General features: G+C 31.5%; 88 protein-coding genes and 1 other annotated feature (1 of these 89 running past the window's edge). Of the genes, 64 read left to right on the top strand and 24 right to left on the bottom strand.

Translation table 11 applies throughout. The features are described 5' to 3' along the window. Nucleotides 1–1,114: the 5' portion of a cation-translocating P-type ATPase gene (locus LGK97_RS06205; RefSeq protein ID WP_226258883.1), read on the bottom strand. Its footprint begins 1,496 nt before the window's first position; only the first 1,114 of its 2,610 coding nucleotides appear in the window; it begins with the start codon at nucleotides 1,112–1,114; its stop codon lies beyond the left edge, outside the window. 390 nt (nucleotides 1,115–1,504) lie between these two features. Further along, nucleotides 1,505–3,169, bottom strand: coding sequence for a glutamate--tRNA ligase (gene gltX, locus LGK97_RS06200; RefSeq protein ID WP_226258882.1), 1,665 nt, complete (start codon nucleotides 3,167–3,169; stop codon nucleotides 1,505–1,507). Nucleotides 3,170–3,264: 95 nt separating this feature from the next. Then, nucleotides 3,265–3,517: a binding site (T-box leader), on the bottom strand. Between the two features lie 458 nt (nucleotides 3,518–3,975). On the opposite strand from gltX, the gene LGK97_RS06195 reads away from it, so the two are divergent. Both LGK97_RS06195 and LGK97_RS06190 read left to right on the top strand, forming a co-directional pair. Further along, on the top strand, nucleotides 3,976–4,479 hold the full coding sequence (locus LGK97_RS06195; RefSeq protein ID WP_226258881.1) for a GNAT family N-acetyltransferase: 504 nt from the start codon (nucleotides 3,976–3,978) through the stop codon (nucleotides 4,477–4,479). A gap of 19 nt (nucleotides 4,480–4,498) precedes the next feature. Further along, on the top strand, nucleotides 4,499–5,029 hold the full coding sequence (locus LGK97_RS06190) for a GNAT family N-acetyltransferase (protein ID WP_226258880.1): 531 nt from the start codon (nucleotides 4,499–4,501) through the stop codon (nucleotides 5,027–5,029). Between the two features lie 89 nt (nucleotides 5,030–5,118). Here the strand turns inward: LGK97_RS06190 and LGK97_RS06185 are convergent, their stop codons facing one another. From LGK97_RS06185 to LGK97_RS06165, 5 genes are all read right to left on the bottom strand, one after another. Continuing rightward, nucleotides 5,119–6,537 carry an MATE family efflux transporter gene (locus tag LGK97_RS06185; RefSeq protein ID WP_226258879.1) on the bottom strand — a complete coding sequence of 473 codons (1,419 nt, stop codon included), beginning with the start codon at nucleotides 6,535–6,537 and terminating at the stop codon, nucleotides 5,119–5,121. 173 nt (nucleotides 6,538–6,710) lie between these two features. Next, on the bottom strand, nucleotides 6,711–8,807 hold the full coding sequence (locus LGK97_RS06180) for a helix-turn-helix domain-containing protein (RefSeq protein WP_226258878.1): 2,097 nt from the start codon (nucleotides 8,805–8,807) through the stop codon (nucleotides 6,711–6,713). A gap of 69 nt (nucleotides 8,808–8,876) precedes the next feature. Continuing rightward, complete coding sequence (locus tag LGK97_RS06175) at nucleotides 8,877–9,584, bottom strand: HAD family hydrolase (protein ID WP_226258877.1); 708 nt, start codon at nucleotides 9,582–9,584, stop codon at nucleotides 8,877–8,879. Between the two features lie 162 nt (nucleotides 9,585–9,746). Beyond that, entirely contained in the window at nucleotides 9,747–10,910 is a 1,164-nt protein-coding gene (locus tag LGK97_RS06170; protein ID WP_226258876.1) for an RNA-guided endonuclease InsQ/TnpB family protein, read from the bottom strand. After that, a complete protein-coding gene (locus LGK97_RS06165; RefSeq protein WP_226258875.1) occupies nucleotides 10,882–11,502 on the bottom strand; it encodes an IS607 family transposase in 621 nt (206 codons plus the stop codon). The genes LGK97_RS06170 and LGK97_RS06165 overlap by 29 nt, the downstream gene beginning before the upstream one ends. 301 nt (nucleotides 11,503–11,803) lie before the next feature. Here LGK97_RS06165 and namA point away from each other — a divergent pair, with 301 nt between their 5' ends. The 9 genes from namA (at nucleotide 11,804) to LGK97_RS06120 (ending at nucleotide 19,814) form a co-directional block, all read left to right on the top strand. Further along, nucleotides 11,804–12,826: an NADPH dehydrogenase NamA gene (gene namA / locus LGK97_RS06160; protein WP_226258874.1), complete on the top strand. Its 1,023-nt coding sequence runs from the start codon at nucleotides 11,804–11,806 to the stop codon at nucleotides 12,824–12,826. A gap of 41 nt (nucleotides 12,827–12,867) precedes the next feature. Next, complete coding sequence (locus tag LGK97_RS06155) at nucleotides 12,868–14,031, top strand: iron-containing alcohol dehydrogenase (RefSeq protein WP_226258873.1); 1,164 nt, start codon at nucleotides 12,868–12,870, stop codon at nucleotides 14,029–14,031. A gap of 452 nt (nucleotides 14,032–14,483) precedes the next feature. Continuing rightward, complete coding sequence (locus LGK97_RS06150) at nucleotides 14,484–15,146, top strand: hypothetical protein (protein WP_226258872.1); 663 nt, start codon at nucleotides 14,484–14,486, stop codon at nucleotides 15,144–15,146. Between the two features lie 72 nt (nucleotides 15,147–15,218). Beyond that, on the top strand, nucleotides 15,219–16,433 hold the full coding sequence (locus LGK97_RS06145; protein WP_226258871.1) for a hypothetical protein: 1,215 nt from the start codon (nucleotides 15,219–15,221) through the stop codon (nucleotides 16,431–16,433). A gap of 56 nt (nucleotides 16,434–16,489) precedes the next feature. Continuing rightward, nucleotides 16,490–17,392 (top strand): GNAT family N-acetyltransferase, encoded by a 903-nt coding sequence (locus LGK97_RS06140; RefSeq protein ID WP_226258870.1) that lies wholly within the window; start codon nucleotides 16,490–16,492, stop codon nucleotides 17,390–17,392. Then, a complete protein-coding gene (locus LGK97_RS06135; RefSeq protein WP_226258869.1) occupies nucleotides 17,389–18,018 on the top strand; it encodes a hypothetical protein in 630 nt (209 codons plus the stop codon). Before LGK97_RS06140 ends, LGK97_RS06135 begins: the two co-directional genes overlap by 4 nt. A gap of 81 nt (nucleotides 18,019–18,099) precedes the next feature. Continuing rightward, nucleotides 18,100–18,636 (top strand): signal peptidase I, encoded by a 537-nt coding sequence (gene lepB, locus LGK97_RS06130; protein WP_226258868.1) that lies wholly within the window; start codon nucleotides 18,100–18,102, stop codon nucleotides 18,634–18,636. Between the two features lie 57 nt (nucleotides 18,637–18,693). Further along, nucleotides 18,694–19,404 carry an HAD-IA family hydrolase gene (locus LGK97_RS06125; RefSeq protein WP_226258867.1) on the top strand — a complete coding sequence of 237 codons (711 nt, stop codon included), beginning with the start codon at nucleotides 18,694–18,696 and terminating at the stop codon, nucleotides 19,402–19,404. Between the two features lie 86 nt (nucleotides 19,405–19,490). Further along, entirely contained in the window at nucleotides 19,491–19,814 is a 324-nt protein-coding gene (locus LGK97_RS06120; protein ID WP_226258866.1) for a thioredoxin family protein, read from the top strand. 157 nt (nucleotides 19,815–19,971) lie between these two features. On the opposite strand, the gene folE is transcribed toward LGK97_RS06120, so the two are convergent. After that, entirely contained in the window at nucleotides 19,972–20,562 is a 591-nt protein-coding gene (gene folE, locus LGK97_RS06115) for a GTP cyclohydrolase I FolE (RefSeq protein WP_226258865.1), read from the bottom strand. 370 nt (nucleotides 20,563–20,932) lie between these two features. Here folE and LGK97_RS06110 point away from each other — a divergent pair, with 370 nt between their 5' ends. Then, nucleotides 20,933–22,435, top strand: a complete 1,503-nt coding sequence (locus LGK97_RS06110) for a DUF1846 domain-containing protein (protein WP_226258864.1) — start codon at nucleotides 20,933–20,935, stop codon at nucleotides 22,433–22,435. Between the two features lie 243 nt (nucleotides 22,436–22,678). Here the strand turns inward: LGK97_RS06110 and LGK97_RS06105 are convergent, their stop codons facing one another. After that, nucleotides 22,679–23,659, bottom strand: coding sequence for a 3D domain-containing protein (locus tag LGK97_RS06105; RefSeq protein WP_226258863.1), 981 nt, complete (start codon nucleotides 23,657–23,659; stop codon nucleotides 22,679–22,681). 326 nt (nucleotides 23,660–23,985) lie between these two features. Here LGK97_RS06105 and LGK97_RS06100 point away from each other — a divergent pair, with 326 nt between their 5' ends. From LGK97_RS06100 to LGK97_RS06085, 4 genes are all read left to right on the top strand, one after another. Then, complete coding sequence (locus tag LGK97_RS06100) at nucleotides 23,986–24,939, top strand: hypothetical protein (RefSeq protein ID WP_226258862.1); 954 nt, start codon at nucleotides 23,986–23,988, stop codon at nucleotides 24,937–24,939. 90 nt (nucleotides 24,940–25,029) lie between these two features. Further along, a complete protein-coding gene (locus tag LGK97_RS06095) occupies nucleotides 25,030–27,978 on the top strand; it encodes a DEAD/DEAH box helicase (protein WP_413228422.1) in 2,949 nt (982 codons plus the stop codon). 107 nt (nucleotides 27,979–28,085) lie between these two features. After that, nucleotides 28,086–28,499: a hypothetical protein gene (locus LGK97_RS06090; protein ID WP_226258860.1), complete on the top strand. Its 414-nt coding sequence runs from the start codon at nucleotides 28,086–28,088 to the stop codon at nucleotides 28,497–28,499. 191 nt (nucleotides 28,500–28,690) lie between these two features. Next, complete coding sequence (locus tag LGK97_RS06085; protein ID WP_226258859.1) at nucleotides 28,691–29,224, top strand: hypothetical protein; 534 nt, start codon at nucleotides 28,691–28,693, stop codon at nucleotides 29,222–29,224. A gap of 68 nt (nucleotides 29,225–29,292) precedes the next feature. On the opposite strand, the gene LGK97_RS06080 is transcribed toward LGK97_RS06085, so the two are convergent. Further along, nucleotides 29,293–29,799: a GNAT family N-acetyltransferase gene (locus LGK97_RS06080; protein ID WP_226258858.1), complete on the bottom strand. Its 507-nt coding sequence runs from the start codon at nucleotides 29,797–29,799 to the stop codon at nucleotides 29,293–29,295. 270 nt (nucleotides 29,800–30,069) lie between these two features. On the opposite strand from LGK97_RS06080, the gene LGK97_RS06075 reads away from it, so the two are divergent. Then, entirely contained in the window at nucleotides 30,070–30,456 is a 387-nt protein-coding gene (locus tag LGK97_RS06075) for a BlaI/MecI/CopY family transcriptional regulator (protein WP_226258857.1), read from the top strand. After that, nucleotides 30,446–32,380 carry a M56 family metallopeptidase gene (locus tag LGK97_RS06070; protein WP_226258856.1) on the top strand — a complete coding sequence of 645 codons (1,935 nt, stop codon included), beginning with the start codon at nucleotides 30,446–30,448 and terminating at the stop codon, nucleotides 32,378–32,380. Before LGK97_RS06075 ends, LGK97_RS06070 begins: the two co-directional genes overlap by 11 nt. Nucleotides 32,381–32,507: 127 nt before the next feature. On the opposite strand, the gene LGK97_RS06065 is transcribed toward LGK97_RS06070, so the two are convergent. Further along, nucleotides 32,508–33,830: an SH3 domain-containing protein gene (locus LGK97_RS06065; protein WP_226258855.1), complete on the bottom strand. Its 1,323-nt coding sequence runs from the start codon at nucleotides 33,828–33,830 to the stop codon at nucleotides 32,508–32,510. A 257-nt stretch (nucleotides 33,831–34,087) separates the two neighbouring features. Here LGK97_RS06065 and LGK97_RS06060 point away from each other — a divergent pair, with 257 nt between their 5' ends. The 13 genes from LGK97_RS06060 (at nucleotide 34,088) to LGK97_RS06000 (ending at nucleotide 49,711) form a co-directional block, all read left to right on the top strand. Continuing rightward, nucleotides 34,088–34,660, top strand: coding sequence for a M15 family metallopeptidase (locus LGK97_RS06060; RefSeq protein WP_226258854.1), 573 nt, complete (start codon nucleotides 34,088–34,090; stop codon nucleotides 34,658–34,660). A gap of 22 nt (nucleotides 34,661–34,682) precedes the next feature. Beyond that, nucleotides 34,683–35,486 carry a serine hydrolase gene (locus LGK97_RS06055; RefSeq protein ID WP_226258853.1) on the top strand — a complete coding sequence of 268 codons (804 nt, stop codon included), beginning with the start codon at nucleotides 34,683–34,685 and terminating at the stop codon, nucleotides 35,484–35,486. Then, nucleotides 35,483–36,568: a dipeptide epimerase gene (locus LGK97_RS06050; RefSeq protein ID WP_226258852.1), complete on the top strand. Its 1,086-nt coding sequence runs from the start codon at nucleotides 35,483–35,485 to the stop codon at nucleotides 36,566–36,568. Before LGK97_RS06055 ends, LGK97_RS06050 begins: the two co-directional genes overlap by 4 nt. A gap of 119 nt (nucleotides 36,569–36,687) precedes the next feature. Then, nucleotides 36,688–38,559: a sigma-54 interaction domain-containing protein gene (locus tag LGK97_RS19925; RefSeq protein ID WP_226258851.1), complete on the top strand. Its 1,872-nt coding sequence runs from the start codon at nucleotides 36,688–36,690 to the stop codon at nucleotides 38,557–38,559. 120 nt (nucleotides 38,560–38,679) lie between these two features. Then, complete coding sequence (gene lysA / locus LGK97_RS06040) at nucleotides 38,680–39,999, top strand: diaminopimelate decarboxylase (RefSeq protein WP_226258850.1); 1,320 nt, start codon at nucleotides 38,680–38,682, stop codon at nucleotides 39,997–39,999. A gap of 18 nt (nucleotides 40,000–40,017) precedes the next feature. Then, the gene (locus tag LGK97_RS06035) at nucleotides 40,018–40,956 is read left to right on the top strand and encodes a S66 peptidase family protein (protein ID WP_226258849.1); all 939 of its coding nucleotides are present in this window, start codon (nucleotides 40,018–40,020) and stop codon (nucleotides 40,954–40,956) included. A gap of 114 nt (nucleotides 40,957–41,070) precedes the next feature. Next, nucleotides 41,071–42,918, top strand: coding sequence for a peptide ABC transporter substrate-binding protein (locus tag LGK97_RS06030; RefSeq protein ID WP_226258848.1), 1,848 nt, complete (start codon nucleotides 41,071–41,073; stop codon nucleotides 42,916–42,918). 97 nt (nucleotides 42,919–43,015) lie between these two features. Then, nucleotides 43,016–43,960 (top strand): ABC transporter permease, encoded by a 945-nt coding sequence (locus LGK97_RS06025; RefSeq protein WP_226258847.1) that lies wholly within the window; start codon nucleotides 43,016–43,018, stop codon nucleotides 43,958–43,960. Then, nucleotides 43,957–44,925, top strand: coding sequence for an ABC transporter permease (locus LGK97_RS06020; protein WP_226258846.1), 969 nt, complete (start codon nucleotides 43,957–43,959; stop codon nucleotides 44,923–44,925). The genes LGK97_RS06025 and LGK97_RS06020 overlap by 4 nt, the downstream gene beginning before the upstream one ends. Before the next feature lie 12 nt (nucleotides 44,926–44,937). Next, nucleotides 44,938–45,996 (top strand): ABC transporter ATP-binding protein, encoded by a 1,059-nt coding sequence (locus LGK97_RS06015; RefSeq protein WP_226258845.1) that lies wholly within the window; start codon nucleotides 44,938–44,940, stop codon nucleotides 45,994–45,996. Next, nucleotides 45,989–46,927 carry an ATP-binding cassette domain-containing protein gene (locus LGK97_RS06010; RefSeq protein ID WP_226258844.1) on the top strand — a complete coding sequence of 313 codons (939 nt, stop codon included), beginning with the start codon at nucleotides 45,989–45,991 and terminating at the stop codon, nucleotides 46,925–46,927. The genes LGK97_RS06015 and LGK97_RS06010 overlap by 8 nt, the downstream gene beginning before the upstream one ends. Before the next feature lie 208 nt (nucleotides 46,928–47,135). After that, nucleotides 47,136–48,623 carry an MBOAT family O-acyltransferase gene (locus LGK97_RS06005; protein WP_226258843.1) on the top strand — a complete coding sequence of 496 codons (1,488 nt, stop codon included), beginning with the start codon at nucleotides 47,136–47,138 and terminating at the stop codon, nucleotides 48,621–48,623. A gap of 56 nt (nucleotides 48,624–48,679) precedes the next feature. After that, entirely contained in the window at nucleotides 48,680–49,711 is a 1,032-nt protein-coding gene (locus tag LGK97_RS06000) for a hypothetical protein (RefSeq protein WP_226258842.1), read from the top strand. Nucleotides 49,712–49,822: 111 nt separating this feature from the next. Here LGK97_RS06000 and rbr read toward each other — a convergent pair whose 3' ends face one another. Further along, nucleotides 49,823–50,407: a rubrerythrin gene (gene rbr, locus LGK97_RS05995; protein WP_226258841.1), complete on the bottom strand. Its 585-nt coding sequence runs from the start codon at nucleotides 50,405–50,407 to the stop codon at nucleotides 49,823–49,825. A 167-nt stretch (nucleotides 50,408–50,574) separates the two neighbouring features. Further along, nucleotides 50,575–51,348 carry an epoxyqueuosine reductase gene (locus LGK97_RS05990; RefSeq protein ID WP_226258840.1) on the bottom strand — a complete coding sequence of 258 codons (774 nt, stop codon included), beginning with the start codon at nucleotides 51,346–51,348 and terminating at the stop codon, nucleotides 50,575–50,577. A 193-nt stretch (nucleotides 51,349–51,541) separates the two neighbouring features. Here LGK97_RS05990 and LGK97_RS05985 point away from each other — a divergent pair, with 193 nt between their 5' ends. Then, a complete protein-coding gene (locus tag LGK97_RS05985; RefSeq protein WP_226258839.1) occupies nucleotides 51,542–53,314 on the top strand; it encodes an aminopeptidase P family protein in 1,773 nt (590 codons plus the stop codon). A 258-nt stretch (nucleotides 53,315–53,572) separates the two neighbouring features. Beyond that, nucleotides 53,573–56,323 (top strand): DUF5050 domain-containing protein, encoded by a 2,751-nt coding sequence (locus LGK97_RS05980; protein ID WP_226258838.1) that lies wholly within the window; start codon nucleotides 53,573–53,575, stop codon nucleotides 56,321–56,323. 54 nt (nucleotides 56,324–56,377) lie between these two features. Here LGK97_RS05980 and LGK97_RS05975 read toward each other — a convergent pair whose 3' ends face one another. Continuing rightward, entirely contained in the window at nucleotides 56,378–58,777 is a 2,400-nt protein-coding gene (locus tag LGK97_RS05975; protein ID WP_226258837.1) for a YcdB/YcdC domain-containing protein, read from the bottom strand. Between the two features lie 177 nt (nucleotides 58,778–58,954). On the opposite strand from LGK97_RS05975, the gene LGK97_RS05970 reads away from it, so the two are divergent. Then, the gene (locus LGK97_RS05970) at nucleotides 58,955–60,649 is read left to right on the top strand and encodes a M3 family oligoendopeptidase (RefSeq protein WP_226258836.1); all 1,695 of its coding nucleotides are present in this window, start codon (nucleotides 58,955–58,957) and stop codon (nucleotides 60,647–60,649) included. A gap of 75 nt (nucleotides 60,650–60,724) precedes the next feature. Here LGK97_RS05970 and LGK97_RS05965 read toward each other — a convergent pair whose 3' ends face one another. Then, the gene (locus LGK97_RS05965) at nucleotides 60,725–62,350 is read right to left on the bottom strand and encodes a methyltransferase domain-containing protein (protein ID WP_226258835.1); all 1,626 of its coding nucleotides are present in this window, start codon (nucleotides 62,348–62,350) and stop codon (nucleotides 60,725–60,727) included. A gap of 402 nt (nucleotides 62,351–62,752) precedes the next feature. Between LGK97_RS05965 and LGK97_RS05960 the strand changes: the two genes are divergently transcribed. The 14 genes from LGK97_RS05960 (at nucleotide 62,753) to LGK97_RS05895 (ending at nucleotide 80,382) form a co-directional block, all read left to right on the top strand. Then, nucleotides 62,753–64,492 carry a peptide ABC transporter substrate-binding protein gene (locus tag LGK97_RS05960; protein ID WP_226258834.1) on the top strand — a complete coding sequence of 580 codons (1,740 nt, stop codon included), beginning with the start codon at nucleotides 62,753–62,755 and terminating at the stop codon, nucleotides 64,490–64,492. 72 nt (nucleotides 64,493–64,564) lie between these two features. Next, nucleotides 64,565–65,521 (top strand): ABC transporter permease, encoded by a 957-nt coding sequence (locus LGK97_RS05955; RefSeq protein ID WP_226258833.1) that lies wholly within the window; start codon nucleotides 64,565–64,567, stop codon nucleotides 65,519–65,521. Nucleotides 65,522–65,536: 15 nt separating this feature from the next. Continuing rightward, nucleotides 65,537–66,454, top strand: a complete 918-nt coding sequence (locus LGK97_RS05950) for an ABC transporter permease (protein ID WP_226258832.1) — start codon at nucleotides 65,537–65,539, stop codon at nucleotides 66,452–66,454. A gap of 13 nt (nucleotides 66,455–66,467) precedes the next feature. Further along, on the top strand, nucleotides 66,468–67,490 hold the full coding sequence (locus LGK97_RS05945; RefSeq protein ID WP_226258831.1) for an ABC transporter ATP-binding protein: 1,023 nt from the start codon (nucleotides 66,468–66,470) through the stop codon (nucleotides 67,488–67,490). Further along, nucleotides 67,490–68,458 carry an ABC transporter ATP-binding protein gene (locus LGK97_RS05940; RefSeq protein WP_226258830.1) on the top strand — a complete coding sequence of 323 codons (969 nt, stop codon included), beginning with the start codon at nucleotides 67,490–67,492 and terminating at the stop codon, nucleotides 68,456–68,458. The genes LGK97_RS05945 and LGK97_RS05940 overlap by 1 nt, the downstream gene beginning before the upstream one ends. Before the next feature lie 82 nt (nucleotides 68,459–68,540). Next, nucleotides 68,541–68,903 carry a hypothetical protein gene (locus LGK97_RS05935; protein ID WP_226258829.1) on the top strand — a complete coding sequence of 121 codons (363 nt, stop codon included), beginning with the start codon at nucleotides 68,541–68,543 and terminating at the stop codon, nucleotides 68,901–68,903. Between the two features lie 267 nt (nucleotides 68,904–69,170). Continuing rightward, entirely contained in the window at nucleotides 69,171–69,731 is a 561-nt protein-coding gene (locus tag LGK97_RS05930) for a nitroreductase family protein (protein ID WP_226258828.1), read from the top strand. Nucleotides 69,732–70,098: 367 nt separating this feature from the next. Beyond that, nucleotides 70,099–70,749 carry an Ig-like domain-containing protein gene (locus LGK97_RS05925; RefSeq protein WP_226258827.1) on the top strand — a complete coding sequence of 217 codons (651 nt, stop codon included), beginning with the start codon at nucleotides 70,099–70,101 and terminating at the stop codon, nucleotides 70,747–70,749. Nucleotides 70,750–70,778: 29 nt separating this feature from the next. After that, nucleotides 70,779–73,277, top strand: a complete 2,499-nt coding sequence (locus tag LGK97_RS05920; protein ID WP_226258826.1) for a hypothetical protein — start codon at nucleotides 70,779–70,781, stop codon at nucleotides 73,275–73,277. Between the two features lie 187 nt (nucleotides 73,278–73,464). Then, complete coding sequence (locus LGK97_RS05915; RefSeq protein ID WP_226258825.1) at nucleotides 73,465–75,684, top strand: SPFH domain-containing protein; 2,220 nt, start codon at nucleotides 73,465–73,467, stop codon at nucleotides 75,682–75,684. 398 nt (nucleotides 75,685–76,082) lie between these two features. Continuing rightward, complete coding sequence (locus LGK97_RS05910; RefSeq protein ID WP_226258824.1) at nucleotides 76,083–76,559, top strand: complex I 24 kDa subunit family protein; 477 nt, start codon at nucleotides 76,083–76,085, stop codon at nucleotides 76,557–76,559. Between the two features lies 1 nt (nucleotide 76,560). Beyond that, nucleotides 76,561–78,435: an NADH-quinone oxidoreductase subunit NuoF gene (gene nuoF / locus LGK97_RS05905; RefSeq protein WP_226258823.1), complete on the top strand. Its 1,875-nt coding sequence runs from the start codon at nucleotides 76,561–76,563 to the stop codon at nucleotides 78,433–78,435. A gap of 4 nt (nucleotides 78,436–78,439) precedes the next feature. Further along, a complete protein-coding gene (locus tag LGK97_RS05900; RefSeq protein WP_226258822.1) occupies nucleotides 78,440–80,128 on the top strand; it encodes a [FeFe] hydrogenase, group A in 1,689 nt (562 codons plus the stop codon). 5 nt (nucleotides 80,129–80,133) lie between these two features. Then, nucleotides 80,134–80,382, top strand: a complete 249-nt coding sequence (locus tag LGK97_RS05895; protein ID WP_226258821.1) for a (2Fe-2S) ferredoxin domain-containing protein — start codon at nucleotides 80,134–80,136, stop codon at nucleotides 80,380–80,382. A gap of 49 nt (nucleotides 80,383–80,431) precedes the next feature. Here the strand turns inward: LGK97_RS05895 and LGK97_RS05890 are convergent, their stop codons facing one another. Together LGK97_RS05890 and LGK97_RS05885 are read right to left on the bottom strand one after the other, a co-directional pair. Then, nucleotides 80,432–81,028 carry an NUDIX hydrolase gene (locus tag LGK97_RS05890; protein ID WP_226258820.1) on the bottom strand — a complete coding sequence of 199 codons (597 nt, stop codon included), beginning with the start codon at nucleotides 81,026–81,028 and terminating at the stop codon, nucleotides 80,432–80,434. Next, nucleotides 81,028–81,312, bottom strand: coding sequence for a hypothetical protein (locus LGK97_RS05885; protein WP_226258819.1), 285 nt, complete (start codon nucleotides 81,310–81,312; stop codon nucleotides 81,028–81,030). Before LGK97_RS05885 ends, LGK97_RS05890 begins: the two co-directional genes overlap by 1 nt. Nucleotides 81,313–81,599: 287 nt before the next feature. Between LGK97_RS05885 and LGK97_RS05880 the strand changes: the two genes are divergently transcribed. Continuing rightward, nucleotides 81,600–81,992 (top strand): hypothetical protein, encoded by a 393-nt coding sequence (locus LGK97_RS05880; RefSeq protein ID WP_226258818.1) that lies wholly within the window; start codon nucleotides 81,600–81,602, stop codon nucleotides 81,990–81,992. A gap of 164 nt (nucleotides 81,993–82,156) precedes the next feature. On the opposite strand, the gene LGK97_RS05875 is transcribed toward LGK97_RS05880, so the two are convergent. Together LGK97_RS05875 and LGK97_RS05870 are read right to left on the bottom strand one after the other, a co-directional pair. Beyond that, nucleotides 82,157–82,333: a Spo0E family sporulation regulatory protein-aspartic acid phosphatase gene (locus LGK97_RS05875; RefSeq protein WP_226258817.1), complete on the bottom strand. Its 177-nt coding sequence runs from the start codon at nucleotides 82,331–82,333 to the stop codon at nucleotides 82,157–82,159. 166 nt (nucleotides 82,334–82,499) lie between these two features. Continuing rightward, nucleotides 82,500–82,862: a helix-turn-helix domain-containing protein gene (locus tag LGK97_RS05870; protein ID WP_226258816.1), complete on the bottom strand. Its 363-nt coding sequence runs from the start codon at nucleotides 82,860–82,862 to the stop codon at nucleotides 82,500–82,502. Nucleotides 82,863–83,190: 328 nt separating this feature from the next. On the opposite strand from LGK97_RS05870, the gene LGK97_RS05865 reads away from it, so the two are divergent. The 6 genes from LGK97_RS05865 to LGK97_RS05840 all read left to right on the top strand — a co-directional run bounded on the left by LGK97_RS05865 (nucleotide 83,191) and on the right by LGK97_RS05840 (nucleotide 97,429). Further along, nucleotides 83,191–84,135, top strand: a complete 945-nt coding sequence (locus tag LGK97_RS05865; protein ID WP_226258815.1) for a vgrg protein — start codon at nucleotides 83,191–83,193, stop codon at nucleotides 84,133–84,135. A 204-nt stretch (nucleotides 84,136–84,339) separates the two neighbouring features. Beyond that, nucleotides 84,340–87,405 carry an insulinase family protein gene (locus tag LGK97_RS05860; protein ID WP_226258814.1) on the top strand — a complete coding sequence of 1,022 codons (3,066 nt, stop codon included), beginning with the start codon at nucleotides 84,340–84,342 and terminating at the stop codon, nucleotides 87,403–87,405. A 177-nt stretch (nucleotides 87,406–87,582) separates the two neighbouring features. Next, the gene (locus LGK97_RS05855) at nucleotides 87,583–93,021 is read left to right on the top strand and encodes a diguanylate cyclase (protein WP_226258813.1); all 5,439 of its coding nucleotides are present in this window, start codon (nucleotides 87,583–87,585) and stop codon (nucleotides 93,019–93,021) included. 70 nt (nucleotides 93,022–93,091) lie between these two features. Further along, entirely contained in the window at nucleotides 93,092–96,373 is a 3,282-nt protein-coding gene (locus LGK97_RS05850) for an SNF2 helicase associated domain-containing protein (protein WP_226258931.1), read from the top strand. Between the two features lie 46 nt (nucleotides 96,374–96,419). Further along, on the top strand, nucleotides 96,420–96,866 hold the full coding sequence (locus LGK97_RS05845; protein ID WP_413228420.1) for a DUF2383 domain-containing protein: 447 nt from the start codon (nucleotides 96,420–96,422) through the stop codon (nucleotides 96,864–96,866). Nucleotides 96,867–97,033: 167 nt separating this feature from the next. Continuing rightward, on the top strand, nucleotides 97,034–97,429 hold the full coding sequence (locus LGK97_RS05840; protein ID WP_226258812.1) for a hypothetical protein: 396 nt from the start codon (nucleotides 97,034–97,036) through the stop codon (nucleotides 97,427–97,429). 68 nt (nucleotides 97,430–97,497) lie between these two features. On the opposite strand, the gene LGK97_RS05835 is transcribed toward LGK97_RS05840, so the two are convergent. Beyond that, nucleotides 97,498–99,168 carry a methyl-accepting chemotaxis protein gene (locus LGK97_RS05835; RefSeq protein ID WP_226258811.1) on the bottom strand — a complete coding sequence of 557 codons (1,671 nt, stop codon included), beginning with the start codon at nucleotides 99,166–99,168 and terminating at the stop codon, nucleotides 97,498–97,500. Nucleotides 99,169–99,359: 191 nt separating this feature from the next. On the opposite strand from LGK97_RS05835, the gene LGK97_RS05830 reads away from it, so the two are divergent. From LGK97_RS05830 to LGK97_RS05810, 5 genes are all read left to right on the top strand, one after another. Continuing rightward, nucleotides 99,360–100,175 carry a ZIP family metal transporter gene (locus LGK97_RS05830; protein ID WP_226258810.1) on the top strand — a complete coding sequence of 272 codons (816 nt, stop codon included), beginning with the start codon at nucleotides 99,360–99,362 and terminating at the stop codon, nucleotides 100,173–100,175. Between the two features lie 187 nt (nucleotides 100,176–100,362). Then, the gene (locus tag LGK97_RS05825) at nucleotides 100,363–101,019 is read left to right on the top strand and encodes a B12-binding domain-containing protein (protein WP_226258809.1); all 657 of its coding nucleotides are present in this window, start codon (nucleotides 100,363–100,365) and stop codon (nucleotides 101,017–101,019) included. Beyond that, on the top strand, nucleotides 101,016–102,182 hold the full coding sequence (locus LGK97_RS05820) for an ABC transporter permease (protein ID WP_226258808.1): 1,167 nt from the start codon (nucleotides 101,016–101,018) through the stop codon (nucleotides 102,180–102,182). The genes LGK97_RS05825 and LGK97_RS05820 overlap by 4 nt, the downstream gene beginning before the upstream one ends. Continuing rightward, a complete protein-coding gene (locus LGK97_RS05815) occupies nucleotides 102,175–102,864 on the top strand; it encodes an ABC transporter ATP-binding protein (RefSeq protein ID WP_226258807.1) in 690 nt (229 codons plus the stop codon). Before LGK97_RS05820 ends, LGK97_RS05815 begins: the two co-directional genes overlap by 8 nt. A 21-nt stretch (nucleotides 102,865–102,885) precedes the next feature. Further along, nucleotides 102,886–103,410 (top strand): hypothetical protein, encoded by a 525-nt coding sequence (locus LGK97_RS05810; RefSeq protein ID WP_226258806.1) that lies wholly within the window; start codon nucleotides 102,886–102,888, stop codon nucleotides 103,408–103,410. 47 nt (nucleotides 103,411–103,457) lie between these two features. Here LGK97_RS05810 and nhaC read toward each other — a convergent pair whose 3' ends face one another. Then, complete coding sequence (gene nhaC, locus LGK97_RS05805; RefSeq protein ID WP_226258805.1) at nucleotides 103,458–104,906, bottom strand: Na+/H+ antiporter NhaC; 1,449 nt, start codon at nucleotides 104,904–104,906, stop codon at nucleotides 103,458–103,460. Between the two features lie 431 nt (nucleotides 104,907–105,337). On the opposite strand from nhaC, the gene LGK97_RS05800 reads away from it, so the two are divergent. Continuing rightward, a complete protein-coding gene (locus tag LGK97_RS05800; protein WP_226258804.1) occupies nucleotides 105,338–106,444 on the top strand; it encodes a DEAD/DEAH box helicase in 1,107 nt (368 codons plus the stop codon). 53 nt (nucleotides 106,445–106,497) lie between these two features. Here the strand turns inward: LGK97_RS05800 and LGK97_RS05795 are convergent, their stop codons facing one another. Continuing rightward, complete coding sequence (locus tag LGK97_RS05795; RefSeq protein WP_226258803.1) at nucleotides 106,498–107,742, bottom strand: HlyC/CorC family transporter; 1,245 nt, start codon at nucleotides 107,740–107,742, stop codon at nucleotides 106,498–106,500. A 254-nt stretch (nucleotides 107,743–107,996) separates the two neighbouring features. On the opposite strand from LGK97_RS05795, the gene LGK97_RS05790 reads away from it, so the two are divergent. Further along, complete coding sequence (locus LGK97_RS05790) at nucleotides 107,997–111,416, top strand: ATP-binding protein (protein ID WP_226258802.1); 3,420 nt, start codon at nucleotides 107,997–107,999, stop codon at nucleotides 111,414–111,416. A 92-nt stretch (nucleotides 111,417–111,508) separates the two neighbouring features. On the opposite strand, the gene LGK97_RS05785 is transcribed toward LGK97_RS05790, so the two are convergent. Further along, nucleotides 111,509–112,111: a TlpA disulfide reductase family protein gene (locus tag LGK97_RS05785; RefSeq protein ID WP_226258801.1), complete on the bottom strand. Its 603-nt coding sequence runs from the start codon at nucleotides 112,109–112,111 to the stop codon at nucleotides 111,509–111,511. A 174-nt stretch (nucleotides 112,112–112,285) separates the two neighbouring features. Next, on the bottom strand, nucleotides 112,286–112,990 hold the full coding sequence (locus LGK97_RS05780) for a cytochrome c biogenesis CcdA family protein (RefSeq protein ID WP_226258800.1): 705 nt from the start codon (nucleotides 112,988–112,990) through the stop codon (nucleotides 112,286–112,288). 395 nt (nucleotides 112,991–113,385) lie between these two features. Here LGK97_RS05780 and LGK97_RS05775 point away from each other — a divergent pair, with 395 nt between their 5' ends. Beyond that, complete coding sequence (locus LGK97_RS05775) at nucleotides 113,386–114,285, top strand: DUF2156 domain-containing protein (RefSeq protein WP_226258929.1); 900 nt, start codon at nucleotides 113,386–113,388, stop codon at nucleotides 114,283–114,285. Between the two features lie 124 nt (nucleotides 114,286–114,409). Further along, nucleotides 114,410–114,964, top strand: a complete 555-nt coding sequence (locus LGK97_RS05770) for a GNAT family N-acetyltransferase (RefSeq protein WP_226258928.1) — start codon at nucleotides 114,410–114,412, stop codon at nucleotides 114,962–114,964. The last annotated feature ends 379 nt before the right edge of the window (nucleotides 114,965–115,343 follow it).

Here is a 115,343-nt window from a genome sequence, read left to right as displayed (position 1 = left end):
CATTACATAATAGTGCCATTAGCACAAGATTTTTTTCTAAAAGTTTTTCATGATCAAGTTCATCATGAGATACTACTTTTTCATCAACATATACCTTTTGAACTGTCATTTTATTCTGTGTTAGCGTTCCAGTTTTATCTGAGCATATTACTGAAATACTTCCCAAGCTTTCAACAGCATGAAGCTTTCTTACAATAGCATTTTCATGAGACATCTTTTGAGTTCCAAGGGCAAGAACTATTGTCACTATGGAACTTAATGCTTCAGGTATTGCAGCAACAGCAAGGGATACAGCAAACATGAAGGAGTCTATAATTACGTAGCCTCTAAATATATTTAGGGCAAAAATAAGAGCAGATATTGCAAGGATAACAAAGGCAAGTTTTTTACCGAAGTTGTCCAAGTTAACTTGTAATGGAGTCTTCTTTTCCTTTGCAGACTCTAAAAGATTAGCTATTTTACCTATTTCTGTTTTCATTCCAATAGATGTAACTAAGATTACAGCTCTTCCATAGGTTACAAAACTCCCAGAGAACACCATATTCTTTTTATCACCAATTGCTACATTAGCATCAGTTATTATATTTGTTGTTTTTAGAACACTTTCTGACTCACCGGTTAAGGAACTTTCATTTATTTGAAGACTATAGTTTTCAATTACTCTACCGTCGGCGCTTACATAGTCGCCTGCATCTAAATACATGATGTCTCCAATGAGCAATTCCCTTGAAGGAATTTCTATCTTCTGACCATTTCTTAAAACCTTGGCTGTAGGTGAGGAAAGAGCTTTGAGGCTTTTCAAAGATTGTTCCGCCTTAACATGTTGAACAGTTCCAAGGATAGCATTTACAACGACAACTACAAATATAACAAGTGTACTTTCAAACTTACCAAGGAAGGCAGATATAGCTGCAGCACCTATAAGTATTAGTACTAAGAAATCCTTAAACTGCTCTAAAAATATCTGTAGGTGGCTTTTTCTAGCACCTTCAGTTAACTCATTGAAGCCTTGTTCTTCCCGCCTGGTTTTTGCTTCAGGATCATTTAGCCCTTTGTCATTAACCCCAAGAGTTTTCATCACTTCTTCTGATGTTTGATTATAAAATGTGTTCATTATTACTCCCCCTTATCCAGTAGTGGTTGTTTTATTGTTACCCAAGAAATAATGACTGATACATTTACATAGAAAACCTCCTTTTCCTTATCTATTTGTATCATGAAAATCCTTATAGTATAGATGAGGATTATTGACTATAATAACAGGACAAAATAAAAAGACTCTACAACTAGTATTTATACCAGTTGTAGAGTCTCACTAAACTTTAGAAGTTATCAAAGCCGGGATTTAATCCGTGGTGACGACTTTGATTCTGTTTAAAACAGGAAGTTACTCCCTCTACTTATGCAATTTTGTAACCCGAACATAATCTCTATATTTAATATATTAATGTATTAAATAATATTTGTCAATAATATTAATAAAAATCTTTCAATATCTTCCTTGTTAAATATTTTGGAAGAAATTTTGACTTAATCTTTCAATAACACGTTTTTCACCCATAACCTGCATTACTTCATATAAATCTTGAGTTTGTATTCTATTAGTTAAGGCAACTCTAATAACTGTAGCAACATCAGAAACTATGCCTTTATATAACTCAGGATTCTTTTTATAGGTTTTTGCATTTTTTGCATATCCAAGTTTTTCGGAAAGTTCTTTAACCCTTGAAAACCAAGTGTCTGCATCATCACAATGATTATATATATCTATATAGCTAGTAAGAATTATTTTTACCTCCTCCATTGGCATATGCTCTGGAAAATTATTGCTAGCATTAATACTGTTTTTATAATAATCATCAAAGAAGTATTCAATATGTTCTCTTACATCTAACCATTTTACAAAATCTTTTCTTGGTTTTTCATTTTCTCTTTCAATATTAAATATTTGCTTAGCGTAATCTTCATTCTCAATTAATATATTCGCAATTGCAGTATCATACTCTTTAGCAAAGGCTAGGTACAAGTTATAAACAGTATCTGAGCTCATGGAAGCTATAATGTTTTTACTCATATCATTAAGTTTTAAAATATCAAATAGTGCACCACTTTTACTCATGTTCTCAAGGGCAATAATAAAGTTTGTACAAGGCTCATTTATGTTTGCAGATCTCCAATCTTGAAAATTAGAGTTAACTAAATTTATAAGATACTCAGTTACAGATATAAGAGGGTATCCCTGAGATTTATAAAAATCTACACGAATTTCAGGATCTTTTCTTTTGCTAAGCTTACGTTTTGAGGGTCCATCCATTTTCATTATTGTAGGTATATGAGCATAGTTTGGAGCACGAAAGCCTAATACTTCAAATAGTTGCAAATGTATAGGAAGAGAAGAAAGCCACTCTTCGCCACGTATTACATGGGTTGTTCTCATTAAATAATCATCTATAGCATGAGCAAAATGATAGGTTGGAAGCCCATTGGTTTTAAGGATTACGATATCTTGATCATTTTCTGGCATACTTATAGTTCCTTTAATTAAATCATTACAAATTATTCTTTTATCTGGATCACCAGGGGATTTAAGTCGTATAACAAAAGGGTTGCCCTTTGATAAATTCTCACTAATTTCATTGAAACTAGCATTTCTGTGAATAGCCCATTTTCCGTGATATCCTGTATTAATTTTAAGACCCTGCTGAATTTTTCTAGTTTCCTCTAGTGCCTCTTCCGTACAAAAGCAAGGGTAAGCCAAGCCTTTTTTAATCAAATCTTTTACGAAGGTGTGATATATCTCCATTCGATCGCTTTGCTTATATGGCCCATAAGAACCTTTTTCACTATTAGAATCCACGACCCCTTCGTCAAAATGAATTCCGAAATCCTGTAGGGTGTTAATGCTATCTTCAATGGCACCAATTATTTCTCTTTTTTTATCAGTGTCCTCTACCCTAAGATAAAATATTCCTTCACTTTGATGAGCCATTCGTTCTGATATAAGAGCAGCGAATACCCCTCCAAGATGCTGGAAACCAGTAGGGCTTGGGGCATATCTTGTAACCATAGCATTAGGTTTAAGATTTCTTTTTGGGTATAGATTTTTATAGTATTCTGGAGTTTTGAAAATGTTTGGAAGTAGTAAATCTGCTAGTTTTGTATAATCCATTTTAATCATCCTTTCTCTACATATTTAGTGTACTCCTTTGTACACTAGTTGATTTTAATTAGTTAAAAACAAAAAAACCTCTCGTCCTATAACTATAATAGGACGAAAGGTAAACTTCCGCGGTACCACCTAAATTGATGCAAAGACATATTAAAATGCCTAAATCCACTCATTAACAGTACAAATAATACTGCACTTTTTTAACGGCAAGTTCCCGGTGGACGTACTCAAATATTTCAGTCCACTGCTCCAGAGCTTCCTTTCTGTAGTTTCAAATGCCAAATTTCCATCATCATTGGCTCTCTGTAAATTGAAATTATACTTACTTTTCTCTTTCATTGCATTTATATTTAAACTTATTATTAAATTTTTTTTATACATAAATTAATTTAATTTAATAATAATTATACATCTAATATTTAGGATGTCAACATATAAAGGAAAAAATTAGTGCCACCCAGGTGGCAAGTGGCACGTGGCAAGTTGGTATTAAAATATGTCATAGCAATGGAAGTGAAGTTAAGAGGTTTAGAGTTACACAATTTTATATTGGAATATGATAATAGTAAGAATATTTCAAGTTTTTATCAATTTAGTATTGACAATATATTGATAATATCATAATATATAACACATACAGTGAGTGTACCTAACAAATTGTTAGCGGTACAGGGACTTTTCCTACACGTAGATAACTCTACGGAGTCACTTCTAAAGTGATTTCGTGGAGTTTTTTTGTTTTATATTCAAGTAGTAGCAATTAACAACGGCTATGGATTTCATAGAAAATAAGGGGGTAGTGGAGTATGAATTTTATTATTAGACCAGTGAAAATTGAAGATGCAGTATTTATAAATGGGATAAGGCGTCAAGATGGAGTAAGAGAAAATATAATGGGCATTATTAGTGAAAGAGTTGCAGGAACTGAAGGCTTCATAAATGGACTTACACTCAATGACCATATGCTAGTAGCTGAGGTAGAAGAAGAAGGAATTAAAAAAGTAGTTGGAATTGGCTCTTTATCAGTAAACAAATCAAACAGAGTAAGACATTCTGGAAGCATTGGACTAATGGTTGCAAAAGAATATCATGGAATGGGAATAGGTAGAGCTTTAATGAACAATTTAATTGACATAGGTGATAATTGGTTGATGCTTGTCAGAATTGAACTGGGAGTTTTCACAGATAATGAAAAAGCAATAAACCTATATAAATCTCTAGGTTTTGAAATAGAAGGCACAAGAAAATATGCAATCATTAGAAATGGTAAATATGACGATGATTACTTAATGGCAAGATATAATATATAGAATTAAGGGGGTAATAATTATGTATACAGGTAAAAAAATTAAATTAAGAGAATATAAAAAAGAAGATGTAAAACAAGCACAAGAGTTTATAAATGATCCTGAGGTGAAAAGACTGTTACACCCAGGAATTCCTTACCTATACACTTTTGAAGATGAATTAAAATGGTTTGAAGGCATGTCAGCAACAAAGGAAATATATAGTTTTGCCATAGAAACCTTAGAGGATAAGAAATATATAGGCGGTTGTGGAATAAATGATATAGATTGGAAAAACAGTGTTGTAGTTGTAGGCATATTCATTGGGGATAAAGATTACTGGAGCAAGGGGTATGGCACTGATGCAATGCAAGTTTTAATAAAGTTTATCTTTGAGCAGATGAATATTCACAAGATTAAATTGAACGTATATTCCTTCAATGATCGTGCGATTAAGTGTTATGAAAAATGTGGATTTAAGCAAGAAGGTAGACTAAGAAAAGAAATTTTTAGAGATGGCAAATATTATGATGAGATTGTAATGGGGATTTTAAGTGAAGAATACTTTGCATAAAAGGCAATCAAACCAAGTTAATAAGAAAATCCATGTAGTAATTTAATTTACACATGGATTCTTTTATTTTTACTAGGATATATTCAATTTTAAATATGTGCATTAGCAAGTCTAGCTTTAATATTGTTCTTTTTTAAAACTTGATGACACTCAAGTATTTCTAAAGATGTATAAGTATATTTAATGAAGATAGAAGCAGTAATGAAGGCTATCATATCTGATACAGGATAAGCAATCCATGCTCCTTGAACACCCATATCAAGTCCAACTGTAAGGGCATATACTAAAGGAATAAATACCATTATTTGCCTGTAGATAGATAACAAGAAAGAGGTTTTAACCCTATTTATAGCTTGACAGTAGTAAATTGATAAGTAGTATACTCCAAGGAATGGGAATACACATATAACTATTCTAAAGGCTTTTACTGTTTGATCTATAACAACACTATCACTTATAAATAAGCTTATAAATTGCTTTGAAAAGATCATGAATATTGCCCATAATAAAGTTGAACTTACAGACACTGAAATTAGGGCTGTTTTAACAACTTCTTTTAGCCTTTTATAATTTCCAGCGCCATAATTATATGCTGCTATAGGTTGCATAGCAGAACTTATGCCGATTACCGTCATAAACAGGAACATTGAAACCCTTGTAGTTAAGCCAAATGTTACTATTGCCAAATCTCCACCACGAGAAGCTAATAGGTTATTTAATATAACAGCTATTACAGCATCTGATATCTCTATTGTAAAGGTTGAAAATCCAACACATAGTATTGCAATTGATATTGATTTATTAAGAGTTAATTTAAGTGAAAAGTTTAATCCCTTTTTTAGTTTTAAAAACTTATAAAGTACATATATAAAAGCTATTATCTGAGATGCTACTGTTGCTATAGCAGCACCTTCCATGCCATAAGGAAATACATTTACAAGGAAGTAATCTATAATTATATTAAAAATTGCGCCAATAGAAGTACTTATTAAAACTATTTTAGTGTTTCCTAGTGCAGTCATAATATAAGAAACAATTACTGTAAAGGCCTGAAACAAAACGCCTATTAGAATTATAGTTACATATTCTTTTGCAAGAGGGAATATATTTTCTGTTGCACCTAAACCTATTAAAATTTTATCTTGAAAAGCAAAAATACCAATGCCAACCGCTGAGATTATTATAAGCATTAAAACTATAGCATTAGGTATTATACTTTTTAAACTTTCAAAATCCTTTGCTCCACAACTTCTTGCAATTGAAGTAGAGGCACCAATAGCTATAAGCATAGATATAGCTAAAAACAATCTTTGAATTGGGAATGCTATGGTTAGAGCACCTATAGCATTAGCACCTATAGCCTTTCCTACAAACATAGAATCCACCATGTTGTACATTTCTGCTACCATTAATGAAATTATTGCTGGAACTGAAAACCTTAATAATAGTTTTCCTATTTTTTCTTCACCGAACATTTTATTATTATCTGTGACGTTACTCATTGTCATGAAATCCACTTCTCCTTTGGAACTCTTCTGTTTTGTGATTCTACATTCAGTTTGTTTCCATAGTATTATTGTACGTGAAAATGAGCATATTAACATTCACAGGGTTGCGTGGTAAAAAGCACAAAATTGCTAACTTGCAAGTTTGTGCTTTCATAGAAAAACACAAAAACACCTTAAAACAGGTGTTTTTGTACTTTTTGAAGAACTATTAAGGTAGAACCATAACCTTCTATCTTTATTATGCTATTATAAACGGCAGTTTTTTTAGCATAAGATAAAGAAATATTAGGAGAAGAAATCTTATTTAGAATTTTCCATTCATCATAACTAAGTCTTTTTGGTTTGCTCATGCATAACCAAATGTCGTAAGCAGAGCCAACCTTTTCTCCAATTTCATATTTAACAACCTTATAGTCGTGAATTAAATTCTTAATTGATAAGGATATTTTTCTCTCAGTAATATTCTTACTACCTTTACCCTTAGGTAAATCTTCTAACTTAATTAGGGTATTAAGTTCATCACTATAACTATAAAGTAAAACTTGAAGGTCCTCGTCTTGTTTTGTGATAATGTATCCATCACCTTGGTCTATAACTTCGTTTCCTAGTTTAGATAATAAATAATAAGCATAGAAGGAATCCTTTTTTATACCGTTTAATGTAAGGAAACCAGGTGAGCCGAAAAATAACTCATTATTTAAAATTGAGTTTTCCTCTACTGTGTCAAAAGCCTTTAAAGTGAGCAAATTAGCACTATTAGCATTATCATTAATAAAGTTATGAATAATATATGGAAGCATATAGGAAGAATCATAAATAGTATTTATATCTTTCGGAACCTCAAAGGGTGTCTCTATTAAATTCTCCAATCCATATTTTTTTAGAATTTTCTGTGCAATATATATATATTCTGTGGATAAGTCATTTGAGGCTTGGAATTTCCAGTGCATAACTATCTCAATTCCATATAGGTCGGCAAAATATAATATAAAGCTTTCCAAAAGTTTTATGAAAGAGTCCTTATCATCAAAAGTCTGATTTAAAATTATTAATGGTTCAAGAGATATATCCATTAAAAATTCCAATAGCTTTTCAACTTCAGTCCAATTTAAAAAACTTACATTTTCATTAAAGTATATTTTCATTTCTTTTCCAAATAAGTTTTGAACTATGCCATTTTTAAAGCCTATGGACTCTTGAATGGTTTTTACATATTCCTGCTCCCTGGCTTTGGTAAGTTCCTTTGCCTCGCCTAGATTTATTTTATCTCTCCATACATGCTGCAAGGAGGTGCCAGTTAACGAAAAATCCGTTTTAAGCTTTATAATTTTGTTAGTATAATTAAATCTATCATAGTCTTCTAGGTGATGAGATAAATATTGCAGCACTTCACCTAAATCATAGGTTTGCATTTTCTTGAAGTTTTCTAAGTCTTCCTCTGGTATGTAATATTTCTTCCGAAATTGCAGAGGGGTACAATTATAATGAGCCTTAAAGCTTTTGTTATAATACCTAGAATGTGAAAACCCAACATCTTCAGAGATTTCTGATATAGTTTTATCAGTATCTAATAGTAATTTAATAGATTCATCTACCCGCACAATATTCAATAGTTCATTAAAGTTTCTTCCAGCCATATCTTTTAATTGATGAGATAGGTAATAAGAACTTAAGTATTCTTGTTCAGCTACGTCCTGTAAACTTATTTTATTCATGTAATTGTTATAGATATACTTGCTAATCCTGTGATACCTTTCAAATTGTACTTCATTTTCCTTTAATTCCTCGTCATCATAGTTAAGATAGTGAAAGTTATTTATTAAATGGAACAATAACTTTACTAAAACAGAGTCTATTTGGTCATCAAAGTTTTCATTCTTTTGTATTATTTCACAGGCTAGAATAGACAAGTATTTTCTAAGAACATCATACTTTTCTTCCCTCTGAGCACCTTCTTCACTAGAGTTTGCATGAAAATAGATATTTTCCATGTCAGCATAATATTTTTCGAAAAATGTAGGGTCTATATGGAAAATTAAAACCTTGTTTTCCTCTTTTGAATAGATACTATGAGCTTCATCACAATTTATAATCTCTAGTTCATTTGCAAGAACTTCATAATTTCCTGATTCTATAAGTACATTAACACTACCTTCTAGCACAAAGATTATTTCTAAAGAGTTATGCCAATGAATTGGGTATTCATTTATACTCACAAGAGAAATGCTTAGCGGTAAATCGTTTATATAACTTACATATTCTTTCCTCATTTTTAATACCCCCTAGGGCCACCCCCTCTAGTGCCACCCACGTGGCAAGTGGCAAGTTTGAGTTATATATTACAGGTAGGGCAAGCCTTTTACATATTCATAAAAGTTCTCGTAATTGCCTTTATAGTCAGTTACTATTTCTTCTTTCGTCCTATGAAGTAAATTATTTGTTATTAGATATGTTTTCATTCCAAGTTTTTTAGCTACTAAATCCTCTTGAACATCATTTCCTACCATTAAGCATTCAGAAGGTGTCTTTTCGATATCTGTCAGTATCTCCTCATAATACTTTAATTGAGGTTTACAATAATGATTTTTTTCAAAAGTTGAAATATATGAAAATTCCTCTGGCTCAAAGCCTGCCCAACGTATTCTATGATGAATAGCATTTTCAGGAAACAGAGGATTTGTAGCAAGTGCAACGGTATAGCCCTTTGATTTTAATAGGTTAACACTTTCTTTTATACATTTAACATCTAAAACCAGATCTTTGATTTTTAAAAAGCTTGTATCGTAAAAATTTTCGAAACGTTTTTGGAGTATTGGAAGTTCCATATTCATTCTAGTAGTAAAGTCGGCCATAAATACCTCTTCATTGGTTTTATATTCTGTATTTTCTACCATAGCTTTAGTGGAAGTCCATATGTTTTTAGCTAATTGCTCAGGGGACATTATATCAGCAAAATCCTTTGCAAGTTCCTGAAAATATATTTTTTCAAATAAAATCATATCCATAGAAAGTAATGTACCATCAAGATCAAATAATATTGTATTCATGTTATTAACACTGCTACTCAAAATATGGTCAAATATACTCATATTGAGATTTTTACTGCTTCATTGTTGCTCTGCCTTGCCTAAGCTACTACAGTTTGTATAGCACTCCACAGTCGTTAATTCCCCCAATAGCCTTGGGTACATATATAAGTGCTTGTTCAATTAAGCTATCTTATATTTTTTAGCATTAGCTAAATTTATAGAAGCATTTAAATCTCTACCAATAGAAGTATTACAATTATCACATTTATAAACTCTATCAGATAGTTTTAAATCCTTTTTAATATTTCCACAACAACTACAAGTTTTACTACTTGGATACCATCTATCAACTATTCTTATTTCAATTCTATTTTGATTAGCTTTTGAAATAAGTTTAGTTCTAAATTCATAAAACTTTTGTTGTGCTATTGCTTTAGCTAAACATCTATTCTTCATCATTCCACTTACGTTTAAATCTTCTATTGTTATAAAGCTTGGTTTTTGCTTTACTAACTCACTTACTGTTTTATTAATATAATCAGTTCTAATGTTTGTAAGTCTTTGATGAAGTTTTTGTACCTTTACTATTTGTTTTTGAATATTTTGACGAGTAGCTTCTCCTTTCTCTTTTTTATTTCTTGATTTTAAACCTTCATATTTTCTTGAAAGTTTTCTTTGCTCGCGTTTTAGTTTCTTTTCTTCTTTTTTAACTGTTTTAGTTTTATTAATGTTCTTTTTAGTTAAGCCATTACTACAAATTGCAAAATCTTTTAGTCCTAAATCCACGCCTATTCCTTTTGAATAATCCACATTATTAACTTGTATATCCTCTTCGACTAAAACTGAAACGTAATACCTATCAGCCTTTTTGCTTACTGTCCCACTTTTAACTACTGAATTAACTGGAATATATCCAAACTCTTTTAATCTTATAAAACCTAAAGTTGGTATTTTAATTCTGTGTCTTTCAATAGTCCAATCTGTTTTATTATTCTTTGGAAAATAGGCTTTAACGTCTTGATTTTTCTTTTTCTTAAACTTTGGAAAACCACCTTCACCATTAAAAAACTTTTTAAAAGCTTTCTCACCATTCATAATAGCTTGTTTAGTAGCTTTAGAAGATACTTCTTTAATCCATGCTTTATCTTGATTATTAGGAATATATTCATTATTAAGCCATTTAGAAAAATCCATTCCATTAACAAACTTCTTTTCTTTTTCATAAACTTCCTTATTATGAGCAATATAAAAGTTATATAGGAACCTGCTTACACCAATAGTTTGATGAATTTTAACTATTTGCTCTTTAGTTGGTTTAATTTCTATTTTGTATGCTTTTTTCAACTTCTTCATCTTCCTTTATCTTTTTCTTGTATTTTCTTAAACCATAAATGCTGCAACTAAAAACATGAAGTATAGAAATTATATCTTGTACTAATTCTTCTGATGGTGATAGACTTTCATTGTTTACAACAACTATTTTTACATTAAACTTTTCTAAAAATCTTTCAAACCATTCAAAACCAAATCGTATAAACCTATCTTTGTGGGTTACTATTATGGTGCTTATATTAGATGTCATACATTCATCTATAAGTTTATTCCATTTTTTACGATTGTAATTTAAACCACTCCCATAATCCTCTATAACTTCATCTACAATAATTCCTTTTGCATTAGCATATTGTCTAAGAAACTCAACTTGATTTTTTAAATCATCTTTTTGATTAGAAGTTGAAACCCTTGTATATATAACTATTTTCTTTTCAGAAGATGTTTCACCTTTAAATTCTTTGTATTGCTCATAAGTATAATATCTTCTATCTGTTGGTGTTCTAAATGCTTTCAATTTCCCTGCATTATCCCAACGCTGTAGTGTTAAAACTGATACATTTAATAATTCTGCAAATTCTTTAGGCTTATAATTTTTACTCAAATATAATCACTTCCTTTCAGTGATTATATTATATCATGTTTGATTATATTTGTATATGTTTTTACTAACTATAGTTTATCTCCTTTATTTATGATATACCCTTAACTTTATGCAAATTGTTTGAGAAATAACAAGCCAAAGATATATTATACCCAATAAAGAAATATTATGTTTAATTTTATGTTTTGTCAATAAAAAGGAAGAGTATCATTAAAGTGACTATATGTTTAAAAAGTGTGTACTTGCAATAAGTGATAATAGTAGTAAAATTAAAGTATTACATCTATTAGGAGGAATTTATATGGCAGGTTTATTTTCAACCATTAAAATAAGAGATATGGAATTAAGAAATAGAATTGTTTTACCACCCATGTGTATGTATAGCTCGGATAATAGTGGGAAAGCAAATTCTTGGCATTTTATGCATTATGCAACCAGATCCATTGGAGGCACAGGTTTGATAATAGTTGAAGCTACAGGAGTAGAAAGTGCAGGAAGAATATCTAGCAAAGATCTTGGAATATGGGAAGACAGCCAAATCGAAGGTCTTGCCACAATAGTTCAAGAGGTTAAAAAATATGGCGCTAAAGTTGGTATACAGCTAAATCACGCTGGGAGAAAGTGTGAAGCAGAAGGCGAAGAGATTGTTGCACCAAGTGCTATAGCTTTTAATGAGGAATCTAAAACTCCGAGGGAAATGACAAAAGAGGATATAAACAGTGTAATTAATAATTTTAAACAAGCGGCTATTAGGGTTCAAAAGGCTGGTTTTGATGTTATAGAAATACATGCAGCTCATGGATATTTAATTAATCAATTTTTATCACCTTTATCTAATAAGAGAAGTGATGAATATGGAGGAAGCATTGAAAATAGGGCAAGGATTCTAAAAGAAATTATAGAAGCCGTAAGGCAGGTATGGCCAGTGGAGAAACCTTTAATTGTGAGGATATCTGCGGAAGATTATGTTAAAGAGGGTAACCATGATGTTGATCTTGCAAATATTATTAATTTAGTTAAAAGTGATATGGTGGATATTATAAATGTTAGCTCAGGAGCAGTAGTATCTGCTAAAATAAATATTTATCCAGGATATCAAATAAAATATGCAGAAACTATTAAAAATAATACAGGGCTTTGCGTAATGGCTGGAGGTTTAATTACTGAGGAAGCTATGGCAGAAGAAATAATTCAAAATGATAGAGCTGATCTTGTGTATCTTGGGCGAGAACTTTTGAGAAATCCAAATTGGCCACTTATGGCAGCCAAGAAGTTAGGGTACGAAGTTAATTGGCCTTTCCAATATTCAAGAAGCAAAAAGTAAATACTATAAGTTATTATAGAAATAAAGAGGAGTGGTTATTAATGAACAATTTTAATTATTCAATTCCAACTAAAATATTCTTTGGAAAAAATAAAATAAATATACTTGGTGAAGAAATAAAGAAATATGGGTCTAGAGTATTGCTTGTTTATGGTGGCGGAAGCATAAAGAAAAGTGGAATATATGATAAGATTGCAGAAATATTCAAAGCAAATGATATTAGTTTTTGGGAGCTTTCAGGAGTTGAGCCAAATCCAAGAATAACAAGTGTAAAAAAGGGTATTCAACTTTGCCGTGAGAATAAAATAGATATTATACTTGCAGTTGGTGGGGGAAGCTCCATTGATTGTGCAAAGGTTGTAGCAGCGGGCTATTATTATGAAGGAGATGCATGGGATATAGTGATTGACCCAAGAAAGATTGAAAATGCACTTCCACTTGCTACTATATTAACACTAGCTGCAACAGGTTCTGAAATGAACTCAGGAGCTGTGATTACCAATATAGATACAAATGAAAAGTTAGGTACAGGAAACCCAGCTATGGCACCTAAGTTCTCTATATTAGATCCTACATACACATACACATTGCCTACAAAGCAAACAGCGGCAGGAACAGCAGATATAATTAGCCACATATTTGAAGTGTATTTTAGTAGTACAAATGAAGCCTATCTTCAAAATAGGATGGCTGAGGCAATGCTTAAAACATGTATAAAGTATGGTGAGATTGCTATTAAAGAGCCAGAAAATTATGAAGCAAGATCTAACTTAATGTGGACTTCAAGTCTTGCAATAAATGGTCTTTTAAGTTATGGAAAAGTAACGGAGTGGAGTACTCATGGAATGGAGCATGAATTAAGTGCGTACTATGACATTACTCATGGAGTGGGCCTTGCAATTTTAACACCACATTGGATGAAATACATTTTAAATGAAGAAACTTTAGAAAAATTTGTGGAATATGGTGTAAATGTTTGGGGTATTGACGCAAAGAAAGATAAGTATGAAATAGCTAATGAGGCAATAGATAAAACAAGAGAATATTTTAATTCTTTAGGAATTCCTTCATCATTAAAAGAAGTTGGAATAAATGAAGAAAGGTTAGAAGAAATGGCAAAACAAGCTACAAGAAGAGGCAAACTAGGAAACTTTAGAGCTTTAGATTCAGAAGATGTATTAAATATATTTAAAGCATCATTATAGTATAATCATCTGGGAAAATAGAATTGCATTGTGGCTAGTGATTTTTTAAGTTAAATATAGCATTAAGAACTCCAAAATCTTAGATATAATAAGATTTTGGAGTTCTTATTTTTAACGACATTTCAGAAGGAAAGTCGCCTACGTCCATAAGTGGGGATTGCATACTGTAACAAAGTGGAAATTTTAGCGGGTGCTTAAATATCCTTCTGAAGTGGTTAATATTGCAGCTTAGCAGAAGATGATTTAACAATGTATAAAGAATTCATCGTGAGGAAATAATATGTGATGAGTGATTCATATGTAAATGTATAGATATGGAATAAAAATAATTTAATGGAAAATAGTTCGGGTAAGAGTTATAATATAATTACTTTTATTTTTTATGAAGATAATTATCGAGTACATATGAAGGCATAATTGAATTATATTTAGAAGTTGCAAGGAGAAGTAGGATGGAAAAGTATATTTATGTTGTTATTTCAAGAACGCCAACTTCCATGGGAAAGATAATTAGAAGATTTTTAAAAGGAAAATATAATCATGCTTCAATCAGTTTAGATGAAGGGTTAAGCCAAATTTATTCCTTTTGTAGGTTGTCAATTAGCAACCCACTTGTAGGTGGAATCATTAGAGAAAGTGCATTTACACTTAGCATGGGAATTGAGGGGGATGTACCCATCAATGTATACCGAATACCTGTTACACTAAAGCAATATGAATTAATAAACAAGTTTATATATGATGTATACAATGACACCGAGATATATTACTATAATTTTCTTCAAGCCATAGGACTTATTTCTAATAAAAAGCACACAATTTACAAAACTTATATATGCTCTGAATTTGTAATGGAAGCATTAAGGCAAGCAGGAATTCAACTTACTTGCGTAGAATCTTATAAGGTAACACCAACAGATATTTCCATGATTATGAACAAGTTTATTTATTACTGCGGAAATCTCAATGATTATCCATTTAAGCAGAAGATAAAAACAAAAGAAGATAATATCTTCTTTCATAAAACAGGACTTCTTTATGAGGGGGTACATACTCTTAGACACTTCTGGAGAGTTTTGTCTAGAGATAGGCAAAGTAGAAGGAGTAAATTATAACAACATTTATGAAAATAAATAAAATATATTTAAAGTGCATGAAATATATTTACTTGGGGTAGGTTTAAAGTTATGAAGAATGTTATTGAAAATTTAAAGGTATCTTCTGTTATAACCAAAGAAGAGATTGAAAGAATAAAGTTGTATGTTAAGAAAAAATACCCTAATAATTCGTCTAAAGAGAACGCAATAATATTATCAAACACAATATATCAAATTATTGATTGCAATTTAGAAGGTATAAATGTAGAAAATAAGCAGAACATTAAAAGAAACATTCTACAAAGCACCATTTTAAGTGATAAAAAAAGTATATTGAAATGGGATGTTTTCAATGCGTGTACTACAGAATTAAAAGAAAATCCTCAAATGAAAACTTTCATTATTTCATGGATAAATAAAAATCAAAAGAATACTATATCACAGGAGAGCTTTGAAGAATATGTGGCATCTATTGATAATACAAATGATGGGATTGATTTATCATATCTAGATATTAAATTACCACCTAGATATGAAGTAGCTAAACATAGGGAGTTTAAATATAATAGGTTACTAAGTTTAAAACTTAACTTTAAAAATCAGATACTCAAATTTAAAAAAGAAGCATCATTAAACTTTCATAGTGTTTCTGATAAAATTGGTATTCTTTTAGAGGGTGTTTCAAGTAAGATTTTATCTAGAAAAGTAACTCTTTCAATATTAACCTTATTGATATTGTCTTTATATTCCTTAAATAACCTGGTTATGGATAGCAGCATGCTAAAAGGTAGGCTTAAAAACAAAAGCCTGGTAGTGCAAAATCATGCTCCCAGTATTGATATATCTGAGTTGTATGTTATAGATGCAATGAGCCATCACCCTCATCTGCCTGACTATTTCAATTATAAAGATATTGATAAAGGCAAGCTGCTAGCGTTTTTAAATACAAGAAACTCAATACTTGCGCAGGAACCATATTTCTCCGCTATAATAAGATCTTCTAAGGAGTTTAACTTAAATCCACATATATTATTTGCTATTACAGGCCAAGAGCAATCTTTCGTTCCAAAGAATCATGAGGATTCGCAAAAGATTGCAAACAATCCGTTTAATGTATTCCATAGTTGGCAGGAATATAATACTGATATTTATGATTCTAGTAGAATAGCGGCTAGAACCGTTATTAACCTAGCTAAGGACAAGCCAGCAGATATGGATATTTTCAATTGGATAAATACCAAATATGCAAGTGATAAAAGTTGGGGAAATGGAGTTAAGGAAATCTTCGAAGAGCTTGGGGAATAAAAGAAGGACTAAGGTGATATCTAAAATATAAATTTTAAAAACTAGGGGGAAAAAGAATGGATAATAATCATAGTATTTCTATGAGGTTCAACTTAAATCAAGAAGAGTATGAGGATATTAATGGTCTAGAGGATATTTGTTATAAAAAACAAGCAATAAATTTAAAGCTAGAACTTGATTTTAAAATGAATCAAAGAGGAAGTTCTGTAAAAAACAAAATTATGACAGAGTTTCTTTATTATGAAGATCATGAGTTAGTAGGATATTTAGGCTTATGTAATTTTAGTAGAGATATAGTAGAGGTTAGCGGTATGGTACATCCTGAGTTTCGAATGAAAGGAATATTCAAGAAGTTGTACTTACTTGCCAAAGCAGAATGGGAAAAAATAAGTCCTTCACAAGTGCTAATTCTATGCGATCATACATCCCTTTCAGGCTTAGCATTTATAAATTCTCTTGGAGCTGAATATTCTTCTTCAGAATATAAAATGTATTTAAATAAAAAGAATTTAAAAAGTACTTGTGCATATGGTATAAAACTTAGAGTGGCTACTAAAGAGGATGCAGCGGAGTTGTATAGACAAGATTCTATTTACTTTGGACTTATAGAAAAAGAAGCTGGTGATAAGGAAACAAGCGAGCTATCTATTCATGAAGATGATGGTTCTGTAAGCTACATTGCAGAGTTACAGGGGGAAATCATAGGGAAAATACGTATTGATTTAACTGATAATGAAGGTGGTATTTATGGATTTGGAATACTTCCAGACTTTAGGGGCAAAGGATATGGAAGAGAAGTTTTAAGTATTGCCCTTGATATATTAAGGGAAAAACAATTAGATAACATTTTTCTTGAAGTTGCTACAGAAAATAAAAATGCACTTGGACTTTATGAATCTTGCGGCTTTGAAGAAGTTTCTGTGATGGACTATTATATATATGATGGAGGCTCTATATGAATAAAAAGTTGATAATACTATGTGCTACATTTTTTTCAGTGATCATCATAACTAGTGGATGTTCTAATTCATTAAAAGATGAAAATATTAAACTTACTAAAGAGGTTAGTGTTATGAAAGAAAAAAGCAGTGATCTGGAGAAATCCATTGAGGAATTAAAAGAAGAGATTAAAAATAAAAATAGTACTTATCCAATATATTCAGCAGATATAAATACCTATGCTAAGGAGGCTCATTTTGGTACTTATATTGCTGATGATTTACCATTAAAAGATAAACTTGGTGCCCTTGCTAAAACACTATCTGAGGTTTATTTTAGTAATTTACCTATTGAAGTTTTAGAAATTACAGAAGTTGATGGGAAGAAAGTTGCAGTAATAAACCTAAAAGAAAGTGAAGAAAATCAGAAGGTTACAGATAATTTAGAATTTAAGGGACAGTCATGGTCAAGGAATTACTTTCAAGGATCAACGGGTGGAAACATAACATCGGTAGAATTAATTGAAACGTTTTTGCAAAAGGATTATAAGGGTCAATGGATTGACGGTGTGAAGTTCTTATACAATAATAAGATTATTAATTTTGACCATGTACCAGACTTAAGTGAAGTAAGTTATAGAAAATAGATTTTTGTTATAATAAAAACCCATAGGATAGGTATTAAACATTGCTTGCGATAAGCTTGCGCATCAAAGGGAGATGAGAGTTTGAACTATAAAAAGATATTAAGTGATTGGGTAATGCCTATTATTTTAGCAATAATTTTAGCGGTTTTAATAAATAAGTTTATATTTTATAAAGTTAAGGTTCCTTCTGGGTCTATGTACCCTACAATTAAGGTAGGAGATAGAATTATAGTTACAAAGATTTATGATAAAACCAAATTAAAAAGAAGTGACATAGTGGTCTTTTATTCAAATGAATTAAAAGATAGATTAATAAAAAGATTGATAGGACTACCAGGAGATGAAGTTGATATAAAAGATGATGGTCAAGTTTATATTAATGGCTTGAAAAGTGAGGAGCCATATGTAGTGTATAATGAAAATTTAGGCAAACATTTTAAGGTTCCCGAAAATAAGTATTTGTTTTTTGGAGATAATAGGGCACACTCATGGGATGCCAGAAAGTGGAATGAGCCTTATATAGACGGTAAAGATATACAAGGAAAAGCACAGTTTATTGTATCTCCATTCAAAAGACTTGGGAAATTTGTAATTGGAGAGGATGCTATTAAACATTAATAATCATGTATGCTGCATAATATGCGGTATTTTCATTATCAATGGAGGGAAATGAAAATGATAGATACTAAAAATATAAAAGCAATATTATTTGATTCAGGACGTGTACTTAATAAACCACGAACAGGTCATTGGTTTATGCCACCTAACTTTTTTAAATACGTTGATAAAAATAAATTTGACGCGTTGGATCTAGATATAATAGAAAAAGCCTTTAAAAAAGGAGATAAATATTTTCATAATCATCCTTTAATTTTAACTGAAATAGAAGAGCTAGAACATTTCATAGAGTTTTATAGTATTTTTGCAAAAGAACTACCGGACCTTGAAGTAAGTTCAGATTATATTTTGGAGATAGCCAAAGATACGGTTTATAATGATGAGAAATTCGAGTTTTTTCAGGATGTATTTGAAGTTATACCAAAGTTAAGTCAGTATTATAAATTAGGTGTGATATCTGACACCTGGCCGTCGCTAGAACGGGTATTTAAAAATGTTGGCTTAAGAGAGTATTTTTCTAGTTTTGTGATGTCCTCTGTAATAGGTGTATTAAAACCACATGAATTAATGTTTAATACAGCTCTTTCGCATCTAAACATAAAGGCAGAGGAAGCGATATTTATCGATGATAACATTGTAAATGTTGAAGCTGCCATAAAGCTTGGTATGCAGGGGATTGTTATATTAAGGGGAGATAAATTAAAAGATGATATAGATATTTTATGTATAGATAATTTGAGTGAGCTTGTGGAATTATTGATAAAGTAGTCTATTTTATGATTTTTTGTGATTTTGTAAAAGTAAAACATGTAGATATGCCACTTGTCACCTGGGTGGCACTAGGAGGAATAATAATGATAGTATTAAATACCTTAGATGAAATAGATGAGTTCATAAAAAATAATACTATGGCAATGATTTACTTTGCATCGGAAGGTTGTAGCGTATGTGGAGCATTATTACCTAAAATTGAAGAGATGATAATTAAATTTCCAAAGGTTAAAATGAGTAAAGTTCAGATTGATAAATTTACCCAGGCAGCAGGCCAGTACTCAATATTTACATTGCCTGCAATTTTGATTTATATTGAAGGCAAAGAAATTATTCGTGAAGCAAGATTTATTAGTGTTGAAATGTTAGAAGAGAGCATAAAGAGATATTATGAGCTTTTGTTTTAGTTAGATGTTTAAGAAATATAATGGAGTAAAAAAGTGTAGTTAAAGTAATGGGTAATTACTTTAACTACACTTTAAATTTAATATTGCAGCATTGCAGATGATGATTTAATTGAGAGCTTAGGATTAAATGATAATTCTCAAATATACCTTAAACTACTTACTTACCGTAAAGCATCATCAATTTATTATTTAAAATTACATCATTATTAAATCTTCCTCTTAAGGTAGTTGACATGGTTTTAGTTCCTGGTTTTTTTATTCCACGGGTAGTCATGCAGCCATGTTCACCTTCTATAATAACAGCTACATCGCTAGAATTAGTGACTATTTGTATAATTTCAGCTATGTCTGTTCCTATTCTTTCTTGAAGTTGCAATCTTCGGCCTACCATATCAGCTATTCTTGCAATTTTACTTAAACCAATAATCTTTTTAGTGGGAACATACGCAACTGAAACTTTCATGTTATACATCAACGCTAAATGATGTTCACAATGACTAAAGATTTGGATATCTTTCATTATTACCATATCACGAGAGCCTTCTTCAACAATTAAATCATCTTCAAAGGTTGTATTAAACATTTCTGCAATTTCATCATTGCTATAGCACATGCCAGCAAACACTTCTTCGTACATTTTTGCTACACGTGTAGGGGTCTCTTTAAGTCCTTCACGAGACGGATCATCACCTAAAGCTATTAGAATACCTTTTATATGTTCTTCAATTGCTTTCGTATCAATTGCCATGATTTTACACACCTCTCTTGTTTGGATCACAAATGATTTTATGGAGTAGAATGTTTAAAATTTTTACAAATAAAAAAGGGCATAAACCACCCTCGTACAAAAATCCACCTAAAACGGTAGTTACATCCTAGTTTTCTTTACAGAAAGGATGATTTAGAACTGTCTTATAATTATTAATTTTACTATAATTTGTGAGGTATGTCAAATGAACAATAGTATTTTATTTAAGTTAAAGTTGATCAAAAATATTTACTTAAAGAAAAATTTGTGCAATAATATAAAGTTGTAAAAGCATTTTTGCTAGACTTATTTAAGTGTAAATACTAGTTAGAAAATATATAAGAAGTAATTTTATTAGAGGGGTGTACAAATGAAAATAGGATTTGATCAGAAAAAATATCTAGAAGAACAGTCAAAGTATATTTTGGAAAGAGTTAATGATTATGATAAATTATATTTAGAGTTTGGTGGAAAGTTATTCAATGATCTACATGCAAAAAGGGTTTTGCCAGGATTTGATGAAAATGCGAAAATTAAGCTATTACATAAACTAAAAGAAAAAGTTGAAGTTATTATTTGCTTATATTCAGGAGATATTGAAAGAAACAAAATAAGAGGAGATTATGGAATCACTTATGACGTGGATGTTTTAAGATTAATTGACGATTTACGTGCTTGTGAACTTGATGTAAACAGCGTTGTAATTACTAGATATGACGGTCAACCAGCTACTACAATTTTTATAAATAAGCTTGAACGTAGGGGCATAAAAGTATATAAACACAGAGCAACTAAAGGATACCCTACAGATGTAGATACAATTGTAAGTGATGAGGGATATGGTAAGAATCCATATATAGAGACAACAAAATCTATTGTTGTCGTAACAGCACCAGGACCAGGCAGTGGTAAGTTAGCTACTTGTCTTAATCAGCTTTATCATGAGCATAAGCTAGGAAGAGCAGCTGGGTACTCAAAATTTGAGACCTTCCCAGTATGGAATGTTCCATTAAAGCATCCTTTAAATATAGCCTATGAAGCTGCAACAGTAGATCTTAATGATGTGAATATGTTGGATTCTTTCCATCTTGATGCTTATAATAAGATAGCTGTAAACTATAATCGTGACATTGAAACCTTCCCTGTACTTAGAAGAATTATAGAAAAGATAACAGAGGAAGATGCTGTTTTTAAATCCCCAACGGATATGGGAGTTAATAGAGTAGGCTTTGGAATTATTGATGATGAGGTTATAAAAGAAGCATCTAGGCAAGAAATAATAAGAAGATATTTTAAAACAGGCTGTGAGTATAAAAAGGGTTATGTGGATAAAGAAGCTTTTAATCGTGTAAAACTTATTATGGAAGAACTTAACCTAAAAGAGCGAGATAGAAAAGTTGTTATTCCCGCAAGAGACCGATCAGCTAGCTTAAAGCAATGTTCCAATAAAACAGAGACTTGTCCAGCTCTTGCAATAGAACTTAATGATGGAACAATATTAACTAGCAAAAGTTCAGAGATAATGGATGCAACAGCGGCTATAATTTTAAATGCTGTTAAGTATTTTGCAAATATAGCTGACGATATTCATCTTATTTCTCCAGTTATACTTGAACCAATTATAAATTTAAAATCAAAAACATTGGGTAGCAAGAATCCGGCCTTAGATAGTGAAAATATTTTAATTGCACTTAGCATATGTGCAGCAACAAATCCAACAGCTCAAGTGGCTATGGAGAAGTTAACAATGCTAAAAGGATGTCAAGCTCACTCAACTACAATTATAAGCACAAATGATGAGCAAACCCTTAGAAAACTGGGTATAGACATAACATGTGATGCTGAATATCCAACAGAAAGTCTTTACTACTAAAAGAAAAGTAGTGCCACCCAGGTGGCAAGTGGCAAGCTTAAAGATTTAAGATTTGACATTTAAGTTGAATAAATAAAAAATGAAAGCCCCCTGCATAGATTGATAGCAGAGGGCTTTGATATTGAACAAGTAACTTTTTAATTAGTTCTATATTTATTAGAAATTCCTAGAATTATTCTTATTGCAGTGTTATTTAACAACATCGCAGATGATGATTTAATAGTTTATCAAATATCATAAAAGTTAATCTAATATTTGCACTTTCAAGTACTTTACACCCCAATTATTAACTTCTCCACCTGTGTTGAAAAAAACATCAATAAAGTTGCCTTTAATTCCAGAACCAGTATCCGCAGCTACAGCATAACCGTAACCCTCAACATATAGCTTTGTTCCTAGTGGAATAACCCTAGGGTCTACGGCTATGGTACTATATCCGTTCGGGTTTCGTACTGCCTTTTTCCCAGAGGATGTATAAACATTGTTTGAACTATCAGCCCAATAAGCAGTGGCCTTTACAGTAAAAATTTTTCCGGAAGATTCAGGAGGGGTTAATTTAGATGTACTTTCAGAGGATTGACCCCTTGAAATGGTTATAGGTGATAATGTACCTTGAGCTATTATCTTACTCTTAGGTTCCTTAACCACAGTTTCTTTAATAGCTTTTCTGGTTACTTCTTTCCCATTTTCATAAGTCACACTTAAAGTAATGGCTTTTTCACCTTTTACGCCTTCTTGCAAAACCTTGCTTTTAGATTTTAATGTATTCTTATCTTCTTTAATAACTGTTTTAAAATCAATAGCCTTTTTTTCAAGTATTGTCTCTGTTTTAACCCTAGTTATGATAATATCCATTCCCTTAGTTAATTTGGTCTCTATTGTCGGTGAAACCTTATCATTAGGACTTAAGGCTACTTTTTCTGTACTTAACATTAGAGCAATATCTTTTTCAGCAGAGGTTATATTAAGTTCTTTATCGTCTACAAATACTTTAAGGTCTACAGCACGATTTATAGTAATAACATCGTTGTCAACTATTTTTGAATTTAAAGCCTTATCTGTCTTATCTTTTACGGCTACATTTATATTAGCGCTTTTTAAAGCACTATCAAAGGTTTTCTGGTAAGTTGTTAATTTAATTGGGGTACCATCTACAAGAACTGTAATATCTTTTCTCATGAAACCCATAAAAATAGTTGAAGTTGCAATTATAGCTATTAGCATAAATCCAATTATAATGTTTCTTCGTTTATTTTTTATAAATTTAACAATAATAATCATCTCCTATTATAAAATTAGCACAATTATTTATGTCAGATTTCTAAAGAATTGTATTTTTCAAATATAATATTCAAGATCAATCTAAAAAGTGTCAGAAGTGAAAGTGGTACATGTATATATATACCATATATATGTGGAAAATTAATGTAATAGTAGTATATCACATTTTTTTATAAGTGGGAATTGTTTTTTGTTTAGCTAGGGGTTATACTACCTAGAAGGGTACTGTGGTATAATTTGGATGAGGATGTATAAATGGAGGGATTATTATGTATGAAAAATTAAATGATAAGCTTATAAGAACAAAAGGTGATCTTCAAATGAAGGATAAGCTAAGTAAAATGCTAGAATGCCTTAAATTAGAGATTAAAAACAAGAAAATAGATTTAGAATTATTAGAGCAAAGTTTAATGCGAGAAGAGGGGGATATAAGAAAGCTAGAAGGTCTTAGTATAGCATCAATTTTTTACTCAGTACTAGGTAATAAGACAGAGCATATTAATAAAGAGAAGAAGGAATTCTTAGAAGCAAAATTGAAGTATGAGGACTGTAAGCATCAACTTTTACATCTAAAGGAAGAGGAAGAGAATGTAAAAGGTAAGATTAAGGCTATAGGTATGCCGGAGTATGATTACGAAATACTTCTGAAGAAAATAGAAGAAGTTATTATAAATATTGATATGGAAAAAGCATCTAAGCTATCAGAACTATCGGATACACAGGCGGACCTCAATCATAATATAAAAGAAGTGAAGGAAGCAATAAATTCAGGTAATAATGTGTTAGATGCTTTAAATGGTATGATAAGTTCATTAAAAAGTGCAGAAGGTTGGGGTACTTGGGACATGCTAGGTGGAGGTGCAATAGCTACTATGGTAAAGCACTCAAAAATAGATGAGGCAAAGGATGCTGCTAGTGAAGTTCAGTCTTGTTTAAACAGTTTTAATAGAGAACTTGCTGATGTCTCACAAATATCAAGCGTAAATCTAGGCATAGATATAAGTAGTTTCGAAACTTTTGCAGATTACTTTTTTGATGGGCTTATTAGTGATTGGATGGTGCAATCTAAAATAAAAAACTCTCTAAGCAATACCATAGAAAAGAAAAGAAGTGTAGAGAACATAATCTATAAGCTGCAGAGTGAGTTAAAAGAACTTATATGCAAACTAGAGGATAGCATAAGAATTAGAAAAGAGATAATAGAACTTTTTAGTAGGGGATAATAAAGAATCATTACAAGAAATTAGTGAACTAATTAATATTTTGTATTTGTAAAGATGCCACTTGCCACGTGGGTGGCACTAGCTATGGAGGTGATTTTTTTGAAGTTAAAAGAATTAGAAAGTATAGTATTTAAGTCATCATCTATGCTCATGAGAAGCCAAGGTGAAAAGGCATTCAATAGTGGATTAGTTACTAAGATTAAGGGCAAGAATATCGAAAATATATATCACATTTATGGTAGTGTAAGCAATGAGGCTAAATCATGTGAATTAAGCACCTATATAAAAATAGACTTATTAAAGAAAAGATTAGATGGAGTAAGATGTACTTGTGAGGATTTTAAAGAACTTTCTGCTAAGGGTAACTTATTTATGTGCAGTCATATAAATGCAACAGCATATAGGTTCTTTAGTTTTGCAGTAAAAGATAATACTTGTGGAAATGAAAATCCTAAAGAGAACAATTTAAATAAGAAGAGTGCAAATAGTATTATAAAGTTAGTTCGTAAAGTTTCAAAAGAACCAACTTATTATGAATCACAGCATGCAATAAGTAATATAAAAACAAGAATTGAGCCTAAAGATTTAAGAATGTTTTTAATGGAACTTAAAAATAAGAAAATCAAATTTAATTATGATAGTTTTGAGTTTGAGGCTGAGGTTTTGGAAAGGGATTTACCATTAACATTTACATTGAAAATTAAAAATCAACAATTTGCCCTAACTACTCATAAGCAGTTTCCAGTATCTTTAAATGATAATAATGATGTGTATTTATTTAATTGGAAGATTTACCTACCGTCAATGCATCAAGTTGGAATATATATTCTTTTATCTGAAAAATTAAAGAAAAATGGTGAAATACTATACAATATGAACATTGAAAACTATAACAAACTTACATCCTTACTAAGCCGTATTTCAGGTAATGTTAACATTAGTGAAGAGGTAAAAGCCTTTGCAGGAAATTTCATAAAGCCTGAATTTCATATATATGACATAGGTGAAAATATTTATTGTGATATAAAAATCACTTATGGTAATGAGAAAATCAACATATTAACGGATGATAAAAGCAAAGATGTTATTACTCGGGATTATAAAAAAGAAGGTAAAGTCCTTATGGAACTTGAGAAATATAGGTTTATAAGAAGAAATGAAAGGCTACTCTTTATAGGCGGAGATGAGGAACTATTTGATATCTTAAGTAGAAGTGGAAACAATCTACATTTCCTTGGAAATGTTACCTTTGGAAAAGGCCTTAAACATAGGGAAATATACGACTTTAACTCCATTGAAGCGCAACTTCAAGAAGATGATGGTTACTATAACTTTTCCTATGGAATTAAGGACATTGAAAATAGCGAATTAAATAGTATACTCGCAAGTTTTAAGGAAGATAATAGGTTCTATAAAACTAAGAATAATAACTTTCTGGACTTTGAAGATGATGGAGTTAAAGGTTTCTTTAATCTAATAGATGCATTAAGTACTAGTGAAAGGATAGAAAGTGGTTTAATGCAAATAGATAAAAATAAGGAGATCTATTTAAACGAAAAAATAAAAAGCAATAACCTTCAATTTATTAAAGGCATTGAAGTGTTAAAGGATATAGAAAACACATTAATGACTATAGACACTATGGATATAAAGGTTCCTGTAGACTTAAATGCTACACTTCGTGAATATCAAATAGAGGGATTTAAATGGTTGAAAAGCTTAAGTATTTTAGGATTTGGAGGGATACTAGCAGATGAAATGGGACTTGGTAAAACTATTGAAACCATAGCATTTCTCTTATCCGTCGCCAAGGAAAATAAAAAAACTATTATTATTAGTCCTACATCTCTTATTTATAATTGGAAGGCGGAACTTGAAAAGTTTGCACCTAGTCTAAAAATATCTATAATTCATGGAGAAAAAAGTGAGAGACTTAAACTAATAGATAATTTTAAGGATTATGATGTAATATTAACAACCTACGGAACATTAAGAATGGATATACAGCAATATGAAGATATTATTTTTGATTTTTGCATTATTGATGAAGCTCAAAATATAAAAAATTACTTAGCTCAAAACACAAAGGTTATTAAAGAAGTTAAAGCCAAAGTAAGATTTGCCTTAACAGGTACACCTATTGAAAACAATTTAACAGAGTTGTGGTCTATCTTTGATTTTATAATGCCAGATTATTTATACTCAAAAGAAATCTTTGAAACAAAATTTCCTGTTAAAAGAAAAGGAGATTTAGAAGAACTAAAATTGTTAATTAAACCTTTTCTCTTAAGAAGAACTAAAAATGAAGTAATGAAAGAATTGCCAGATAAAATAGAAAAGAAATTTATAGTTGAGATGACAATAGCTCAAAAGGCTGTATATAAAGCTTATATTAAAACTATCAGGAATAAGATGAAAAACAATAGTGAAGGCAGAATAGAGGTTTTTTCTTATCTAACAAAGCTAAGGCAAATTTGCTTAGATCCTTCTCTTATAATTGATGAATACAAAGGTGGAAGTGGAAAACTAAAAGTTGCCACGGAGTTAATTGAGAAACAAATAAACTCACGAGGCAAAGTCTTACTGTTCTCTCAATTTACTTCGGCCCTTAAGAATATAGGAGATAATTTAAAGGAAAAAGGAATTTCTTACTTTTATTTAGATGGCAAAACAAAACCTAAAGATAGAGTTAAATTGGTAGATGAATTCAACAGTAGTCGTGACACAAGAGTATTTTTAATTTCCCTAAAAGCAGGTGGAACAGGCCTTAACTTAACTTCAGCAAATCTAGTTATTCATTTTGATCCTTGGTGGAACCCCGCAGTAGAGCATCAAGCAACAGATAGAGCTCATAGAATTGGCCAAAGAAATGTAGTAGAAGTAATTAAATTAGTTGCTAAGGGAACTATAGAAGAAAAAATCATTCTGCTTCAAGAAAATAAAAAAAGTTTAATAGACAGTGTAATTACAGGAGAGCTTACTAATAGCGATGTCTTAGGAAAACTTACAAAAGAAGAGCTATTAGAGCTATTTAAGTAGCTTCGACTATAAGTAAGTTGATTTCTCGGAATAAAATAGTATAATGTAGTAGGATGTAACTTGCCACTTGCCACGTGTGTGGCACTAAGGCATAAGGAGGAATAGATATGTACGTAGAATTTAACAATGAAATTGTAGATAGCAAAGATATAAAGGAAATAATCGAGAAAAATACTGAGTTTAAAGTACTTAAAGACATGAGCAAAGGTTCAAGGAGAGATGATATTTTAGCATATAATTTGAGTGTAGATATAAATATCTTAATTGAATTGATGGAAGAGGACTGTAACATTAGTGAACTTTCAGAAGATGAATTATTTGAAGAATACCTTTCACTAGCAGAAGAAATTGCAATGGATATTGAGGAATATGTTCCTGAAGGTGCGATTCTAGATATTAAAGCGTATAAATGGGATCAATCAGATAATGGTATAAAATTAGTTATAATTATAGCTCCTGAGGATGTTTTTGAAGTGAAATTAAGAGATATTATGAAGAGACTTATAACACAAGTGGAGTAATATTAGAGACTGCAACAAGATTTGAATAAACTCAGATCATGGTGCAGTCTTTTTGAATATTAAGCTTGGAATTTTTGTCACTTGTCACGTGGGTGGCACTATCTAGGAGTTGTAAACCATTTGTAACACATTAACATTTAATTTTCAGTATAATATATATTGTAAGGGAATAAAAAATCAGGAGGAAAACAATGAATAAAAAGGTATTAGCATTATTATTAGTAAGTATAGTGGCTACAACAATATCTGCTTGTAGTAACAAAAATAGTATAGATGTACCAAAGAATAACACACAAACTAAAATTGAAGAAAAATCAGGACCTAAGACTGAGGAAAAAGTAGAAGGGAAAACAGAAATCAAGAAAGGTGATCCTAATAGGTATAGTGTTGCTGGAATAGATGATGCTGATGAATTTGATAGAGTTTTTAAGACTATTCAAGAATTAGTGGCTAAGGGTGAAAAAGAAAAGGTTGCAGAGTATATTAAGTATCCGTTAACTAGTGCTAATATTAACGTTAATTCTAAGGATGAATTTGTTAAAAATTATGACTTAATAATCACTGAAAAAGTAAAAAATGCATTGGTTAATCAAAAAAATGAAAAACTCTTTGTTAATTATAAAGGTGTTATGGTAGGAGATGGAGAGGTGTGGTTTGGCATCTTTGACAATGGTAGCTCAAGTGTCAGTAAGTATTTAATTTATGGAATAAATCAACCAAAATAGTGTCTCTGTAACTAATTTATGTGATAGGGGTTGTCACTTTTGCCATGTGCCACGTGGGTGGCACTAGCTTAAACTACAGAAAGTTCTAATGAGTCAGATTCATATTCCTTGCACAGCAGTGCTCTAATATATCCTCGATCATTAGTGGTTGATTCGATAAAGAAGCCTCTTCCATAATAAAATCTAATAAGTGAAAACATTCTAGATGCGGTATGAAGATATAAGCAGGTAATGCCTAATTCTCTCATTGAGTTGTCAACTGCATTCATTAATATTTTACCAATACCATTATTTTGATGTGAAGATGAGACGCCAAATCTGCTTAGATAAGCAGTATTATCAGACTTGATTTCAATTCGTACACTGCCAATAACTTCTTCATTGAATAGGGCAACAAAAACTTCAGTGGTTTCTATTACGTTTTTAACATCCTCATAGGTTTCTTCGAGAGGGGCAATAAGATCTGTAATTCCTGCATTTTCTGTATACATTCTAAAAGATTCGCTTGCTAGAAATCGTATTTCTTCAATGTCGCTAGTAATAGCTTTCCTAACTTCAAAGGACATTTTTTCCATTAATCTACCCCCAATATAACAGTATTTCAGTGAGTAATTATACACAGTATTTCGTCAAAAAACAACAAATATTTTACTGATAAATGGATAAAATAAGTGTGAATTTTCAAAATATAAAATATTTTTTTGTGTGTTTATGAAAGATATTTAAGTTGCTACATGCCACTTGCCACGTGGGTGGCACTAATATAAATTATTTATTGACATATGAAGGTTACAGTTGTAAACTGTACTTAAGGTTACGTATGTAACCCTAAAGGAGGAATTCGTATGAGTATATTAGTTTCAAAAATAACAGATTCCGAAGTTGAAGTTATGCGAATATTATGGGAAGCAGGCTATGAACTTCCTATGGCTGAAATTAGGAAAACACTTGAACAAAAGAGTAAGTGGGAAACCTCTACAATAAAAACATTACTTCGCAGGCTCTGTGAAAAGGGAGCTGTTTTAGCAACTAAAAAGGAAGTATTCTATTATAAGCCTTTGGTTAGTGAGGCAGAATATAGCGAATATACCACCCAAAGCTTAATTGATCGGCTATTCTCTGGAAGTGCAAAAAACCTTGTAGCATCCCTTTTAGGAAGTAAAAAACTCGATAGTGATGACATTGAGGAGTTATATACTTTATTCAAGGTGGGTGATGATAGTGACAAGTGAAACAGTTAATCTATTATTATCACTTTCACTATCTGGGAGCATCATTGCAGTATTAATATTTGCCATTAAGCCTTTTATAAAGAATAAATTATCAAAGTCACTACAATATTATATATGGATAGTAGTGTTATTAAGACTTATAATTCCTTTTTCTTTTGAAAATAGCATCATGAATGGTGTGTTTTATAGTAATAAAAATCCTCAAGAGGTAAGTGCTGACAGTACTTTCAAAACAATTGAAGGCACAAGTGATAATGTAATTAATTCATCAATATTACCTAAAGTTCAAGAAAATATAGCAAATGGGGTTTATAACGATGATACTGACCACAGTAGATATTTTAGGGATATATTTAATCAGTATGTAATCTATATATGGTTATTTGGAGCAACAACAGTACTTATAGTTAACTTAATTGGATATACAAGGTTTTTCAAATATGTGAAACAAGGAAATACATCAGCCCATGAGAAAGAAAATGAAATGTTAGCCACCCTACTTAAGAGGAAAAAGCATGTGAGACTTGTACGAAATAGATTTGTGAGCACTCCAATGTTAATTGGAATATTAAGACCATACATTATAATTCCAGATATTGACTTTAATGAAAAGCAGCTTAAAAATATTTTGCTTCATGAGATTTCACATTTAAAGCGTTTTGATATAGTAGTAAAATGGGTAACTATGATAGCTGCATCAATCCACTGGTTTAACCCATTTATGTATTTTATTAAAAAGGAAATAAACCATGCCTGTGAATTAGCTTGTGATGAGGCGGTTATTAAAAATCTTAAACCAGAAGAAAAACAGGATTATGGGGACACATTAATATCTGTTGTAGCTGAGCATAAATATTCTGCACAGGTATTACAGGCAACTATGTGCGAAGAGAAGAAAAGTTTAAAGGAAAGACTGATAGCAATTATGAATTACAGTAAAAAATCAAGAATTATTATAGTATTATCAGGGGTAATACTTGTTTTTACAATTATTGGTGCTATAGTACTTGGTGCAAGTGTTGGTACTAACAATTATAATCCACCCAAGATATATATTAGTGCAGAATATGTAAAAACGAAAGTAGCTTTAACTGGTAGCTATTCCTGGAAGAACCGTGGCGAATACATTCAATCTGATTCGGACCACCCTAGAAACTTTCAATACAAATCTGAGAATACAGTTAATGTAACGGCAAAACAACAATTAATAATAGGTACGCAGAATCTTAAAATAGATAAAAGGCGTGATTTTACAATAGATAAAATATCTGTTTATAAAAAAGGTGAATTGACAGAATTTCAAGCAGTGAAGCCAAGCTTTATGAATGGAAATTTATATTTACAGGGACCGACCGATGCAGGGGAATATATTTATTTTTTAAGTTTAAATTTTAAAGATAAAGGAACTGTTAGCTATGGATTTGTTGTAAGAGTTGATATGATATCCTACGATTTGCCTGAAATATCAAAATATAAAACCCCGTATGTGGGCGATAATAGTAAGGTTTCGGGTATTGCTGGGAATTTACCTGCCCCTAGTAGTGATTTTGGGCAGCAATACACCTCAATGGAAACTAGTAAAAAACCTTATGGTCTTACAATATATTACGAAGCAGCATCAAATGCAAAATATGAAGGGGAGTGGCCTATTATTACACCAAATTCTGTTGTTGAGATAAACTCTAGATTGAACGCCTTAGTAGCATTTTGCATGATTGATAATCTTGATGAAGTTACCTTTGCATTTCGTAATTCGCAGTCTGATGGAAAGCTAGATGAATCAAAATATGATACTACATTTACATTCCAAAGATCTTCGTTTGAAAAGATATATGGAGATCTTTCTGTGTTTCGTGATAATTTAGATGTACTTCAAGATGAATTAACAGGAAAAACAGCAAATACAAGTGAAATACAAGAATAAACAAGTGATAAGCACTTAATAAGGACAATGCATAAGTTTTAAAAAGCAACAAAGATTGGAAGTTATATTTCCAATCTTTGTTGCTTTTAAAGGCACCACCCACTTGCCACTTGCCACGTGGGTGGCACTAGGAATTCCCTTGTTCAAGTTCAAACTGCAATAAAGAAGTAAAAGTCTCAATGTATTTATTGCCTTTAGAAGCGAGTAGAAGAGTGGAGGTTACAGCAATTTCATTTACATATATTTTTTCCAAGGTGTTATCCTCGCACATTTTCCCGTAGCTGTTAAAATCATGGAGCATATAATCCTCACCATCATCTTCTCCTATATAAAGCATAACATGTCCAGCTGAGAATATGGCAGCACCTGGCTTGACTTTTTCAAAGATTCTTATTCTTTCTTCAAGGGTAGCATTTTTATCAAAGATGTAGGAAATTCCTTCACCGATTTCTTGGTCACCACCATTTCTAGGCAAAATAATCCCAACAGTTTTATAAACACACATAAGAAAGCTTGAACAATCCCTACCATTATTTTTATTTCCCCAATCATACCTATCACCAAGAAGTTTGAATGCTTGATTTAAAATAGTTGCTCTTGTGTATGGTAAATATCCAATGGTTACCTCTTCTTTATGGGATATAAGAGCATGTTTAAATTCTAAAAAACCTTTATTATCTCGTACTGGAATTTTTACAACATGTTGAAGAAAAGAGGATTGATTTCCTATGCTTGAAATTGGCTCTATTTCCAGTGGGATTTTTGTTCCCATATAAAAGTCTTTTCGTGATACTCTTTCATCATAATGATTAAATTGAGTACCTATTTTGTTTCCAATTACCATTAAAAAATGAGCTGTATCTAAATAATTAAAAATTTCCTCTTTATTTTTAGCTATAGCAATATCACAAGCTTTAACCCACCCATTATAGTTGTACATTTGTATGTAAAACCAATTTCTATCAGAGCTTTCATGTAATATTGCAACGGCATCTAAAGCGGAACATTCTGTTTCTTGAAATAAATCAAATTCAATATACCCGCTATCTTTAAAAATACCTTCTTCTGTTGGAAAACTTCTAAGTCTTGTATTTTTAACTGATATTCCAAACTTTACAGTGTTTATATCCTGAATTTCCTCCAAATTGGTGTTTTGTATTAGTGCAATATAAAAAGCCTGTTTAACTTCAAATCCTTTTATGTCATATCTGATATCCTTTGGAATTGTATAAGCCCCAAGGATATGTTGAAGCTCCTCCCTAGTTAGACATTCTTTATGCTCCCTAATATTGCACATGGTATTAACTTTTTTAAAAGTTTTTTTATTGAAATCTATAATTGCGTTCTTGTCCATGAGGAGGTCTTCGCAAGTATCTAGCTTATTAAGCCAGTAAGCGCTCTCTAACATGAATTTTTTAGTGCCAGGAATAGAAGATTGGGAATTAATCATATTATCTCTTCCTTTCTCATTTTCAATAGGGATTCCGAATATACGGACTAGGTTCCGAATATTCGGAATGAATTTTTTTAAGGTGAATAAATAAACTTAACAACTCTGTATAATTATGATAACATTATAAATATAGAATTTTCAATCTATTAAACTTAAAATATATAAAAGAAATTTTAATAATTATATAGATACTTGGCATTAAACTTGCTATATTTAATCATATTAGCATACATTGATGAGGGGGCGTGATTTCAATGTGCAAAGAAATTCAGGGGTTGGTGTTATTAACTTCTATGGATTCAAGTTTTGTTTTAGATCTTAAATATGCTACTACTGACAATTTTACAAAAAGAATAGTTTATCCTATTGATGCCTGTATACTTCAAAAAAATACAGCAAAGAAATTAATACTTGCCAATGAGGAATTTAAAAAGGAGGGATATGTGCTAAAAATATGGGATGCATATCGTCCCATATATGTGCAGCATATGTTTTGGAATATGATTCAAGATAGAAGATTTATTGCCAATCCTAATATTCGACCTTCTAGACATAACTATGGCACGGCAGTTGATGTAACATTGGTAGATGCAAATAATGTAGAGCTACAAATGCCATCTAAATTTGATGATTTTACTGAGAGAGCCTCTAGGAAAAATGAAAATATGGCTCATATTGAAAAAAAGAATTTAGATTATTTAACAGAGAAGATGCACAAGTATGGTTTTATAACCATTGATACAGAGTGGTGGCATTTTGAAGACTGTGACTATGCCAAATATTCTTTGGTGGATGTACAGTTAGAGGAGTTCCTAAGCTTGGACTAAATTGAAAGGGTAAGGTAACCATATGCTTGAAAAAATTTTAAAAGAAACACTTTATAAGGCAGATTCAGAGTATGCACTTTTTATTAAAGGTCTTTCTACTGAGGAATGTTTTTATATCAATAAAGGCACAAGAGTATCCTCGGCCTCCATTATTAAGCTATTTATTATGGGTGCTGCTTTCCAGGGTGTGCAGGAAGATAGGTTTACCTTGCATCAGCGAATTAGTATTAAAGAGGAGGACCGAATTCCCTATAGCATTATAGCTTTATTAGAACCAGAGCACAGCTATAGTATTAAAGATTTAATTACACTTATGATTATTCAAAGTGATAACACTGCTACAAATGTGCTTATTTCTCTCCTTGGTATGGAGTATATTCAGTGCTTTATTAATGCACAGGGAATGAAGAATACTATTATAGCAAGAAAGATGTTGGACTATGCAGCAAAAGAGGAGGGGCGCGATAATATCACAACGGTAGAAGATGTTAGCATGTATTTGCTTTCTCTCTATGAAAAGAAAGTAATAAATGCCTCTTATAGTGAACAAATGCTATATATTCTGTCAAAGCAGCTAGATGATTCCGTAATGAAACGAGATGTTTCAGAAGATGTACATATTGCACATAAAACAGGGGGGTTGCCATATTTAAATCATGATGCCGGCATTGTATACACCCAAGAAGAGGATTATATTTTTGTTATGTTTACTTGGAATAGCAAGGAGGATTCAGGTGGGAAAAAGATTATTGGAGATGCATCTAAATTGGTATATGAGTATTTTACAGATAAAGGCTTACAAAATAGGGGGTCAGACAAATTATGAAAATAACAGGTTTGCAGATTGGACGTATTTCAGTACCATTAAAGAAACCCTTTAAAACAGCACTTAGGACAGTAAATTCTGTAGAGGATGTGATTGTAAAAATTACAACAGATACAGGGAATGTGGGGTATGGAGAAGCACCACCTACAGGGGTAATTACAGGAGATACTAGTGGTGCAATTATTGGGGCAATACAGGATCATATAGGAAAAGCTATAATAGGCATGGAAATTGAAAACTTGGAAGGCATAATGCTTAAGTTACATGGGTGCGTAGTAAAAAACACTAGTGCAAAAGCGGCAGTGGATATAGCTATTTATGATTTATATGGACAACTATATAAGGCGCCTGTATATAAGCTTTTAGGCGGGTATAGAAAGGAGCTTACCACAGATATTACTATTAGTGTAAATGATCCTATTCAAATGGCACAAGATAGTATTGAAGCAATAAATTTAGGCTATAAAACCTTAAAAATTAAAGTTGGAATGGACGGAAATATAGATATACTAAGGATGAAGGCAATAAGAGAGGCAGTAGGTTATGATGTAGATTTAAGGATTGATGCAAATCAGGGATGGAAGCCCAAAGAAGCAGTATATGCTTTAAGGAGAATGGAGGATGAAGGGTTGAAGATTGAATTTGTCGAGCAGCCTGTAGATGCCCATGATATTGAAGGTTTAAAATTTGTAGCTGACAATGTATCCATTCCTGTTATGGCAGATGAAAGTGTATTTTCTCCTAAGGATGCATTGAAAATTATGCAACTTAGAGCAGCAGACCTTATTAATATTAAATTGATGAAAACCGGTGGAATTAATAATGCATTAAAAATATGCTCTATAGCTGAAATATATGGCGTAGAATGTATGATAGGCTGTATGCTAGAAGCAAAGGTAAGTGTTACAGCTGCAGTTCATTTAGCAGCAGCTAAAAGTATCATCACTAAAATTGATTTAGATGGTCCTGTGTTATGCAGTACTGATCCTGTAGAAGGTGGCGCTGAGTTTCAAAATAGTAAAATATCTATTTCAGAGGAGCCTGGTTTTGGGTTTAAGGAGATTCATGGAATAATTTATTAAAAAGGCTATATAGCCTTTTTTATTTTCCTTAAAAATAGTTTATAAAATTCAGAATTTTGTGATAAAATGACATCAGGACAAATAATTTTTTTATTTAACATTATGTAGAGGTGAAGTCAGTGGAAGATAAAAATTTTTTAGAATCTACTCTTGAGAACATGGAAGAAGGAATTATCGGAATAGATTGTAAAGGTGAAATTGTACTTTATAATAGAAAAGCAAAAGAGATTTTTGGTATTATCTATAATCAAGGAGTTGGACATGAAGGTGGTAAAATTGAGGAGGGAGACATCGTCGTAATTGCAGATAACTGCTTAGGTAAGGATGATGGAAAGTTAGAAGAAAAGGATTTTAAACTTATTGGAATTGATGGAAAAGACCTTAAAAAAGGCGATGCGATAGTTGCAATTGGTGTTGTTGGAAGCAAGGAAGGAGAAGGATTTTGTGCTTTTAGCAAAATAGGAAAGAAGACATTAATACTAAAGAAGAATATAAGGGGATATAAAATAAGTGCAGAAATTAATTTTGAAGATAAAGTTATTAACATTGAAATAAATGGGGAATGTTTTTCTTGTGAATATATAAATGCATTAGGACATATGGCGGTTATAGATGGACAAAAGGAAAAAGTTAAGTTTTATCAAGCTAAGGGATATACAGTGAGGAGAGAGCATATTAAAAATGTTTTATATGGTAAACCATATTCTGCAAAGGGAGATAATACAAAAATATTAGACGTAATTGGAAAGAATATTTTTGAAGCTCATCCGAAAGAAACAAATATTATTGAATTTTTAGACGCAGCACAAGGTAAGAATATATGCTATGAAAATAAGATTAAGGAGATTAACGGAAGACCCACGAGATGCTCCTTAATACAGGTTACAGAAAACAATGAAGTAATAGGGGCCTTACTTAAGGTAGAGGACATAACAGAGCTAAAACATGCAATAGAAGCAAGGGATTTTGCCATTGCTTCTTTAAATGAAGTGGAAAGTAAATGGATGCAGGAAAAAGAGAGAAAAGACTGCTTTTCAAAAATAATAGGAGAAAGTGAAAGTGTAAAAATAGTAATTAATCTTGCACAAAAGGCAGCTAGTTCTGAATCAAATATATTAATTCTTGGGGAAAGCGGTACAGGAAAAGGATTGCTAGCAGAGGAGATTCATAAGGCAAGCAAAAGGAAAAGGGGTCCATATATATATGTTAATTGTGCCGCAATTCCTGAGAGCTTACTAGAGAGTCAACTTTTTGGGTATGAATCAGGTTCCTTTACAGGGGCAAAAAAAGAAGGGAAAAAAGGATTTTTTGAAGCAGCAGAGGGTGGAACTATATTTTTAGATGAAATAGGAGAAGTGCCGCTACAATTGCAAGCAAAACTTCTAGAGGCATTGCAGAATAAAAGTTTTTGCAGGGTAGGTGGAATAAAATCTATTTCTGTAGATGTAAAAATTATCACAGCCACTAATAAGGATTTAGAAGAAGAAGTGGAAAAAGGCGGTTTCAGAAAAGATTTATACTATCGAATTAATATATTTCCAATATATATTCCGGCTTTGCGGACAAAAAAAGAAGATATATATCTTTTAGTTCACAAAATTTTACCTATGCTTAGTAAAAGAATTGGATGCGAAGAAAAGAGAATATCACAAGAAGCCATGAAGTTTTTAATGGAGTATGATTGGCCAGGAAATATAAGAGAGTTAGAAAATGTCCTAGAAAGAGCAGTAAATATAATGGATGGAGATATTATTTTTAAGGAACATATACATTTAAAGGTTAACAAAAGATCGGAAAATACAAGTGAAAATGAATTGTATAGTGTAGAAGATTGTATTTTACCTTTAAAGGTAGTATTGCAGGAAGCTGAAAAAAAATCTATTGAAACAGCTCTAAAAATCACAAAAGGCAACAAAAAGGAAGCTATGGAGAAGCTTGGCATAGGCAAAACTTGTTTTTATGAAAAGATAAAAGAATTTAATTTGAAATAAATTTAATTTAGAATAAATTACTAATAAGAACTTCTATTTAATATTGGCATATATTTTGCTATAAGAATGAGTATAGATTTAATAATTGTATTATCTCATTATTAGGAGGGGACAGAATTTATGAACAATAGCAGATATATGTCAATTCATGAAAATGGACATCTTATATTTTCAGGCTGTGATACTGTTGAACTAGCAAAAAAATATGAAACACCACTTTATGTAGTTAGCGAAGATTGCATAAGGGATAAGTGCAGAGAACTAAAAAGAGATTTTTTACAAAAGTATGATAATACAAAGGTATTATATGCAAGTAAGGCATTTCTCACTTTAGCAATGTGCAAAATTATAAAAGAAGAGGGTATAGGACTAGATGTAGTTTCTAGTGGAGAACTGTATTGTGCATTAAAAGCAGAATTTCCTCCAGAAAGGGTATATTTTCATGGCAACAATAAAACAGAGGAAGAAATTCGATTTGCAGTAAAAAACCATATAGGGTGCATGGTTATTGATAATCTTCATGAACTTGAGCTTTTGCAAAAAATCGCAAAAGAAATGGGAAAACAAGTGAATGGCATGCTTCGTATTTCACCAGGAATTTCTGCACATACCCATGAATATCTATCTACAGGGCAATTAGATTCTAAATTTGGATTTCCTATTGATGGAGGTAAAGCTCTATCAGCGGTGAGGGAAATTCTAAATTGTTCTAACTTAAAATTTAAAGGAATACACTGCCATATAGGTTCTCAAATTTTTAATGTGGAATCTTATAGGCAAGCAGCAAGTATTATGACGAATTTTATGGTTGAAATAAAAGAAAAATTAGGAATAGAGATTGAAGAATTAAATTTAGGTGGCGGTTTTGGAATTCATTATGCAGAAGGAGATGAGCCTAAAGCACCTAGAGAGTACACAGACGCTATGGTAGAAATATTAAAACGAAAATGTGAAAAAAATTATATGAAGCTTCCATGTTTATTAATTGAACCAGGAAGATGGATTGTAGGCTCTGCAGGTATTACATTATATACCATAGGAGCAATCAAGGAAATAGAGGGAATAAGAACTTATGTAAGCATAGATGGAGGTATGAACGATAACCCAAGGCCTTCCATGTATGATGCAGAGTATGAAGGCGATATTGCAAATAAAATGAAGGAAGCTAAAAATAATAAGGTCTCAATATCAGGGAAATGTTGTGAATCCGGTGATATATTAATCTGGGATATAAAGGTTCCAAACATTGAGGCAGGAGACATATTAGCGGTATATAATACGGGAGCTTATAACTATTCTATGGCCAGTAATTATAACAAATTAAGAAGACCAGCTGTGGTAATGGTGAAAGGTGGGAAATCCTCCCTTATGGTTAGAAGAGAAACTTATGAAGATTTATTAAAAAATGAGATAGTAGGTTTGGAAGAGGAATATATTTAAGAAAGAGGGTTATGCAAAGTGATAAAGTCAAAGGCCTTAAAAAAAGGATCGCGTATTGGGCTAGTGGCACCTTCTAGTCCTGTGACAGTTGATAATGGCTTAGAAAGATCTATAGAAGTACTAAAAAGGCAAGGCTTCCAAGTAGTAGTAGGAGAGAGTTGTAGCCAAAGCTATGGTTATCTTTCTGGAAGTGATGAAGTTAGGGCAGCAGATATAAATAAGATGTTTCAAGATAAAAGTATTGATGGTATATTTTGCCTTAAGGGTGGATATGGAACACCGCGGATTTTAGATTTACTAAATTATGAGGAAATAAAAAAAAATCCAAAAGTTTTTATAGGATATAGTGATATAACCGCAATTCATGTAGCCTTAAATAAAATATGTAAGCTTATAACCTTTCATGGTCCTATGGCTGCATCAGATATGATCGGTGAGTTTGATAATTTTTCAATGGAGAGCTACTTTAAGGCAATTACAATAGCAGAACCCTTAGGTGAACTTAGTAATCCACCGGGAATGGATATAAAATGTATGGTTAAAGGAAAAGCAACAGGGCAAGTTATTGGTGGAAATCTCTCCTTGCTTGCAGCTACCATTGGAACACCTTATGAAATAGATGCTAAAGGGAAGATTTTATTTATAGAGGAAATTTCAGAGGCAACTTATCGCGTAGATAGGATGCTTACCCAGCTAAAGCTTTCAGGTAAACTACAGGAATGTGAGGGTATCATTATAGGGAACTTTAGAGATTGTCTTCCAGAATCCGAAGACTTTGATCTTACTTTAGAGGAGGTTTTTCATGATATAATTCTACCACTTCAAAAACCAACTATATTTAACTTCATGGCTGGTCATTGTACTCCAAAGATAACTGTGCCAATGGGGGTAGAAGGGATTCTAGATGCAGATTGCTGCAAGTTCACCCTTATAGAATCAGCTTTAACCACATTTTAGAAGGAAAGATGTTCTCATTGTAGCGTAGCAAATGATGATTTAATCTAGTAAAAGGATTATAGCCGAAGTTCTTTGTAATTTTGGTTAAATAAAATAAAACAGGGGGGTAATTTTATGAAAAAGGTAGTGTCAATGGCAATTATCCTATGCATGGTTTTATCTGGATGTAGTTCTGGTGGAAAGAAGGCAGATGAAGCCAATGTAGCAGCAGTGCAAGAATACTCTACAGTATATTCAGGAGAAATTAGTACATTAAATTATTTAATTACCGCAAACGAAAATGAATTTGCAGTTGCGGCCAATTCAGTGGATTGCTTAGTAGAACATGACAAGTATGGAGTTGTAAAGCCTTCGCTTGCAACAGATTGGTCGGTATCCGAGGACGGTTTAGTTTGGACTTTTAATCTTCGACAAAACGTAAAATGGGTAACCAGTGAAGGAAAAGAATACGCAGAAGTTCAGGCACAAGATTTTGTAGATGCCATGCAGTATGTTTTAAATCCTAAAAATAATTCGAACACTTCAAATATAGCTTATGGTGTTTTAAAGAATGGAGAAAAATTCTATAAAGGTGAAATTACGGACTTTGCAGAGGTGGGGATCAAAGCAAAAGATAAATATGTGGTTGAATATACATTAGAAAGAAATACACCATACTTTTTATCCATGCTTACTTATGTATGTTTCTTCCCTGTTAATGGAAAATTCTTAGCTGAAGTAGGAGATAAGTTTGGTACAGATAACAATAATATTTTATACAACGGGTCATATATAATGCAAACCTTCCAACCACAGACAAATAGAATATTTGTTGCTAATGACAGCTATTGGGATAAAGATAATGTATTTATTAAAAAGTTAACTTATAGCTATAACAAAGAAGCAGATACTTTATCACCAGAACTATTTTTACGTGGAGAGATTAGTAGTACTACTATTCCAACATCTTCTATTGACAATTGGATGAATGATGCTACTAAAAAAGAAAAAGTACACCCAGCAGCTACTACCTTCTATACTTATTTCTATGCTCTTAATTTTGACCCTAAATTTGAAGCTAAATATGAACCTGAAAATTGGCGTATAGCCGTAAATAATTTAAACTTTAGAAAATCTTTATTCCATGCATTAGATAAAAAGGCGGCTATGATGACTTCAGAGCCCTTTGAACCAGAAAGAAGACTTTCTAATACTATTACTCCTAAAAACTTTGTAGATTTCAAGGGACAGGATTATACTAAACTTGGAGAATTAGGTAAGTTTGCAGCAACAGATTCTTTTGATGCAAAAGAAGCGACTAAATTCAAAGAAAAGGCTCTTAGTGAATTAAATGGAAAAGCATCCTTCCCTGTTAAAGTTGTAATGCCTTACAATACAGGAGCTTCAGATTGGACAAATCGTGCACAAGTTATAAAACAACAAATGGAAAATGTTTTAGGAAAAGAATATATTGAAGTTGTTTTATTGCCATATCCAACTACTGGTTTCTTAAAGGCAACAAGAAGAGCTGCAAATTATGGACTTATGGAATGTAACTGGGGACCAGACTATGCAGATCCAGAAACTTATACAGACCCATTCGCACCATCTGGTACCTATAATTGGCCACAATTAGCAACAGAATATAAAGAAGCAAATGGAAAAAATAAATATGAAAATATGATTAATGCAGCTAAAGCAGAGGTAAAGGATATTGAAAAAAGAGATAAGCTTTTCGCAGAAGCAGAGGCCTTCCTTATTGATCAAGCCTTTGTTATTCCATATGCTATTGGTGGAGGCGGTTTTGTAGCTTCTTACCTAGATCCATTTACTTCACTTTATTCACCTTTTGGTGTCTCTGGAAATAAGTTTAAGGCACAGAAACTTTTAAGCAAGCCTATAAATACAGAAGAATATAAAAAAGGGTTTATTGAGTGGGAAAAGGAACGTGCAGATGCATTAAAAGCGGCACAAAAAAAATAAAGGGAGTATGAATATTAGCAAGGATTATTTAATAATACTCCTTGCTAATGTATCTTATTAGGGTATTATTACATTCCATGAAAAGGAGGAAGCGCAGGTGTTAAAATACGCATTTAAAAGATTGGTGCAATCCATATTCACATTATTTGTTATAGTAACCGTTATATTTCTTCTCATGAGACTAATGCCAGAAGAAGGCTATTTTGGACAGGGCTATGAGAAGCTAGATGTAGTCCAAAAGGAAACAATTTTGAGAAATATGGGACTTAAAGATCCTGTACATATTCAACTTGGAAACTTCTATAAAAAGCTGGCGGTTGGTGACTTAGGAGAATCCATTGTGTATAGACCTAAAGTTCCAGCAACGGAAATAATTAAGTCGAAAATTAAGTATTCCTTATATTTTGGACTATCAGCTATGGCTATTTCCTTGGTGCTAGGTATTAGTTTAGGAGTATTAATGACCAGAAATAAGAGCAAGTTTTGGGACAAGATGGGCACTGGTTATATTGTGCTCATTAATGCAGTGCCAGCAGCGGTGTACTATTTATTCTTGCAATTATATGTTACGGACCTTTGCAAATTACCAATTCTCTTCAAGGTAGAGAATCCTAAAAGTTGGATTTTGCCTGTGATTTCTATGTCTCTTGGCAGTATTGCAGGATATGCTATGTGGATGCGACGCTATATGGTAGATGAGTTAAATAAAGAATATATCAAGCTTGCAAGGGCTAAAGGGCTAAGTAATAAAACAATTATGATGAAGCATGTTTTGCGTAATGCATTTGTACCTATGGCACAGTATCTTCCGGCTTCACTTTTACTAACTATATCTGGCTCTATTTATATTGAATCTTTGTACTCCATACCTGGAATGGGTGGATTACTTGTTGATGTAATACAAAGACAGGATAACAATATGGTTCAAGCTTTAGTATTAATCTATTCAGCCTTAGGTATTATGGGTCTTTTGCTTGGCGACTTATTAATGGCTGGAATTGACCCAAGAATTAAACTAGGAAGTCGAGGTGGGTCAAGATGAAGAATAAGGAATTAGATAATATTGCCAAAGGAATAAATGAATCATTGTTTAGCTTTGCCAATCAAGATGAGAGAGATGGCGAGAAGGTTGGATATTCTAATTATTCTTATTGGAAGTCTACTTGCCAAGTATTCTTAGCTAATAAGGTGGCGACATTTTTGCTAATAGTGGTAATATTACTGGTGTTATTTACTATAATACAGCCTTATTTGCCTAGTCAAAAGTCTCCATTAACTATTTACAATAATCCAGCCACGGGGTTGCAGTTTAGAAATCATGCTCCAGATAAAGAATTTTGGTTTGGAACAAACTCTATTGGGCAGGATCTATGGGCAAGAATATGGAGTGGTACTAGAACATCCCTATTTATAGGTGTAGTTGTAGGTATTTGGGAAGCTATTGCAGGTATTTTAGTGGGCGCATTGTGGGGATATGTTCGTAAGTTAGATACAATTATAACAGCAATTTATAATGTATTAGATAATATACCCACAACTATTATTTTAGTTCTTTTAGCTTATATCCTAAGACCAAGTCTTTCCACTTTAATTATTGCAATGTGTTCTATTAACTGGCTAGGCATGGCACGTTTTGTTAGGAATCAAATTGTAATAATTAGGGACAGGGAGTACAACTTAGCATCACGTTGTCTTGGAACACCTACCCATCGTATTATTACAAAAAACCTACTACCTTACTTAGTTTCTGTAATTATGCTTAGAATGGCATTGGCGATTCCTGGTGCTATCGGTTCTGAAGTTTTTTTAACTTATATAGGATTGGGGCTACCCTTAGACATACCGTCCCTTGGCAACTTAATTAATGAAGGAAGAGTAATTATGATGATTCCCACACTTCGTTACCAATTGATTTTCCCTGTAGTGGTACTATCTATTATAACCATATCCTTCTATGTTATGGGAAATGTTTTTGCCGATGCAGCAGATCCAAGAAATCATGTGTAGGAGGGGTTTAATATGAATACATTAAATAAAGATAAAGTGGTTCTATCAGCAGAAAATATTGTGATTAAATTTCGCCTTAGAGGAAGAGTGCTTACGGCAATAAGAGAAATTTCCTTAAATCTATACGAAGGAGAAAGCTTGGCTATTGTAGGGGAATCAGGCTCAGGAAAGTCTGTATTTACAAAATCATTTATTGGTTTGTTAGATGGAAATGGTTGGATAGATTCAGGAATTATAAAGTATAAAGAGCATGAAATTTCAAAATTTAAAGCTGAAAAAGATTGGTTGAAAATTCGAGGTAAAGAAATTGCAATGGTATTTCAAGACCCTATGACCTCGTTAAATCCTCTAAAAACAGTTGGAAAACAAATTCAAGAAGCTGTAGAACTTCATCAGGGGTTAAAAGGAGAAAATGCAAAAGGCGCAACTCTTGAAATATTAAGAGATGTGGGTATTTCAAATCCAGAAGTACGATACAAACAGTACCCTCATGAATTTTCAGGCGGAATGCGGCAAAGGGTCGTAATAGCTATATCTGTAGCTTGCAAACCTAAAATTCTAATTTGTGATGAGCCAACTACAGCCTTAGATGTAACAATACAGGCACAAATATTGCAACTGCTAAAAAATTTACAGGAAAAATATAAACTAACTATAATATATATAACTCACGACTTGGGAGTGGTAGCAAAAGTAGCGGATAGGGTAGCTGTAATGTATGCCGGTGATATTGTAGAGATTGGCATGACGGAGGAGATATTTTATAATCCACAACATCCCTATACTTGGGCATTACTTTCCTCCCTTCCACAATTAGGGGTTAAAGGTGAGCACCTATATTCTATTAGCGGAACGCCGCCTAATTTGTTTAATGAAGTTAAAGGCGATGCTTTTGCACCACGAAATCCAAAGGCATTAAAAATAGATTTTGTAGAAAGACCTCCCTATTTTGAGGTAAGTTCCACTCATAAAGCAAGAACATGGCTTTTAGATCCACGGGCACCAAAAGTAGAACCGCCTGAGGCCATATCAATAATGCGTAAACAATGGAGGGGTGAAGAACATGAATAATGCCCAGCGGGAAGTTGTACTAGAAGTTAAAAATCTAAAAGTAGAGTTTGGAGAGCATAAAAATAAAACCTTTACTGCGGTAGATGATGTAAGCTTTAAAATTTATAAAGGAGAAACTTTTGGTTTAGTGGGAGAATCAGGTTCTGGAAAAACTACTATTGGTAGAGCTATTATAAGAATTAACAAAGCCTCAAGTGGCGAGATACTTTTCAAAGGAGAAAAAATCAATGGTAAGATACCTGCTAAACTAGATGCAGAGGTAACAAGAAAAATTCAAATGATTTTTCAAGATCCTATGGCATCTTTAAATGAGAGAGCCAAGGTAGATTATATAGTGTCCGAGGGAATGATTAATTATAAAAATTATAGTGGCGAAGAAGAACGTAAAGCAAAGGTAGCACAGGCACTGCTAGATGTAGGCTTATTACCGGAATTCGCAAGTAGATTTCCACATGAATTTTCTGGAGGACAGCGCCAACGTATAGGTATTGCTAGAGTTTTGGTGATGGAACCAGAACTCATTATTGCAGACGAACCCATTTCTGCTTTAGATGTTTCCATACGTGCCCAAGTTTTAAATTTACTTTCTGATTTGCAAAAGAAAAATAACTTGACCTATATGTTTATAGCTCATGACCTAGCGGTAGTTCGTTTTATTACGCAGCGAATAGCAGTAATATATAAAGGAAAGATTGTGGAACTGGCAGAAACTGAAAAACTTTTTGCAAATCCACTTCATCCATACACACGTGCATTGCTTTCAGCTATTCCTTTACCTGATCCACGAGCAGAAAGGCAAAAGAAGCTAGAATTTTATGATCCAAGTTGTCATGACTACAGCAGCGATGCTCCTTCTTGGGTTGAAGTAGAGCCTGGGCACTTTGTTTTAGCAAATAAAAAAGAAGTGGAAGAATATAAGGCTAGTGTGTAAATAATCTACAATTTAATGCTTTTAAAACAGATAAAACCATAAGTATGTCCAGTGGCATATAATATTAATGGTTTATCTGTTTTTTTTTGATTTAATGTAGAATATGTTGTAGAATGATGTGGGACAAGTTGTAATTTAAATTAAATATTTTAATATATATCAATATATATTAAAAAAAATTTTAAAAGAGTTTAGAAGAGGTGATAGTTTGTTATTTAATTCTGTTAGTTTTTTAATATTTTTCCCTGTAGTTACAATTTTATATTTTTTAATACCGCATAAATTTAGGTATCTATGGCTGTTAATAGCTAGTTATTATTTCTATATGTGTTGGAATCCAAAATATGCAATACTAATTGCAATATCCACTATAATTACCTATCTTAGTGGATTATTAATACAAAGAGTAAGTGAAGTTAAGGATGTACATAAAGCCATTAGATTAAAAAAAATTATTCTTATATCTAGTTTTTCCAGCAACTTAGGAATTTTGTTTTTATTTAAGTATTTGAACTTCTTTACATTAAATCTAACTACTATATTAGCAAAATTTAATGTTTTACTAACGATACCAACTTTTAGGTTTATGTTGCCTGCAGGTATTTCTTTTTATACATTCCAAGCATTAAGTTATACTATGGATGTTTATAGAGGTGATATTAAAGCAGTAAAGAACTTAGGGAAGTATGCTTTGTTTGTATCCTTTTTCCCTCAGTTAGTAGCGGGACCTATAGAAAAATCAAAGGATTTATTATATCAATTTAATGAAAAACATTATTTTGACTATAATAGAGCCAAGCATGGTTTGCTATTAATATTATGGGGATTTATGCAAAAAGTTTTAATTGCAGACAGGCTAGCGGTACTAGTTAATACTGTATATAATAATCCAAAGGATTATAAAGGGTTTCAAATTATCATAGCTACTGTTTTTTTTGCATTTCAAATATATTGTGATTTTTCATCTTATTCTGATATAGCAAGAGGATCTGCAGAGGTTATGGGCTTTAGATTATCAAAGAATTTTGAGAATCCTTATTTTTCAAAATCCATAAAGGAGTTTTGGAGACGTTGGCATATTACTTTAAGTGGATGGTTTAAGGATTATTTGTATTTTCCTTTAGGGGGAAACAGGCGTGGTAAGCTAAGAGGTTATCTTAATGTAATGATTGTTTTTTTAGCTAGTGGATTGTGGCATGGAGCTGCACTAAATTTTGTTATTTGGGGAGCATTACATGGGACATATCAGGTGCTAGGAGACATATTTAAGCCTGTAAAAGAAAAATTAATAAGTGTTTTTAAAATTAAAACTAATATGTTTGGATATAAGTTGTTCCAAGTTTTAACAACGTTTATACTGGTGGATTTTGCATGGATATTTTTCAGAGCGGGTTCATTTACTTATGCAAAAATAATAATTAAGAATATGATGACTTTTAATCCATGGATATTTACCGATGGGTCAATATTTAAATTAGGATTAGATTCAAAAGATTTCTTCGTAGCAATACTAGGAATAGTCATTGTTATAGCTGTGAATGCTATCCAATCATTCAAGAGCTTGCCACTTGAATTATCAAAACAAAATCTAATATTTAGATGGAGTGTATATTTAACTGCTGTGGTATCAATATTGATATTCGGAATGTATGGCACAGCATTTGATGTCCAAAAATTTATATACTTTCAATTTTAACAACATTGTAACCTAAGATTAAAGGGTTGTGGTTGTATCTACAGGAGGTGCTTTACTTGATTAAAAAAGCAATTTTGAAAGCAAGTATTTTTATTGTTATAGTAATATTTATTATATCATTTTTAAATCCTCTGCTCATAATGAAATCAGGATACTATAGTAGTTATTATCAAGGATTATATGCCAATACAGGTGATAAGTATGATGTTGTGTTATTGGGTTCAAGTCATATGCATGCAGCTGTTAACCCAAATGTATTATGGAATGATTATGGAATGACTAGTTTTAATTATGCATCATCAGGTCAACCTATTGATGTTACATATTATCTATTAAAAGAAATATTAAAGAAGCAAGAAAACCCTATTGTTGTAGTTGATTTATATTACTTGGGGTTAACTAATGAATATGGGAATGGGCCATATATTAGCAATGTGCTTGATAACATGAGGTTTTCTAAAAATAAAATTGAAGCGATTATGTCTTGTACTCCAATAGGAGAATGGAAAAACTATGTGTTCCCATTTGCAAAGTATCTTAATAGATGGAAAGAATTAACGGAAGAAGATTATAAACTTGATAGGTTAAGTACTTACTTTGAAAAAGGTTTAAATGTTGGAAATGAGAAGTATGGTAAAGAAAATAATGCTAATGCTTTTATCGAAGGAGTAGAAGATCTTCCGCCTAAATCTGAAAAGTATTTAAATAAAATTATTGATTTATCTAAAGAAAAGGGATTTAAACTCGTATTTATTAATGCGCCTTATGATGAGACAAGTACTTTAGGAAACATAACTTGGCATAAAGCTCCGAGTAAAATGTTTAATAAAATTGAAGCAATATGTAAGGAAAATGATATTGAGTTCATTAATTATAATAAAAAGCTTGATGAAATTGGATTCAATTTTAAGTCTGATATGTTCAATATTGGGCACCTAAACATATGGGGATCAAATAAAGTTACAAAACATTTAGGTGAGTTTTTAGAGGGAAAGTATGATTTAAAAGATCATAGAAAAGATAAAAGCTACGAGCAATGGAATGAGGACTACTTACTTTATTTAAAAGAACAAGAAAATATTAAGTAAAAACTTGGTTAACATATTGAAATTTCATGGAATATTTTAATAAATTAAGGACTGTAACAAGATTTGAGTAGGTTACTTAAATCTTGCTACAGTCCTTTTACAGACTAATGTCTAATAGTTTTCTACAGATACTTCAAAGTGTGCTTGAGGATGTATACAAGCAGGGCAGATCATTGGAGCCTCAGCACCTTCATATATAAAACCACAGTTCAAGCATTTCCAAGTAACTGTTTGGTCCTTACTGAATACTGAGTTTGACTCTATGTTCGATAATAATTTTCTATATCTAGCTTCATGATGTTTTTCTACTGTAGCTATACTTCTAAATATAGCTGCAATGGCAGGAAAGCCTTCTTCGTCAGCAACTTTAGCAAATTCAGGATAAAGAGTTTCCCATTCTTCATTCTCTCCACAAGCTGCAGCAAGAAGATTTGATTTTGTATCGCTAAGTCCTACTGGAAATGTAGCAGTAATTTCAACTACTTCATTAAGCATTGTTTCATTTAATGCCTTAAAGAATCTTTTTGCATGTTCTTTTTCATTATCAGCAGTTTCTGTGAATATATTAGAAATTTGTACAAAACCTTCTTTTTTTGCTTGAGAAGCATAGTAAGTGTACCTATTACGTGCTTGAGACTCTCCGGCAAAAGCCTTCATAAGATTTTCCGCTGTTTTCGTTCCTTTTAAAGTATTCATTAATTAACCCTCCCACATTTTTAATATTATAACTAATAGTACTAAGACTAGTATATCACTCAATTTTTAACTTTTCAATGTTATGAATTCATAAAATAATAAAATATAAAAAGAGCTTTAAATAAGAGTGGAATTAGTTGACTAAGTCAAATAAGTTTCTTATTAAATTATAATAAATTGACATTCAAGGGATTCAATGTAGAGCAAGGTATATCAACTAAACATTTGCCACAAACATCGCAAAGGCCGATGCTAGGATACAACTTATCATTATATAAGCACATTTCGTAACATTTGTGTCTGTCAAAACCATCGACGGTTAAAGCATCATTTACACATCTATCTACACATTTCTTACATGTCCCCATATGCTTGTACAAACAATTCTCTCCATCTTTTCGTTTAGTAGGTTCAATCTTTAAATCGGTTATTAAACTACCAATCCTTCCGCAGCAGCCATTATCGGTAATTAACATATTGTTTAGCCCAAAGGTTCCGAGTCCAGCTATAAAGGCAACATGCCTATGTGACCAATCACTAATTAATTTTTCACTATCAAAGTTATGTGTTGCAGGTGTGATTTCTGATTTGTAACCTAATTTTTCTAATTCATCTTTAATAAATATGTTCAAATCTAAAATTAATTGATTAGTTTCTACATATGCTCTTGCCCAAATTTCAGAGCTTTCTTTTCCTTTTATATTACTTTCAATTACCATGTTGTCAAAAGGTATAAAATATGTGACTACAGTTTTAGCTTCTGGCAACAAGTCCTTTGGTAGTGCATGGGAAGGGCTTACAACATTTTTAAGGTTATAGAACATACTATCCATGGGGTCTGCGTAGGCTATTAAAGGTTCCCCCCATTTAGTTTCAACTCCTCTAGTTTCTGAATAATGTGTTACAAAGTCTTTTATCATTAACTGCATTTTATTATTCATTTCAACCCCCTAAAGATATATTTGATTTAAAGATTTTACATTGCAACCTTCTATAATATAGTAAAATTATATTATATTCCATAAATAGTTGCAAGAATATTTCACCATATAATCTTATGTTATTTATGGTATAATAAAGTTAGTAATATAAAATATTGTAGATGGAAATTTACAAGTTAATGAGGTGACTGTAATGAATATAAAAGAAAGAATTGAAGAATTAAGAAAGCAGATGAGCGCAAGAGATATAGCTGCGTACATTGTGCCTAGCTCAGATCCACATCAAAGTGAATATGTAGCTCAGCATTATACTGCTAGGACATTTATAACAGGATTTACAGGTTCAGCTGGTACTGCAATTATAACTTTAGATGACGCTATTTTATGGACTGATGGAAGATACTTCATACAAGCTGAAAGTGAATTAAAGGACTCGGGAGTATCATTATTTAAAATGGGAGAGCCTGGAGTTCCTACTATTGAAGAGTTTCTAAAAGGATCACTTACTACAGGAGCAAAGATTGGTTTCGATGGAAAAGTTATTTCGCAAGAATATTTTAGAACTTTACAAAAGGCATTAGAAAGCAAAGAGTTTTTATTTGAAGTTAATGAAGATCTAATAGATAAGATATGGGAAGATAGACCAGAAAGGCCATGTACCCAAGTAATATTACATGATGTTAAGTATGCTGGAGCATCAAGGGAAGAAAAACTTGCCAAAGTAGCTGCGCAAATGAAAAATATGGGAGCAGAGTACTATGTTATATCAGGACTTGATGATATAGCATGGCTATTAAACATTAGAGGAAGAGATGTAAAATGTAATCCTTTAACAATATCATATGTGTTAATTTCAGAACATAGATATTATTTATTTATTGATGAGAGAAAAGTTGATTCAGAAGTTAAAGTTGCACTTAAAAGGGCCAATGTAGAAATAATGCCTTATGACAGTATAGGGGAATTTTTGAAAGAGATTAAAGATGGAACAATATTACTTGATCCATCTAAAAACAGCACTTGGATATATAGCTGCATAAGTATTAAAACTTTAGAGGCTATGGATATAACTACTAAATTTAAAGCTATAAAAAATGATATAGAAGTTGAAAATATTAGAAAAGCAATGGTGCGTGACGGTGTGGCTATGGTTAAGTTTATAAACTGGATAAAGAAAACCATAAAGACACGTAATATTACCGAAATAGAAGCAGCAGATAAAATCTTCGAAATTAGAAGTTCAGGAGAAAATTTCTATGACCTAAGCTTTGGATCAATTTCAGCTTACAGAGGTAATGCTTCTATGCCTCATTATAGTGCTACAAAAGAAAATCAAGCTACCATAACAGCAGAGAGTCTATATTTATTAGATTCTGGTGCTCAATATTTAGATGGAACAACTGACATTACAAGAACTCTAGCAATGGGAAAATTAACGAATGAAGAAAAAACGGATTTCACTCTAGTGCTTAGAGGAATGATAGACTTAACTATGCAAAGATTCCTATATGGAACTACTGGTTCAAATTTAGATATCATAGCTAGAATTCCGCTTTGGAATGCAGGAATGGATTATAAGCATGGAACAGGGCATGGAGTGGGTTTCTTCTTAAATGTTCATGAAGGACCACATAGAATTGCTATGGTTCCAAATACTATTAAGCTTGAAAAGGGAATGGTAATGTCCAATGAGCCAGGAGTTTATAAGTCAGGAAAGCATGGTATAAGGATAGAAAACTTAGTGGTTGTTAAAGAAGATGAAAACACCGAATATGGTGGACAATTTATGAGTTTTGAAACTTTAACTGTATGCCCTATAGATTTAGATGTTATTGATGTATCTTTATTAACAGCTGAAGAAAAATTATGGTTAAATGGTTATCATAAAACTGTATTTGAGAAACTATCTCCTTATTTAGATGGAGAGGAACTAGAATACTTAAAGAAAGCAACAGTAGCAATATAAGTTAGTAAAAGTTAAAGCGGTGCAATTGTACCTGAATTTGATAAAAGACCCAGTATAATTTTTAACTATACTGGGTCTTTTATATATAATATTGCTAAAAATGCTGATATGAGTAAAATCTAGATGTATAGTTTGTGTATAAAATATAATAATGAAAATAGTGGATTTACATGAAATATATACAGTTGGACTAAGCTATAGCTGCATGTTAGAATATGTTCATATTTATATTATTATAATTATCAAGGGGGCAAGATAATGAAGAAAAAAATTAATTATAAAAGAATTTTACTAACATTTGTGGGATTTTTGATTGTAGTTGGACTTACAATTGAAAATCTTATTAATTTGCAAGTAGAAGCAGCAGTGGCGTTACCACAGGTTTCAATTGTTTCGTTAGATCATTCTCCTTTTGTTGAAGGTGACAAAAATGAATTTTATATAGCTTCTAAGGGTTATACTGGGAAGGTTCAGTATCAGTTATTTTATAATAGTGAAACAGCTATGGGGAGCAAGTGGCAAATAATTAATAACAGCAATATGTCTAATGGATGGACGAGTCCGGTGAATGCTCAAGAGCTTGTAAAAGTAGATATTAGTAAATTAAAGCTGAATGCTGATTATTATAGATTTTCAATAAGAGTTAGAAGAGTAGGGATAAAAGGAAAGTTCAGCAACTCTTATGGAGATTACGATAGTGCATATCCATTTACAATGGATGTACTAAAAACTAAAGATATTAATTTAAATGGGGACATGTTAATTAATAAAAATGATTTCACACAAAAGGAGGATTTAAAGATTCAAGGCACAAGCACTGATGCATCAAATGTACAATATAAACTTCATTTATATGATGTTAAAAATGATAAGTGGCTTACTAATTTAACAGATTATAGTGACAACATTAATTATAATTTAAGTAAACTTCCAGCAGGGACGTATATAGTTGATATCTGGGCAAAGAATAAACAATCAACTAATAAATATGATGGTTGGAAACTAAGTGTTATTAATGTTAAAAATGAAACGGTACCCAAAGTGGATATAGTGTCTTTAGAACATTATCCTTTTGTAGAAAAGGATAATAATGAGTTCTTTATAAATTCTAAGGATTATAGTGGGAAGGTACAATATCAATTATTTTATACCAATGATAAAACTATGAATGGTAAATGGGAATTAATTAATAATGAGGATATGATAAACGGATGGACAAAATCTACAGGTGCTCAGGAACCCGTTAAGGTAAATCTTAGCAAATTAAATTTAAAGCTAGAGCTTTATAGATTTGCAATTAGGGTAAGAAGAGTAGGGGTAGAGGGTAAATATAAGAATCAATATGGTGATTATGATGATGCTTATCCTTTCAATGTAACAGTTGTTAGTAATACTGATATAAAGCTATCAGGTAACCTATTGATGGACAAAACGGATTATGCTAAAAATGATCAACTTAAAATTAATGGTGTAGAAGGCGCTGCGCAAAATGCGAAGTATATGCTTCACATTTATGATACGGTAAACAACAAGTGGCTTACAAATCTAACAGAGTATAATGATAAAATAGATTATGACTTGAGTAATATTCCACAAGGAACCTACATTGTAGATCTTTGGGTAAAAAATAGTGGCGGAGCTCAAAAGTATGATGGCTGGAAATTAAAAGTTATAAAGGTTACCTCGGACTTAGTAAAAATATCTAATGTGGAGGATACTAAGGTAACTGTTAAAAGAAATACAAGGTATGTGTTGCCACAAAACATAACTGTCACATTAGAAGATGGAAGTAAGTTAAGTAAGCCTGTGGAGTGGAATACCCAAGCTGATACAAGGAAAGCAGGTGTATATGATCTTTACGGCATAATTTTAGGATCTGATAAAAAGGTAAAGCTCACCTTAGTAGTTGAAGAAACTATGGGAAATACTTCTGGTAACATAGCAAACTTAGGAATAGTAGCAGAAAAAGATGGATGGATTTTCTATTCTAATTATTCAGATGATGGAAAGTTATATAAAGCAACTAAGGATGGCAAAAATGTTACAAAGATATGTAATGATAATGCACTCTATATAAATGTAGTTGGTGAGTGGATATATTATGCTAACACTTTAGATGGGCTTAAATTGTATAAAATAAAAATTGATGGTACTAATAGAACTAAGATTTTAGAAGTTAGTGCAGAGCAAATTACAGTAGTAAATGATTGGATATATTTTATTAATGATTTAGAGGATTTTAAAATTTACAAGGTAAAAACTGATGGAACAGCATTAACAAAAATCAATAATGATGCATCTATTAATTTGAATTTTAAGGATGATTTCATATACTACTCAAATTTATCGGATGCTGGTAAAATATATAAAGTTAGAATAGATGGTGTGGGTAGAACAAAAGTAAATAATGATACCTCAGCTTTTATAAATGTGCTGGAAGAATGGATTTACTATTCAAATGCCTCTGATAATCAATACGTGTATAAGATTAAAACAAATGGTACTGAAAGAACCAGAGTAATTGATGAAGCAGCAACATTTTTAAATGTAACTAATGATTCTATATACTACTTAGATTTTCTCGACGAAGGCAGAGTGGTTAGAAGAGATTTAACTGGAAGTAGAGAGAGTAGAAAAGTGCAAACCACAGATTTTGGATTTTTTATAAATGTGACTGATAACCTAGTATTTTATCAAATGGAAGAGAATGACTCTATTTATTATACACTTAAAGATAAAGTAAATAGGGGAATGGAATTTGGAATCGACATAGCAAGTGTAACGGAGTCAAACCTAACAGTTAGAAAAGGCAATACTAGAGAGAGTTTGATGCGGTTTGTACCAAGTACAGTTATCGCTATAGGGGTAGATGGAAGAGAGAGGATACTTCCTGTATCTTGGAATATAGGTGAAATTGATACAACAAAAGAAGGAGAGTATGTTTATGAAGCTACCTTGCCAGGATATAAGGTTAAGGCACTTCTAAAAATAAAGATTATTGAAATGTAAATAATAAATCCATCAGAATATTATTCTGATGGATTATTGTTAGTTACGCTTGTACTAATAATATATAGGATAATTATTAAATCTAATTTTATTAAGTGATTTGTATATGCCTAGTGATAATTCTTCCATAGTTGAAATATTTTTAGGATTAAAATAACCGTTGTCTAGTTGTACTAAGCCAAAACCTTCAGCGAGGGCTACATAACCTAGATACCCTTTAGACAATTTATCTGCATCTCTAAAATTAGCTTTAAATATATCACCACATTCTACTACTTTATGGTAGTTTATGAATCTTACAAGGATTTTTGCCATTTCTTCTCTTGTAACCTTTGTCTCTCCTTTAAATTCCACTTCTTCATTATCTATTATTCCATAAGAAACTGCCATTTGAAGATATTTATAGTCCTCCGTGCCTTTAGTGACTCCTTGTATTTTTAATTCTTCAACTGGTGCTGAGCCATTAGCTTTAACATTTGAAGATTCGGGTAATGCTGAGTCATACATTGTTACATAAGGTCTAAAACCTTTTGCATCTACAAGAGATTTAATTAGGTCTATTTGGGTTACTTCTTTATCTAGCTTGAAATCTTTTGTGTTTAATAATCCTTTATAGGTTAATATGCTTAATTCTTTTTCATATTTGCTACTTTTTATGTCATTCATGAAGGTTTGAATATTTTCATTAACTTCTTCACCATCATAGCTTACAAACTTACCATTAAAGGCATCTACATCTAATACTTGCTTAGTTCCATAATCAATGGCATAGATAAGTTTTGGCTCGAATTTTAGTTTGTTAGGATCTTTACTTATATTTACTAAGTTATAGGTTAGTTTTGTGTTGTATTTTTGTAAAAAGTTATTTAAAGCATCCTTTTCTGAAATTTTCTTTTCTAAAGAGGGGAATTTTAATCCATCCTCCCATTTATAATTTATATTAGTTACCTCTCCTGTTTTTAAATCTACAGTTACATTTATATTATTTTCATAGTACTCTATGCCATTTTCAGTTCTTGGGAAACTAAAATAACTCTGTCTTTCTTTATACTGATTTTCATTAGGTTCATTTGACTTATTAAGATGAGTTTGCTCAGTTTTAATGTTTTTAACACGAGAAGGAAAATATTTAGCTACAGTATTAATTGCTTTATCATATGCTTCGTCCCAAGTTAATTTTTCTTTGAAATCTTTTTCTTGTTCATATAAATTATTTTTATAACAGGATATTACACTCTCTGTTAAGGCATCGATTCTTATTGAGCCACCTTCTTCAAATTTTTTATTTTCATCTTTATAAAATTGTACTGACCATGTTTTTTCACTTATATCATTTAAGTTAGAGCTTTCATCGTAGGTAAGTGGATCTAATTTATAATCCTCACCATAAAGGGTTTTAATGATTTCCTTCATTATAGCTTTGGCTCTTTCTTCACTTATTGGTTCTTTAGCCTTATTGATTTCTTTGTACTTTTTATAGAAATCAGTTTTTTCCTTTTCATTTAAATCTTTAACAATTGAATTAGAGGCATTGTTTGAATTATCATCCATGAAATTACCACTAGTAGCATCAATAGCATTTCCTTTTTTAAAGGATGGTGAATATACTACTTTAATTTCTTTTTTCTCGTGGGTGTCATCATATCTATCATAATAATTTACATATTTTAAGTCCATGTTTATATTGTTTTTTATAATAGCCTGTGCTTGTTCTTTGCTAATAATGTTCTTTCCATCTTGGAATGTGTACTTATCGTCCCAATTAATATAATAATAAGTTATTTTGCCACTAACTCCATCTACATTAACTTCAATAGTATTACCAGTAAATTCAATGCCATTAACTTTTCTGATATAAGAGAAAGAATAAGAACCTGAGCCGTTTCTGTAATATCCAGAAAAATCATTATCTACTCTAGATACTTCTTTAAATTTGTCATTATCGATAGTTTTAACAAAAGCATCTGCAATTTCTCTGGCTTCTTTTAAAGAAACAGTTGGAATGGAACTAGTGTTATCACCATTATATTCTGAATTATTAATAGACTGTACTTTTCCAGTGTTTGCAATTATAGAAACACTATAATTAATATTTTTTGAAGCATTATTTTTGCTCCATGATACATTCCAAACGTAATCTTCAAGCTCACCATTATTATAATTATCAAGGCTTAATCTAACTGAAAACTTTGAATCATCAATAGTAGTATTAAAATATTTTTTAAAGGTATCTCTTCCTATTTCTAATGCTTTTTCTTTAGAGATTTTAAGCTTTTTTTCAACTTCGGGTAATACATTAGTAACATAAGTTAAGTTTTGGTTTTGTGGATTAACTACAGTTTTATATATAGTTTTTGGAGATTCAGGTTGAATTTGCACTGCTAAAACTGATTGGAAGGATGTAAATAGAAATGTGGAACATAATAGTAATGATAATATTTTCTTTTTATTCATAATTTAATAACCCCTTTCAAATTGGAATAGCTCCCGTTATAATTTAGACGAGTCATCTTTTATAAATGTTACAATAACATTAATATTTTTTATTTTTAAAGGAAATAGTATATTATTAGGGAATATAATATAAATACTTAGAAAGTATAGCATTTTAAGTTAGGGAAGGTGAATATTATGAAGTTTACACAAATGCAGTATAAAAGGCCAGATATGAAAAAGCTTGAAGAAAACTTTATTCAGTTATTAACTAAATTTAATGATTGTGTTAGTTTTGATGAGGCAAATTCAATTATGGTAGAAATCAATGGATTAAGAGGAGATATAGAGTCAATGTCGGAGCTGGTTTCCATACGTCACACTGTTGATACAACGGATTCTTTTTATGAGAAAGAACAAGACTTCATTGATGAAAATATGCCGATATATCAAGGTTTAGTTGCAAAGTATTATGATGCTCTTATTAATTCAAAATTTAGACCGCAGCTAGAAGAAAAATGGGGAAAGCAACTTTTTAATATGGCAACTTTAAATATTAAAACTTTTTCTCCAGAAATAATTGAAGATTTGCAAATGGAAAATAAGCTATCTAGTGAATATACTAAGTTGCTTGCTTCTGCAAAGATTATGTTTGAAGGCGAAGAAAGAACTTTATCACAATTAACTCCATTTAGATTATCTACTGATAGAGATATGAGAAGAAAAGCCAACGAAGCTAAATATGCTTTTTTTGCAGACAATGAAACAAAATTAGATGAAATTTACGATGGTCTTGTTAAAGTAAGAACTAAAATAGCTAAAAAGTTAGGGTATGAAAACTTTGTTAAGCTTGGCTATGATCGTATGCTTCGTTCAGATTATAATGCTGAAATGGTTGCAAACTATAGAAAACAAGTTAAAGAAGTAATTGTTCCCATTGCTACTAAGCTTCGCGAAAGACAACGCAACCGTCTAGGTCTTGATCATTTATATCATTATGATGAAGGTATAAGCTTTAAAGGTGGAAATGCAAAACCACATGGAAATCCCCAATGGATAGTTGATAATGCTAAGAAAATGTATGAAGAATTGTCAAAGGAAACTGGAGAGTTTTTTAATTTTATGATTGATAATCAGCTTATGGACTTAGAGAGTAAGAAAGGTAAAGCTGGTGGTGGTTATTGTACATTTATAGGAAATTATAAATCACCTTTTATATTTTCAAACTTTAATGGCACTTCAGGGGATGTAGATGTGTTAACTCATGAAGCAGGGCATGCTTTTCAAGCTTATTGCAGTAGAAATTATGCAGTACCTGAGTATAACTTTCCTACTTATGAAGCAGCTGAAATTCACTCTATGAGTATGGAATTCTTAACTTGGCCATGGATGAATTTATTTTTTGAACAAGAAGAGTTAAAATATAAATTTAATCACTTAAGTGAATCACTTTTATTCTTGCCTTATGGAGTAACTGTAGATGAGTTTCAACACTTTGTTTATAATAATCCAGAAGCGTCTCCAGCGGAAAGGAAAACAGCTTGGAGAGAAATTGAGAAAAAGTATTTACCACATAGAGATTATGATGGAAATGATTACTTAGAAAGAGGTGGATATTGGTACCAACAAGGGCATATCTTTGGTTCACCTTTTTACTATATAGATTACACTTTAGCGCAGGTTTGTGCATTCCAATTCTTTAAAAAAGCTAATGAAAATAGAGAAAATGCATGGGAAGATTACATTAATCTTTGCAATGCTGGTGGAAGTGAATCGTTTTTAGGACTTGTAGAACTTGCTAACTTAAATTCACCATTTGAGGATGGTTGTATAGATTCAGTTATTGGTGATATTGAAAATTGGCTAAATGGTGTTGATGATACAAAACTATAAAAACTTTATTTAAGTAAAATTAAGAAAATGAATGGGTAACCTAATAACTAGGTTACCCATTTGTTTTTTTATGTATTATTTTACTCTCATAACAAACACATGAGGAGTAAGTCTACCACTTTCAATTTTTATCTCTTGAACTAGTTCAAGGTCCTCATTGCCTGATAAAACTTCCCTTAACAATTGCTTTTCTATGGTATAAATAAATACCATTCCACCTGTTTTTACAAGACTAGGAATCTTATTTATAAATTCATAATAAAGATCAGCGTACTTATTGTGAGTTGCTGATTTATTGTCGAAAGGCATATTTGTTATTAGCTCATCAAAAGGCTCTGAGGCATTATATTCTAATATATCTTCATCTATTAATTCTAAATTTATATTAGCTAGCTTAGAATTTATGCTTGCAGCTGATATAGCTGTCCTAAATATATCAACTCCTGTTAAAGTCTCATACTTATCCAATTTGGCTCTTTCAATAAGCATAGTTCCTGTGCCACAAAAAGAATCTATAACTTTGGCTTTAGGGTTTATATATTTTTCTATGGATTTAATTACAATAGCCGCAGTTACAGGATTTATTGAAGTAGCTATTTCATTTTTTCTATAATCAAATCTGTTATCCTTAAAAGAATACAGTTTTAGAAATACGCTGCAAAGATTATTTCTTTCAACTATTCTAACTTCAACTTCATAAGAAGAAGGACTATTCTTTAGATTTCCACAAGAAAGTTCATCCAGTTCCATGGATAAGTTTTTTACGAAATCTGACCTATCCCTATTAAAATCAGAGGTTTTAAATTCTACTCTGTACCTAAAAGGAGTATTTGAATCATTATTATGACACTGATTTAAAAAATCTACAATATTTGCATCTATAATGGCAGAGGCTATTATCTTGTAATCAAATTCTAAGTCTTTACACTCATCTAAAGGATAAAAAAGCTCATAAAAAGTTCTGCAGGAATAAACCTTATCTAAATCATTCTCGTGAATAAGAATACCATCTTCTACAAGTCTGCCTTCAATTAATTTTTCCTCGAGTTCTTTTAATGTAACCTGATATTGATAATTCATTACTGTGAGTAGCATAGGTACAGAATGTTCAAAGCCTGTAAATTCATGGCCATCAGGAGGAGATAATTTATCTATTGCTCTTGTAAGTGCAAGTTTTTCCTCGTTAATATGCTTATTATTTGTCATTAGCAAGCTATCTTCTATAGATTCATTTTCCTTTGCAAGTAAGTCCTTTAGCAGTTCCCGCAGTCTTACTGCATCAGAAGCACTACCACAGTTTCCTATTGCAAGTACATAGGAATACCTTACAAATAGTTGATCCTCAGAGCTGTATGCTCTATATAAAGATTCTAAATATGCGGCATCTCCAAGTTCACCAATAATACCACATACGTTCTTTCTTACTTTTGGATCTGAATGTTCAAGAAGTGCAGCTAATTTTTCCTTAGAATTTCCAATAGTTCGTCTAAGCATACCCCTTGGTTTTTCCTTTTTTAAAATATCTCTTATAACAGAAAGGATTAATCTTGGATTTTCCTCTGTTATTGCTTTTGACCATAATGCTGGAATTGAATTGTTATAATCTAGAGAAAGTTTATTTGTTATAGCAGTTCTTTGCTTGTCATTTGAAGTTTTTAGACTTTCTATGAGAGCTGATACTGCACTATTTATTTCTATCATTTGTTTTCCCTCCTGTAGTTCTCTGGGGTACAAAACAATTACTAATTGTTTTGCCTCTTATGTTTAATTGTATTTATATCATTATACCTTATATTATAAAGTAATGGGAAACGTTAGTGCTATATTCAATTAAATTATCTATATTTCTGAATATTTTAATTGTTGTTAAAACTTTTTTATGGAAAACTATTGATAATTAACAAATAAACCTATAATATAGAATGTATTATAATATATTATAATATATTCACTGTAATAAGGATACATAAATGTAACTAAAGAATAATTAATTTGAATATTATGTGTCATATAAGTAATTATATCCCATATAAGCAGGATATATTCTTTTACACTTAGTGTAAAGTTTATATAAAGTTATCAATATTTTAGGGGGGTTATGAAATGAAAACAAAAAAGATGCTCAGCTTGTTGCTAGTATCAACAATTATGTTAACTGTTGCAGGGGGATTTACGGGGTGCAAAAAAAATGAACCAGCAACAGCGCCAACAACTACTGACACAACAAAACCAAGTACTGAGGCTAAGAAGGACGATGATCAATACTTAAAGTTAGTATTCATTGAACCTACTACGCTAGATCCAAATGAATCACAAGACACAAGCTCAGGAACGATAGTAAATGAACTTCAAGAAGGATTAGCAAGAACAAAAACCGTGGACGGAAAAGACATTATAGTGCCAGCAGGAGCTGAAAAGTGGGAAACTTCTTCAGATGGATTAACTTGGACTTTTCATTTAAGAGATTATAAATGGAGTGATGGTGTGCAAGTAACTGCTCAGCATTACGTAGATTCATTCAGAAGATTATTAGACAAGGATAATGCTTTTCCATATGCATACTTTGCATATGAAATAAAAGGTGCTGAAGAGTTCAATGCCGGTACTGGAAAAGCAGAAGATGTTGCAGTAGTTGCAAAAGATGATAAAACATTAGTTATAACACTCGCAAGGCCTACACCATATTTTGAAAAAAAATTAGCATTTACTGCATTTCAACCTGTAAGACTTGATATTATAAAAGCAGGTGGAGAGAATTGGAAAACAGATGCTACAAAACAAGTTTATTGTGGACCTTATAAAATAAAGGAATGGGTAAGAGATAATAGCATAAGTTTTGAAAAGAATCCTACTTATTGGGATGCTGAAAACGTATTCATTAAACTAGTAGAGATGAGAGATATACCAGAATTCTCAACTCAAGCTCAATTATTTGAAACACAGCAACTAGATGTTACTGGATCTAAACAAGAGTATATTGAAAAATGGAAGGCAGATGCAAAGGCAGGTAAATTCCAATTTTCTTCAGGAGACGCGCCAGGTGCTTATTATCTAGGTTTCAATTGGGAAGGTGGACCAAGTGGATTAATGTCAAATAAAAAGATAAGACTTGCAATGTCCATGGCATTTGATAGAGAAGACTATCTAAATACACTTTTGAATAGGTACACACCAGCTTATGGATGGATTCCAAAATCAATAACAGCAGGAAACGATGTATTCAGAACAGTATCTAAAGAACCATTAAAAGAACTAGCAACTGAGTATGTAAACAATCCTGAAAAGATTCAAGCATTATTTAAAGAAGGACTTAAGGAACTTGGAAAAGATACAACTGATTTAAGCAAAATAAAGATTAAATATATTACTTACGGAGCGACTGCAGCTGCTAAACAAGCTAATGAATGGTGGCAACAACAATTTAAAAAGAATATAGGAATAGATTTAACCGTAGAAGAACTTGGAAACTATACACTTTATTCTGCAGCTAAAAAAGATATGAAGAAGTGGGATGTTTTTGTAAGTGGATGGATAGGAGATTTCGACGACCCAATAAACTTTCTAGATTTATTTGCAAGTAAAGATGACAATAACTCAATGAAGTATGGCAATCCAGAGTATACTAAAATCATAAAAGAGCTTGCAACTCAGATAGACCCTGCAACTAGACTTAAACAGTATCAAAGACTTGAAGAGCTTCTAGTAAAAGAAGACGTTGCTTTAGCTCCGATTTATTATACAGATACAAGAAGATTCGTACAAAATTATGTTAAAGATTTCATGTATCCTCAGTTTGGTATGACTTATGAGTGGAGATGGGCATACACTTCTGGTAGAAAGTAATAATCATAATAACAACAACCTGCAGGTGCTCTCTATGAGCTCTGCAGGTTATTAAAAAAAGGAGAGGATTTCATGATTCGTTACACTATTAGAAGGTTTGCAGAAATGCTACTGACACTTTTTATAATAGCCACGGCCACGTTTTTTTTATTGCAAGCAGTACCAGGTGACCCACTAGTTTCAAAAGTAGAAAAATTACCACCAAATATAAAAGCTGCCATGTATAAAAAATATGGATATGATAGACCTGTTGGTGAAAGATATATTAAAAGCATGACGGGAATGTTAAGGGGGGATTTTGGTGAATCTATAGTTTATCCTGGACAAACTATGGGAAGTATAATAAAAACCAAATTACCAGCATCAGCAAGACTAGGAATACAACAAATGGTAGTGGGAATGATTTTTGGTATTCTACTTGGAATTGTTGCAGCTATGAAAAGAGGTACATGGGCCGACTATACTGTAATAACAACTGCTGTTGTTCTTATTTCTGTACCCTCATTTGTATTTGCACTGTTACTTCAAAAGTGGTTTGGGGGGAATCTTGGGTGGTTTCCGGTAATAGGCTGGCCTACAGGTAAAGATTTGTGGTTTGGTGGATGGGAATATACTGTTCTACCTACCTTAGCAGGATGTTTCGGATATATTGCATCTTATTCAAGGCTATTAAAAACTTCTATGCTAGATGTTATTAATCAAGACTATGTACTAACTGCAAAGTCAAAGGGCTTATCAAGTAAGAGATTAATACTTAAGCATATATTAAGGAATTCAATGATACCAATAGTAACATACCTACCTATGACTATCATAATGTGTATAACAGGTTCGTTTTTTATTGAAAGAGTATTTTCAATACCAGGACTTGGGCTTTATTATGTAGGCGCAGTTTCAGGTCTAGATCTTCCAATAATTATGGGACAAACTATATTAACTACTGCTATGTATATATTGTCTATATTTATATCTGACGTAATGTATACAGTGGTTGATCCAAGAATAAGACTCACAGGTGGAAAAAGATAGAGGGGGGAGTTATCAATGATGGGGATAAATAAAGAAGAGTTTGAATTAATTAGTAGCGATGAGCAAAATGCTGATATGATAACAAGACCTAATATAACATATTGGAAGGATGCCTGGAGAAGACTTAAAAAGAATCCTATAGCGATGATATCTTTAGTGGTATTAATATTGCTAATAATATTAGTTGCTGTAGGTCCATATATAAGTGGAAAAGATTTTATGACAGTTAATGGTAAGAATAAAAATATATTACCTAATGGTGAATATTGGTTTGGAACTGATGGCTTGGGAAGAGACTTGTTTTCAAGAGTTTGGTATGGTGGGAGGGTATCCATTGCAATAGGGCTTATTGCAACAGCGGTACAAGTTGTTATTGGCTGTATATACGGTGGTATAATGGCTTACTTTGGTGGATGGGTAGATGAGATTATGATGAGAATCATAGAGGTACTAACTAGTATTCCAGGTCTACTTTTAACAATATTAATAATAGTAGTTTTGGGCAACAGTATTCCAACTTTAATTATTGCACTTACCATTACATCATGGTGTGGTACTTCAAGAATGATAAGAGGGCAACTTATGCAACTTAGGGAGCATGAATATATACTTGCAGCTGAGGCCTTGGGTGCTTCTCCAACAAGAGTTATAATAAAACATTTAATTCCCAATACAATAGGGGTGCTGATATTAACTATTGCAACTAGTATACCGGGATATATATTTGCAGAAGCAGGGCTGAGCTTTTTAGGACTAGGTCTTCAAGCTCCAAATACAAGTTGGGGTGTACTTATATCCTATGGTCAAACTGCAATGGCTTTCTTTCCATATCAATTATTTTTTCCAGCACTTGCAATTTGTTTAACAGTATTAGCATTTAACTTGTTTGGTGATGGTTTAAGAGATGCACTGGATCCAAAACTTCGTCAATAGTAGGAGGCAGAACATGGAAAAATTATTAGAGGTTAAAAACTTAAAAGTATCATATAATACCTATGCTGGCGAAGTACAGGCAGTAAGAGGTATGTCTTTTGATGTAGATAAGGGAGAATGTGTAGCAATAGTAGGTGAATCAGGATGTGGTAAAACCGTTACGTCTAAAGCAATAATGGGACTTATACAAAAACCACAAGGTGTTGTTAAAGAGGGTAGTGAGATTTTATATAAAGGTGAAGATTTATTAAAACTTACTGAAAGGCAGTGGCAGGATTTTAGGGGTGGACAATGTAGTATGATTTTTCAAGATGCTTTAACGGCATTAAATCCAACCATGAAAGTTGGAAATCAAATTGCAGAAAACTTAATAATTCATAGAGGAATGAACAAAAGAGAAGCTTTGGCAGAAGCTTTGAAAATGCTTGAACTTGTTGGAATTCCTGATGCTGACAAAAGGATTGGCCAATACCCGCATCAATTTTCAGGTGGTATGAGACAAAGGGTAATGATTGCCATTGCACTTGCCTGTAATCCAAGTATTATAATAGCTGACGAACCAACCACAGCATTAGATGTTACAATACAAGCACAAATTATTAACATAATTAAAAGCCTTCAAAAAAAGCTAGGGACATCAGTTGTACTAATTACTCACGACCTTGGAGTAGTTGCTGATCTTGCTAATAGGATATTTGTTATGTATGCTGGCAAGGTAGTTGAGGGAGGAAATTTTGAAGATATATTCTATAATCCTAAGCATCCTTATACCTGGGCGCTTCTTAAAGCGGTACCAAGATTAGACCTTGAAAATAAGGAAGATTTAGTATCCATTAAAGGTACACCACCGGATATGGTTTGTCCTCCAGTGGGCTGTGGATTTGGACAGAGATGTCCGTTTTGTATGAAGATATGTTTAACGAAGGAGCCTCCTACATATGATTTTGGAGGAGAACACAGAGCATCATGTTGGCTTCATCATGACATGGCACCAAAATTAGATGTACCTTTTGAAGTTGGCGGGGGTGTTTTATAATGCAATTAAATAAAAAAGAAGTAGTACTCGAGGTTAAGAATTTAAAGAAATATTTTGACGTAGGTAAAAATGCAGTTTTAAAAGCTGTTGATGATGTAAGCTTTATAATAAGAGAAGGTGAAACTATAGGTCTTGTTGGTGAGTCTGGGTGTGGAAAGACTACTTGTGGTAGAACTTGCATTGGAATGTATGAAAAAACTGAAGGTAGTGTTCTATATAAAGGCAAGGATGTACACAAAATACAAGGTTCCGAAAAGAAAGCATTTTACAAAGAAGTGCAAACAATTTTTCAAGATCCATATGCGTCCTTAGATCCAAGAATGACAGTTGGAGATATAATAGCAGAAGGAATTGATATTCATGGCTTAGCTGCAAACACCAGAGATAGAACAGATAGAATTCAGAACCTTCTACAACTAGTTGGGCTTAATAAAGAACATAGTAATAGATTTGTTCATGAATTTTCAGGTGGACAAAGACAAAGAATAGGAATAGCAAGAGCATTAGCTGTTGAACCTAAGTTTATAATGTGTGACGAACCCATATCAGCACTTGATGTTTCCATACAGGCACAGGTTGTAAATCTTCTTATTAAACTTCAAAGAGATATGGGACTTACTTACTTATTTATTGCCCATGATCTTTCAATGGTTAAACATATGTCTGATAGGGTAGCTGTTATGTATCTAGGAGTTGTTGCGGAGCTTACAGAAAGTGGAGAGCTTTATAAAAATCCCCTTCACCCATATACTAAAGCCCTTTTATCAGCAATTCCAATTCCGGACCCAAGACTTGAAAGAACAAGAGAGAAAATAATGCTTCAAGGTGAAGTTCCAAGTCCAATTAATCCTATGCCGGGATGTAGGTTTAGAAAAAGATGTAGTTTTGCTATGAATATATGTAGTGAGGAAATGCCACGACTTAAAGAAGTAGGCGCAAATCACTTTGTGGCGTGTCACTTATATTAAGTCATCACCTGCGGTGCTGTAATGTTGTTAAAAGATTTTATTATTATAGTATAAGTATACAAGAGAGGAAGAAGATAAGAATATGAAGATGAATAAGGACAAGATTTTTAATATTGCTAAGGATATAATTAAATCAATAATAGTGGGACTAGTAATTTCGCTTATATTAACGGTGATATCTGCATTAGTATTCACTTTAGTAAAACATGGTGGAACTAAAGCCACACTAGAGACTGTACGTAGCACATTATTTATTGTAGGAGCATTTGGATTAATTCTTTATTCAGGTTTCATATTAAAAAGAAACGCAAGAAGAGCACTTAGGAATGAGTGGAAGTGGAAAGAATGGTTTCAAGTTATGAGCTTTGTTAATGTGCTATTGATTGTAAATATAGTTATTCTAAGTTCAGGTATTGTAATTGACAATATAAGATATTACATGTAGGGATATCTAAAAGATGTTATTAAGTAGAGCGTGGCTTATGTAATTTTAAGTCACGCTCTACTTTTTTAAAAATAAAATAGCAAAGCCATTTTTATATAGTAATGATTGCAAACATTCTAAATAAATTAAGATATTTAGGATTAATAAATAAAACATGATGGTATCAATATGGTAACTATAAATTAAAAAAGTGCGTACTTGCATTAAGGTAATATAATAGTACAATTGAAATTGATCAATAGTAAAAACAAAATGGAGGGTTTTAATATGAATGAAACTTTAAAAAACATAAGAAATAGAAGAAGTACAAGGGCTTTTTTGCCAGAACAACTTAAGGAAATAGAGATACAAGCAATAATGGATGCAGGCATTTATGCGCCAAGTGCTAATAATCAACAACCATGGCACTTTACAGTAATGCAAAGCAAAGATATCATAGACAGATTAAATGTTGATTTTAAAGTAGTTGCAGGAAAGTCTGATAATGAATATATTAGAAGACTTGCTGATAATGAAAACTTTCACGTATTTTACAATGCACCGACAGTAGTATTAGTATCAGGGGATGAAAATAATAATTATGCCTCAGTGGATTGTGGCGCAGCAGTAGAAAATATGCTTATAGCAGCAGAATCATTAGAAATTGGCTCATGTTGGGTTGGTTTTATTGCATATCTATTAAATAGTGAAGAAGGCAAAGAACTTGTTAAAGAACTTGGAATACCAGAGGGCTTTAAACAAATACATTCAATAGCCCTTGGATATAAAAAGATTAATATAACTAATGCGCCAAAAAGAAAAGAAAACACAGTGAATTATATAAAATAATCACATAAAGTATGAATACACAATCCATCAGAATTAATTTATTCTGATGGATTGTGTATATTTGTGTTATTTTTTGAAAAATTCAGATTAGATTTAAATTGAAGAAATCACTATACTAATAGTACCCTTTTATTCTTTTTAGTACTTACATTATTTTGGTGATTAAGACAAAATAATGATCATATTCATGAAAACAGTAAAGAAATCCTATAAGTTGACGATATCTATAAGTAGAAGTATGGTATTATATATTAAGCTATCTTTAATTTGCTATTTTTGGATGTCTGGTGTAAATTGTCTAAACATTCATGTATTATATAAACAATTTATTTTTAAAAAGATACTTTCAATTTAAGGAGGATATTTAATGAAATGTAATAATTTTTTTAAGAAAACTGCATGCCTAGTATTAATTGTGTTTTTAGCCTTTAATATTGGTATAAATACTAATTTCATAGCGGCTACTACTTATACAAACATAAATGCAAAGGAGATCAGCAATGAATCTATTATAAAAGATGCGAAAAAGGTATGGCGCATTAAGTTTAATAAAAACATTGATGAAAGCAGTATGTTATCAAACATTTACGTAGTTGATAGCAGTAATAATAAGATTGGTACTAATTTAAAGTTGCTAAGTGACAAGAAAACTGTAGAGCTTTCAGCAATAAAAGAATACGAAGTAAATAAATCTTATAAGATTTATGTTAATGATATAAAGGGTGAAAATGGAGAAAGATTATCAAAACAAGTTATATATTCTTTTAAGCTAGAAGAATTAAATGGTAATGATATTTCTATTAAAACAAACATTAGCACATTACTCACATATATTCAAATTAACACTTCAAAAGAGGTTTTCAAAGTAACTGTAAATAATATTGAAATGAAATATGAGGGTAATAATAATTATGCATTAGGACTTTCCGATATAGGTGTAGGAAAAAAAGTAATTATTCAAATATTTGATAAGAATAACAAGTTATTAGATAAAAAAGAGCATATTATAAGTCAGTAGCATTATATGATTTAAGGAGGGCAAATAGAATGAAAATTAATTTACATAATATGAACAAGGGAAGCTTACATAAATTTATTAGTGCGGCAATTGTATTAATGCTAATATTAAATTGCTTAAGTGTTAATGCCGCTATAGATATTAATTCTAGAGAATATGATTTTAATAAATTAATAAAAGGACAAGAAAGCATTTCTTTAGATGGTCTTTTAAAAGATTATTCACCTATGAAATTAAATGTTTTTGTAAATCCTGAATATATAAATGGAGTCATAATTTATAATGCAGCAAATACTGGTAAAGGAAACATTACGAGTATAGATATAAGCAAAAATACAGCTGTATCCAAGTTTATAATTGTAATAAATTTGGAACAGTATGAAGCTAAACTTGTAAAAAAAGGTTCATCAGAAGTATATAACGTTGGAATAACGTCACTTCAAGATGGAGATGATATCCAGATAATTGCAAAAGGCAGTAGTGGAAATATACTACAAACAAAAATAATTAAATTTAATCAATCTAAAGCAACTAGTAATATACCAAATATAAAGGATTTATCTAAGAAAGGAGTACCTTACACACTACAAGAACTTATTAAAACTCCAAACTTATTATATGAAGTATTAAAAAGAGATGGAGTTAAGTTAAGGACTACAATTTATCTTGATAGTGTTGGTATTGATCATGAAAGCAATAGGCTTACTAATACTACAGTAGAAATGGAATATAGTGTAGATTCCTCAAATGGTATAAATGGAACTTGGAATGTATGCAGCGATAATGAAACAAGAAATATATCTTATGAAAAGTCGAAAAAGGTGTTTGCAAGAGAAATCTTAAATAAAAACAATTATATAGAGGTTGGAAATTCTAATGTAGTAGCACCTAAGTATACAATAGATTACATAAATGAATGTACAGTCGAAGCAATACCGAGTACAGTAGAATATGCTGAAGATAAAAATTTTACTAAGAATAAAAAAGATGGTCAAAATCAAAAAGTTAGATTTGATGGCAATTTAAGTATAGATGATGGAGTAAAGATTTTATATTTTAGAATTAAGGCTACAGATAAGGCACTTCCAGGGAATATATTTCAATTGTCAATACCGGCAAGACCTAATAAGCCCGTTTTTGATATAAACTATGTTACTGAATCAACAAAGCAAACTGTTTCAAGTTCTATTGAATATGCAGAAGATATAGCATTTACTACAAATGTAAAGCTAGGAGAGAATAAGAGTGTAAAATTAATACCAGGTAAAACGTTATACTTTAGAGTCAAAGCATCTGACAGTTCTAGGACCTTTTCAAGTAAAGAATTTAAGCTGCAGGGCAAAGAAAGAAATACAACAAAATTACCTTATCATTTTAATATTAACTATACAGATGAGAAAACTCTACAGATAGTTCCAAATAATGTTGAATATTCTGAGGATGATAAATTTATAAAAGATGTTAAAAAGGGAACAGGACAGGTTATTGATTTAAATCCAGGAGATACGGAAAAGTATTTGTATTTTAGATATGCATCAACTGAAGGTGAATTTGCAGGCGAAGATGTTTATAAGCTGAATATAAAATCCAGAACGGAGACAATAACTGGTGATCTAACTATAGATTTTAAAAATGAGAAAACTAAAAATAAATTACCAGCTGGAATACAATATGCAGAGGATATTAAATTCACATACAATGTTAAGGATTCTTTAGGTGAAGAGGTATCATTAAAACCAGGACAAACTTATTATTTTAGAAAGAGAGCTACTGAATCAGAATTTTCAAGTAGTTATAAGAAATTAGTAGTGCCACCAAGACCATCATCTACAAACTTCAGTATAGATTATGAAAATAATTCTACAGTAGAAAATGTGCCTATTACAGTAGAATGGTCAAATAATGACAACTTTTTATCAGCAAATATAGGCGGAAATGGAGGGGTAACATCGCCGCTTACAATCAGCGATGGCAGCATTTACTACTTTAGATTTAAAGCTTCCGAATCTAGTTTTGCAGGAGAAATTCAAGAATTAAGAAAAATGCCTAAGTATACAATAAACTTTGAAAAAGAGGCTACAAATGAAAAGATATCTAAAGATATCGAATGGTCGCTTAGCAGTAATTTTTCAGGTGCTACTACTGGAAATGATGAGACTATAAGATTAGAACCAGGAAAAACTTATTATTTTAGACCGAAAAAATCATCTCAATATTATGTTCAAAAATTAGAAGTGCCTAGTAGAGGTAAAATAGCTAAAATTATTTTACTTCCAGGAACAAATGAAGGTGCATTTAAGTTAATGGATTTACAAGTGGGTACTAATTATGAATATATAATGAGCACAAGTTCTTCTACACCAGGTGATTGGAGTAATGGAATTTCTCTAGGGTTCAGTGAAAGTACTTTAGATAATATATCACCAAATGGTGCTAAATATATGCACATGCGAGTAAAATCGAAGCCTGCTGAATTTGCATCGGAAATATTAATGTTAGAAATCAAAGTAAAAGAAAAAGTTAAATAACTTGAAGAGTTTATTAAGGTAGAGATGGTAATTATACATCTCTACTTTAATTTTTTTATCACACTTTCGGATGTAAAAACCGTTTAAAAAATATATAACTATGAGTTCTAGCAGAACATTATTTGTGATATAATTATCATGTTACAATATTTATAATTAGGAACAAAAACTGTAAAGGGGGAAGGGCATGGATTATACAATTTTAATTATAGTAGGTGTAGTTCTAGTATCATTATTTTTAATTGCTTATGGCATAGGGTTTACAAGCATTGGGACAGATGAAGTAGGCATTGTTGAAAAATGGTGGAGTTTGGGGGGATCTGTTCCTGCAGATGGGCTTATAGCACTTAAAGGAGAGGCAGGTTACCAACCAGAAGTGCTAAGGGCTGGTGTTCACTTCAAAACACCTTTCAAGTATAAGATTAAGAAGGTAAGGCTTGTAACCATACCACAAGGTCAAATAGCTTATGTATTTTCAAGGTCAGGAGAAAGCTTAGGAGATGGTCAAACTTTAGGTAAGGTAATACCAGAAAGTAAATCATTCCAGGATGTTGTAGCATTTTTAAGTAATGGTGGGCAAAAGGGTCCACAGAGGCAGATTCTCCGTGAGGGTACTTATGCATTTAATTTAGCACAATTTATTATAATCACAAAAGACAAGGTGCATTCAATATTTACTTCAAAGGATGAGACTGCTCAAATAGAAACAATGAGAAGTGATTTAATTAGAGTAGGAGGTTTTAGTCCTGTACTTATATCCAGCTCAAAAGCTCCTGAGCAACTAATGCAGCAGAATGATGGTAGTGAAATGTCAGTTATTTACAATAAAGCAGGTAACAATTTAGCTAGTCGTGATACTATAGGTATTGTCACTATTAATGAGGGACCAACACCAGACAATGGAGCAATTATAGCACCTATTGTTGGTGATGGTATAAATAATGAATTCTATCACAATAACTTCCAAGAGCCAGAGAAGTTCTTGGCAGCAGATGGTAGGAAAGGTAAACAGATGCAAGTACTTACAGATGGGGTTTACTTCATTAATAGAATGTTCGCAAGTGTTGATATAGTTCCTAAGAGTATAATCGAGATTGGTTATGTAGGAGTTGTTGTAAGTTATTTTGGAGATAAAGGTGAAGATGTTTCAGGTACAGGGTACTCTCATGGAGAGCTTGTTGAGCAAGGTAAAAAGGGTATTTGGAGAGATCCTATGATGCCAGGTAAATATGCGTTCAATACCTATGCTGGTAAAGTTGTGCCAGTTCCTACCACTAACGTTATATTAAAATGGATTAGTGGTCAAACTGGTGTACACAGATTAGATGATAATTTAAAAGAAATTAGTTTAATAACTAAGGATGCTTTTGAACCTAATCTACCTTTAACAGTAGTATTTAATATTGATTATAGAAAAGCATCATCAGTTATACAAAGGTTTGGAGACATTAAAATGCTTATTGAACAATCTCTTGACCCTATGGTGGCTGGGTACTTCAAGAATATTGGGCAAACCAAGACACTTATAGAATTAGTTCAAGATAGAAGTCAAATTCAACAACAAGCATCAGATGAAATGAAAGAGAAATTTAAATTATATGATTTAGAATTACAGGAAGTATTAATTGGAACACCTGCTGCTTCAGCTAGTGATACAAGGATTGAAAAGATTCTTGCACAATTAAGAGATAGACAAGTAGCTATGGAAGAGATTAAGACTAACGAAGCTAAGCAAAAGTCTGCTGAAAAGCAAAGGGAATTAAATGAGGCTCAAGCAAAGGCAACAGCCCAGTCTGCACTTACACAATCAAGTATTGACATTGAGGTTGCTGACAACAAAGGTAAATCAGAATTAAGATCGGCAGAGCAGTTAGCATTAAAAATGCAGAAACTTGCTGAAGCAGACAAATATAAGAGAACTCAAGAAGCAGATGCTGAAAGGTATACTAGAGAAGCGCAAGCAGCTGCAGGGGCTAAGACAATTGAATTAACAGCCACCGCTAATGCTAAGCAAGTAGAATTACAAGCAAGCTCAGAGGCATTCAAACTTGAAAAAGTTGGTAATGCAACAGCACTAAATATTAAAGCTGTTGCAGATGCTACCGCTGAGCAAGAAACAAAGGTAGGTATTGCAAAGGGAGCGGCAGCAAGAGCTTTAGTTGAGGCATATGGTGGTCCAGAACTTCAAGTGCAACAGAGTGTTATGATGGCATTTGCAGAGGCATTAAAGATAACCAAATCTCAACTGGTACCACAAACGGTAATAATGGGTGGAGCTGATGGAAAAACACCTAATGCAATGGAAGGTATATTGAGTATGGTACTTGCAAATATGGTAAGTGGTAAAAGTGAAACAGTGTCAAGATGTATAGAAGATATGAATGTTAAAGATGTAATGAAATCTTAAAACAACTAATATAAAAAACGCAGTGAAGAAATTTAATTACTTCGCTGCGCTTTTTTATTTATGAATATTAATACAATTTTAAAAAATATACCAACGACTAAATATGACTAAATTTATCAAAATATTATAGTTTTAATGATATATAAAGTTAATTGAGTGCCAGTAATTGTATGTTTTATAAAAATAGCTAATTTAATAATAAAAGTTGTTAAAAATATATCAACATTATATAGAGTGAGAAGTTTATATTTAATATTGCAAGTTATTATTCATAAAGTGTATAGGCGTAAACTTTATTATTCTAAAAAATAATAATTTTAACTATTGCAATATTCAAAAGACTATTATATGATGTAATTATGATAATAATTTAACAATGTTAACAAGGGGGAACTACAATGAATACGCCATTTGATTATAGTAAGTTGGATAGTATATTAGTAGATCATGAATTTAAATCTTGCAATATTATTGCAATACTGCAAGATACACAGGAGACATACAGATACCTACCTAAGGAGATATTCGAATACTTATCAGAAAAACTGGGGGTAAGTACTGCAAAGATATATAGTGTGGCAACTTTTTATGATAATTTTTCCTTGGAGCCAAAAGGCAAGTATATAATAAAAATATGTGATGGGACTGCTTGTCATGTAAGGAAGTCAATCCCTATATTGGATAAACTAAGAAAAGAATTAAAACTTTCAGAAACTAAAATTACAACAGATGATTTGATGTTTACTTTAGAAACGGTTTCTTGTCTTGGAGCTTGTGGACTTGCACCTGTTATAACTGTTAATGAGAAGGTATATGGTGCGGTGACACCAGAAAAAGCAGTGGAGATTTTAAATGAGCTTAAGGAGGAGAAATAATATGCTTCTTAATAGAAATGATCTGATTGATATTAGTAATATATATAGTAAGTCACTTGATAATCAAGGCAAGAAGATTCTTATATGTGCAGGTACTGGGTGCGTTGCAGGTGGGGCCTTAGAAATTTATGATGAACTTGTGAAATTAATGAAGGATAAAGGTATAAATTGCGAAGTAAGCCTTGAAAAGGAACCACATGATGAATCAGTTGGAATCAAAAAAAGTGGATGTCATGGATTTTGCGAAATGGGCCCTCTTGTAAGAATGGAGCCTTCTGGATATTTATATATAAAAGTAAAGCCAGAGGATTGCGCAGAAATTTTAGAAAAGACAATAGTTAATAATGAATGCGTTGAGAGACTTGCATATACTAAGGATGGAGAAATATATAAAAAACAAAGTGAAATTCCTTTTTATAAAAAGCAAACTAGGATTGCGCTAGACCATTGTGGCCACATAGATGCAACTTCTATAGATGAGTATTTTGGTGTGGGAGGATATGGCGCTCTTGAAAAGGTATTATTTGATATGAGCCCTGATGATGTTATTAAAGAAATAGAGGAATCAGGTTTAAGGGGACGTGGCGGCGGAGGATTTCCAGCTGGTCGTAAATGGTCTCAAGTAAGACGCCAAGAAGAAAAAACTAGATATATTGTCTGTAATGGTGATGAAGGAGACCCAGGTGCATTCATGGATAGAAGTATAATGGAAGGAGACCCTCATAGAGTACTTGAAGGAATGATGATAGCTGCTGTTGCTTGCGGTGCACAAGAAGGATATATCTATGTTCGTGCAGAGTATCCTCTTGCAGTAAGTAGACTTAAAAATGCTATTAGTCAGGCTAGAAGTTATGGCCTTTTAGGTGACAATATACTTGGTACAAACTTTAGTTTTGATATTAAAATTAATAGAGGAGCAGGTGCCTTTGTATGTGGTGAGGGAAGTGCGCTTACAGCTTCAATTGAAGGAAAAAGAGGTATGCCAAGAGTAAAACCTCCAAGAACAGTAGAACAAGGACTTTTTGGTAAACCAACAGTACTTAATAATGTTGAAACTTTTGCCAACGTGCCTCCAATTATTGCCAAAGGTAAAGAATGGTATAAAACAATAGGTACAGAAAAAAGTCCAGGAACAAAGGCTTTTGCTATAACAGGAAATATTGAAAATACAGGACTTATTGAAGTGCCAATGGGTACAACTTTAAGAGAAGTAATATTTGATATAGGTGGAGGAATGAGGGGTGGCAAAGCGTTTAAAGCTGTACAAATAGGAGGTCCGTCTGGTGGATGTTTAACAAAGGCAGACCTTGATTTGCCACTAGATTTTGATTCTCTTAAAAAAGCAGGAGCCATGATAGGATCAGGTGGTCTTGTAGTTATGGATGAAGATACTTGTATGGTTGAAGTTGCTAGATTCTTTATGAACTTTACACAAAATGAGTCCTGTGGGAAGTGCGTTCCTTGTCGCGAAGGTACTAAGAGAATGCTTGAAATTCTTGAAAACATTGTTGCTGGCAAGGGAAAACTTTCAGATATAGATATGCTATTAGAACTTGCAGATACTATATCCTCAACAGCACTATGTGGTCTTGGAAAGACAGCGGCATTCCCAGTTGTTAGTACTATTAAAAATTTCCGTGATGAATATGAAACACATATAATAGAAAAGAAATGTCCATCAAAGACCTGCGTAAAGCTTAAGACAATATTTATTGAAGAAGAACTTTGCAAAGGATGTTCAAAGTGTGCAAGAACTTGCCCGGTTGGAGCAATTTCAGGCAAAATTAAGCAACCTTACAAAATTGATCAAGATAAGTGTATTAAATGCGGCGCGTGTATTGATGCTTGTGCATTTAAAGCTATAAAGGAGGATTAATACAATGAATGGACAGTTTATGATTATAGATAATATACCTGTAGAGATAAATGGTGAAAAGAATATTCTTGAATTAGTTAGAAAAGCTGGTATAGATTTACCTACCTTTTGTTACTATTCAGAGCTTTCAGTTTACGGCGCTTGCCGTATGTGTATGGTAGAAAATAAATGGGGAGATATGGAAGCAGCATGTTCTACTCCTCCAAAGGCTGGTATGGAAGTACAAACAAATACTCCAAGGCTTAGAAAGTATAGAAAAATGAATATGGAATTATTACTTTCTAATCATTGTAGAGATTGTACCACTTGTGAAAAGAATGGCCATTGTAAACTCCAAGATTTGGCACAAAGATTTGGAATTAAGGAAGTAAGATTTAACAATACTTCTGAGAAAAAACTAATGGATAACTCATCTGTATGTATTGTACGTGATAAAAGTAAGTGTATACTATGCGGTGACTGTGTAAGGGTCTGTGAAGAGGTACAAAATATTGGAGCAATTGATTTTGTTAAAAGAGGTTCAAAGATGACTGTAACTACTGCATTTGATGCCCCTATAGCAGAAACTAATTGTGTTGGGTGTGGTCAGTGTGCAGCTGTATGTCCTACTGGAGCTATTGTAGTTAAGAATGATACAGCTAAGCTTTGGGAAGAGATTAGTGATAAAGATACAAAGGTCGTGGTTCAAATTGCCCCAGCAGTAAGAGTTGGAATTAGCCAAGAAATGGGACAAAAAGATGGCGAAAATGTAATGGGTAAAATAGTAAGTGTTCTTAGGAAAATGGGTTTTGATGAAATTTTTGATACCTCTACAGGAGCGGATCTTACAGTGTTAGAGGAAACAGGAGAATTTCTTTCAAGGCTTGAAAAGAATGAAAAGTTACCGCTGTTTACATCTTGTTGCCCTTCGTGGGTAAGCTATGTTGAAAACACGTATCCAAGCCTAATGGAGAATGTTTCTACTTGTCGTTCACCTATGCAAATGTTTTCTTCAGTATTAAAGGAGCATTATAAAAACTCTAATAAAAGAGTTGTGTCTGTAGCTATTATGCCTTGCACAGCAAAAAAATCTGAAGCTAAAAGAGATGAATTTACTGAAGATGGAGTTCCAAGTGTAGATTACGTAATAACTACACAAGAGCTTATCCAAATGATAAAAGAATCAGGGATTGTGTTCTCAGAGGTTGAGCCTGAGGCAGTTGATATGCCATTTGGTGTTAGCAGTGGAGCAGGTGTTATATTTGGAGTAACAGGTGGTGTTACTGAGGCTGTAATACGTAGAGTTTTAGATGATAAATCAACTACTGCGTTACGTGCCCTTGCTTTTAATGGTGTGCGTGGTATGGCAGGAGTTAAAGAAACAAGTATTACGGTAGATAACCGCGTAATAAACATAGCAGTGGTAAGTGGGCTTAAAAATGCAGATGAACTTATAAAAAGAATACAAGCTGGAGAGGCTCATTATGATTTCGTTGAAGTTATGGCGTGCCCAGGCGGATGTATTTCTGGTGCAGGGCAACCATTTACAAAAGCTGAAGGGAAATTAAAACGTGGTGCTGGATTATATGAAGCGGACAGAATGAGTAGCATAAAGCGTTCAGAGGAGAATCCAGTTATGATGTCTCTGTATTCAGGATTATTAAAGGGCAAGGTTCACAAGTTGCTACATGTAAAGTATAAAGGTAAGGAGTGATTGTTGTGGTAGAATTAAGTGTTTGTGTAGGAAGCGCATGCCATATTAAGGGTTCTTACAATATTATCAACACCTTTCAACAAGAAATTGAAGAATATAATCTGTCAGATAAAGTTGAACTAAAAGCAATTTTCTGTTTGGGACATTGTACTACTGGAGTATCTGTAAAAATAGATGACAGTGAAGTTTACAGTGTTTCAGGGACTACAGCTAAAAAGTTTTTTGAAACTGAGGTAATACCAAGACTAACTTAGTGCCACCCAAGTGGCAAGTGGCATATTGCCACTTACCACTTGGGTGGCATTAGCCTATAAAGTTTTGAATAGCAAGAAAAGCCTTAATATCTATTTTTTCATTAGAACTAATCAAAATCTTAGCTTCTTGTCTTGATAGTAGTATAACCTCGATGTCCTCATCTGGTTCTAAATAATCCTTTGATACTTGGCCGTTGCAAGTGCAATATACCAAGGCTACTGATTCATCGGTCATGCCTGTGGATATATATGCTTTGGCTTTTGTTTTATTATAATCAATATCCAGCAAATCAAGACCAGTTTCTTCTTTCAGTTCACGTCTTACAGTAGTTTCAAAATCTTCTCCACAATCTATGAGGCCAGCAGGAATTTCATAAACATAATCATTAAGGGGAACCCTAAATTGTTTTATAACTACTAGCTGATCGTCAGCTGTATGTGTAGCTTTATCTACATATGTAGCTACAATTATAACTGCATCTATTTGGTCTTCTGACCCATTAAAATAAGTATTTTTTAATGTATCCAAGTCTTTTCTAGAGGCTATAGACCAATTTCTAGATTTTCCACTTTTATTGATGTACTCTGCATTATAAAGTTTTAAATATTTTGTATCTGCAAGCGTTGTGATATTTTTAATTGACATTACTCGAAATCCTCAGGTTTTAAATTGTTAACATAAGCTAAAACAACATCTAGTGAATTAGAGGAGTACATTGCATCTACCCCACCTTTATGATAGTAAACTGCAAAACGATCATTTTTGAAATAGAAAATGTGATAGCTTCTGCTACCAACCTGCCTATGACCTAAGCAAGTTTCGTCGTCTAAAATAAGTTCATTTAATATTCTGTTTCCTACACTTACGCCTTTTATCACAGCCAAACTCATATAACGAGGTTCAAAAGCAAATTCTTTCATTGTATTCATTTTAATGCCCCCTTGTTTATTATATATTCTTTGATGATATCATTTTCTAACAGAAAAAACAAATAGAGTAATAAGAACGCTAAAAAATTTCATATAAGAAGAATCTATAACTTGCCACTTGCCACGTGGATGGCACTAGGTAGATCACTTGGAAATGTTTGTACATCTTGGCTTTAAGTGTTCGTAGAAAATGGAATGTAAATCTGTTATACTGTTTGTGATTTTCAACGGTTGGGACAAGCAGCTTCAGGGGAATATACATATATTTTTGGATGGGGAGGGACGAAATGTTTTATTTTGTGAAAGACATAGAGGAAAATGTGATGAATGTGAATTGTATCCAGGAAATTGCATTTTTAGAAGAGGCTATATATAATATGTCCTTAGGAAAGATGGTTAAAGAGTATGAAAACTTAAAAAAATGGTTCATGATTAATAAAATGGCTAACAACTTTAAGGATAAAGGTGTTGCAGGGGAAGAACTTAGTTTTTTTCTTATAGAGAATGTTCCGTGGGATGATATGGATTATACCCATGATATTTTACATAATAGAATTAAAGGAAAAATGGGACAAAAATTTGAAGAATATGAATACAATTTAAGATTGAGATTAAGCAAGACATGCTCTAGGATATTATTTGAAACTAAGATAAAATGTATTTTAAAAGAAAATATATGATTTTTAAAAGGGTATACTTAAATAAAACTTATAATACATATTAAAATACTGGCATATCTACAAAACACTTTGGGCACATAGATAAAGAGATCCCTATAAGCACACATAGGGATTTTCTAATTGATTTTGGAAAATGGAAGTTATAGCTTATATTTTATAATATTTTATTTTTTTAACAATATAAATTCAACGATGAGATCATCTAATTGACGACTTATATTTAGTGTTTCTGCATTTACATCTGAACCATTCATTGTACAACAGAGTTCATTTAAAGTAGATCTTAATGAGTTGATGCTGGATTTAAGTTCTTCTTCATTTAAAATTACTTTTTCATCCATAAACACCCTCCTAGTTTATTCTATGAAATTAACTAGAATTATAAACATTTGCTATTTTCCATGATTAAGGATATATCAAAAGGAGTATATATAAAACATGCTAGCAGCATACAAATATAATTGGCATGTTTTTATTTAAATGGAATATATGGATTATCAATACAAGTTATCTTGCAAGATGTGGTAATAACAATTTTATGAGTTCTTCAATAACATTGGCTTCTTTTTCTGAACATCTATTAATTAGGGAATACAAATTATTATTATTATTATTATTATTATTATTATTATTATTATTATTTTCAAAATTCACTTGTTCAAAAAACAAAGAATCTATGGAAATATGTAAACATTCAGAAATCTTTATTAATGTGTTAATACTCATGTTCCTTTCGCCTCTTTCGATTTGCCCTAGAAAATAGGGAGAAAGGTTTAAGATTTCAGCAAGTTTTTCTCTAGACATATCAAAGTTTTCTCGCTCAATCCTAATTTTATTTCCAACCTCTACATAGTTTACTTCGCTGTCCATATTATTCACCCTCTACAGATTACTTACCCATGTAATTTTACACAAAAGCCCTCAATATATAAATTAGCTTATTGCCTATAAATTATGTTATAAAATACTATATTGCTTGAGACTTAAGATTTAAGGGGCCTATGTTTATTTAATATGCGTATATTTGGTTTTTTTATTCAACAATTAAATTCATGTCCATATACTAAGGAGAATAAGAATACTTTCTATTTGGAAGATTTATACTAAGCTTAAAATTGTAGATGAATACTTACTAAAGGTTTTTCACTAATATACGATAATAACATATATAAAAATCTATTTAAAACGGGTGAGAAAAATGGCATTATCCACAAACACGATTAGTAATACACTATTAAAACAATATATGTCTCAAGTTAAAAATGATAATAACAATTCTGATAAAGGCATGACTAACATAGAAAATGAAAAAGCTATGCAACAATTTGCTTTTCAGGCAATGCTTGAACAAATGTCGGATAGTCAAGGGAATTCAATGATGGCAGAGCTTTTGTCCACTGCGTTATCTAAGCAGGATTCCTTTAGCTTGGATGATTCCCTGGGTGCATTAAGTAATTTTAATTCTAATATGAGAGGTGCTGCTAGGTCAGTATTCAATGATTATAGCGCGGATACAAGTGATAACTATGGTGGATTAGGCTTTGCTGCTGCTAAATATGAATCTAATAGTAATCCAGGGTCAATTAGTAATACACCGGGAGATTATGGCGGAAAGTCCTATGGTGCTTGGCAGTTTTCATCTAAAACAGGTTCTTTAGATTCTTTTATAGAATCTCTTAAAGGAAAAGAAAATGTACTTTATTCAAAGTTATCTAATGCAAAAGCTAAAGATGGCAATAAATTCGGTGAAAACTTTGATGCTGAATGGACTAGCATAGCACAGGAGAATAAAACTAAATTTTTGAACTTGCAACAAGATTGTGTAAAACAAGATTATTATGATACAGCAGCGAAAGCCTTGAAAACAAAATATGGGTTTGATATAAGTGGAAAAAGTAATGCTTTAAAAGAAAGCCTATGGTCTACGGTAGTTCAACATGGGGTAAGCGGAACTTTATCTGTGTTTTCAAAGCTTAATTTAAAAAATAGTGATGGTAATATAATAAATGATCTATATAATGAACGTCAAAATGTTGACCTTTATTTTAGAAGCAGCTCATCACAAGTAAAACAAAGCGTATATAATCGGTTTACAAGTGAAAAGCAAGATATGATTAATATGTTAAATAAAGAATTAGCTTAATAATAGGTAAATTAAAGTTGATAGAAGCCTTTCATAATTTATTAAAAACACTATGAATAATTATTCATAGTGTTTTTGTTTTTATATAGCATTCAGAAAATGTTATATAACTGACTTGTAAATGTATCGAATATTAAAAATAAAACATACTATTGATAACATAAAATATATATTTACGTAAAAAATATGGTTAGGGGGGATAAAATGAAGAGACCTAGAAAATCAATTTCTATTTTATTATCTGTAGTATTACTATTAAATATTTTTACTAGTTTTAAGCAAGGTGCTGAAGTTAAAGCAGTACAGTTAAGTAACCCTACATGTGTTATAAGTCTTAAGGAAGAACTAGAAGTAGGTAGCAAAATATCAGGATTTAAGCTAGAAACTAAAAAGTGGATTGAGGATATACAGTGTACTGCAATGATATTTAAACATGTTAAAAGTGGAGCAAAACTAATTTATCTACAAAACATGGATGAAAATAAGGTATTCTCAATAAGTTTTCGAACTCCAGTACATGACAACACAGGTGTTAATCATATTATTGAACATTCAGTTTTGTGTGGTTCAAAAGAATATCCTGTTAAAGATCCATTTTTAATTATGACAAAGCAATCCTTAAATACCTTCATTAATGCTTTTACAGGACCGGATTTTACAATGTACCCGGTAGCAAGCAAAAATGAAAAGGACTTTAATAACTTGATGAGTGTTTATTTAGATGCAGTCTTCTATCCCAATATATTTAAAGATCCTAGAATACTTAAACAAGAAGGCTGGCATTATGAAATAAATAAGAAAACAGGAGAGTTAAGTTATAATGGGATAGTATACAATGAAATGAAAGGCAGTTATTCTTCACCACAGGGAATACTCTCAAATACTATTAATAAATCACTGTTTAAAGATAACTCGTACGGTTTTGAGTCAGGAGGAAATCCGGAAAATATTCCCGAACTTACCTATGAAAAGTTTATAGAAACTTATAAAAGATATTATGTACCATCAAATAGTTCTATATATCTATATGGGAAATTGAATATTTACAGTACCTTAGAATTGATAAATGATAATTATTTAAGCAAATTACCAACAGGCGCTGTAGATAGTGAAATTAAATTACAAAAAAGCTATAAAAAAGGTGTTGAAAAAACAGATTTTTATCCAATAGCTAAAGATTCAAGCACAGCAAATATGACTTATTTATCGTCAAACTATGTGATGGATAAGGTTTCAGGAGTAGAAGAGATTTTAGGTTTTAAAACTTTAGAAGAAATTCTTTTGAATTCGGAATCATCACCTTTAAGAAAAACATTACTACATAACGGTATAGGAGTAAATCTATATGCCAGATTTAATGATTCCTTGCAACAACCAATTTTTAGTATAATTGCTGAAAATACAAACGAGAAAGAAAAGTATAGGTTTAAAAGTATTATTGATGATGGATTAAAACAGATAGTAAAGAATGGATTTGACAGCGAATTAATAGATTCTGTATTAAGTACTTTAGAATTTAATTTACATGCTCAAAACTCAGAAGCTAATAGAGGGATGAACTATATGTTTGCAGCACTAAGTTCCTGGAACTATGATTTAAATCCTATAGAATATTTAGAAGTAACTCCGGCACTTAACAAAATAAGAACTAAAATACATAGTGGATATTTTGAAAAATTAATTAAAAAATACTTATTAGGTAATAAGCATAATTCACTAGTTGTATTAAAGCCTTCTAGTGGGCTTAATGAACAAAAAGAAGAATTAGTAAAAAAGAAACTTGAAGCATACAAAACATCACTTTCAGAAATTCAATTAGCTAAAATTACAAGGGATACACAAGAACTGAAGCTATGGCAGGAAACAGAGGATTCAAAGGAAGACTTATCAAGGATACCAACACTTTCACGTAAAGATTTAAATTTAGTAGCAGAAGAAATTCCAACTATAGAAAAAGTAGAGCAAGAAATAAAGATACTAAAACATCCTTTATTTACTGATGGCATTATTTATTGTAATTTATATTTTGATAGCTCAAAGGTGCCTCAGGATAAGGTGCTGTATTTAAAGCTGCTAGCTAGTATTTTAGGAAATGTGAGCACCCAAAGATATAATCTTATGCAACTTTCAAATAAAGCAATGAGTTATACTGGAGGCATTAGTTTCACTTCAACGGCATTTAGGAATAACATTAGTGAAACTGTTGATTACTCTCCTAAGATGACAGTTTCAGTAAATTCACTAAATACCAATCTGCACAAAGCATTTGAACTTATAGATGAAACAATGAACCATAGTAATTTTAATGATAAAAAGCGTATTAAAGAGTTAATAAAGCTATTAAGAGCAAATTACGAATCTGTATTTGTTAACCAAGGAAACAATCTTGCAATAGAGCGTGCTTTGTCTTATATGTCAGGTATTGGTAAGTATAAAGACTTAGATTATATTCCTTATTATAACTTTATTTGTGATTTAGATGATAATTTTGATGTTAAATTTGATGAAGTGAAAAAGGAATTAAATAATGTTTCAGACATTGTATTTAACAAGGAGGGGCTAGTTGTAAGTTATACAGGGGATGAAAAACATTATACTGATTTTCAAAGTGCATTTAATTTTTTACAAGAAAAAATTCAAAACAAAAGGTTTCAAAAGCAGGAATATAAGTTTGATTTTTCAAAGAAGAATGAGGCTTTTGTAATTCCATCACAAGTACAATACGTAGTTAAGGCTGGAAGTTTTAAGCGTGCAGGATACAACTATAGTGGAAAGATGAAGGTTGCTCAAAACATTCTAAATAGTGACTATTTATGGAGAGAGCTTAGATTAAAAGGTGGCGCTTATGGGGGAGCTATGATAAGTACAAGTGAGGAGATATTATTTTATTCTTATAGGGACCCTAACCTAATTGAAACTATAGGTACATTTGATGGAGTTGTGAAATTTTTAAGGAGTTTTAAGGCCGATGAGAAAGAAATGACTAATTATATAATAGGAACCATTGGCGGGATGGATAGTTTAACAGGGCCTTATTACAAGGGAACAATAGCCGATAATATGTACTTTTCAGGCGCTACACAAGAGGATAATCAAAAGCTACGAGATGAAGTGTTATCTACTACTGCAGAGGATATAAGAAATCTTGCACAGGTATTTGAAGCTGTAATAAAACAAAATATACAATGCACAGTTGGTGGACAAAACAAAATAAATGAAAGTAAAGATTTATTTGATAATATTATATTCCCCATAAAAAATCCTAAATAAGTAGTGATTTTTCTATTGTTACTATGATTATTATTTGTTAAAGTATTAAGTTTCTTCAAAGAAGCTTAAAAATCAATTATTTTAGACTTAAAGTTAATTATTACACTATAGTATATTTTAACCATATGGTATAATGTAAAGAAAGAGAGAGAACTTACAAATGGGGATGTGTTATCATTGAATTTAATCAACAATAGATATAGGGTTATTAAAAGTTTAACTCAAGATAGGATTAAGTCTTCCTATCTTGTTTCCGATGTTGTAAATAATCATGAGAAAGTTCAGTTAAATATTATTAACTCTGAATTTGCAGCAGAAAATTTGATAAGCTATTTCATAGCTGAATTTATTACATTTCCAAGCATAGACCATGAAAATATAAGTAAAGTTTTTGATTTTGGCTTTATTCGCATTATTGACAATAGTAAAATAAAGAATGGTGAGTACTTTTATACCAATGATTACATAGGGAATACTGAAGAATTACAAGAAGTAATGGCAAATATATGTGAGAATAATATTCTAGATATATTTATGCAATTATGTATGGCATTAAATTACTTGCATATTAAAGGCTTTGTTTATGGAGAATTTAATACTAATAATATAATGATTGTTAATAAGGGTAATAAGAATAAAGTTATTCTCAAGGATTTACCAACTATAGAAATTCAAAAGCAAGACTATGGTCATAGTAAGCTAGGTCAAAAGAAATTTAAGGCTCCTGGTCAGATTGTGGGTAAAAATCCAACAATAGCTTCAGATATATACTCTATGGGGGTTGTTCTACTTGCATTATGTAAAATAGATATTAATGAAAGAACTAATATACAACAGGATATTCTTAAACTTGAGAATAGGGTTAAAATAGAGCACAGCAACTCTATATCAACATTAGAATTTTATAATAATATAATTAAAATAATTAAAAAGATGACTAATGAACATTTAAGTAATCGCTATGACAATATAAATGAAATAGTAAAAGATGTTAATGAGTTTTTTAATACAGAATATAAGGCTTATATAATTGATGAAATTGAGAAATTGAACTTTAACACTAAAATAGTTGGTAGAAATGTTGAAGTAACTAAAATAATTAGTGCTTATGAAGATTTAGTTAATCGTAGCACATCAAATGGAATTATATTTGTTCAGGGTGAACAAGGTATTGGAAAAACAAGACTGCTTAAAGAAATAGAGCATTTACTTTACATGAGAAAAGCTAATATTTTTTCTAGCTTTGCTATAGAGAATTTTGATAGTAGCACCAAAAGTAATAAGGCGATTATAGATATATTAAAAAAAGTAGTAGCTGTATGTGATGAGGAAATAGTAAAAAGATATCAAAATGAATTAATAAAACTAATTCCGGATCTTGGCAAAGAAAGTAATGTTGTGGCTTCAGAAAGTTTAATAGGTGAGAAAGAAAAGTACAGACTAATTAGTAGGATATACAGTTTTATTGAAGAAAGCATTAATAATAAACCTACCATTTTTATTATAGATAATGCTAATTGTTTAGATGAGTTCTCAATGGAACTCTTAGAGTATATAAATATGCAAAGTTATAATGATCAAAATATAATGATAGTTTTATCTTATACTAAAGGTAAAAATGATAGATTTGAGCAATTACTAAATAAAGGGTTAAATAATATAAGGATTTCTTTAAATAACTTTAACAATGAAGAAACATCTATTATGATTCAAGGGATACTTGGTATGCCTTGGGTTCCTAGTGAGTTTGGAGAAAAGATTTATGGCAAAACTTACGGAAACCCTTTATTTATTGAGGAAACCTTAAAGGATTTTGCGGCTAAAAAGATACTTGGTATAAATGTAAAACATGGAAAGTGGTATACTCCTTTTGAAACTTTAGATGAAATGCCAATTGCATCAACTATGGAGCAAGCACTATTAAATCAAATAAAGGAAATTGATCAAGGAAGTTATGAAGTATTAAGTACCATATCCATATTTAATACTGCTATTTCAATTGAAGTTATTGAAAAACTTTTTATTGATAACGATGTTAGAATAGAAAATTACGTTAATGAACTATGTGCTAAAGGAATACTATGTAGAAAAATTGAGGATAGAGGGTTTGTATTTGATTTTAATAATAAGGTACTTAAAAATTTAATATATGATAAGTTAAGTGAAAATCAGCGTAAAGCAAAACATGAGATTGCGTCCTCGGTACTTGAAAAGTTATTTGAAGTTGAGAAAAAAGGAAGTAAAGAAGAACTTATATATCATTTAGAAAAGGCTAAGGATGTACAAAGAACTGTAAAGTATTGCATAGAGCTTGCAGAAGAAATGAAATCACTTAGAATCATGGATGAAGCAATTTCAAAGTATAAAAAAGCTTTGTCAATGTTGGCTTCCCAAGAGGACCTTAATAAAAAGGTGGAGATTCTTCTTAAGATAGGAGATATTTACGTAAGTGTAGGGAACTTATCAGCTGCACTAGAATCTTATAAAAAACCATATGAGTATTCAATGAATTTAGTAGAAGAAAAACTTCAAGTTGATACTGCAAACAAAGTGGCATATATATGTATGAAGAAGAATGAAATGGAAGAGGCAGTTGAGTACATAGAAAAAGGTGAAACTATACTTTCAAATATTGAATACATGGAAGGCTACCTTGAAAACAGAAAGCTTCTTGCAAATCTATATATGTCAAAGAGGGAGTACCAAAAAGTAATTGGTATATGTAATTATTCTATAGATAAGTGTGGGGATAATTATCTAAAGTACAAGGGTCTTTTATATAATATCCTTGGAGTTATGTATTCAGAAACTTCCAGGAAAATTCAAGCATTGGAACACTATAGAAAGGCGCTTAAATATTTCGAGGAAATAAATAATCCGGAAGGCATGTGTATTTGTTTAAATAACCTTGGAGTAATTTATGGAGACCATTACCAAGAGCGCGAAACTGCTATTAGTTATTACAATAAAATTTTGGTAATATGTAAAGAAAATAATATTGTGGAATCAGAAATTATTGCTTTGATTAATTTAGCAGTTTGCAATATAGATAATTTTCACTATGATGCTGCATTTAAATACCTTAAAGATGTACTAGAAAAGTCAACAAATATGGGATTAGAAGGTAATGTGTTTTATACTTACAATTATCTTTCCTATGTGTGTTTAAAGATGGGAAATATCAAGGAGTCTTATGAATATAATCTTTTAGCACAAGGGGAGCTGGAACAACACCCTATTCAAGGCAAAGATATTTCTTTGTTTTATCAAATGGGGGCAGAACTTTATTATGCCATAGGCAACATTGATGAGGCTTATATTTTGGTTAAAAAGGCTATAGAGATTTGCAATAATGATGGCACAACTCAAGATAATAATAGCAAATTATTATTGTTTATTTTAGAAATACAAAGAGCAAAAAACTTAAAAGATATAAATAAAAAGATTAAGCATATGAATATAGTTATTAATAGCTTTAAGAATAATATTGATAAAGTCAATGTACTATATGAAATTTGTATTTCACTATATGAAAATGGATACATTAAGGTAGCAAGAAGTTTATTTAAAACAAATACCTTAAGTAAACAGGAAATATCATCTGAGGTAATAAAACTAAAAGGATTGTATCTAAAAGGACTTTTATATGAAGATAAAATCAAAATTAATAACTTGATGGAAGCCTTAGATTTATGTAAGAGACTAAGAAATAAGATCTTCCAATGGAGAATATGTAACGCTATTGGAGACTATTATTTTTCACAGGATGATTATTTCTATGCGGTAAACTACCACTTTGAAGCCTGTGAGATAATTAAGGATTGCACGCTCCAATTGCCAGAAGAAGTTAGGGTTAAGTACATTAATTCCTGGAATAGGATGAAGCCTTTTGATGCAATTAAGTATATGAGTAAGTCTTATCCAAATAGTAAAGGCCTTGAATCTACAGGTCCTAGAACCATTATTTTAAATCAAAAGGAACTAAAAAATCTTTTTCACTATAATACATTTGCTGAAATACTAAATAATAAAAGTTTCATTGAATCATCTAAGAAGATATATAGGACAATTTTGCCAAAAGATATTTACGACATTAATGATATTATTGTCAACATGTGTGAGGAGCCACTAGACATATTAGACACCGTTACAAAGCTTGTTTCGAGCATAGTATTATCTACTAGAAGTTTAGTTATTTCTGAGGGAAGTGAAGAAGAATATTCGATTTTAGCCTCCAGTGATGGAAATCAAGATATAACACATATAAAACCAATTCTACAAAGAGTAAGAGAAACTAAAAACTCTATATTAGTTAGTGAGGCCTTTAATAGTGGAAAAGACATAGAACTAAGATTTATGCCTAGTGGCATGAAATCTATAATGTGTATACCGATTCTAAAAAAAGAGCATTGCTCTATAGAAATGCTAAAAGTTGAAAGTAGAAGTATTAATGAACTATTTAAGACCGAAAGTATAAAGGGTTATTTATATATGGAATCTGAAAGAGTGTTAAATAACTTTAATGAAGAAAGTTTGAATAAATGCGGGGATCTAACCTCATTTATAAGTTTCGTTATGGAAAACTACTTACTTAAAATTAGCTCTTCTATTGATAAACTAACAGGTACCCTTACAAGGCGATTTTTAGAGGATGCACTATCTCAGCAGATAGAAAAGGCTAATAAAGTTCAAGGTAAGTTCTCAATAATCATGTTTGATTTGGATAATTTCAAAGGGGTTAATGATAGGTTTGGTCATCAAACGGGAGATCAAGTACTTAGAGATGTCTGCAAAGTAGTTATGGATTCAATTAGAAAGAATGATGTATGCGGTCGATATGGTGGAGAAGAATTTATTGTTATTTTACCTGAAACTGATACAACCCTTGCCTATGAAATTGCAGAAAGAATAAGACGAGATATTGAAGATAAAAAGCTATTAGGTTCAAAAAGAGAGCTAACGGTTAGCATTGGCATAGCTACATATCCAAACCATGGAAAATGGAAACAGGAGTTAGTAGAAAAAGCTGACCAAGCACTGTATGTGGCTAAGGCAAGTGGAAGAAATAGGAGTCAAATATGGGAAGAGGAGTTTGTTGGCACAGTTAAGGGTACCAATAAACTGTTAGGAATAGTTTCAGGAAATTTAGTCCAAGATTCAAGAAATATATTAGCTATGTCAGAGCTTGTGGAAATTATTAAGGGAGAAGATAACTTCGAAACTAAGGTATTTAATTCGCTTGGTAGAATAATTGAAACAACTGAGGCGCACAATGGTATGTTCTTTATGATAAACAGAAATAAGGTTACTAAAAAATTTGCAAGACAGATTTTCAAAGAGGATTGGACTGAGGCTAAAGGTTATAGTGAAGCTATAATCGAAGCTGTAATTATAGATAAGCAAGCTAAATGCATAATAGATTGGGACTCTATAGTAGACTATGATATAGTAACTGGAATGCCAAATTGGAATTCTGTTTTGGTTATTCCTATAATTAAATCTGGTATTGTATATGGAATACTGTACCTTACTGTACCTATTAAAGTTAAGGAGTTCAAGATAGAGGATTTGAATTTTACAAGTATGTTAGGTCAACTATTAATTGGGGTATTTTAGCATACAAAAGGTGGGAGAGATTTTGAGATATAATTAGAGGGCTATGAAATTCAAGAAACTAGGAGAAGATATGTTAAATGAAGATATAGTATTACAAATATTTAATGAGGGGACCACTGGTAAAAATCATGCTAGAGGACAAAGAGTCCTTAATAATGATTTAGTTTCCTCTATAAATATTACCAGTGAAGATAAATTAATATGCATAGAAGGTAATGTGATTTCGGAGAAACTTTTCAATGAATATCATACGAAAATTGAAATGGATTCATGGAGAAGAGATATTTTTTCTACTTCTTGTAGTTGTGCTGATTACGAAAAAAATGAATTTAAAACTCAAAATTATTGTTGTAAACATTTAGTGGCAACCTTTTATAAGGCTTTAGAGGAGTTAGCTAGAAATCCTCTTTTAATAGAAGAAGATGTGGGTAGTAAAGCAATATTTGAAAATAATGGAAGCGTATTATCTATACTCCTGGGAGATGAAAAACAAAAGGATGAAATAAAAATAGAAGTATACATAAATAAAAATCAGTGGACCAATGGACTTACTGCTGAGTTTAAAATAGGGTTAAGGACTATGAGTTCAAGTAATCTTTATATCATAAAGGATATTAATCATTTTTTAGTAGCATATTATAATAATTTTCCTATAAAATATAGTAAGAATTTTACCTTTAGTATAGAAACTCAAAGGTTGAGTACAAAGGATAAAAGACTTATAGATTTTATTGATATGTTAAAGACTATGGAAGTGCCTCAAAAATATGTTAATAGAAGTGAGCAGCCATATGTGGATGGGAAAAGTATAAATATTCCCAAATACCTAACAAGAGAATTTTTTGAAGTAATAACTAAGCATAGATTATACTTAAATGAAGGTTTTTTTTATAGACCCGTGGATACTGAAGTATTATATCAGGCTCCACCAATAGATTTTGATTTAAAAATAATAAAGAATAATTATGTGCTTAAATCTACCGGAGGAATGCCAGTAGCTTTAGGCTCTATTGGCTCTAAGAATGATGTATTCTTGTATGGTAGTACTATATATCTTCCGGATTATGAGTTTTGTTATAAGATAAGTCCTTATCTACAGATTTTTAATGAGGCAAGGGTTGTAACGATGACAAGTATTGAGGAGGATAAGATATTAAGGAAACTAGTTCCAGAACTTAATTATTTATCACAAAGTGTTACTTTGTCTAAGGCTATAAAAGATAAAATAATAATGGGCATCTGCCATTTTAGTTTCTACTTTAATCAAGAAGGGAAAGCTATTATTTTAACACTTAAAGTTAAGTATGAAGCCTTGGAGTTTAATATTTTTGAAGATTGCACAGAAAAAATTGTATATAGAGACCGTAAAAAGGAAGCAGAAGTTATAGACAAACTAAAAGCATTAGGTTTTGAAGAAATAAAGAGTAAGTTTCACTTTTTAAAGGGAGAAGATTATATATTTAAATTTTTTAAAAGTGAGATCGGAATACTTCAAGAAATTGGAGAAGTATATTATTCTGAAAACTTTAAAGGTATAAAATCCTTAGGTAAGTCTAGCATTAGTGGAGATATAAAAAGTGGAAAATATAACTACTTTGAAATGGATTTTAAAATAGGAGATATTGATCCTAATGAAACCGCAAATATACTAAGGGCTTTTAGAAACAGTCTTAAATATTACAAGCTTAAAAATGGAGAGTATCTTGATTTAGAAGAGTTAGAACTTAATAAGTTTTTAAAACTTTTAGATGTTATATCGTCAAAAGATATTGATAATAATCATATCGAACTATCTAAAAGTAAAGGAATTTTTTTAGATACCTATTTAGAAGAAAACAAAATTAGATATATAAAAGGGAAAAAAGAATTAAAGGAAGTAAAAGATAAGCTTAAAAATATAGATAAATTAAAATTCAAAGAACCGGTAGATTTAAAAGGAAAGTTAAGAAAATATCAAAAGGTAGGATATAATTGGTTTAAAACTCTAGAATATTTAGGTTTTGGTGGAATTTTAGCAGATGAAATGGGTCTTGGTAAAACTATTCAGGCAATTACATTTATACTGTCAAACAAGGGAAGTAAGACGTTAATTGTAGCACCTACTTCTTTAATATATAACTGGACAAATGAGTTTGAAAAGTTTGCAAGCAATTTAGTGGTTGTGGCTGCTAATGGACAAAAGGAAGAACGTGAAGAATTAATAAAAACTATAAAAGATTATGATGTGGTTATAACGACTTACAATCTGTTAAAGAGAGACATAGATATTTACAAGAAGATGGAATTTGATTATTGCATATTAGATGAAGCTCAAAATATTAAAAATGCAAGTTCTCAAAATGCAGTAGCTGTAAAAGAAATAAAAGCAAAGACAAGATTTGCATTATCTGGTACTCCCATTGAAAATTCTCTTATGGAGCTATGGTCTATATTCGATTTTATAATGCCAGGGTATCTATATGATGAGAAGAGGTTTAGTGTAAGATATCATAAAAAGCTTAAAGAAAATCCAGAGATATTAGAGGATTTAAATAGGCTTATAAAACCTTTTATTTTAAGGCGTAAAAAGAAGGATGTTTTAAAGGAATTGCCAGATAAGATTGAAAAGACATTAATGGTGAGTTTAGAAGAGGAGCAAAAGAAGATTTATAAAACCTATGCAAATCATGCCATGGAACTTATTGAAAATAAAGTTAAAAATGATGAGTTTAAAAATAGTAAAATAGAAGTACTCTCTTATATAACAAAGTTAAGACAACTGTGCCTTGACCCCACAGTACTAATGAATGATTATAGTGGTGGTAGTGCAAAAATAGAAGCTCTAGTGGAACTTCTTCATAATAGTATAGAAGGAGAGCATAAAGTCCTTGTGTTCTCTCAGTTTACATCTGTTTTAAAAAATATATGCAAAAGACTTAAAAGAGAAGAGATATCCTTTAATTACCTAGATGGGTCTGTGCCATCTGAGAAGAGAATGAGCATGGTGAAAGCATTTAATGAAGGTGAAGGCATATCTGGTGAGTATGAAAACTCTGTGTTTTTAATAAGTTTAAAGGCAGGAGGAACTGGACTTAATTTAACTTCAGCAGATGTAGTAATTCACTTTGATCCATGGTGGAATCCAGCAGTAGAGGAGCAGGCTACAGATAGAGCTCATAGAATAGGGCAAAATAATGTGGTTGAAGTAATAAAGATTATAGCTAAAGGGACTATAGAGGAAAAAATATTATTACTTCAAGAGGAGAAGAAAAAACTTATATCATCACTTATGGGAGATGAACTATCTAGTGGAGAAGGATTTGCAGCTTTAAGCGAAGAAGAGGTATTTGGATTATTTGAAATGAAGGAATAATGCATAATAAAAATACCAAATGCTCACAATAAACTGAGGTGAGATTATGGTAATGAATAATGATGTAAAAGAAATGAACAAATTCTTGAAAGGGGTACACATGGGAGCTACTACCTTTAAGGATTATCTTAGCAAAGCAAAGGATGCCGAGCTTAAAAATGAATTAGTTGAAATCATAGAATCCTTTAAGAAACATGAAGAGGCCATTACCAATAGGATAGAAATACTAGGTGGTGATGCCGCTGATACTCTTGGAATAATGGGTACTATGGCAGATTTCTTTGAGAAAATCAAACTAATGCCTGTAGATACTGATTTAGAAGTGTGTGAACGTGCCACAGCAGCTATGGAAATGGGGATAACTCAAGGTGAAAGTTTTATAGAAGAGAATAAGGAGTTAGAGCCTAGTTTGATGAAAGAAGTAAAGGGAGTTGTAGCTGACTACGGCAATCATCTAAGAAAGATACAAGAATTAATGAGGAAATGTAAGTAATAAGATGCTCCTGCTTTATATAGTGGGAGCGTTTTATTACTTATATCTTTTATTTTAGTATGTTTTACTTGTTATTTGTTTTCAAGTACATTATACTATTTTTAAGAATTACATAATTATGTATGAATGTTAACAAGTAAACAATTTTAAGGTAAGGGGGAATTAGCATGGGGCAGGTTGTAAGATGCTCAATAATAATTTGTGATGACTTTAATGCTGTTTTAATTGCAGCTAGGGGTAAAACCAAAAGGGGGTTACCAAAGGTTTGGAGTATTTTTGGTAAAGATGTAAAAGGCAAGGAAACTACAGAGGAATGTATATCTAAAGCAGTAGACAAAGATTTAAAGTGTACTTTATTTGAGGCAAGCCTATTTAAGGAATATGTATTTGATGAAAGTAGTGGAGATGCATCATTGGTTTATACTGGTAAGGTAAAAGAGTATCTAACTCCACACAAAGATATAGATTCTATTAGGTGGATTACTGAAAGAGAATTAGATAAGTATGAATTTGTAGACGGAGATAAAGAGATATTATTAGATTACTTTAAAAGTAGGGGGTAATTGGTAGATTTTTAATAATTATAAGAAAAACCATGAAAATTTCAAAAAAAATCTTCATGGTTTTTAGTTTAGTTAACTTTAAATCTTGCAACTTTTTCATAAAGTCTATTGGACATTTCAGATAGTTCCGAAACACCAGCAGCAACTTCTTCTACAGAAGCTGTTTGTTCCTCTACAGATGCTGCAACATTTTGAGTGTTATCTGAGTTCTCATTGACAATGTCTGTAATACTCTTTGCTGCTTGCTCTATATTCACAAAGGAACTATTTATCTTACTGTTTATTTCATCTATTGTTTTTACGCCATTATAAGTACTTTTAGCCTTTTCAACTATATCCTCTAATGCTGCTTCTGCAGTTTTCATTAAATGAACTTCCCTTTCCACTTCATTAACGTTATTTTGCATGTGTTCTCTTGCGGCAGAAGTTTCTAATTGGATATTGTTTACAATGGGTATAATCTGTTTTGTAGCTGTAACTGTTTCATCAGCAAGTTTTCTAACTTCTTCTGCCACAACTGCAAAGCCCTTTCCATGCTCTCCTGCTCTTGCAGCCTCAATAGAAGCATTAAGTGCAAGCAAATTAGTTTGATCTGAAATATCGGTTATCATTTCAATGATTCTACCTATTTCTTTAGAACTTTCTACTAATAGCTGTAATCTTTCTGATACATCATTTGTGTTTGTGGAAAGCACATTTAGTTGATCAATAGCTGTTTTTACTTGGGTATTACCAAGAGATGCCTCATTTTCAGTGGATTTTGAATCCTCTAAGACACTATTAATAATTTCTGAACTATTTTTTATGTATTCAGACATGGAGTTAACCATGTTAAACATATTATCCACTTGCCTAGTTTGAGTAACTGTGCCTTCAGAAACTTCTTGGATTGCGATAGCTATTACCTCTGTTGCTTTGCTAGTTTCATAACTTGTGTTTGATATTTGCTCAGAAGTTAGTTTTACATTTTTAGAAGTTTCCCCAACTGACTTTACAATTTCATGGATATTGGCAATGAAAATATCAAACCATTTTGAAAGCTCACCTATTTCATCTTTTCTATTAATATTTATTCTATTAGTTAAATCGCCTTCACCATCAGCTATGTTTTTCATAATTTCAATAAGCTTATCTAAAGGTTTTAAAACACTTTTACTGATTATGTAGAATGAGAACAATATAATTACTAAGGATAAAATTAAAAACATGATACTTATTTTCTTTGAAGTTGCTATTTTATTACTTGAGTCTTTATCTAATGTAGATACCACATCATTTATGCCTTCCACCATTACTGTTGCATTGCTTTTTATATAATTTGAGGCTTCCGTAGTTTTAACAGTATCTTCAGAAGTAATAATTGTATTATAAGCTTCTTTGAAGGTCACCCAGTTTTTAGATATGTCTTCTAACTTTTTTAAGGTTTCCTTATTATTTGAAGCATTAAGGTTTAATTCAGCATTTCCACTTTGAAGCCCTGTTAATATTTTTTCAAAAGTGGCTATTTCTTTAGTTATTTCAGACTTTAACTCGGTTTTTTTGTTACTATCACGCTCCTCCATATAGATGTTTGTAAGATAAGCAAGCTTATAGCTTCTCATTCGTTCACTGCCGGATAAATTAATAGCCGGGGCATCTCCATTTAAATTATTGAATGCAATAAAATTATTAAGAACAATTACAATTATTAATATAGATAAAGATGTTAATATCAATATTAGTTTATTACGTATTTTCATATAATCCCTCCGTTAGTTTGTGTTTAGTATTAACAAATAATAATTACACTTTACTTTTATATTATATAGTGTATTTTGTAGAAATAAAAGGATTTTAGTATTAAAAGTGGAATTATTTTTTTATTTGTTTAAAACGTGACAATTAGTTATAATATAAGAAAGTTGGAAGAATTGAGAATGGAGGATTTTTTATGATAATAGAATGGCTTAAAAATTTTGACCCCGTGATGCAAGCTCTTTTTGCAACACTATTTACTTGGGGAGTAACAGCACTCGGAGCAGCACTAGTATTTGCATTTAAAACTATTAATAGAAAGGTGTTAAATGGTATGCTTGGCTTTGCAGCAGGAGTTATGATCGCTGCCAGTTTTTGGTCGCTGCTTGCCCCTGCTATAGAGATGGCAGAGCAAACAAGTACCCCAGCGTGGATACCTGCAGCGGTGGGATTCCTAACAGGCGGAGCGTTTCTTTTTTCAGTAGATAAAATTTTACCGCATCTACACCTTAACTTACCAATAGAAGAAGCAGAAGGAATTAAAACTAGTTGGCAAAGAAGTATCTTATTGGTACTTGCTATAACTTTGCATAACATACCAGAAGGACTTGCAGTTGGAGTTGCGTTTGGAGCAGTAGCTGCCGGATTACCTTCAGCTTCATTAGCAGGAGCTGTTGCACTGGCAATTGGAATTGGTATTCAAAACTTTCCAGAAGGGGCGGCGGTTTCTATTCCGCTAAGACGAGAAGGTTTTTCACGATTTAAAAGCTTTATGTATGGTCAAGCATCAGGGATAGTAGAGCCTATAGCAGGGGTCATAGGAGCATTTGCAGTAATAGCAATGAAACCAATTCTTCCTTATGCGCTATCTTTTGCAGCAGGTGCAATGATTTATGTAGTTGTTGAGGAATTAATACCTGAATCACAACAAGATTCGAAAACAGATATTTCAACTATTGGTGCTATGGTAGGCTTTGTAATTATGATGATACTAGATGTAGCTTTAGGTTAATAAAAATATGATTAAGGCACACTGAAAACTTATTTAAATTCAATGAGTTTTCAATGTGCCTATTTTTAACTATGAAGATATATCTTAAAGAATATTTCAAATATTATAAAAATATGATAAAATATAAATAAAATCATATGGTAATATGTATTATTAAAAAAAATATTATCAGAAAGCGAGGGGTGGTATGAAGGATATTTATAATAAATTCATAAATCTGCTAGAGAATGAGGATAAAGAAAGCGCAGTAAATCTTATCCTAACTTCCTTGGAAGAGAAAAAGGTTGATATTGTTTCATTATATACTCATGTACTGGCACCTTCATTAAATAATATGAAATCCAGCACTCACGAAAATGGAGTGTCTATATGGAAAGAACATGTTAGAAGTTCAATAATTAGGACGATTATTGAATGTTGTTATCCCTATGTTATTAAGGAAAGACGTGAAACTATTAAGAATACAAGATATGGAACGGTTATTATTATTTGTCCCGGTGAAGAGTATCATGAGATAGGTGCTAGAATGGTTTCAGATTTTTTTACTTTATGTGGATATGAGAGTATTTTTGTAGGAAGCAACACTCCTAGAGATGAATTTTTAAAAGTCATAGATTATATAAATCCGAAGTATTTAGCTGTAAGTGTAACAAATTCTTATAATCTTGTTGCAGTTAAAGCTACTATTGAAAAAATAAGAAGTTATAGCAATGAAAAATTAAACATATTGGTAGGTGGACATGCTTTCAAAAATAATCCAGAGGCTTTTAAAATAGTTGGTGCAGATATGTTTATAGATAATTTTAATGATATTAAAAATCTTAAAAAGGAGGACCTAGAATGAAATTGCCATTTAAAATAGCTGTAAGATTTTTAAAATCAAGCAAGGGACAAACCATCTTAATAGCTATAGGAATAGCTATTGGGGTTTCAGTACAAATCTTTATAGGTTCACTTATACAAGGTTTACAAAAAAGTCTTATAGATAAAACCATAGGAAATTCTTCGCAAATAACAGTTGTATCAAATAAGGATGACAAAACCATAGATAGTTATAAAGAAAAATTATCTCAAATAAAACTTTCAGATGGTAGAATTCAAAAAATATCCGCGACAGCTGATTCACCTGCATTTATAAAATATAGTGATAAAACTGCCCCAATACTTATTAGAGGCTTTGACTTAGGACAAGAGAATGACCTATATAACATAAAGGCTAGAGTATATGAAGGAGACATGCCTAAAGGCCTGTATGAAGTATTAGTAGGGAAGAAATTAAAAGAAGAATTTAATATTAATATTGGGGATGAAATTTCTTTATTTACACCTAATGGGAAAACTAAGAAGGCTATAGTTACAGGTTTTTATGACTTGAAGGTATCAAGTATAAACAAATCATGGATTATAACAAGTATTGAGACTTCTCAGGATATATTCGATTTTAAAAATAAAGTAACCTCAATAGAAATGCAAGTAAGCTCAAAGAATGTATTTAAAGCAGATGAAATCGCAATAAAAGTAGGAGAGAGATTATCTGATGATAATATAAAGGTTGAGAATTGGAAGGCGCAAAATGAAGAATTACTTAGTGGTCTTAGTGGACAAAGTGTTTCTAGCTTAATGATACAAGTTTTTGTCCTTATATCAGTAACTCTTGGAATAGCAAGTGTACTTGCTATAACCGTTGTTCAAAAATCTAAACAAATTGGAATATTAAAAGCAATGGGGATAAAAGATAGCGATGCTAGCAAAATTTTCTTATATCAAGGATTACTACTTGGAATTGCAGGAGCATTACTTGGAATAATACTTGGGATTTCACTGATGTTAATCTTTACAAAGTTTGCATTGAATCCTGATGGTACACCGGTAATACCAATTTACTTAGACTATAAATTTATTGCCATATCAGGTATCATTGCAGTGGCTTCAGCATCTTTAGCTTCACTTATACCGGCAAGAAGCTCTTCAAAGTTAGAACTAATTGAGGTGATTAAAAATGGCTAATATTATTACATTAAAAGATATTAATAAGATTTATGGATTAGAGGTAAAGACACAGGTGTTATTTGACACAAATTTAAATTTTGAAGAAGGCTCATTCAATTCAATTATAGGGCAATCAGGAAGTGGTAAAAGCACACTACTCAATATTATTGGAACTTTAGATAAACCAACAAGTGGAGAGGTTTATATAGATGGAAAAAGAACAGATAGTATGAAAAAAAATGACCTTGCGACACTTCGAAACAAAACTATAGGTTTCATTTTTCAATTTCATTATTTGCTACCAGAATTCACTGCTATAGAAAATGTACTTATTCCTTATATGATGAATAATCCAAAGCCTTCTAAAGAGATTAAAGAAAGAGCTGAGGAGTTAATGAGTTTAGTTGGACTATATAAAGTAAAAGATAATTTAGCATCTAATATGTCAGGAGGACAGCAACAAAGAACAGCCATTGCTAGAGCTTTAATTAATAGTCCTAAAATAATACTTGCAGATGAACCTACTGGAAATCTAGACTCTGAATCAACAGAAAATATTTATACCATACTTAAAGACGTAAATGAAAAGTTTAAGACGACTTTTGTAATTATTACACACGATAGGAGGATAGCAGAAAAGACTGACAGGATAATTGAGATAAAAGACGGAAGGATAAACATGGATATTAATTCGAAATAATTTTAAATAAAGGGAGATATTATGGAGAAGTTTAATGGCAAGCCTGACTCTTTAAAAAAACTTGGGGTTTCTTTTACTGTATCATTTTTATTAGCAATAGTAAGTTACATGTTCATTCCTAATGTTGTATTGAAAACAGTTTTACTTGTGTTTTTTATTACTTGTGCTTGGCAGTTTTATAAAGGACTTATACTTTCTATAACGGTGGATGATCAAAAGATAAAAATATGCAAGCCATTTAATATAAGAACTATAAAGTTTGATGATATTGCCTTCTGTGCAGTTCATGGAATTGATGATGATACTACACTTCTATACGCATTTACGAGGCAAAGACGTTTCAAAGGGGATAAAATAAGTGGTATAAAATCAAAGAAATCCTTTGATGAAATAGTAAAGATTATATCAGAGGATGATGGAAATACAGACCTCAATATTAATTTCAATATGGCATCTAAGATTCTAATTTCATTTGTACAGCAAGGGGATTTATTAAAGGATAAGATACTTGCCAATGTAAATGAAAGACATAAAAAAAATATATAAAAAAAGCCCTTGTTGAAATTTCAACAAGGCTTTTTTTATAGTCTTTATTATGCCTGAGCAGCGGCTTTTCCTTTATACTCTGGAGCTGATGGGTCATCTTCAAGCTTCATCATTGTAATTCCTGTAAATCCAAAGAATATAGATACGAATGGATTTACAAGGTTTAAGAAGCAGTACGGAAGATATGATACTGTTGCAACTCCTAAATAAGTAGACATAGTTGCTCCACAAGTGTTCCATGGAACAAGTGGTGAAGTTAATGTACCAGCATCTTCAAGACATCTTGAAAGATTTCTAGGTGCTAGTCCTCTTTTATGGAATTCATCTTTATACATTTTTCCAGGAAGTACTATTGAAAGATATTGATCTCCGGCAAGTACATTTGTAAATATTGATGTGAATACTGTAGCTGTTACAAGAGAACCAGTGCTCTTTGCGTATTTTAGTATACGTTTTGAAAGGGCTTCAAGCATTCCTGTTTTCTCAAGTGTACCACCAAAAGAAAGTGCTGCAAGAATTAGGGATATAGTCCACATCATGCTTTGGTATCCACCTCTAGTAAGAAGTGCATCTAAAATCTCATTACCAGTTTCTGATACAACACCATCTTGCATTGCGCTCATTACACCAGAAAAACTAGCATTTTGAGTTAGCATTGCTGCAACGCCACCAAGTAAAACGCCTATAAATAAGCCAGGAATAGCTGGTACTTTTTTAGCTACCATAACTATAACTATAATAGGAACTAAAAGTAAAAGTGGTGTTATATTGAAGTTTTGAGCCATTAAAGTTGTTAATGTATCTATGGATGATGTATCAAGTGCTTTGCCAGCAAATCCAAATCCAAGTATTGCATAGCCAATTAGAGCGATTGCTAAACTCACACCTGTTGTATAGGCCATATGCCTAATATGATCAAACAAAGTTGAACCCGCCATAGCCGGGGCTAAGTTTGTTGTGTCTGATAGAGGAGACATTTTATCACCGAAGTATGCACCGGAAATTATTGCGCCAGCTGCCATTGGAGCCGGTATTCCAAGTCCTATAGCAACACCCATTAAGGCTATACCAACAGTACCTGCAGTAGTCCATGAGCTTCCTGTTGCTAATGATACAATAGAACAAAGTATACATGCTGCAACTAAAAAAATACCAGGGTTTAATACTTTTAATCCGTAAAAAATAAGTGTAGGCACAATACCACCTAGAATCCATGTACCTATAATCATACCTATAATTGCTAAAATGATTATTGCTTGCATAGTACCTGAAATAGTACTTATGATGCCTTCTTCGATATCTTGCCATGAATAACCTAATCTGGTAATAGCTATTATTGCAGCTATCAATGTTCCCAAAACTAATGGAATATGAACTGACTGTTCAACCTTAAAAAAAGGTAATACAGTATACATTAGAAGTGCGATTGTACCGATGATCGGTATTAACGCCTCCCATAACTTAGGTTCTCTGGTTTTCTTTGACTTTGAAACCATTTACAATTCCCCCTTTAAGTTTATGGTCTTCTGAAAATCCATGATGTCATATCTATTAAAATTTAGAAAGTTATAAACTTTTCTAAGTTCTAATCAGTTATAAGAAATAATAATCGTATTGAATGATGTATGAAGATTACATTCAATTTGCAATATATTTTAAATATTCTAACATAGGAATGTAATAATTATATTATACAAGATTTTCAAAAAAAAGCAATAAAATTATATTTATCAGACAACTATAGAATTTATTATGTTTAATAGTACAATTGATTCCAATGAAGATTATTTAGAGCAATGTCTATAAATAAATAAGGTATGATTATATAATATGCTAGAATTATTCAATCATGCCACTTGCCACGTGGGTGGCACTAGTGTTATAATGGGTCGACAAAAATATGTTTTAAATAGAAAGGTAAATTAGTATGATAAAGTTTAAAGAGTTAGGAATTAAAGAAGATCTTTTAAATATACTTAAAATCCAAGGAATAACTGAGCCAACACAGGTTCAAGAACGCAGTATTGAGTTGATAAAAAATGGAAGAGATATTATAGCAGAGGCACAAACAGGAACGGGAAAAACCCTTGCGTTTTTATTGCCAATGTTTGATAATATGTCAGCAGATATAAACACAATTCAAGGTTTAATATTGACACCAACAAGAGAACTTGCGATACAGATAACTGAGGAAGCGAGAAAACTTGCAGGGAGTAAAAACTTAAATATATTAGCTGCATATGGTGGTAAAGATATAGGGTCGCAGCTTAAAAAACTAAAAGGAAATATTCATTTAGTCATTGCAACACCGGGAAGACTTTTAGATCATCTCAGCCGTGGCACGGTTAAACTTGATAATCTTAAGACCTTAGTGCTAGATGAAGCTGACCAAATGCTTCTTATGGGATTTAAAAACGACATAGAAGATATAGTTTCAAAAACATCAAAAAACAGGCAAACACTTTGTTTTTCAGCAACAATGAGTTCAGATGTTAAAAAAATGGCATATAAGTATATGAATGACCCTGAAGAAATAATCATTAAAAAAGAAGAACCAACCCTTAAGAATATAAAGCAATTTTTAATAGAAACTACAGATAGAAGAAAACAAGAAGATTTATGTAAGGTTTTAGATGAGGATAATGCATTTATGGCTATAATTTTCTGTAGAACTAAAAGAAGAGTTGATGATCTTGAGATGGCTCTTTATAAGAAGGGTTATAATTGCCAAAAGCTACATTCTGATATAACACAATCAAAAAGGGAGAAAATAATGAAAGCCTTTAAGAGTTGTGATATTCAGTACTTAATTGCTACAGATGTAGCAGCTAGAGGGCTTGATATTAATGGAGTTAGTCATGTTTATAATTATGATATACCTGAAACAGCAGAAGGGTATATACATCGTATAGGAAGAACGGGAAGGGCTGGAGAAGAAGGATTTACATATTTATTTGCAGCTCCAAAGGATCAGCTTATTTTAGATGCTATAGAAAAGAAAATACAAGGTAGAATTCCTAGAAAGAATTTTTAATAAAAAGTACCCTAAACATAGAATTCTTATGTTTAGGGTACTTTTTATTTATTTTATGTTATAATTTTAATTTTTATTATCCGGTTCTTATTAGTACTTTGTATGATAAACTTTGTATCGTTATAATGTATTGTTTCACCTGTCTTTGGAAGCCTTCCAAGTATGCCTGTAACGAAACCACCTATGGAATCGAAGTCCTCTGACTCTATATTTAATCCTATCATTTCATTTACCATGCTTATTTTTGTATCACCATCAACGATAAATTCATCTTCTTTAATAACTTCAATTTTATCATCATCATCGTCGTATTCATCTTCTATATCTCCAACGATTTCTTCTACTAAATCTTCAATTGTAACAAGTCCAGCAGTACCACCATATTCATCTAGTAGAATTGCTATAGGTGCACGTTTTGCACGCATGTCTGCAAATAAATCAACAGTGCTTTTAAACTCATAAGTAAAATATGGTGCACGCATATGTTTTTCTATACTAAATTCTTCTTTTTCATCCTCAAAGAAAATTAAATCCTTAATGTATAAAATTCCAACAATATTATCTACAGTGTCTTCAAATATGGGCATTCTAGAAAATTGCTCTTCTTTGAAAATTGTTATAAGTTCACTATAAGTTGAGTTTATATTGGCTACAATCATATCAGTTCTTGGAGTCATGACATCTTTTGCCTGTGAGTCTCCAAATTCAAATACATTATAGATCATTTGCTTTTCTTCACCTTCCAAAACTCCTTCTTCGTGACTGACACTTACCATTGTTTTCAATTCCTCTTCAGTAATAAAGGGTCTTTGCTTATCGGGGTCTCCACCAAGTATTTTTATAAAGCTATTAGTTATAAAAATTAATACTACAATAATCGGATTTAAAATGAAGGTAATTAGACGTATTGGTCCAGCAACTTTCAAAGAAATTTTTTCGGAATTTTGTGCAGCTAGTGACTTTGGTGTTATTTCTCCAAAGATCAATACAAGAATTGTCATTACAACTGTTGCAATAGCGACGCCAGTAGCTCCCCAATATTTAATTGCAAGGGAAGTTGCTAGTGCAGAAGCACCGATATTTGCAATGTTATTTCCTACTAAAATACCACCTAAAAGCTTAGTAGGATTTTTAAGTAACTTATCAATTCCATCGGCTCCCTTAATCTCTGATTCTACCATGTGCCTTAACCTAATTTTGCTTAAAGACATCAAAGCTGTTTCAGAAGCAGAGAAAAATGCTGAAAACATTAATAAAATTGCTAAAGATATAATTTGCCACGTACCCTCGGGGTCCATAATATGTTCACACTCCTTAAAATATAACCTATTAAAATTATACCATAAATTTAAGGCTATTCAAATAAATTTATAATGAAAACTATAAAAAATGTATATACTTACATATAAAACTGAAATATGTAAGAAATCTTTCAGTGAAAAAATAACATTTATACATATATACTATTTAATATGACATTTTATATGTTATTATATATTGTGCGTATAGCTTAAAAAGTTATTATAAATATAATTAACAAAGGAGTAAATTCATGGTACAAGTTAAGCTTGATAGAGTTAAGTCATATAAAAGTAAATTATTTATTTTACTAGCCATAACTTTAATTATATTTCTTATGATAATTAAAAGTAGCAGTGAGATTAGCCATACAAACAAGAGTATTCCTTTAGCAAGTAAAGGAATACTAGATCTAAGGAATTGGGATTTTGAAAGGGATGGAATGATAAAACTTAATGGGGAATGGGAGGTATATGATAGTGAATTGGGAATTCCAAAAAAAATTAAAAGTGATTCTATGGAAACAATTAAGTATCAAACCTTCCCAGCTATCTTTGGGAAGAAGGGATATGCTACTTATAGATTAAAGATACTCATGAATGATACTAATGAGCTTTATTCAGTAAAAGTAGACTATATTCAAAGTGCATATGAACTTTGGGCTGGGGATAAGTTAATAACTTTTGTGGGGAGGGTTGGAAAAACTAAAAGTGAAATGATCCCTCAATTAGTACCAGCAATGGGCTCTTTTTATGTGGAAAATGGTGAAGCATATTTAGTACTTAAAGTTAGCAATTTCTATAATGAAATTGGATACATAGATACATTGATATTAGGTGGTGCAGAGAAGGTTGCAGCTACTAGGGAGAGGAATATTGCTTTAAGTTTATTTGTTTTTGGATGCAGCATTATGGGTGCTATATATAGCCTTGGGGTATTTATTAATAGAAAAAAAGATAAAACTCAATTATATTTTGCAATTATATGCGTAATTATTGCCATAAGAACATTGTTTATTGGTGAAGGTTTTATAATTTCACTATTACCTTATTTTAATTATACTGTGTCTGGAAAAATAAAAGTTTGGACATTCTACGCTTATATTCCATTTATCATTCTGTTTGTACATAACTCCTATAAGGAAATCATGGCAAGTTGGTTAGTTAGATTATCTAATTATATAGCTGTAGCATATTCAGTTATTGTTTTGTTCATGCCCATGGAATATTATTTATATGTTATAGCTCCATTTGAAGTATTTTCCCTTGCAGCTATACTTTATATGATGTTCAAGATTTCTAAAACATATATAAAGAGTGGACAAACTGACTATATTGTTGTGGTGGGATTATTTGCATTATTTATTACAAGAGTTAATGATATATTATATGAATATAGCATTATAATTACAAATTCTTTAGCGTCCATAGGGACTTTAATATTTATAATTATAAATTTTTATATTTTATCAAAACGTCAAGCAAATGAACTTTCTAATATTGAGGATGTTAGTGCTAATCTTAAATCCTTGAATGAGTTAAAGGATGATTTTCTTGCTGTAACTTCTCACGAACTAAAAACTCCGCTTAATGGAATTATTGGATTAACCGAAGGCATAGTAAATAATGAGGATGCCAGTTTAGATATGGAGCTTAGAGAAGATTTGTTTTTGGTAAATGCTAGCGCTAAAAGGCTATCTAACCTGGTAAATGATATGATGATGTTTTCTAAACTTAAAAATAATGGAATTGAGTTACATAGGAAAGCAGTCAATGTATGTAGTGTTGTAGAAATGGTAATAAAGTTTAGTCAGATATCTATAAATAATAAAAATCTTACTTTTACAAATAATATTGATAAAAACGCGCCTTATGTATTTGGAGATGAAGACAGGATACAGCAAATTTTATATAATTTACTGAGTAATGCTATGAAATTTACACGTGAGGGTGAAATAACCTTATCATATACTATAAAAGATTCCTTTGTTCAGTTTTGTATTAAGGATACAGGAATAGGAATTCCAGAGCAGAAACTTCAGAAGATATTTAATCGATATGAGCAGGTAGAAGGAATTTCTGAGAAGTATGGTGGGACAGGAATAGGTCTTTATGTAACTAAAGAACTTATTGAAATACAGGGTGGAACAATAGAGGTTTCATCAGTTGTAGGGAAAGGAAGTGAATTTGTTTTTACACTTCCGTTATGTACCATTAAGCAACTAGAAGGTAATAAGCAAGAAAGCTATTATAGTAAAGAACATGAAGAAACTAAAGATAGGGGAGATGAGCATTTAAAACCTTTAGAAATAAAGCCTAGTATTGCAAATATGTCTATGGAAGATGCTAAAAAGATTGTTGAAGAAAATATAAAGACAAGTGGTAAAGATAAGTATAAGATTTTAATAGTTGATGATGAGTATGTAAATCGTAAGGTGTTAAAGAAGTTCCTAACAAACGATACTTTTGAATGTTTAGAATCATCAAGCGGCAGCGAAGCATTAAAGCTAATAGATGAAAATTCAGATTTAGATTTAGTAATCCTTGATATGATGATGCCTGATATTTCAGGGTATGAGGTATGTCAAATTATTCGTGAAAGACAGTCTATTTTTGAATTGCCAGTGTTAATTATGACTGCAGATAGCAAAGTAGAGAATTTAGTTATATCCTTTGAGTGTGGTGCAAATGATTATTTAAAGAAACCCTTTGATAAGATTGAACTATTAGCTAGAATAAATACTTTGATAACCTTAAAGCATTCAGTAAAACAAGCATTGTCATTAGTCCATGAGCTTGGAATAGCTAAAAATCAAGTTGAAATACTAAGTGCGCAAAGTGGAGAAAGTAGTAGATTAGTTGAAGAACTTAGGGCGTATGATAAAGTGAAAACAGAATTTATTGCTAATATGTCACACGAGCTTAGAACACCTTTAAATGTAATTTGTAGCGCAATACAACTATTAAAATCCCTTGATGGATCAAAGAAATTAGGGGATGAAAAGATCATATATTATATTAATATAATGAATCAGAATTCCCTAAGATTATTAAGACTTATAAATAATATAATAGACACCACTAAAATAGAGGGAAACTACATTAGGCCTCTTTTAAGAAATGGTGACATAGTCTATGTTATAGAGGAAATATCTCAATCCGTAGCTGAATATATAAAAAGCCGCGGGATAACTCTTATATTTGATACGGATGTAGAAGAAAAGATAATGGCATTTGATGAAGAGAAAATTGAAAGAATAATATTAAATTTATTATCTAATGCAGTTAAATTTACGCAGATAAATGGAAGTATCCTAGTTAATATTTATGATAAGGGTGATTTTGTTGAGATATCTATAAAGGACACAGGTGTAGGAATTCCAAAAGACAGATTAGAATTTATTTTTCAGCGTTTTGCACAAATTGATAAATCTACATCAAGACAAAATGAAGGCAGTGGAATAGGGCTTGCACTGGTAAAATCCCTTGTAGAAATGCATGAGGGTAAAATTTATGCAAATAGCATTGAGGGACAGGGAAGTGAGTTTATTATAACACTACCAGTTAGATTGGTTGATAAAGAGCAAGAAGAAAGAAATCTTAATAACAAAGAGGTACTTGATGCCAAATATGAAGAAAATCTATCAATAGAATTCTCTGATATATATAAATAGAACCATAAAAAGCTTCTGAGCAATTCGTATGAATTGCTCAGAAGCTTTTTATAATTGATTGTACTAAAATGTAGCTTATTCACCACATAATTTTATAATTTACTAATATACATCCTCATTTTTTCAAGAGTAATAGCACCTTTTACTGTTGATATAATATTACCTTCTTTATCTATAAAGAAGGTGGTTGGGATAGCGGTAATGGTATATTGTCTACCTACATTTTCTTCTGAATCTAATAAAATTGTAAAGTTATATTTATTGATATCTGCAAAAGATTTTACTGTGGCTTTATCCTCGCTAAGATTTACAGCTAGGATCACTAAATCAGAATCTTTAGTTTCATTATATAATTTTTGAATATCAGGCATTTCAGACATGCAAGGACGACACCAACTTGCCCAAAAGTTTAACATTACTTTTTTACCTTTAAAATCGCTAAGAGATACATCTTTTCCATTTAAATCTTTCAGTTTGAAATCCAAAGCAGCTATCTTTTCTGGATTAGTAACGATTTCGGTAGGATTATCTTTTTTAATATCTGTACTTTCATTTGGAACTGTAGTGCTTTGTGTAGGAGTTTCTTTAGTTATTATGTCTGAATCCTTTGATTTGTTTTTATTGTAATTAGTTACAGTATAAATACTTATACCAAATATTAAAATAAATATTAACGGCCAAATTATTTTTTTCATTATTCACCCTCCAATTAGTTTAAGTATTGCGTTAAATCATCATCTGCGATGCTGAAATATTAACAACTTTGGAAGCAGATTTAGATTGCATCAAAGTGACCTTTCTGGGCTAGGCAACTGTCACTTATAGAAGATGGCGGACTTGAAGCTTCCAAAATGTTGTTAAAGATGTGGTTAGAAATTAAAGAAATTCAAGTAACGACTTAAAATGCTTACTTTATTTGTGAAAATCAAAACACCCATTATAACTAGAATCACTCCGCTTATTATAGATATAGCTGGTAAATATTTAAAGATTTTATTTTTATGCTTTGTAAAGCTTCCTATTGCAAGCGCAGTTAACATAAAGGGAACTGCAAGACCCAATGAATATACTGAAAGTAAAAGTATCCCAAGGCTAATAGTTTCAAAGCTGCTAGCATACATAAGTATAGGTGATAGAATAGGTCCAATGCAAGGAGTCCAACCAGCGGCAAAGGCCATTCCCATAAGGACAGAGCCGAATTTACCAGAAGCTCTATTAAAGGATAAGAATCTTTTTTCTCTATAAAGTAGTTTAATCTTTAATAAACCAATGGTATGAAGTCCAAACAATATCATTAGAGAGCCACCGATTTGTCTAAATATATGTTTATTTAAAAATAAAAGCTTACCTAATGAGGTAATAGAGGCACCCATCAAAATAAAGATAAAAGAAAAACCAATAACGAATCCAAAAGATTTATACAATACATTTAATTTAGCATTTTTATTATCAAGCTCATTCACGGCTATTCCAGTTAAATAGCTTATGTAAGCTGGTACTAGTGGTAAAACACAAGGCGATAAAAAGGAAAGGAGGCCGGCTGAAAATGCTAATATTAGAGAAATATTGTTCAAGTGTAAATCACCTCCTACATTAATTAATAAGTACATTAAGATTAGAAAAAGTAGTTGTATAAAAACACTATAAGGGAATGATATAAATAATTTGCGAATTAAAGTTGGTTTGTTATTTATTTTAATGTTCTTCATTTAGTAATATGATATCATATTAGTACATTATACTATATTATATGATAATATTATAAATGTAAAATCCAATAATTGCATCACCAAATGTGGTTAATATAAATTCAGAAAAGGAAAATTAAATCACTTTGTAATGCGGAGTACCTATTTGGTAACTATAGTTCAAAAAGGTATCTACTTGTAAATAATGGGCAAACGGTCTAAAATTAATATAAGTGTAAAAATGACGATATTTATGACATATCATAAGGGGAAAGGTTGATATTATGAATTTTAAAAGAATTACAATAGAAGATAAGAGTATAATAGATAAGTTTATATTTCCATATAAATTCCTAAGTTGTGAATATTCTTTCACAACTTTATATATATGGGGAGAAGCCTGTGATATTTGTTTTACTATTTATAAAGAGGCATTAATAATAAGAAAAAAGGACTTTGATGGGAAATATTACTTTATGCAGCCTTTGGGCTATAAAGACGAAAATCTTAAAGAAATAATAGATGCTTTAAACAATTATAAGAAAGAAAATAGTATGACATATTTATTTAAAGATTTAGAAGAGACTTTTATTGAAAAAATAAGAGACATATATGGTGAAACTTTGGATATGTGCATAAGGGAAGATAGAGATAATTTTGATTATTTATATGAAGCAGAAAAACTTATGGAGCTTTCAGGTAAGAAACTTCATGGCAAGAAAAATCACTATAACTCTTTTATAAAGAATTATGCTTATGAAGTTAAAGACATTACTTATGAGAATAAAGAGGTATTAAAAGATGTAATATTTGCAGCAGAATCATGGTATGAAGAAAATAAGGATAATGTACTTCGTAATGAATTACTTGGCATAAAAAGACTTATAAAAAATCTAAATATTATTGATGTTAAGGGTATAGCTGTTTATGTAGGTGAAGAAATTGTAGCATTTAGTTTAGGGGAAAAATTAAATGATGATTTGGCAGTGATCCATATTGAAAAGGGAGATATGAATTTTAAGGGAATATACAGCTTTATTAATAAAACTTTTATTGAAAGATATTTTAGTGATGTAAAGATAATTAATAGAGAGCAAGATCTTGGAATTGAAGGCCTTCGAAAATCTAAATTATCATATTATCCTTATAAGCTAGAGAAAAAATACATATTGAGCTGTTAGTATTGCAACACCGAAGGTGATGATTAATAAGTTATTTTTAATAAAATGGCATAGTTCATAGCTAGTCTACTTTATTGAAGATAACTTATACTTAGTTGTAAGTTAAAGTAGGAAGGATGGTTATATAGTGAATAATCTTTTGGTTGGAGAAAAAGTAAAACTTACGTCTTTGAATGAAGAGGATGTTTTTGAATTTCAAAGATGGTACAATGACGTATCATTCATGCGTCACTATGATACTGTAAGTGCTATTCCTAAGAATATAGAAGATGTAAAAGAAATGGTTAGCGACATAAGAAAAAGCAACTCTTCTTACATTTTTGCTATAAAAAATCTTGAAGCTGAAGAATTTGTCGGTGTTACAGGATTTGAAAATATATCTTGGAATAATGGAACAGCTTTAATATACATAGGAATTGGTGAAAAAAAACATAGAGGGCTTGGCTATGCAAAAGAGGCTTTTAAATTAACAATGGAGTTTGGCTTTGAGGAGTTAAATCTTCATAGAATATATCTTACAGTACTTGAATACAATGAAACTGCAATAAAACTATATGAGAAATTAGGTTTTAAAAGAGAAGGAGTCTACAGAGAATTTATTCATAGAGATGGCAAACGGTATGATATGTACTTGTATGGGATATTAAGACCAGAGTGGGATGCATTAAAGGAAACATAGTGTAAAAGAGATAGGAAGTTTTCATGCATGCCTTGCAAAAGAAGAATTTCTAAATTAAATTTAATAGTTTAGTCGTTTCATTTTGAAAGTCACTCCGGAAAACGTCCTATCTTGCTATTATTGATCTTGAGAGGGGAATATAAGAGATAAGGGGGATGTCTCAAAATGATTAATTTAATCATTAAAAAAGACATCCTCTTTTCTAATGATTTTATAAAAAAATCAATAATAATTATAAAATTATGGTTAATCATTATTGGTTTTTTTATTTTTTGCACAACAAAAAAGAGATCAATAAACCTCCAAATTCTAATATTCAATTTTAATTATTAAGCAATTTCTTTGTGGTGTAAAAATAAACCGCATCTATCATTTTGTA

It is taken from the genome of Clostridium sp. CS001 (assembly GCF_020443565.1).
Taxonomy (GTDB): Bacteria; Bacillota; Clostridia; order Clostridiales; family Clostridiaceae; genus Clostridium_AD.
The sequence above is the reverse complement of the archived record's forward strand: the minus strand, read 5'-3'. Positions and strand labels throughout refer to the sequence as shown.

Coding starts and splice junctions, on each gene's coding strand:
- LGK97_RS06140 (WP_226258870.1), top strand. CDS start 16,490: ATGGATAATAATCATAGTATTTCTATGAGGTTCAACTTAAATCAAGAA.
- LGK97_RS05850 (WP_226258931.1), top strand. CDS start 93,092: ATGTTAAATGAAGATATAGTATTACAAATATTTAATGAGGGGACCACT.
- LGK97_RS05860 (WP_226258814.1), top strand. CDS start 84,340: ATGAAGAGACCTAGAAAATCAATTTCTATTTTATTATCTGTAGTATTA.
- LGK97_RS06150 (WP_226258872.1), top strand. CDS start 14,484: ATGGAAAAGTATATTTATGTTGTTATTTCAAGAACGCCAACTTCCATG.
- LGK97_RS05920 (WP_226258826.1), top strand. CDS start 70,779: ATGAAAATTAATTTACATAATATGAACAAGGGAAGCTTACATAAATTT.
- LGK97_RS06090 (WP_226258860.1), top strand. CDS start 28,086: ATGTACGTAGAATTTAACAATGAAATTGTAGATAGCAAAGATATAAAG.
- LGK97_RS05990 (WP_226258840.1), bottom strand. CDS start 51,348: ATGAATAATAAAATGCAGTTAATGATAAAAGACTTTGTAACACATTAT.
- LGK97_RS05845 (WP_413228420.1), top strand. CDS start 96,420: ATGGTAATGAATAATGATGTAAAAGAAATGAACAAATTCTTGAAAGGG.
- LGK97_RS06020 (WP_226258846.1), top strand. CDS start 43,957: ATGAAGAATAAGGAATTAGATAATATTGCCAAAGGAATAAATGAATCA.
- LGK97_RS05830 (WP_226258810.1), top strand. CDS start 99,360: ATGATAATAGAATGGCTTAAAAATTTTGACCCCGTGATGCAAGCTCTT.
- LGK97_RS05965 (WP_226258835.1), bottom strand. CDS start 62,350: ATGATAGAAATAAATAGTGCAGTATCAGCTCTCATAGAAAGTCTAAAA.
- LGK97_RS05825 (WP_226258809.1), top strand. CDS start 100,363: ATGAAGGATATTTATAATAAATTCATAAATCTGCTAGAGAATGAGGAT.
- LGK97_RS05940 (WP_226258830.1), top strand. CDS start 67,490: ATGCAATTAAATAAAAAAGAAGTAGTACTCGAGGTTAAGAATTTAAAG.
- LGK97_RS06135 (WP_226258869.1), top strand. CDS start 17,389: ATGAATAAAAAGTTGATAATACTATGTGCTACATTTTTTTCAGTGATC.
- LGK97_RS06075 (WP_226258857.1), top strand. CDS start 30,070: ATGAGTATATTAGTTTCAAAAATAACAGATTCCGAAGTTGAAGTTATG.
- LGK97_RS05910 (WP_226258824.1), top strand. CDS start 76,083: ATGAATACGCCATTTGATTATAGTAAGTTGGATAGTATATTAGTAGAT.
- LGK97_RS06190 (WP_226258880.1), top strand. CDS start 4,499: ATGTATACAGGTAAAAAAATTAAATTAAGAGAATATAAAAAAGAAGAT.
- LGK97_RS06155 (WP_226258873.1), top strand. CDS start 12,868: ATGAACAATTTTAATTATTCAATTCCAACTAAAATATTCTTTGGAAAA.
- LGK97_RS05925 (WP_226258827.1), top strand. CDS start 70,099: ATGAAATGTAATAATTTTTTTAAGAAAACTGCATGCCTAGTATTAATT.
- LGK97_RS05885 (WP_226258819.1), bottom strand. CDS start 81,312: ATGAATACAATGAAAGAATTTGCTTTTGAACCTCGTTATATGAGTTTG.
- rbr (WP_226258841.1), bottom strand. CDS start 50,407: ATGAATACTTTAAAAGGAACGAAAACAGCGGAAAATCTTATGAAGGCT.
- LGK97_RS05840 (WP_226258812.1), top strand. CDS start 97,034: ATGGGGCAGGTTGTAAGATGCTCAATAATAATTTGTGATGACTTTAAT.
- LGK97_RS06175 (WP_226258877.1), bottom strand. CDS start 9,584: ATGAATACAATATTATTTGATCTTGATGGTACATTACTTTCTATGGAT.
- LGK97_RS05945 (WP_226258831.1), top strand. CDS start 66,468: ATGGAAAAATTATTAGAGGTTAAAAACTTAAAAGTATCATATAATACC.
- LGK97_RS05820 (WP_226258808.1), top strand. CDS start 101,016: ATGAAATTGCCATTTAAAATAGCTGTAAGATTTTTAAAATCAAGCAAG.
- LGK97_RS06085 (WP_226258859.1), top strand. CDS start 28,691: ATGAATAAAAAGGTATTAGCATTATTATTAGTAAGTATAGTGGCTACA.
- LGK97_RS06185 (WP_226258879.1), bottom strand. CDS start 6,537: ATGACAATGAGTAACGTCACAGATAATAATAAAATGTTCGGTGAAGAA.
- namA (WP_226258874.1), top strand. CDS start 11,804: ATGGCAGGTTTATTTTCAACCATTAAAATAAGAGATATGGAATTAAGA.
- LGK97_RS05880 (WP_226258818.1), top strand. CDS start 81,600: ATGTTTTATTTTGTGAAAGACATAGAGGAAAATGTGATGAATGTGAAT.
- LGK97_RS06065 (WP_226258855.1), bottom strand. CDS start 33,830: ATGATTAATTCCCAATCTTCTATTCCTGGCACTAAAAAATTCATGTTA.
- LGK97_RS06120 (WP_226258866.1), top strand. CDS start 19,491: ATGATAGTATTAAATACCTTAGATGAAATAGATGAGTTCATAAAAAAT.
- LGK97_RS06100 (WP_226258862.1), top strand. CDS start 23,986: ATGTATGAAAAATTAAATGATAAGCTTATAAGAACAAAAGGTGATCTT.
- LGK97_RS05815 (WP_226258807.1), top strand. CDS start 102,175: ATGGCTAATATTATTACATTAAAAGATATTAATAAGATTTATGGATTA.
- gltX (WP_226258882.1), bottom strand. CDS start 3,169: ATGGATTATACAAAACTAGCAGATTTACTACTTCCAAACATTTTCAAA.
- LGK97_RS05835 (WP_226258811.1), bottom strand. CDS start 99,168: ATGAAAATACGTAATAAACTAATATTGATATTAACATCTTTATCTATA.
- LGK97_RS05890 (WP_226258820.1), bottom strand. CDS start 81,028: ATGTCAATTAAAAATATCACAACGCTTGCAGATACAAAATATTTAAAA.
- LGK97_RS06110 (WP_226258864.1), top strand. CDS start 20,933: ATGAAAATAGGATTTGATCAGAAAAAATATCTAGAAGAACAGTCAAAG.
- folE (WP_226258865.1), bottom strand. CDS start 20,562: ATGGCAATTGATACGAAAGCAATTGAAGAACATATAAAAGGTATTCTA.
- LGK97_RS06055 (WP_226258853.1), top strand. CDS start 34,683: ATGCTTGAAAAAATTTTAAAAGAAACACTTTATAAGGCAGATTCAGAG.
- LGK97_RS05935 (WP_226258829.1), top strand. CDS start 68,541: ATGAAGATGAATAAGGACAAGATTTTTAATATTGCTAAGGATATAATT.
- LGK97_RS06050 (WP_226258852.1), top strand. CDS start 35,483: ATGAAAATAACAGGTTTGCAGATTGGACGTATTTCAGTACCATTAAAG.
- LGK97_RS05975 (WP_226258837.1), bottom strand. CDS start 58,777: ATGAATAAAAAGAAAATATTATCATTACTATTATGTTCCACATTTCTA.
- LGK97_RS06105 (WP_226258863.1), bottom strand. CDS start 23,659: ATGCTAATAGCTATAATTGCAACTTCAACTATTTTTATGGGTTTCATG.
- LGK97_RS06180 (WP_226258878.1), bottom strand. CDS start 8,807: ATGAGGAAAGAATATGTAAGTTATATAAACGATTTACCGCTAAGCATT.
- LGK97_RS05980 (WP_226258838.1), top strand. CDS start 53,573: ATGAAGAAAAAAATTAATTATAAAAGAATTTTACTAACATTTGTGGGA.
- LGK97_RS05790 (WP_226258802.1), top strand. CDS start 107,997: ATGGTACAAGTTAAGCTTGATAGAGTTAAGTCATATAAAAGTAAATTA.
- LGK97_RS05810 (WP_226258806.1), top strand. CDS start 102,886: ATGGAGAAGTTTAATGGCAAGCCTGACTCTTTAAAAAAACTTGGGGTT.
- LGK97_RS05930 (WP_226258828.1), top strand. CDS start 69,171: ATGAATGAAACTTTAAAAAACATAAGAAATAGAAGAAGTACAAGGGCT.
- LGK97_RS06145 (WP_226258871.1), top strand. CDS start 15,219: ATGAAGAATGTTATTGAAAATTTAAAGGTATCTTCTGTTATAACCAAA.
- LGK97_RS05870 (WP_226258816.1), bottom strand. CDS start 82,862: ATGGACAGCGAAGTAAACTATGTAGAGGTTGGAAATAAAATTAGGATT.
- LGK97_RS06060 (WP_226258854.1), top strand. CDS start 34,088: ATGTGCAAAGAAATTCAGGGGTTGGTGTTATTAACTTCTATGGATTCA.
- LGK97_RS06080 (WP_226258858.1), bottom strand. CDS start 29,799: ATGGAAAAAATGTCCTTTGAAGTTAGGAAAGCTATTACTAGCGACATT.
- LGK97_RS05950 (WP_226258832.1), top strand. CDS start 65,537: ATGATGGGGATAAATAAAGAAGAGTTTGAATTAATTAGTAGCGATGAG.
- LGK97_RS06010 (WP_226258844.1), top strand. CDS start 45,989: ATGAATAATGCCCAGCGGGAAGTTGTACTAGAAGTTAAAAATCTAAAA.
- LGK97_RS06195 (WP_226258881.1), top strand. CDS start 3,976: ATGAATTTTATTATTAGACCAGTGAAAATTGAAGATGCAGTATTTATA.
- LGK97_RS05900 (WP_226258822.1), top strand. CDS start 78,440: ATGAATGGACAGTTTATGATTATAGATAATATACCTGTAGAGATAAAT.
- LGK97_RS05985 (WP_226258839.1), top strand. CDS start 51,542: ATGAATATAAAAGAAAGAATTGAAGAATTAAGAAAGCAGATGAGCGCA.
- LGK97_RS05785 (WP_226258801.1), bottom strand. CDS start 112,111: ATGAAAAAAATAATTTGGCCGTTAATATTTATTTTAATATTTGGTATA.
- nuoF (WP_226258823.1), top strand. CDS start 76,561: ATGCTTCTTAATAGAAATGATCTGATTGATATTAGTAATATATATAGT.
- LGK97_RS05800 (WP_226258804.1), top strand. CDS start 105,338: ATGATAAAGTTTAAAGAGTTAGGAATTAAAGAAGATCTTTTAAATATA.
- LGK97_RS06030 (WP_226258848.1), top strand. CDS start 41,071: ATGAAAAAGGTAGTGTCAATGGCAATTATCCTATGCATGGTTTTATCT.
- LGK97_RS05955 (WP_226258833.1), top strand. CDS start 64,565: ATGATTCGTTACACTATTAGAAGGTTTGCAGAAATGCTACTGACACTT.
- LGK97_RS05795 (WP_226258803.1), bottom strand. CDS start 107,742: ATGGACCCCGAGGGTACGTGGCAAATTATATCTTTAGCAATTTTATTA.
- LGK97_RS05875 (WP_226258817.1), bottom strand. CDS start 82,333: ATGGATGAAAAAGTAATTTTAAATGAAGAAGAACTTAAATCCAGCATC.
- LGK97_RS06125 (WP_226258867.1), top strand. CDS start 18,694: ATGATAGATACTAAAAATATAAAAGCAATATTATTTGATTCAGGACGT.
- LGK97_RS05865 (WP_226258815.1), top strand. CDS start 83,191: ATGGCATTATCCACAAACACGATTAGTAATACACTATTAAAACAATAT.
- LGK97_RS05915 (WP_226258825.1), top strand. CDS start 73,465: ATGGATTATACAATTTTAATTATAGTAGGTGTAGTTCTAGTATCATTA.
- LGK97_RS06015 (WP_226258845.1), top strand. CDS start 44,938: ATGAATACATTAAATAAAGATAAAGTGGTTCTATCAGCAGAAAATATT.
- LGK97_RS05970 (WP_226258836.1), top strand. CDS start 58,955: ATGAAGTTTACACAAATGCAGTATAAAAGGCCAGATATGAAAAAGCTT.
- LGK97_RS05960 (WP_226258834.1), top strand. CDS start 62,753: ATGAAAACAAAAAAGATGCTCAGCTTGTTGCTAGTATCAACAATTATG.
- lysA (WP_226258850.1), top strand. CDS start 38,680: ATGAACAATAGCAGATATATGTCAATTCATGAAAATGGACATCTTATA.
- nhaC (WP_226258805.1), bottom strand. CDS start 104,906: ATGGTTTCAAAGTCAAAGAAAACCAGAGAACCTAAGTTATGGGAGGCG.